Origin of the sequence: Aquimarina sp. MMG015 (genome assembly GCF_018100855.1) — a bacterium.
Taxonomy (GTDB): domain Bacteria; phylum Bacteroidota; class Bacteroidia; order Flavobacteriales; family Flavobacteriaceae; genus Aquimarina; species Aquimarina latercula.
This window is the reverse complement of sequence record NZ_JAGJEB010000003.1, coordinates 1-115,343: the sequence shown is the minus strand read 5'-3', so window position 1 is coordinate 115,343 and position 115,343 is coordinate 1. Positions and strand designations below refer to the sequence as shown.

Annotated in this window: 93 protein-coding genes (1 of these 93 running past the window's edge); 44 read left to right on the top strand and 49 right to left on the bottom strand. The window is 32.6% G+C overall.

All coding sequences use genetic code 11. The features are described 5' to 3' along the window. The 16 genes from J8L88_RS07245 to J8L88_RS07170 all read right to left on the bottom strand — a co-directional run. Window positions 1-940 carry the 5' portion of a hypothetical protein gene (locus J8L88_RS07245; RefSeq protein WP_211060383.1) on the bottom strand. The gene continues 365 nt to the left of window position 1, outside the view, so only the first 940 of its 1,305 coding nucleotides appear in the window; the start codon lies at window positions 938-940; its stop codon lies beyond the left edge, outside the window. A gap of 19 nt (window positions 941-959) precedes the next feature. Beyond that, window positions 960-2,264 carry a hypothetical protein gene (locus tag J8L88_RS07240; protein ID WP_211060382.1) on the bottom strand — a complete coding sequence of 435 codons (1,305 nt, stop codon included), beginning with the start codon at window positions 2,262-2,264 and terminating at the stop codon, window positions 960-962. A gap of 39 nt (window positions 2,265-2,303) precedes the next feature. Beyond that, complete coding sequence (locus J8L88_RS07235; protein WP_027395306.1) at window positions 2,304-3,188, bottom strand: methyltransferase domain-containing protein; 885 nt, start codon at window positions 3,186-3,188, stop codon at window positions 2,304-2,306. Between the two features lie 491 nt (window positions 3,189-3,679). Beyond that, complete coding sequence (locus J8L88_RS07230; RefSeq protein ID WP_027395307.1) at window positions 3,680-5,050, bottom strand: cytochrome-c peroxidase; 1,371 nt, start codon at window positions 5,048-5,050, stop codon at window positions 3,680-3,682. A 176-nt stretch (window positions 5,051-5,226) separates the two neighbouring features. After that, window positions 5,227-6,609: a cytochrome-c peroxidase gene (locus J8L88_RS07225; protein WP_211060381.1), complete on the bottom strand. Its 1,383-nt coding sequence runs from the start codon at window positions 6,607-6,609 to the stop codon at window positions 5,227-5,229. 136 nt (window positions 6,610-6,745) lie between these two features. Next, window positions 6,746-7,000 (bottom strand): hypothetical protein, encoded by a 255-nt coding sequence (locus J8L88_RS07220; RefSeq protein ID WP_155839768.1) that lies wholly within the window; start codon window positions 6,998-7,000, stop codon window positions 6,746-6,748. A 53-nt stretch (window positions 7,001-7,053) separates the two neighbouring features. Beyond that, window positions 7,054-7,956, bottom strand: a complete 903-nt coding sequence (locus J8L88_RS07215) for a hypothetical protein (protein ID WP_118387456.1) — start codon at window positions 7,954-7,956, stop codon at window positions 7,054-7,056. A 165-nt stretch (window positions 7,957-8,121) separates the two neighbouring features. Beyond that, window positions 8,122-8,868: a DUF547 domain-containing protein gene (locus tag J8L88_RS07210; protein WP_051336317.1), complete on the bottom strand. Its 747-nt coding sequence runs from the start codon at window positions 8,866-8,868 to the stop codon at window positions 8,122-8,124. Window positions 8,869-9,086: 218 nt separating this feature from the next. Then, on the bottom strand, window positions 9,087-9,635 hold the full coding sequence (locus J8L88_RS07205; RefSeq protein ID WP_211060380.1) for a 3'-5' exonuclease: 549 nt from the start codon (window positions 9,633-9,635) through the stop codon (window positions 9,087-9,089). Window positions 9,636-9,697: 62 nt separating this feature from the next. Next, the gene (locus tag J8L88_RS07200; RefSeq protein ID WP_211060379.1) at window positions 9,698-10,246 is read right to left on the bottom strand and encodes a hypothetical protein; all 549 of its coding nucleotides are present in this window, start codon (window positions 10,244-10,246) and stop codon (window positions 9,698-9,700) included. A 107-nt stretch (window positions 10,247-10,353) separates the two neighbouring features. Continuing rightward, window positions 10,354-10,899, bottom strand: coding sequence for a hypothetical protein (locus tag J8L88_RS07195; protein WP_027395313.1), 546 nt, complete (start codon window positions 10,897-10,899; stop codon window positions 10,354-10,356). A 4-nt stretch (window positions 10,900-10,903) separates the two neighbouring features. Beyond that, window positions 10,904-11,599, bottom strand: coding sequence for a peptide chain release factor H (gene prfH, locus J8L88_RS07190; RefSeq protein WP_211060378.1), 696 nt, complete (start codon window positions 11,597-11,599; stop codon window positions 10,904-10,906). A 57-nt stretch (window positions 11,600-11,656) separates the two neighbouring features. Then, the gene (locus J8L88_RS07185) at window positions 11,657-13,048 is read right to left on the bottom strand and encodes an RtcB family protein (RefSeq protein WP_211060377.1); all 1,392 of its coding nucleotides are present in this window, start codon (window positions 13,046-13,048) and stop codon (window positions 11,657-11,659) included. Continuing rightward, a complete protein-coding gene (locus tag J8L88_RS07180) occupies window positions 13,033-13,722 on the bottom strand; it encodes a hypothetical protein (protein ID WP_027395316.1) in 690 nt (229 codons plus the stop codon). Before J8L88_RS07180 ends, J8L88_RS07185 begins: the two co-directional genes overlap by 16 nt. An 868-nt stretch (window positions 13,723-14,590) precedes the next feature. Beyond that, window positions 14,591-17,725, bottom strand: a complete 3,135-nt coding sequence (locus tag J8L88_RS07175; RefSeq protein ID WP_211060376.1) for a TonB-dependent receptor — start codon at window positions 17,723-17,725, stop codon at window positions 14,591-14,593. A 165-nt stretch (window positions 17,726-17,890) separates the two neighbouring features. Then, window positions 17,891-18,580 carry a DUF2064 domain-containing protein gene (locus J8L88_RS07170; protein ID WP_211060375.1) on the bottom strand — a complete coding sequence of 230 codons (690 nt, stop codon included), beginning with the start codon at window positions 18,578-18,580 and terminating at the stop codon, window positions 17,891-17,893. 201 nt (window positions 18,581-18,781) lie between these two features. Between J8L88_RS07170 and J8L88_RS07165 the strand changes: the two genes are divergently transcribed. Next, a complete protein-coding gene (locus tag J8L88_RS07165) occupies window positions 18,782-19,912 on the top strand; it encodes an ARPP-1 family domain-containing protein (RefSeq protein ID WP_211060374.1) in 1,131 nt (376 codons plus the stop codon). Window positions 19,913-20,032: 120 nt separating this feature from the next. Further along, a complete protein-coding gene (locus J8L88_RS07160; protein WP_211060373.1) occupies window positions 20,033-20,458 on the top strand; it encodes a hypothetical protein in 426 nt (141 codons plus the stop codon). Between the two features lie 50 nt (window positions 20,459-20,508). On the opposite strand, the gene J8L88_RS07155 is transcribed toward J8L88_RS07160, so the two are convergent. The 9 genes from J8L88_RS07155 to J8L88_RS07115 all read right to left on the bottom strand — a co-directional run bounded on the left by J8L88_RS07155 (window position 20,509) and on the right by J8L88_RS07115 (window position 29,523). Continuing rightward, complete coding sequence (locus J8L88_RS07155; RefSeq protein ID WP_247666437.1) at window positions 20,509-21,390, bottom strand: aldose 1-epimerase family protein; 882 nt, start codon at window positions 21,388-21,390, stop codon at window positions 20,509-20,511. Between the two features lie 65 nt (window positions 21,391-21,455). After that, window positions 21,456-22,118, bottom strand: a complete 663-nt coding sequence (locus J8L88_RS07150) for a hypothetical protein (RefSeq protein ID WP_211060372.1) — start codon at window positions 22,116-22,118, stop codon at window positions 21,456-21,458. Window positions 22,119-22,438: 320 nt separating this feature from the next. Beyond that, window positions 22,439-23,833, bottom strand: coding sequence for an RtcB family protein (locus J8L88_RS07145; RefSeq protein ID WP_211060371.1), 1,395 nt, complete (start codon window positions 23,831-23,833; stop codon window positions 22,439-22,441). Window positions 23,834-23,969: 136 nt separating this feature from the next. Beyond that, window positions 23,970-24,611, bottom strand: a complete 642-nt coding sequence (locus J8L88_RS07140) for a hypothetical protein (protein ID WP_211060370.1) — start codon at window positions 24,609-24,611, stop codon at window positions 23,970-23,972. 328 nt (window positions 24,612-24,939) lie between these two features. Further along, a complete protein-coding gene (locus J8L88_RS07135; protein ID WP_118387434.1) occupies window positions 24,940-25,515 on the bottom strand; it encodes an RNA polymerase sigma factor in 576 nt (191 codons plus the stop codon). A gap of 327 nt (window positions 25,516-25,842) precedes the next feature. Next, window positions 25,843-26,508, bottom strand: a complete 666-nt coding sequence (locus J8L88_RS07130) for a response regulator (RefSeq protein WP_211060369.1) — start codon at window positions 26,506-26,508, stop codon at window positions 25,843-25,845. 12 nt (window positions 26,509-26,520) lie between these two features. Beyond that, window positions 26,521-28,506, bottom strand: coding sequence for a tetratricopeptide repeat-containing sensor histidine kinase (locus tag J8L88_RS07125; protein ID WP_211060368.1), 1,986 nt, complete (start codon window positions 28,504-28,506; stop codon window positions 26,521-26,523). Between the two features lie 111 nt (window positions 28,507-28,617). Continuing rightward, complete coding sequence (locus J8L88_RS07120) at window positions 28,618-28,779, bottom strand: hypothetical protein (RefSeq protein WP_211060367.1); 162 nt, start codon at window positions 28,777-28,779, stop codon at window positions 28,618-28,620. A 513-nt stretch (window positions 28,780-29,292) separates the two neighbouring features. Next, window positions 29,293-29,523 carry a hypothetical protein gene (locus J8L88_RS07115; RefSeq protein ID WP_211060366.1) on the bottom strand — a complete coding sequence of 77 codons (231 nt, stop codon included), beginning with the start codon at window positions 29,521-29,523 and terminating at the stop codon, window positions 29,293-29,295. A 183-nt stretch (window positions 29,524-29,706) separates the two neighbouring features. Here J8L88_RS07115 and J8L88_RS07110 point away from each other — a divergent pair, with 183 nt between their 5' ends. Next, window positions 29,707-30,717: a YafY family protein gene (locus J8L88_RS07110; protein WP_211060365.1), complete on the top strand. Its 1,011-nt coding sequence runs from the start codon at window positions 29,707-29,709 to the stop codon at window positions 30,715-30,717. Between the two features lie 10 nt (window positions 30,718-30,727). On the opposite strand, the gene J8L88_RS07105 is transcribed toward J8L88_RS07110, so the two are convergent. The 7 genes from J8L88_RS07105 to J8L88_RS07075 all read right to left on the bottom strand — a co-directional run bounded on the left by J8L88_RS07105 (window position 30,728) and on the right by J8L88_RS07075 (window position 38,334). Beyond that, window positions 30,728-31,969: a sodium:proton antiporter gene (locus J8L88_RS07105; RefSeq protein WP_211060364.1), complete on the bottom strand. Its 1,242-nt coding sequence runs from the start codon at window positions 31,967-31,969 to the stop codon at window positions 30,728-30,730. A 108-nt stretch (window positions 31,970-32,077) separates the two neighbouring features. Further along, entirely contained in the window at window positions 32,078-34,033 is a 1,956-nt protein-coding gene (locus J8L88_RS07100) for a thiamine pyrophosphate-dependent enzyme (protein WP_118387422.1), read from the bottom strand. 17 nt (window positions 34,034-34,050) lie between these two features. Beyond that, a complete protein-coding gene (locus J8L88_RS07095; RefSeq protein ID WP_027395333.1) occupies window positions 34,051-34,434 on the bottom strand; it encodes a DUF2721 domain-containing protein in 384 nt (127 codons plus the stop codon). A gap of 5 nt (window positions 34,435-34,439) precedes the next feature. After that, complete coding sequence (locus J8L88_RS07090) at window positions 34,440-35,192, bottom strand: hypothetical protein (protein WP_211060363.1); 753 nt, start codon at window positions 35,190-35,192, stop codon at window positions 34,440-34,442. Window positions 35,193-35,223: 31 nt separating this feature from the next. Beyond that, window positions 35,224-36,834 carry a glutamate synthase-related protein gene (locus J8L88_RS07085; RefSeq protein ID WP_211060362.1) on the bottom strand — a complete coding sequence of 537 codons (1,611 nt, stop codon included), beginning with the start codon at window positions 36,832-36,834 and terminating at the stop codon, window positions 35,224-35,226. A gap of 9 nt (window positions 36,835-36,843) precedes the next feature. Beyond that, window positions 36,844-37,527 (bottom strand): Crp/Fnr family transcriptional regulator, encoded by a 684-nt coding sequence (locus J8L88_RS07080; RefSeq protein WP_211060361.1) that lies wholly within the window; start codon window positions 37,525-37,527, stop codon window positions 36,844-36,846. A 471-nt stretch (window positions 37,528-37,998) separates the two neighbouring features. Continuing rightward, complete coding sequence (locus tag J8L88_RS07075) at window positions 37,999-38,334, bottom strand: single-stranded DNA-binding protein (protein WP_027395337.1); 336 nt, start codon at window positions 38,332-38,334, stop codon at window positions 37,999-38,001. Window positions 38,335-38,603: 269 nt separating this feature from the next. On the opposite strand from J8L88_RS07075, the gene J8L88_RS07070 reads away from it, so the two are divergent. The 12 genes from J8L88_RS07070 (at window position 38,604) to J8L88_RS07015 (ending at window position 48,369) form a co-directional block, all read left to right on the top strand. Continuing rightward, entirely contained in the window at window positions 38,604-39,071 is a 468-nt protein-coding gene (locus J8L88_RS07070) for a DinB family protein (protein ID WP_211060360.1), read from the top strand. After that, a complete protein-coding gene (locus J8L88_RS07065) occupies window positions 39,064-39,519 on the top strand; it encodes a DinB family protein (RefSeq protein WP_118387412.1) in 456 nt (151 codons plus the stop codon). Before J8L88_RS07070 ends, J8L88_RS07065 begins: the two co-directional genes overlap by 8 nt. Before the next feature lie 49 nt (window positions 39,520-39,568). Further along, on the top strand, window positions 39,569-40,159 hold the full coding sequence (locus J8L88_RS07060) for a hypothetical protein (protein ID WP_211060359.1): 591 nt from the start codon (window positions 39,569-39,571) through the stop codon (window positions 40,157-40,159). A gap of 53 nt (window positions 40,160-40,212) precedes the next feature. Continuing rightward, entirely contained in the window at window positions 40,213-40,809 is a 597-nt protein-coding gene (locus J8L88_RS07055) for a Crp/Fnr family transcriptional regulator (protein ID WP_371813623.1), read from the top strand. Between the two features lie 75 nt (window positions 40,810-40,884). Beyond that, on the top strand, window positions 40,885-42,186 hold the full coding sequence (locus J8L88_RS07050) for a M20 family metallopeptidase (protein ID WP_211060358.1): 1,302 nt from the start codon (window positions 40,885-40,887) through the stop codon (window positions 42,184-42,186). A 71-nt stretch (window positions 42,187-42,257) separates the two neighbouring features. Continuing rightward, entirely contained in the window at window positions 42,258-42,707 is a 450-nt protein-coding gene (locus tag J8L88_RS07045) for a GNAT family N-acetyltransferase (protein WP_027395343.1), read from the top strand. Between the two features lie 118 nt (window positions 42,708-42,825). Continuing rightward, window positions 42,826-45,099 (top strand): aminotransferase class III-fold pyridoxal phosphate-dependent enzyme, encoded by a 2,274-nt coding sequence (locus J8L88_RS07040; protein WP_211060357.1) that lies wholly within the window; start codon window positions 42,826-42,828, stop codon window positions 45,097-45,099. A 3-nt stretch (window positions 45,100-45,102) separates the two neighbouring features. Continuing rightward, window positions 45,103-45,888 (top strand): molybdate ABC transporter substrate-binding protein, encoded by a 786-nt coding sequence (gene modA / locus J8L88_RS07035; RefSeq protein WP_371813622.1) that lies wholly within the window; start codon window positions 45,103-45,105, stop codon window positions 45,886-45,888. A gap of 53 nt (window positions 45,889-45,941) precedes the next feature. Beyond that, on the top strand, window positions 45,942-46,289 hold the full coding sequence (locus tag J8L88_RS07030) for a molybdopterin-binding protein (protein WP_247666435.1): 348 nt from the start codon (window positions 45,942-45,944) through the stop codon (window positions 46,287-46,289). Then, window positions 46,286-46,960, top strand: a complete 675-nt coding sequence (gene modB, locus J8L88_RS07025) for a molybdate ABC transporter permease subunit (protein ID WP_027395347.1) — start codon at window positions 46,286-46,288, stop codon at window positions 46,958-46,960. The genes J8L88_RS07030 and modB overlap by 4 nt, the downstream gene beginning before the upstream one ends. Further along, window positions 46,957-47,829 carry a sulfate/molybdate ABC transporter ATP-binding protein gene (locus J8L88_RS07020; protein ID WP_118387400.1) on the top strand — a complete coding sequence of 291 codons (873 nt, stop codon included), beginning with the start codon at window positions 46,957-46,959 and terminating at the stop codon, window positions 47,827-47,829. The genes modB and J8L88_RS07020 overlap by 4 nt, the downstream gene beginning before the upstream one ends. A 6-nt stretch (window positions 47,830-47,835) precedes the next feature. Continuing rightward, window positions 47,836-48,369, top strand: coding sequence for a DUF2867 domain-containing protein (locus tag J8L88_RS07015; RefSeq protein ID WP_108805239.1), 534 nt, complete (start codon window positions 47,836-47,838; stop codon window positions 48,367-48,369). On the opposite strand, the gene J8L88_RS07010 is transcribed toward J8L88_RS07015, so the two are convergent. From J8L88_RS07010 to J8L88_RS07000, 3 genes are all read right to left on the bottom strand, one after another. Then, window positions 48,341-48,946 carry a DUF4230 domain-containing protein gene (locus J8L88_RS07010; protein WP_118387398.1) on the bottom strand — a complete coding sequence of 202 codons (606 nt, stop codon included), beginning with the start codon at window positions 48,944-48,946 and terminating at the stop codon, window positions 48,341-48,343. The two genes, J8L88_RS07015 and J8L88_RS07010, sit on opposite strands and share 29 nt — an antisense overlap. Before the next feature lie 92 nt (window positions 48,947-49,038). Then, on the bottom strand, window positions 49,039-49,569 hold the full coding sequence (locus J8L88_RS07005; RefSeq protein WP_027395351.1) for a DUF4136 domain-containing protein: 531 nt from the start codon (window positions 49,567-49,569) through the stop codon (window positions 49,039-49,041). A gap of 74 nt (window positions 49,570-49,643) precedes the next feature. Then, on the bottom strand, window positions 49,644-49,820 hold the full coding sequence (locus tag J8L88_RS07000; protein ID WP_158594409.1) for a DUF5522 domain-containing protein: 177 nt from the start codon (window positions 49,818-49,820) through the stop codon (window positions 49,644-49,646). A gap of 28 nt (window positions 49,821-49,848) precedes the next feature. On the opposite strand from J8L88_RS07000, the gene J8L88_RS06995 reads away from it, so the two are divergent. Genes J8L88_RS06995 through hemL form a run of 4 tightly spaced genes read left to right on the top strand, consistent with a single transcriptional unit; the run spans window position 49,849 to window position 53,281 of the window. After that, window positions 49,849-50,175, top strand: coding sequence for a hypothetical protein (locus J8L88_RS06995; protein ID WP_108805241.1), 327 nt, complete (start codon window positions 49,849-49,851; stop codon window positions 50,173-50,175). Window positions 50,176-50,181: 6 nt separating this feature from the next. Then, on the top strand, window positions 50,182-51,123 hold the full coding sequence (locus J8L88_RS06990) for a 1-aminocyclopropane-1-carboxylate deaminase/D-cysteine desulfhydrase (protein ID WP_211060356.1): 942 nt from the start codon (window positions 50,182-50,184) through the stop codon (window positions 51,121-51,123). Between the two features lies 1 nt (window position 51,124). Continuing rightward, window positions 51,125-51,988 carry a glucosaminidase domain-containing protein gene (locus J8L88_RS06985; protein WP_027395354.1) on the top strand — a complete coding sequence of 288 codons (864 nt, stop codon included), beginning with the start codon at window positions 51,125-51,127 and terminating at the stop codon, window positions 51,986-51,988. A 6-nt stretch (window positions 51,989-51,994) separates the two neighbouring features. After that, window positions 51,995-53,281 carry a glutamate-1-semialdehyde 2,1-aminomutase gene (hemL, locus tag J8L88_RS06980; protein WP_027395355.1) on the top strand — a complete coding sequence of 429 codons (1,287 nt, stop codon included), beginning with the start codon at window positions 51,995-51,997 and terminating at the stop codon, window positions 53,279-53,281. 61 nt (window positions 53,282-53,342) lie between these two features. Here hemL and J8L88_RS06975 read toward each other — a convergent pair whose 3' ends face one another. Beyond that, entirely contained in the window at window positions 53,343-55,832 is a 2,490-nt protein-coding gene (locus J8L88_RS06975) for a zinc-dependent metalloprotease (protein ID WP_211060355.1), read from the bottom strand. A gap of 165 nt (window positions 55,833-55,997) precedes the next feature. Between J8L88_RS06975 and J8L88_RS06970 the strand changes: the two genes are divergently transcribed. Beyond that, a complete protein-coding gene (locus tag J8L88_RS06970) occupies window positions 55,998-57,302 on the top strand; it encodes a hypothetical protein (RefSeq protein WP_211060354.1) in 1,305 nt (434 codons plus the stop codon). On the opposite strand, the gene J8L88_RS06965 is transcribed toward J8L88_RS06970, so the two are convergent. Beyond that, window positions 57,278-58,786 (bottom strand): hypothetical protein, encoded by a 1,509-nt coding sequence (locus J8L88_RS06965; protein WP_211060353.1) that lies wholly within the window; start codon window positions 58,784-58,786, stop codon window positions 57,278-57,280. The two genes, J8L88_RS06970 and J8L88_RS06965, sit on opposite strands and share 25 nt — an antisense overlap. Window positions 58,787-58,964: 178 nt before the next feature. On the opposite strand from J8L88_RS06965, the gene yiaA reads away from it, so the two are divergent. The 6 genes from yiaA (at window position 58,965) to J8L88_RS06935 (ending at window position 63,004) form a co-directional block, all read left to right on the top strand. Next, window positions 58,965-59,441 (top strand): inner membrane protein YiaA, encoded by a 477-nt coding sequence (gene yiaA, locus J8L88_RS06960; protein WP_211060352.1) that lies wholly within the window; start codon window positions 58,965-58,967, stop codon window positions 59,439-59,441. 125 nt (window positions 59,442-59,566) lie between these two features. After that, complete coding sequence (locus J8L88_RS06955) at window positions 59,567-60,334, top strand: tetratricopeptide repeat protein (protein WP_118387389.1); 768 nt, start codon at window positions 59,567-59,569, stop codon at window positions 60,332-60,334. An 80-nt stretch (window positions 60,335-60,414) separates the two neighbouring features. After that, a complete protein-coding gene (locus J8L88_RS06950) occupies window positions 60,415-60,654 on the top strand; it encodes a hypothetical protein (RefSeq protein ID WP_147404057.1) in 240 nt (79 codons plus the stop codon). A gap of 85 nt (window positions 60,655-60,739) precedes the next feature. Next, window positions 60,740-62,023 (top strand): DUF2157 domain-containing protein, encoded by a 1,284-nt coding sequence (locus J8L88_RS06945; protein WP_211060351.1) that lies wholly within the window; start codon window positions 60,740-60,742, stop codon window positions 62,021-62,023. An 11-nt stretch (window positions 62,024-62,034) separates the two neighbouring features. Beyond that, window positions 62,035-62,586, top strand: a complete 552-nt coding sequence (locus J8L88_RS06940) for a GDYXXLXY domain-containing protein (RefSeq protein ID WP_118387383.1) — start codon at window positions 62,035-62,037, stop codon at window positions 62,584-62,586. 73 nt (window positions 62,587-62,659) lie between these two features. Beyond that, window positions 62,660-63,004 (top strand): DUF6515 family protein, encoded by a 345-nt coding sequence (locus J8L88_RS06935; RefSeq protein ID WP_118387381.1) that lies wholly within the window; start codon window positions 62,660-62,662, stop codon window positions 63,002-63,004. A gap of 75 nt (window positions 63,005-63,079) precedes the next feature. Here the strand turns inward: J8L88_RS06935 and J8L88_RS06930 are convergent, their stop codons facing one another. Further along, window positions 63,080-63,697: an SPOR domain-containing protein gene (locus J8L88_RS06930; protein ID WP_051336320.1), complete on the bottom strand. Its 618-nt coding sequence runs from the start codon at window positions 63,695-63,697 to the stop codon at window positions 63,080-63,082. Between the two features lie 597 nt (window positions 63,698-64,294). Here J8L88_RS06930 and J8L88_RS06925 point away from each other — a divergent pair. The 3 genes from J8L88_RS06925 to J8L88_RS06915 all read left to right on the top strand — a co-directional run bounded on the left by J8L88_RS06925 (window position 64,295) and on the right by J8L88_RS06915 (window position 71,633). Beyond that, window positions 64,295-68,692: a T9SS type B sorting domain-containing protein gene (locus tag J8L88_RS06925; RefSeq protein ID WP_211060350.1), complete on the top strand. Its 4,398-nt coding sequence runs from the start codon at window positions 64,295-64,297 to the stop codon at window positions 68,690-68,692. A 35-nt stretch (window positions 68,693-68,727) separates the two neighbouring features. After that, entirely contained in the window at window positions 68,728-69,726 is a 999-nt protein-coding gene (locus tag J8L88_RS06920) for a type IX secretion system membrane protein PorP/SprF (RefSeq protein ID WP_211060349.1), read from the top strand. A 176-nt stretch (window positions 69,727-69,902) separates the two neighbouring features. Further along, window positions 69,903-71,633, top strand: coding sequence for an alkaline phosphatase (locus J8L88_RS06915; RefSeq protein WP_211060348.1), 1,731 nt, complete (start codon window positions 69,903-69,905; stop codon window positions 71,631-71,633). Between the two features lie 84 nt (window positions 71,634-71,717). On the opposite strand, the gene J8L88_RS06910 is transcribed toward J8L88_RS06915, so the two are convergent. Both J8L88_RS06910 and lysS read right to left on the bottom strand, forming a co-directional pair. Beyond that, a complete protein-coding gene (locus J8L88_RS06910) occupies window positions 71,718-73,292 on the bottom strand; it encodes a hypothetical protein (protein ID WP_211060347.1) in 1,575 nt (524 codons plus the stop codon). Between the two features lie 145 nt (window positions 73,293-73,437). Then, window positions 73,438-75,147 carry a lysine--tRNA ligase gene (lysS, locus tag J8L88_RS06905; RefSeq protein ID WP_211060346.1) on the bottom strand — a complete coding sequence of 570 codons (1,710 nt, stop codon included), beginning with the start codon at window positions 75,145-75,147 and terminating at the stop codon, window positions 73,438-73,440. A 420-nt stretch (window positions 75,148-75,567) separates the two neighbouring features. Between lysS and J8L88_RS06900 the strand changes: the two genes are divergently transcribed. The 5 genes from J8L88_RS06900 to J8L88_RS06880 all read left to right on the top strand — a co-directional run bounded on the left by J8L88_RS06900 (window position 75,568) and on the right by J8L88_RS06880 (window position 87,080). Continuing rightward, the gene (locus J8L88_RS06900; protein ID WP_211060345.1) at window positions 75,568-79,140 is read left to right on the top strand and encodes a hypothetical protein; all 3,573 of its coding nucleotides are present in this window, start codon (window positions 75,568-75,570) and stop codon (window positions 79,138-79,140) included. Window positions 79,141-79,152: 12 nt separating this feature from the next. After that, the gene (locus tag J8L88_RS06895) at window positions 79,153-83,934 is read left to right on the top strand and encodes a DUF6443 domain-containing protein (protein WP_211060344.1); all 4,782 of its coding nucleotides are present in this window, start codon (window positions 79,153-79,155) and stop codon (window positions 83,932-83,934) included. Between the two features lie 18 nt (window positions 83,935-83,952). Further along, window positions 83,953-84,405, top strand: coding sequence for a hypothetical protein (locus tag J8L88_RS06890; RefSeq protein WP_211060343.1), 453 nt, complete (start codon window positions 83,953-83,955; stop codon window positions 84,403-84,405). Between the two features lie 1,157 nt (window positions 84,406-85,562). Continuing rightward, a complete protein-coding gene (locus tag J8L88_RS06885; protein ID WP_211060342.1) occupies window positions 85,563-86,747 on the top strand; it encodes a PD40 domain-containing protein in 1,185 nt (394 codons plus the stop codon). 168 nt (window positions 86,748-86,915) lie between these two features. Further along, entirely contained in the window at window positions 86,916-87,080 is a 165-nt protein-coding gene (locus J8L88_RS06880) for a hypothetical protein (RefSeq protein WP_211060341.1), read from the top strand. A gap of 81 nt (window positions 87,081-87,161) precedes the next feature. Here J8L88_RS06880 and J8L88_RS06875 read toward each other — a convergent pair whose 3' ends face one another. The 3 genes from J8L88_RS06875 to J8L88_RS06865 form a co-directional block, all read right to left on the bottom strand. Further along, window positions 87,162-88,046 carry a thioredoxin family protein gene (locus J8L88_RS06875; protein ID WP_211060340.1) on the bottom strand — a complete coding sequence of 295 codons (885 nt, stop codon included), beginning with the start codon at window positions 88,044-88,046 and terminating at the stop codon, window positions 87,162-87,164. Between the two features lie 107 nt (window positions 88,047-88,153). Then, a complete protein-coding gene (locus J8L88_RS06870) occupies window positions 88,154-88,645 on the bottom strand; it encodes a DUF1573 domain-containing protein (RefSeq protein ID WP_118387362.1) in 492 nt (163 codons plus the stop codon). A 154-nt stretch (window positions 88,646-88,799) separates the two neighbouring features. Then, window positions 88,800-89,864, bottom strand: coding sequence for a response regulator transcription factor (locus J8L88_RS06865; protein ID WP_118387361.1), 1,065 nt, complete (start codon window positions 89,862-89,864; stop codon window positions 88,800-88,802). A gap of 117 nt (window positions 89,865-89,981) precedes the next feature. Here J8L88_RS06865 and J8L88_RS06860 point away from each other — a divergent pair, with 117 nt between their 5' ends. Beyond that, a complete protein-coding gene (locus J8L88_RS06860; RefSeq protein ID WP_081415682.1) occupies window positions 89,982-90,140 on the top strand; it encodes a YqaE/Pmp3 family membrane protein in 159 nt (52 codons plus the stop codon). 37 nt (window positions 90,141-90,177) lie between these two features. After that, window positions 90,178-90,930 (top strand): hypothetical protein, encoded by a 753-nt coding sequence (locus J8L88_RS06855; protein ID WP_027395373.1) that lies wholly within the window; start codon window positions 90,178-90,180, stop codon window positions 90,928-90,930. Window positions 90,931-91,010: 80 nt separating this feature from the next. Here J8L88_RS06855 and J8L88_RS06850 read toward each other — a convergent pair whose 3' ends face one another. Further along, complete coding sequence (locus J8L88_RS06850; RefSeq protein ID WP_118387359.1) at window positions 91,011-91,862, bottom strand: hypothetical protein; 852 nt, start codon at window positions 91,860-91,862, stop codon at window positions 91,011-91,013. Between the two features lie 112 nt (window positions 91,863-91,974). Here J8L88_RS06850 and lipB point away from each other — a divergent pair, with 112 nt between their 5' ends. Continuing rightward, entirely contained in the window at window positions 91,975-92,691 is a 717-nt protein-coding gene (gene lipB / locus J8L88_RS06845) for a lipoyl(octanoyl) transferase LipB (RefSeq protein ID WP_118387357.1), read from the top strand. A gap of 52 nt (window positions 92,692-92,743) precedes the next feature. On the opposite strand, the gene J8L88_RS06840 is transcribed toward lipB, so the two are convergent. The 4 genes from J8L88_RS06840 to J8L88_RS06825 all read right to left on the bottom strand — a co-directional run bounded on the left by J8L88_RS06840 (window position 92,744) and on the right by J8L88_RS06825 (window position 97,544). Continuing rightward, a complete protein-coding gene (locus tag J8L88_RS06840; protein WP_027395376.1) occupies window positions 92,744-93,772 on the bottom strand; it encodes a hypothetical protein in 1,029 nt (342 codons plus the stop codon). 23 nt (window positions 93,773-93,795) lie between these two features. Then, window positions 93,796-94,281, bottom strand: a complete 486-nt coding sequence (locus J8L88_RS06835; RefSeq protein ID WP_118387355.1) for a T9SS type A sorting domain-containing protein — start codon at window positions 94,279-94,281, stop codon at window positions 93,796-93,798. 83 nt (window positions 94,282-94,364) lie between these two features. Then, the gene (locus J8L88_RS06830) at window positions 94,365-96,833 is read right to left on the bottom strand and encodes a ribonuclease HII (protein ID WP_211060339.1); all 2,469 of its coding nucleotides are present in this window, start codon (window positions 96,831-96,833) and stop codon (window positions 94,365-94,367) included. 108 nt (window positions 96,834-96,941) lie between these two features. Further along, on the bottom strand, window positions 96,942-97,544 hold the full coding sequence (locus J8L88_RS06825; protein ID WP_118387351.1) for a ribonuclease HII: 603 nt from the start codon (window positions 97,542-97,544) through the stop codon (window positions 96,942-96,944). A gap of 139 nt (window positions 97,545-97,683) precedes the next feature. Here J8L88_RS06825 and J8L88_RS06820 point away from each other — a divergent pair, with 139 nt between their 5' ends. The 6 genes from J8L88_RS06820 to J8L88_RS06795 all read left to right on the top strand — a co-directional run bounded on the left by J8L88_RS06820 (window position 97,684) and on the right by J8L88_RS06795 (window position 108,746). Beyond that, a complete protein-coding gene (locus J8L88_RS06820; RefSeq protein ID WP_211060338.1) occupies window positions 97,684-99,741 on the top strand; it encodes a putative porin in 2,058 nt (685 codons plus the stop codon). Window positions 99,742-100,381: 640 nt separating this feature from the next. Continuing rightward, window positions 100,382-103,447, top strand: a complete 3,066-nt coding sequence (locus tag J8L88_RS06815) for a TonB-dependent receptor (RefSeq protein WP_027395381.1) — start codon at window positions 100,382-100,384, stop codon at window positions 103,445-103,447. Between the two features lie 23 nt (window positions 103,448-103,470). Beyond that, window positions 103,471-104,988 carry a RagB/SusD family nutrient uptake outer membrane protein gene (locus J8L88_RS06810; RefSeq protein ID WP_118387345.1) on the top strand — a complete coding sequence of 506 codons (1,518 nt, stop codon included), beginning with the start codon at window positions 103,471-103,473 and terminating at the stop codon, window positions 104,986-104,988. Between the two features lie 23 nt (window positions 104,989-105,011). Further along, window positions 105,012-106,607, top strand: coding sequence for a PKD domain-containing protein (locus J8L88_RS06805; RefSeq protein ID WP_211060337.1), 1,596 nt, complete (start codon window positions 105,012-105,014; stop codon window positions 106,605-106,607). 19 nt (window positions 106,608-106,626) lie between these two features. Then, complete coding sequence (locus tag J8L88_RS06800) at window positions 106,627-107,625, top strand: hypothetical protein (RefSeq protein WP_211060336.1); 999 nt, start codon at window positions 106,627-106,629, stop codon at window positions 107,623-107,625. A 23-nt stretch (window positions 107,626-107,648) separates the two neighbouring features. Further along, complete coding sequence (locus tag J8L88_RS06795) at window positions 107,649-108,746, top strand: family 16 glycosylhydrolase (RefSeq protein ID WP_211060335.1); 1,098 nt, start codon at window positions 107,649-107,651, stop codon at window positions 108,744-108,746. A gap of 96 nt (window positions 108,747-108,842) precedes the next feature. Here J8L88_RS06795 and J8L88_RS06790 read toward each other — a convergent pair whose 3' ends face one another. Beyond that, a complete protein-coding gene (locus J8L88_RS06790; RefSeq protein ID WP_211060334.1) occupies window positions 108,843-112,175 on the bottom strand; it encodes a VCBS repeat-containing protein in 3,333 nt (1,110 codons plus the stop codon). A 206-nt stretch (window positions 112,176-112,381) separates the two neighbouring features. Between J8L88_RS06790 and J8L88_RS06785 the strand changes: the two genes are divergently transcribed. Further along, complete coding sequence (locus J8L88_RS06785) at window positions 112,382-115,162, top strand: hypothetical protein (protein ID WP_211060333.1); 2,781 nt, start codon at window positions 112,382-112,384, stop codon at window positions 115,160-115,162. The last annotated feature ends 181 nt before the right edge of the window (window positions 115,163-115,343 follow it).

Genomic DNA, 115,343 nt, shown 5'->3' with positions numbered 1-115,343 from the left:
ATGTAACGCTTCTTAGTTTTAGATAAGAAGATTTACGAATGATATTATATAGAAAAACATCAAATTTATTTTCGTCTGTATTATCAATACATGTATTGATTTGTTGTAGTGTATTTTGGTCGATTGTATCGCAAAGAATTTTTAGAATTTTAGAAAAATTATGTTGATATTTTTCATTCATGCCAGAAAGTAGTTTGTTTACATGTGTTCCGAATGAATCTGGTAATAATTGAAAAACATATGCCGAAGGAACTAAGCTTATTTTACTATTTTCTAGAATTATCCTATGAATAGTACTTTTAGCTTCCATATACTCTTTGATAGGTAAGTATTGTATGGATTTAGAACGTAAAAAAGAATGTAAGCAAGTATTAAGTTCTGGACTTATTTTATGATCTGAAGAATATTTTTGTAGTTGGCGTAATAAAGGACGTAACGGATAATAGTAGGGATAAGTATTTTTCCATAGTTGAAAGAAATGCGTAAAATCTGTATTGTTCAATCTCATTTTGGAATTAAGAACAAGTTGACCAAGAGCGCGTTTAAAATTTTCGGGAATCTCTGATTTAGTTTCTATAAATCTTATGCGTTTTGATCGATCTTTTTGGGATATCTCTGGTGTGATAAAATAGAAAAACTGCTTTTTAATTTCTGGGTGTGACGTGATTAATTTTTTATAATGTTCTAATGAATTAAAACCTATTTTATAAAGATCATTATCCTCATAATTAGAGGTCATTTTAGCTTCTTCATAGATGTCAAACAATAATTCTTCAATTTGAGATATATCTGTGTTAATACTATCCAAATCTATAATTTCTACAATTCTTTTTTCGTCAGTTAGTGTGTCAGAGTTAATGTGTACTAGTTCTTCTTCTGTTATTTTTAAAGATTTTTTTAATCCAAAGAATGATAGTATTTTCTTGATTTTATTAGACATTAGTTGTAGCAAAACTGTTTTATATTAGACCTACTCCATTATGTTCTTCTAACATTTTTGAGTATTCTAATATTTCTTTCTTAATACCTTTATATGTAGTTTCTTGATATAGTCTTTTTAGTTCATCCTTCCCTTTTTGATCATATTGAAAAGCTAAGGTGTATATGCATAGTTTTCCCAAAGATTGAGAGGTTTCTCCTAACCTGAGAGCATTGGCATTGGAAAAAGAACGGGTTGTAATTTTCAGAAGGTGGGGGATTGCATTTTTTTTATTATTAAAAGTTGCGATTGATAAAATCATACTTTTTAAAATACTTATATTTTCTTTTTTTATGTATTGACAATTATATCGAATTTCTCTTCCGGTATTGTATGTTACTTTTTCAACTCTAAGATTGCTCATTTTAGGCTTGAAAATTGAGGCTTTTTTTATAAAGTTTATCACTTGTTTCTTATAGGTATCTTTTCCAATAATATCAATATATTTTTCAACTAAAACAAGTAACTTAAATGGGTTATAAAATTCTTTATTAGTCTCGAAAATTTTGAATATTATGCAATAAGCATCTTGTTCTTTTTGATTACTATTTTTTAGAAATTTATTTATGTAATCAGCAAAAGGATCTGAGACTAACAAAAATAAAGGGTGGTTTTCGTCTTTATCAGTGGTATATGTATGTAATATTTTCTGTATTGTATTTCTAGCAGTTTTGTAATAAGAATAGAAGTGATTGTTAAACCTTGGACTTTTTAGAAATATTTTTAGATAATTATAAAACTCTTCACTGATATCATCCTTTTTAGATTTTGCTCGTAACCTAGAGGTTATAGAACCTATTGTAACATAAGTAGGATATTCTACCCAAAGGTTCATAAAATATTTAAAATCATTTTCCTTAAAATGCAAGTTAGATCTTAATAAGAGGTTTAATATTTCATTTAGATATTGACTTTTTAATTTATGGACAGAGGCTTCAGGAGTTGTTTCTAACTTAATAATTTCATTAGATATCCAATAAAGAAAATCCCTTTTAAAAGAAACCTGTTGTTCCGATAAAAATTTATAAGATTTTAAGCTTGTAAATTTTGGTGCCCAATAGTTATATCTATTGATTTTAAATTTTTCTGTAGCTTCTTTAAAAATAGTATCTGATAAAGCAGAAAAGCTATCTTTAAAGAAAGGAGTAGTATCTACATTTATAGTATTTTCTTCTTGCTTACTTTTTTTATTACTAGAGTTATTAGTTATATCTTCTAATTCTTTTTTAGTAATCTCAAACTTAGATTCCTTAATCCCAAAAAGAAAAGAAAGAATTTTACCCATAATTATTATTTAAACTATTCAATAAAGTTTGGATAAATTTTATGATAATACACAACTAATATCATCCAAAGAAGAACCATAATCAAAACTAAAATCTATATGGACCAAATCTCCTGCTTTTACTTCTTGAGTATTGGTGGTTTTTAATACCGTTGGAGGCATTAAACTATCAGTTCCTGTAAAATTAGAACCTTCCGTTACTTCTACATATGATTCTAAGTACAACGCATTTATAGTTCCGGAGAATAAAACTGGAACAGAAAAACTAAGTTTTACACCTTGTTTTTTTTCTTTTAATAATTCAATTTCGTTAACCAAAAACTGCTGAGTTAAAAACATAGGTTGATGTCTAGTAAAGTTAACCGGGTAATGATGCACATCCGAGTCGATCTCAGCTTCGCATAACCTTGCAAAATTTACAATTCGATTCGGAAACAATTTCCCTCCAGGTTTTAAGAAATCTCTCATATGCTGAAAAATCTGTACCTGAAATTCATTAGCACAGTAAATACTCATTAACTCACCAACAACAAAATCTACTTTTTCAGGTAAATCTACAGTTAGCGCATCAGCATAGATTACTTCTACTTTATCCGCCCAAGGATATTTGGCAATTTCTTTATTGATAAAAGGAATCAGATCAGGATTGTTTTCAATTAGATATGCTTTTTTTACAAAAGGCATGTATAGTTTAGTAAGTGGTAATGTTCCTACACCTATCTCGCAAACTATAGCGTCTTTAAAATTATTATTAAGCTGAAAAGCTTTATGAAAAGCATCTACTCGCTGTTTGTCAGTTTCCATAATCTTATAATAGATTTCTGGAAAACCAAAATGAGATTCATCAAAAGTTTGCGCTTTTAGTAAGCTATATTTTAATGCATCGTAATTATCAATTACCTCCTCAAATAATTTGTCTTTCATTCCTTTAATGATTGTTTTTAGTAAATATAGTAATTAGTGATCTAAAGATATGAATAGCTGGAAAACATAAAAATGAAAAAACTTTAAAAAAACTAAAAAATAGGGGTAGGGTGTTCTTCTATAGATTCGTTCTATTAATATGATCGAATTACTTAACGTAAAATTCATAATTCCGAATGCAAATAGAATACATTTATTGGGAATGAATATTTGTTTATAAACTGATCACCAATTAATAAATTTTGATTTAGATGAAAAGGGGACGTTTTTTCTAAAAAAATATATTGGTGATCAGTATTCGGATATTATATAGTTGATAGTAAAATAATGTTACTAACCGAATAAGAAAAATCATGCAAAGCTCATTGTACAATTTGTGTTAGGCTATTTTATTTGGGAAATAGTCTTCAATGAGCTGGAGCATGATATAAAAATGACGATTGCGTGAAATGTTCAGTGTTGTTTTTTAAAAAATGATAAAAATAAATTTTCTATTCACAGCCAAGATCTATTCTTGACACCACATCATTATTAGGAGAACAATTTCCGGAGTTTATTGTATCTGGTACATATCTCATTAGGTTTGGATCTCTAAGTCCATTCTCTATAAATAAAACCAAGTTATTTATTTGATTTTCTGTTAAACTCTGAACATTTGTAAATAATCTGTGTAACCTCTCTTCAGGTACTTCAATGTTTTCTGGAACTCCCTTAAGCTTATACTCTACAATATCCCTAACGGAAGTAAAAGTTCCTCCATGGCCAAAAACGCCATTGTCTATGAGGTTGTATAGCGTAGGAGTTTTGAACTTATAATAATCTCTTGGTTTATTTGTAAACCCTCCTCTTCCTCTTTTTACATTAGGAAAATTAGTGTCATCCTGTACCAAAGCACTATCAGTATCATCAAAATCTCCCATGCCAAGTGCATAAAAGTTTTTGTCATTTAGCGCTGGTCCGTTATGACATTTAAAACATTTTGCTTTTCCAAAGAACATTTTTGCACCTCTTTTTTCTTTATTTGTTAACGCGTTGTAATCTCCTTTAAGCCATTTTTGCCAAGGAGATTGATTAGGAAGTACGGTTCTTTCATATGCTGCAATAGCTAATCCAGCTGTTTCTCTTGTATAGCGTTCTTCTTTTAGGATTTCCGGAAATGCTTTGTTAAACATCTTTTTGTAATTGAAGTCTTTGGCAAATTTTTTATTCACTAACAATCTATGAACATCCTGTCCTTTTAAAGCTTGTACTTCTACACCTTGAAACCCCAAAGCATTCTCTGGTATACCGGTCCAATTAGCTTCGGTTCCTTCATTTGTTCCTGTCCCGCCAAACTGCCCATTCCAGAGCATTACATCTTGATAGGCTACATTTAGTATGGTAGGAGAACGTATGGGTTGTATATCGATATCATTGGTGGGAATAATCGAATTAAAGCTTCGATTTTCGCCCTTTGATCCAAATCCTACTCCTCCTTCTCCAATACCTTGTCTAACGCCCGCACTAAAACCTGCAGCAGCATGATGGCATGAAGCACAGGAATACGTGAATAAATTCGATGCTGTTTTTGGATTTCCACCTGTGGCAGTTTCATGAAATAGAAGTTTTCCTAAAGCGACCTTTTCCGAAGTAATAGGGTTTAAAGGGTCTTGTGGGATGTTTTCGTAATTGTCACTATCAGGGAGGATAAAAAAAGAAACTCCTTCGCCATCTGTTACACTATCTAGTTTAGTTAAAAGTTTTATATCTAGTTCAGAAGGACTGGTTGTTGTTTTAATGATAGATTCATTTATTGGGAAGTATTCATCTTTTTCACAAGAAAAGAAAATGAGGACAATTATAAAAAAAACTATTTTTTTCATTTGCAATGAGTTCAAATTATATTGTTAGTGATAAACGGATAATTATTAAGGATAATCATGATAAGCTCATTGATGTATGTTTTAAGCAATCTATTCGGGGAAATAGTTATCAATGAGCTGTAGCATGATGTAAAATAATATTATGTTTTGGTATTTAATTTTTTCAAGAAAATTTTCTAATCGCATCCAAGATCTACTCTTGAAGCTATATCATTATTAGGGAAACAATTTCCAGAATTTATAGATTGAGGTACATATCTCGTAAGATTGGGATCTCTTAAGCTATTTTCAATGAATGATACGAGATTATCTATTTCAGTTTTATTTAGTTTGATATCACCAAATTGTGTTGCAAGATTCTCTGATGGAACTTCATTGCTTTGAGGGACACCATCAATTTTATACTCAACAACTTCCTTTATAGAGGTAAAAGTTCCTCCATGTCCGTAAATACCATTATCCGTTAGATTATATAAAGTAGGGGTTTTAAATTTATAGTTATCCGCAGCAACTTTTGTAAAACCACCTCTTCCTTTTTTAACATCTTCGAAATTTACATTTGCGAGAACAAACGCATCACTTGTATTATCAAAATCTCCCATACCAAAGGCATAGAAATTTTTATCATTTAGTGCTGGTCCAGTATGACATTGATAACATTTTCCATCACCAAAGAATGCCTTTGCACCTTTTTTCTCATCATTAGATAAAGCACTGTAGTTTCCTTTAAGCCACTCTTGCCAAGGAGATTGATTCGGTAATACGGTTCTTTCGTATGCGGCGATAGCCAGTGCTGCATTTGTAGTAGTATATCTTTCATTTACTGGAGAACCAGGGAAGGCATCATCAAACATTTGTTGATATCCAAAATTAGAAACAAAATTATCGTCTACTAATAATCGATGTACTCCTTGTCCTTTTATGGCTTGAACCTCAACACCTTCAAAACCAATAAAATTTTCAGGAATATTTGTCCAATTTGCTTCGGTACCAAGATTTGTTCCAGAACCTCCGAATTGCCCATTCCATAACATGATATCTTGATATGCAACATTTAATACAGTTGGTGACTTAATAGGTTGAATATCGGAATCACTTACTGCAATATTAGGATCAAAAGTTCTTCCTTCTCCACTAATTCCAAAACCTATTCCTGCTTCTCCAATCCCTTGTCTAATACCAGCAGTAAAACCTGCGGCAGCATGATGACAAGATGCGCATGAATATGTAAATAAATTAGAAGCAGTTGTAGGATTTCCTCCAGTGGCGGTTTCATGAAATAGAAGCTTTCCTAAAGCTACTTTTTCAGGAGTTATTGGGTTTAATGGGTCTTGAGGAATATTATTAAATTGATTACTATCAGGAAGTATAAAATAAGCTGCTCCAATCCCCCCAGAAATGATTTCTAATTGATCTAAGACTTGTTTGTCTAATCCAGTTGGCCCTAAAGGTGCTTTAGAAAATGATGTTTGATCTACTTCTTTGTCTAGTAATATATAATCATCCTTTTCACAGGAAAATAGTCCCAAAATAAGGATAAGTAAGTATATCTTTTTCATGAAAATAAGTTTAAATTAAAATGTTATATTTTTTCGTTTTATATCTTGAATAATCATTTTGAGAAATAATTTTCTAGTTGCAATAAAAATTTATTCTTGATATAAGAGCTTTAGTCAAGAAAGAGTATTTATTTTTTTATGGAGTAGAGATATCAATTGATACATTGATATCTCTTAAGCTATTTCCTTTAAATGGTACAAGATTGATTATTTCAGTTTTAGTTGGTTCTATATAATTAAAACGTTCTTCAAGATTTTCTGCTAGCATTTCAGTATTTTGAGATACATTATCAGTTTTGTACTCAATTATTTCTTTTTCTAGTAATATAAAATCATCTTTTTCACAAGAAATCAAGGTCATAAGGGCAATAAGTAGGGGTATTTTTTTCACGGGGTAAATTTTTATTAATAGGTTATTTTAAGATAAATTAATTGTATATGGGTTTACTCTGCTTTGTATACTAATCCTAGAGAGAAACCTGAAGCTCGATCGTAGTTTTTTCCACTCATATTAGTTGTGTATCCAGAAGATATCCCTATACTTTGTTTATATATTGGGACATAGAGGTTAAGATAAAAATTAGTGTAATCTACTTCTGTTTCTGGTAATGCAGCAGCTCCACCAGCAGCAGCAAACTCGGGCGTTCCTATATCTAATCCATCTAATGAATTCTGAGTTCCAACTTTTGCATGTGCATAAAACCATTTGTTATAGTATCCAAGTTTAGCACTAAAAAGAGTAGCGTTTGGAATTTCAAAATCTGAATTATTTCTTAAACTATATGCAGCCTGTAATTCGACAAAAAGATTGGAAGGGGTACTAAGTTGAATAAAACCACAACCATCTACAGCAGTCGCACCATTGCCTAAAGAAAGTATCCCAGCCTCTTCATACCCTCCTACAGGAACAGAAACGCCAGCAGCGCCTCCAATTGCTACTTTTGCAGCATCCAGATTTTTTTCTAGAACTTTTGCTTTTAAGAAAAGACTTAAATCTTGTATTCCATTTACCTCATCGGTTTGGGACACAGGATCTAAAACTCCTGTTTCATTTTGAGTAGAAATATAAGGTAGCGTTACCGTAGTAGATAACCAATTAAGTATGCCATATTCACCATATACACTTATAACAGTTGATGAGATTTCTCCCATATTCATCGGGTTTGAGTTGGTTTGATCACTACCACGAAAAAAATTGTCATAACTTTTATAGGAATAAGAGGAAGCTAAAGTAAAATCGTTTTTTTGTGGAAAAAATCCATTTATAATAGTTTGTGCAGATACCGATGAAAAAAACATTAAACAACATATTACTGTTGTCATTTTAAGGTTGGTAATGTTAATCATAATTAGGTGTATTTAGGTTTTAAAAGTGATTACATATTTGGTATAAAGTGATAGTATCTAAAACTCTTATCTTGTTCTAAAGATGAGTAAGTTGGATACTACCTAAAGTACTATATGAATATTGTTTTTGGCTAAAAAGGATAAAAATTTGATAAATTAAAGAGGCTAATTGTTGCTTGTTATTGGAGTCTTTTTGTCATTTTTATTAAGGCTCCAATCATAGGTAACATACTTTTTAGTTATTTGCTTATCAATAGTAATGGTTGAATATTCATTTATAAAATCAATTACATCCATATGATTACTGGCAAAATCATCTTCGTACCATTCGAATAATTGAGAGATTCTAACTGTTTTAGAATTAATTTGATTTCTCTGTGGATCATTGATAAATTCTCGGGTTCTTTCCTCTAAGGCATAATCTATATTACTACTAGTGTATGCTCTATTCCATAACCTTGGCGAAGACATAGATCCACAATTAAGTAAAAAATGAATTCTAGGATCTCCAAATTTTCTTAAGATACTATGTTCAATGTCATCTAAACTATATCGAACATCTTTTGATTTAAATGCTTTACGTTTCCATGGATTTTCTATTTGATTTATGGATGCTATAGGATATTCATCAATAATCATTTTCATAACAGTAGCATTGTAGACATTGAGCCAGTAGGCTAATTTTTCTTCTTTACTCCAATGATCTTCTGGAGAAATGTTTTGTAGATATCTAAAGTATTTATAAAATACTAATACGTCATTTGTAACACCATCATAGTCAACCAAACCTTCGTCGGTAACGTTAAGAACCAGAATCTGATCCCATGCATTATGATCTACAATTTCTTGTGAATTAATGTTGAAAAATGACAATAAAATTAAAAAAAATAAAGGGGTTTTAAGAGCTTTCATCTTGAAGTTATTTTAGGGGTTTTTTTGTTAGTAGTTAGATAAGTTACCTAAAAATTGGGCTAAAAACAGGTTTTTAATGTAAAAATTCGACGAAATACACGTAATTTCTTACAATTTATTGTAAGGTTGTAACTACATTACTGTAAAACCATTAACATAACTTTATAAAAATTTAACAATTTGTATTTTTTTGAATTTTCCCCGGACATAATTTAGCCCTAATTTTGACTTATACACCAGTCCAAAATTTTAGCTATGTTTCTGGCATCATCAATTCCTCTATGATGGGTTCCTTCTAAAGAGATATTTAAGATCTCTAATGCTCCATTCATTCCAACTTTTTTTCGAAGGCCTCTAGTTTTAGTAAAAAGCTCTTTTACATTGATATGATTTTGAGATAATGGATATTCTATTTCTCTAAAACTACATTGTTTTTTCATCATATTTAAATCATATTGACCATAACTTGCCCAAGTATGTTGGTGTCCCTGATATTTATTTCTTACAATTTCACAAGCCTCAATAAATGATATACCTTCTTTATTTAATAGGTCCTGCGTAATCGTAGTTAATTCTGTGCAGAAAGGACTTACTTCGGATCGTTCTGGTTTGATGAGTATTCCATCATTTTTAGAAATCTCTCCAGTTTCTGTATTCAATAAACAGATACCTATCTCTATGATCTCATGTATTTGTCCTTTTGGTATTGGACCATTCCAGCATGTCGCTTCCAGGTCAATGATTATGATTGTATTTATTGTTTTCATTTTAGTCTTTATAATTATGGACCTCACAGTCTGCTGTTACAGATGGTAAGGTCCGGTTGTTTTTAATTTTTCGGAATTGTTACTAATTCTTCTCTATCTAAAGGGTCAATGTTTTGATCCAATAATTTGATTACTGATTGTACTGCCCAGCATTTGTCACTAGAATGAATATTAGAATATAACCCAAGTAGATAAGAAGGTTCCACAATACTCCATCCTTTTGCCATACGATTAGGAATATTAGATTTTACAAAAAAGTCAATTGTGACTCTCACGGATTTTTCATCTTCTGTAAGTATAGTTTTTTCGTATCTTCTAAAATTCTCATCACTTGGTAATTGATCATATCGCGTCCATACCTTTTGGAAATTATTTTCCAGTAATATGTTCATTACCTCGGCAACATTTTTTGGATCAACAAAAAGATCAATATCCTTATGATCGTGTGCATGTTTATATTCTGTGTGGTTTAATGGCGATAGAAAATGCCAGGCCCAACCTCCAGATAATATCACTACATCTTTGAGAGATACTAATATTTCTAATGCATATTGGATTCTATAGCTAGGCCATAGTTCTCCATATCTTTTTTTGTTATGTGGAGCTCCCATATTTCTTTTTTATTTTTTGTCATCACGCTGTAGCCCAGGATCCATTGTTATTTGATAAGGTAATTCCTTATTTGGATTCCAACCTACTCGCGAATGACAGATGATTATTATTTCTTTTTCTTCTTCGCTTTTTTAGAAGATGTATTGGTCTTTTTACCTTTTTTTTTCTTCTTTTTAGGCATTTTGTCTTTTATCCTTTTTTCTTCACCTTCGATATCACTCATGAAATAATTGTTATAGGTATATTCTTTGGCAATTTCAAGAGAGACAAGTGCTTCTTTGTACATTTCTTGCTGTTCAAAAAGAATTCCTTTTTTAAGGTATAGAAGTGCCTTGTCTGTACCTTTTAAGGTTACCGCAAAATCAATAAGTTTTTCTGCTTCATTATAATCTTCGTTCCATAGCAAGACATTGATATATTTAGGATATACATCTAATGCATACATATCTTCTGCCAGTGCTTGTTGGTAATACTCTTTTGCGGTTTCATAATTTTTAAGGTTTTCAGCATAAATCTGCCCCATTAAACAAAGCGCCATTGGATTTTTTTCATCATATGACAACGCATAGTTCAATGATTCTACAGCTTCTTCTAAGTTATATGGATATGCATCCAATGCCTGAAATAGATATTTGTCTAGTAAATTCCCCATGATCTTAATTTTTTAGTTCGTTGCGCAAATCTTTTTTTAATTGTTGTCGATTCGACGCATACGATTGTTTCTTATGTTTTTTCTTAAAATCAGTACCCTTAAATATTCTGATTGGGTTACCCCGCTGTATATTCAAGTGATTTTCCCATTGGTCGCTTAGCGACTGTTGTAATTTGGAAAGCTGACTTTGATGTACTTTTTCTTTTAATCGTTCTATAGCGGTTTTTTTATTTTGATGTTGCGATCTGCTATCCATGACTACTACTTGATCTCCTGTAGGATGATAGGTAGCACGTACTGCAGAATTTACTTTGTTTACATTTTGGCCGCCAGGACCTGAACTGCGCATTGCCTGAAAAGAAATGTCTTTTTCTTTAATAGCTATGGTTTGTTCCTGTTTTACTTCATACATCCCGATAAACCAATTTTTCCTTTTATGATGCTTCCGGAATTTAGAGGTCCCAATCCATTGAATGGTTCCTATCCACGACGCTATAAAAAGGTCTAGTTCTTTTCCTTTTACTTGTATTGTTGCAGATTGTAAGGTTCCATTTTCAAAACCTTTTTCTCTTTGTAGTATGCTGTATGTATATCCGCTATTTTTAATGTCTTCAAGAAATAGTTTTAATACTTGCGCTACTACCCAGCAACATTCTGCGGGTCCTCGTCCAGCGGTTATTTGAATTATTTTAGTTTTCATTTTTATATTCTTTTTTAAGCATTGAGGAGTTTTTGATTCATTAAACTCCTCAATATCTTACTTATCCATTCGCACGATTTTTGGTGTAAATGTTCCAACTACCTCAACCAACTCTTGTTGATTCGCCATTACTTTAGTAATATCCTTGTACGCCATAGGTGCTTCATCAATTCCTCCACCAATTAATGTAACATCATTTGCTTTCAATTCTTTTTTGATATCACTCTTGGTAAATCTCTCTTTACACTTTCTTCTAGAATGTAATCTTCCAGCACCGTGTGATGCAGATTGCAAACTTTCTGGGTTCCCTAATCCTCTCACTATAAATCCTGGAGCTGTCATAGATCCCGGAATAATTCCTAGCTCACCTTTTGCAGCAGGAGTAGCTCCTTTTCTATGCACGATGCACTCCTCGCCATTTACTTCTTGTTTCCAAGCAAAATTGTGATGATTTTCAATTTTTGCAACAGGTCGTGATCCTAATAATTTTCCGATTCTGGCATGAATATCATCGTGACATGCTTGCGCATAATCTCCAGCAAGATTCATTGCTAACCAATATTCCTGACCATCATGCGTATTTAGATCTAGCCAAGCTAATTGTTGTACGTGTTTTGGCAATGGACATTGTTTGGTTGCTAAATAAGTATAGTGTTTTGCAATATTGGCTCCCAATCCTCTGGAACCACTATGTGATAGCACACCTATATATGTACCTACATCTAATCCCCATTCATTTTCTGTATCTGTAATAGCTACAGTTCCAAATTCTACAAAATGATTACCACCACCAGATGTTCCCAATTGTTTATATGCTTTGTCCTTCAATCTTTTTACTAGAGGTATGTTCTTAAACTCTTCTCTTTCAAAGATCTCATGATCATGCTTTATTTTATGGGTTTCATACATCCCGAATTTGGTATGCTCAGACAATATGTTTTCCAATTGATGCTTTTTCCCTTTTAAATAGGAGATAGCAATCGGATAAATTGTTAGACACATTCTACATCCGATATCTACCCCAACACCGTATGGAATCACGGCATTTTTTGTGGCAAGCACTCCGCCAATAGGCAAACCATATCCACTATGTGCATCTGGCATTAAAGCTCCCGCAACTGCTACTGGTAACTTGAGTGCATCATACAATTGGTATTTTGCTTGCTCATCGATTTCATTTTCGCCATAAATCTGAAATGGTGATCTGGTAGTTTTTAAAGCCTGCTTTTTTACTTCCACTGGCTTTAGTAAACTCTCAGCAATCTTGCCCCATACGCCATCACCTTGATAGGCTTCTGGATTTGATAATACCTTTTTAGCTTCTATTAATATGTGTTCTTTTTTTACTCTTTTTTGATATCGATTAATCTGACCCAACGTCACATTAATACTATTGTTTTTTGGAAAGCCTAATTTGATTAAGTCTTTTCCGCTTAATTTCTTTCCCATGATATTTCTTCTTTTATAATTTCTTGGATCTTATGTTTTTTAAGACCCCTTAATTTGCTATTCGTTTTGAGCTTTTCTTTTCTTCCTTTTGAAATCTGCCAATAATCTTTCCAGTTGTATTGTTTTTGTACCTCCTCGAAGTATCCATTTTTTAACAACCTTTGGTCTAGTAATGCATCTTCACTTTCCAGTTTTGGATCTATTCGTTTGCTATGTGTTACATAAGCTTTCGTAAATTTGATCCTATATGTACCTTTCGGTAGATTGACATAAAACCGAAGTTTTAATCTCTTTTCCTTAGTATAATACCTGAAGGGAACACACATTCTTTGTGCACCATCACTAAGCTTATTAAAGGACCTACGACTTATGGTTGGCAATTCTTTGTTAATTAAATATTTTGAAGTTTCTTGAAGCCATTTTTTATCAGCTTCTTCTTTGGTTCTTCCCCAAAATGATTTTTCTAACTTTTTGTGTAATTCTTCAATGTATTTTTGATTTTTATATTTTTCTACATTTTTGGTAATTACAGATTCTTTAAACCAACCATGACGAATAGGTTTTTCTAATTTTATATACCCTAGATTTCGTTGTTCTTCCCAGATTTTACGCTGCCTTTTTTGAATACGACGAATCTCTTTTTGTCTTTGGCTTTTAATATGTGCCGGTTTCATTAGACATTTTTATTTAATTCATAATTGTCTTAATAATGATTCCAGCATACCTTTTGGTATCTGAAACCCTAACTGTTTTGGTTATAAAATTTCATTTGATTATTGTTTAGGTTAATGTTTGTTTATTTTGTTTTTCGGAAAGAATTATTCATAACAACACTTCAGTGGTACTGTATTAAACTCGTTGAAAGAGTCCAATCCAAGAATTGAATATGTTTTAAGTTATTGAAAGTAAAAAGTCCGAAACTTTTTCAGGCTTCGGACTTTAAATCAAACTGATAGGATCAGTTTATGAATTATAGAAGTCTCGAAGCATACGCATAAAAGAACCTGGTTCTCTTAGTGTATATGTATATATGTTTTTAAATGTCATATTACTTCGGTTATTAATAGTTATTATTTTTGTTGCTGTATTGCGGTGCAAATATGAAATCTATTTTTTAAGTATGCAAATTATTTTTTAATTTAATTTATTGACTATCAGTAATTTGTGTTTATTTTTAGGCAAAAGGATTCCTGTTCGTTTAGTAACGAATATTGATCTATTTGCTAATTAACTGTAGTTCTTATGAGTATCGTTCAAACAACATTTTATTGAATGTTCATAGTTTCTAAAAAATAATACATAAAAAAAGCGTCCATTTTTTTTGGACGCCCTTTAGAATATATATATCTCTAGTTTTTTATCTATGCTTTCGATTCGAAAACAGCTTTACAGCGTCCTTTTTTATGTGTAAAAAATAGATTCATAGATATTTTAAACTTGTTTTTTTGTTCTTATTTATATTGCAAATATCAGTTTATTCTTAAATAAGTTCCAAATTTTAGGAATAATTCATTTTGATTCTGAATAAGATAAGTAAGATTTCTAGAAACCATATTTAATCCCAATTTGTGCTCTCCATCTAGAATTTTGTAAATCTATGTTCCAAGGTTGCTCATCTGGATCGACATTAAATTGATATTGCGGTTGTTCATTTTCTATTCCAACAAAATTGAGTAAACTAAAACTTGAATTAACTACATTAGGTACAAATACTAAACGTCCCCAATCACGATTGATAAAGTTAAATACATTTAACATATCTAAAGATACTGTGATACTATGTCCATTTTTTAGTTGTTTTCCATATTGCAACTTCATATCTAATTCGTGATTCCAAGGAGTTTTGGCTCCATTTCTTTCTACATAATTACCTCTTCTGCTTCTTAAATAAGAATTGTTCTCGATATAGTTGTTTAATTGTTGCCATTGTTCATTTGCTGAGCTCGTAACAATGCCATTATTATCTACAATATCTACTAGTTGTATTTCTGATTGGTCTCTAGGTACATATATGAGATCATTTCTAGAGGAACCATCTCGATTAGTATCTCCTTGGTATACAAAGGAATAAGGGCTTCCAGAACGACCATTATATAAAAATGAAATAGATGCAGTATTGGTTTTTCCAAAATTAATATCGTAAGAGTGTGTGGATATTATCTTATGTCTTAGATCAAAATTAGAAAAAGAAATAGCAGGTTCATTCCCGAAAATAGCCTGATTCCACTCGAAGTTGGCTGCAGGAGAACTTCTTACAGTACTGGAAATATCTTTACTTTTACCATAGGTATATCCAACAGTTCCTCTATAATTTCCTATTCTTTTAGAAACATTTGCGGTTATATTGTAACGGTATCCTTTATCTGTATTGGTTAATAGGAATACATTGGTAAAATTTTGATTAATTTTTATATCCTCACCTGTTTGCAGAAAATAAGGACGATTGTCTGCACCAGCAAAATTCCCAAGTTCATTTCTGCGATTGATGGATTGAAAAAATAATCCATTTAATACTTCGGTATACGTTCCTTCGAGATTTACATTCCATTGATGAGGTAATTTTGCTTCAAAAGCTACATTAGTTTTCCATTCTCTAGGTAATGTAAAATCATTATCAATTAAATTAATTTCGGTAAGATTAGGTTGTACACTGCGCAAATCTGCCAGATTCTCGGTAAGTGGAGTAGCATCTGTGGGACGTAAGTCGATGTTAAAATATTCTGTTCCAGATATATATTCTACATAAGCAAACCATAAATATGGGATTCTACCGGAAAATAGTCCAGTACCTCCACGTAATCTATATCTATTATTAGTATCTAATGAATAATTGAATCCTAATCGAGGATTAAATTGAGGTGCATTGGAAATTTTGTTATCAAACTGACTAAATTCTGGTGTGTTCAATACTTCTTGACTTATCGGTAAGTCACTTGGTAAGAATTGAGCGTCGAGTCGAATACCTGCGGTAACAGAAAATCGGTTAGAAATTCTGAATTGATCTTGTAGATAAAGCGCTGTTTCTATAACCGAAACGGTTGCGGATGGTCGGCTAGTTACAAAATCAAAATCATTATTGTTAATATTGTAGACGCCACGCACTCGACTAGGGCTATCATCTAAAAAATCTTGTACAGATCGGTACTCCCAACGCCCATTCCAAGCAGATAAAAACCCATAATCTACGTCATGAAACTGCGCTAATCCGCCTGCGGTAATTGTATGTTTTTGTGAAGTGTACGATATTTTATCGGCTAATTGCAGTGTAGAGAAATCAGTGCTATACACGGAAGCTTCTCTATAGGTTCCGGCAAATATGCGATTACTAGAATTAGAAGCTATCTGGATATGTGGAAATACACGTCCATCAAAATCTCTGTCTTCTTTTACCGTATTGTATCCTAATGTAAGTTGATTCGTAATTCCATTAGTAAGATTGGATTTTAACTCCAATGCTAAGCTATTGGCAATACTGTTATGTCGATATCCTTGATTCCCAAAGTTAAATATAGAAGAGCTCCATTCTAAATTATCAGCAAAACTGTTTACATAGTTATTACGTACTGTAATTTTATGCTGACCTGATAGATTATAATCTAATCGAGCAAATATTTTGGTACTTGCAGTTTTAATAGAAGCGTTGGTAAAAGAACCTGGATCATAATTGTATTCAGAAATTAGACGGTCAGCAATTAATTGTACATCTTCTGAAGAAATATTAGAGGTTGCACTACCAGGAGCATTTAATACAGGATTGTCAGAAAGTGCCTGTTCCACATTTACATAATAAAATAATTTATCTTTTATAATCGGTCCTCCGATTCCACCTCCAAACTGAACATCATAGAAGTTAGCACTTTCTTGCTTGATACCATCTGCATAGTTACCTAATAAAAGCTGATTGTTTCCGTATCCATATACTTCTGCTTTTGTCGTATTTGTCCCATTTTTAGTTACTAAATTAATGCTAGCACCGCTAAAATTTCCGATACTTACATCAAACGGAGCTAGTTTTACGGAAAGCTCTTTTACTGCACCTAATCCAATTGGTTGGGTTCTAGAGAGACTTCCTGGGGTTCCGTTGGCAGAGGATCCTGCCGCTCCACTTGCAGGTTCCTGAAAACCGATCACATCATTATTGGCAATACCATCGATATTAAGATTGTTAAAACGATTACTAGCACCACCAAAAGAATTAAGGTTATTTTCTGTTAGATTTTTAGTAAGATCCTGAATACTTCTGTTGATAGTTGGAGTGGTTCTAAGTTCTCGTTTTCCTAGTAAGGTTTCATTACCGTTTTTTTGACTTTTAGAAGAACCTGTTACTACAACAGTTTCTAAGGATACACTATCCTCAGACATCACAAAGTTTTTAATAGTGGTATTTCCCAATTGAATCCTAACATTTTCTTCTATGACGGTCTGAAAGCCAACATATGAAATTTGTAACTTATAAGTGTTAGATGGAGATAGGTTGGTGATATTATAAAAACCATTTTCTTCTGAAATAGTTCCGTATTTGTAATTGGTAGAAACATCAATACATTGAATAGTTGCAAATGGTATTGGGTTATTTTCGGTATCGGTAAGTGTTCCCTGAAGTGTTCCTGTGGTTTCTTGAGAAATGATTAGATAAGGTGTAAAAAAAATAAAAATGACTTTAAGAAAGAGTTTCATGTATTATAATATAATTGAGCGTATCATTAACCACATAGTAAGACGTTTATCGAAACGTTTAAGATTACTTAGACGCATCAATACACGATATCATCCATAGGTTGATTAGTGTTTTTTTAATAAAATAAGAGGATATGATGTCTAAAAAAACATCTTTTTTACATATTAGTAGATAAGATGCGGAGACCCTTTATTATAATATATTTTTAATGAAATATGTAATAGGAGTATTTGTCCGGAAGAAGTTGTTTTTTCCCTTTTTTGAAATATTCTTTGTAATACACTTCGTAATTTTTTTAATAAAAATGGAAGTGTTTTGTATACGTTTATAATATCCGAAAAATGATCCAAATCATATAAAAAGTCTAATTGAGAAAAAGACGTATTATAGGACTCTAGATAGGTGTATAATTCCTTTCTTACGTTAGCAGTATTCCAAGAAAATTGAGCAAATTCTTTTTTATGAAAAGTCTCTTTATGAATTCCTAAAAGATAGAAACCTCCATCATAAGAAGGACCAATCGCAGTGTGTCCTTTTTGTATAGTCTCAACTGCTTTTAGTAAATGTAGATTATTCAGGTTTGGAGTATCATTCCCTACCGTGATTACCGCATGATACCCTTTATTATAAATATCACTGATTGCATTCGAAAAGCGTTCTCCAAAACCAGTACCGGATTGTTGTTGTTCGTTATATACAAAATAATCTAATCCTGTTTTTTTGACTAAAGTAATCGTTCTAGAAGTAAGATCTGATTGTAATGAACTATTCTTTAGAAAAGGTTTTCTTTTAATTTCCTCTTCTTGCGAAAGTGCAAAAACTAGAATTGCAATATTTTTTTTATTACAGGTCAAAAAGGTGCTTTAAGGTATTAATTGTCATACTCAGTCAAGATAAAGAAATAAAACTTACAAAAGAATGTGGATTATTTTTTTAATGTATTTCTTTTATGAGTTACCTAAATCGTAAAAGTAATTCCCTAAATGAAAAGGTCATCTCACTCGATATGTATTGAGAATCGTCATTCAACTAGATACTTTTGAAAAAAAACAATCATGAAGGTATACTCAATTATTTTATCCGTTTTTAGTATTTGTATTCTATTTTTTGGTTTCAAAAAGGGCAAAGTTTCTGATGACCAAAAGATTACTGATGATCCAAGTAATGAACAGATTACAGAAGAAATTAAAATTAAGGAAGGAATACGTGTTCAGAATCTTACGTTATTTATGATTACAGGTAAAGAAAAAATATCTGGTGATATTTATAAAACCTTATCTGAAGCAATGAATACAAGGGAAGTGACGGTAAAAGAAACAGGAAATGTAAATCAATTGCTATTGGATAATAATAGCGATGATTATATATTTATTCATTCTGGAGATATTGTAAAAGGAGGAAAACAGGATAGAACAATAAGTTATGATGTAATTATTCCTCCAAAAGCGAAGAATGTAGAATTACAAAGTTTTTGTGTAGAACAAGGTAGATGGAGACAACGTGGTAATGAAACTCTTTCTTCTTTTGCGTCTAATACTAAAATGTTATCATCTAGAGAATTAAAACTTGCAGCAAGACACGAAAAAAATCAGAGTAAGGTTTGGGGAAAAGTAGCGGAACAGAAGGATCGTTTAAATGATAATCTTTCCAGAAAAAATGGAAAAATGGTAAATGTAGCCAATAACGCATCCAATACGAGCTTGCAATTAGCGCTAGAGAGTGACGAATTGGATAGTGCAAAAAAAGAATATTACAATAAGTTTAAGGATTTACTAACAACGGACAATACGATTGGATATGCATACGCAATCAACGGTAAAGTTTATGCAGTAGAGATCTATAATAATCAACGTCTTTTTAAGAATTTGTGGGATAAAATATTAGAATCGATTATTGTCGAAGCTATTAGCGAACAAAATGATAAGGATTATGAGGCTTGTACAGTAAAAGATGTAACGAAGTTTATGGATGCAATTAAAACTGAGAATAAAGGTGTGGTTAAAAACGTTAATAAAACAACCAATTTCAGAACCGTTCAGAATAACAAAGGGAATATAATTTTTACTACGGAAGATACTGATAAGAAAAGGTGGATCCATAAAAGTTATATGAAAAATGAAAAGACAAATGCTGTTCAATCTAAAGAAGATTTTCCATACAGAAGAATACAACAGCGCAATCGTTAGGTGTTTAGTTGTATTGAAGTTTGGATTGAAAAATAGCAATAGCTTTTATAAAAATTTTGTATAATTCACCGCAACCATTAGGTAAGAGTTTCATCTATGAAATAACATATAACTTTAATCATGAAAAATATACTTGTCCTTCTTTTAATCGGAGTTACAATTTTGAGCTGTTCGAATGATGATGATGTTGCAAACCCAACTAATTGTGATTTTACAACTTTGGTAGATGCTTCAGAATATGAGGATGCGCCTTCAGATCAAGTAACCATTAATAGTGTAGCAATAGCTGATAATTGTTTAAAAGTCAATTTTGGTGCATCGGGTTGTGATGGAAATACTTGGGAACTAAAATTAATTGATTCCGAGAGTGTATTTGAATCCAATCCGCCACAAAGAAATTTAAGATTGTCATTGAAAAATGAAGAAGCTTGTCAAGCTTTTATTACCCAAGAATTGGATTTCGATATTTCGAATCTACAAGTTGAAGGGAATCAAGTCTTGCTAAATATTACAAATTCTGACCAAACTGTTTTATACGAATACTAGAAGATTTTAAAGCAATTTTAGCATTATTTGCTACTAATATTCACTTTGTGTCATTTGCAATCGGTTATGGTAATTGTATAACTACTGTTATGCGTTTTTTCTTCATCCAGTTTTTGGATCCCTTCTTTTTCTTCGATGTTTTGGGTGGTATCTTCTACGTCAGCATATCCTAACCAAGGTTCTATACAGACATAAGGAGCTTTGGGTTTTGCCCATATACCAAGATCGGGAAAATCCTTTAAATCCATAGAAAGTACTGCCCCTTTTTCTTTATGAACAAGAGTGGCCTTTTCTGCTTTGATGTTCTTAAAAATAAGTGCGTCATTATCAAAAAGAGAATCGGTAAGCCAGATTTTGTGATCTTCTATGACAGATATAGTTTGATTACTAATCAATCCATTTGATGTAAGTACATAACAATCAGTATTGTTCATTTTTTCTAATAAAATATAATAATCTTCATAGTTTTCTGACGAGTGTATAGGACAATTGAAAGCTGGATGTCCTCCAACTGAAAAAAACATGGGTTGCGAACCGTTATTATTTATACTATGCGAAATTATGATTTGATCGTTGACAAGTTCAAAACTAATTATGAAATCAAATGTAAACGGATAACTATTCAGTGTTTCTTCTGAAGTAGATAGCGAAAATGAAACTTTAGTAGGATTGTTTTGCGTTCCTATTACATTTTTGTTGTGTCGGATAAATCCGTGTTTTGGTAAAGAATAACTTTTCTTTTTATAAGTATATGTTCCATTTTTTAATCCTCCAACGATAGGAAACAGCACAGGAGCCCGACTTGCCCATATAGTAGGATCACCTTGCCATAAAAATTCTTTATTATCTTTTTTGGTTTTGATACTTGTTAATTCTGCTCCAATACTATCAATACTAACAATTAGGTGGTCGTTTTCTATAGTGTGAATCATATAGGTATTATGTTGGTTAATGGTTATTACAAAAGTAAAGAAAGAAGTTACTTCGATATATGAATCTATAGAAAAGGTTCTAAAAAACCTATTAATTTTGTTCCATCCGAACTCCATCGGATTCCATGACCGCTTGGTACTCTAATCTCATATACATATTCGTGTTGATAATGATAAAAGATATTCCACCAAGTTTTATTTTCTATAATTTCTAGAATACGTTTTCTTACTTTTTCTTCTTTCTGAGTAGGGTTACCTTTTATCTCTCCCCAAAAATTATCAGTAGATCTTCCGATATGTTTTTCCCAAGCTCTGGTAGCTATACAGATTTGATGATTAAAAGGAGTAAAACAACTGGCTAGTAATGTTTCTTTTAATGGCGGAATCGCCTCTTCATTCTGTAACGTGGCTGAGGTACATCGTTGACCAATAAGCAATAAAAGATGCTCAAAAGGTGTGTTTTCAATAATCGCTGCCCAATCTTTTGGAGTTGTGTTGTTTTCAGCAAGAATTGTTTTAAAATTCTTGAACGCTTCGGATAGTGAAGATGTTATTTCTTCATCAAAATGGGGGAGTGGATGTTTATCTGGAATTCCAAACTCATGATAATGTTCCAGATTTTTGGAGAAAACCTGTAGATGTTCTTCTTGTAAAAAATCAGCATAGCGTTCCTTCCAGGAATCTGAAAGGAACTGTTTGCTGTTTTGTAAAATTGAAAATAAATTCATTTTTGTTTCTAAATTCTTTTAGGCATCCCACCACATGGTTTTTTTATACAAAGGAAATTCTACTAACTCGTTATTTAATTTTTTGCGTAAAACAACTTTGCTTTTAGTGCGATATTCTCGTCTCTTTTCTCTTGTATACTCGCTACCTAACTTCCACCATTTCGGGGCGTTTTGCGTTCTCTTTTTCCTTTATGACTTGTTTTGTAATTATAAAATTTCTTGTTGTCATAAGATTTCATCTGTATTAATTTTTAAATTAAAAACTTAATACAGGGTTCCTTTTTTAATTTGCATTTTTATTTTTTAATCAATTGTTATATTTACTTATTTCTATTTCTTCTCTTTACTCTCCAAGGAGCATTGATACTAAAATCTCCCGCCATAATAGAACCATATGGCATCACTTCGTCTATTACTGCACCCAATCCAAATTCCTCCATTTGATTTCGTACAGCTTTGGCATTTTTATAAGCACTTGGCAATTCAGAAATATCGATTTCTTTAGAGAAAAAACGTACATCTAAACCTTCTGTTTCAATGGCAAAGATTTCTTCATTAGTCTGTCCTTCTTTGTTTCTTTTATGTTGTGTTCTACTTAAGTTTCTACCAGCTCCGTGAGGTGCAAATCCAAGATTATTCTCAGTGGTTGCTCCTTCGACAATTAATATAGGTTCTGCCATATTTAGCGGAATTAATCTTGGACCTGTGATATCTGGCATAAACTTTTTATCTAAAGGGGTTGCTCCTTTTGCATGATAGAATAAGTCACCTTCTTTAAAGACAAAGTTATGTTCGTTCCAATATCTATCTTCTGCTTCTAGATCTAACGCTTTCAAAGTTGCATCATGAATCACTTCATGATTTAATTTTGTCCATTTTCTGATCGTTTGTAATGCCGACCAATAGGTTTGTCCTTCCTCGGTATCAAAAGGAATCCAGGCATTTTGTTTTAAAGTTTCAGGAGAAATATCCATTCTAAATTTATTGGCAATATGCATTCCTTTTTTAAACAATCTGGCTCCGACACCTCTAGATCCGTGATGTGTGATCATCATGGTATTACCAGTTTTTGTAGAAGTTCCTACAAACAGAAAATGATTTCCATCTCCTTGCGTTCCTAGATGTTCCCTAGCCATACTAATATCTTTGTCTTCTCTAAGAAAGAAGTTAGATTTAAATTCTGCTAACAATTCATCGGTCAGCTGATATTGGTGTCCTCTAGGTCTACCTCCAGGTCCAAAATGTGTGCTGGCATGTGCAGCATCTAATATTTTTTTAGGATCTGTTTTACCAAAATCAGTTAACATCACAGAACAGCAGATGTCTGCACTGTGCATTCCTGGATGAATTGCATTTTTAGCAACGACAACACCACCCACAGGGATAGTGCCTTTTGGGCCAGATGGACATGCATCCGGCATCACGGCACCGTTTATAATGGTAGGAGTTTTCATCAATTCCTTCATGGAGTCCGTTACTTTGGTAACATTATCTTTTTCTAATTCATTCGCTGCTTTAATATTAATTTTAAAGTCTATAGCAGTTTTATGTAACTCCTGGATAGGAGGCATTTTATATTGTTCTAAATAAGCGTGCATTGCTTCATCAGCTAATTGATGTGTATTGATATGTTCAATAGCTTTTGGAAACCATTTACCAGATCTAAATCCTAAATCAATCAATGTCTTTCCGGTAATGTTAATTTTGTTTTTCATGATATTATCTAATTGATGAAGCAAAGATGAGATTGTATTACGCAATAGTTTTGCGTAATGTAATTAATAATCAAAAAAAATCCTCAAAAGAAATATAACCAATTGAGGATTTAGATACTATTAAACTAGATATTTTTTACTGCCTAACAAAAACTTTTAAATCATCACTTTTTCTCATTGCATACGAAAGTGATTTGTCACTAAATGATTTTTCGGGTTTATAATTGCTTAGTGATAACACATTAGGTAGTTTCATACCCCAAGATCCAGATTTTTTACTTTCTCCAGGAACAATCACAACTACATGGCCATATGTTTCTGAAGTGTCAATGATTAGTGCTAAACCACCTCTATTGGTATGCTCTAATGCTTGATCTATGGTTTGCTGAGTTACAGTTCCTAATTGTAACCAATTTTTAGATCGTTCTGCAATAGGACGAATACTGTCATATATAACATATCCCGATTTTTGATCCTTAAATTCTGTTACTTCAAAGACTTTGGTAATCGTTTTGGAGATACTATTTCTGCAATCATTTCGTTCCGTAGCTGCTTTTTTGCACATGATAAAATTCTCTACTTCTTTGTCCAGATCAATATTAGCTGGTTTAACTACCGAAGATGTTTGATAATTATTATTTTTCTTTTCTGCTTCTTTTTCTTGATTATCATCAGTGGATTCTATTTTATTCTCAGTATCCAAAGTTTTTTCTTTTTGCTCGTCTTTACAGGCGAATAGACAAATAACGAGAAGTAATAGAGGGATTATTTTTTTCATGTTGTTTAATTTTAGTGATGTAATGATAGGTGATTTTTTATTAGGTTCAAAGTTATTTTTATGCTCAATATCCGGTTGTGTAACATTAAATAATAATTTTAAATATTAAAATGTAGGGTTTTTCTGGAGTTGACTGTTTATAGTATAAAAAATGGCTATAAGGAAGAATATGAGTTAATTCTCGTTTTTTCATAAGCGACAAGTCAGTCGTCAGTGATTACTTTTTTAATGCAGAAAACCAGGATCCCGGCCTGGTTTTCTTTTTTTTAGATTTTCTGAATGTTTTATTCGTTAAATGTACTTACACACTAATCAATTTTGTAAATACCTAAGCAGTAATTCTTAGTTCGCGATACAATGGATCTTTCTCGATCATCGTTAATAATTGTTTTTTGACATCAAATTTCTTTTTTCGGGTATATCCTTCAGTATATCCTGTGATTTTTGAAATTTCCTTGGCAGATTTCCCTTCAAAATATAACAGCATTAAATTTTTGTTATCACTACTTAATTTCTGGAAATGTTTTCGGTATAAATGCTCACGTTCTTGGTTTTCGATATCCTTGATTACGGATTCGGTTACATATTCTGCACTTATAAATTTTGTCTCATCATGAACTACCTTATGTTTATTGCGCAATCGAGTTCTCCAAGTGTTTTTGCAAATCCCATAAAAATAGGTTGTTAATGGAACGTTTATTTCTAAAGTTCCAGATTTTAGTTTTTGATACAATACTACTAACGCGTCCTGAAAAACATCTTCTACATCCTGCATATTACCATCATTTCGTAAAATATACCCTTGGATATATCTTACATTGTCACGATAGAAAACTTTTAATGTCCGTTGATCTCCCTTAATGATTCCGGATATTATTGCCTGATCTGTATTCATTTTTCCCATTACTTTTTTTGTTTATACCGTTCGATTTTGATTAGAATACTTAAATAGAATTTTACTTTTTTTGATGGTACAAACATAAATTTACTGGAGCGGAAGTCCTTACAGATTTCCGTAATCAAAGGGAATTTTTTTAGAAAAAACAGTTTTTTTAGTAATTGTTATCTAACTAAATATAATTGCAAAAAGCAGATGAAAATGTACATCGCGATTTGATCAAAAGATCTACACGTAACCCTACTAAGAAGGATTTTTTTAAAGAAAATATTTGTAGAAAAAGAGATTAGAAACAAATAACCAAGAATATAGCTGGTAGTAGATTGCTTTTTTTTACAATAACCCCAAATCTTTTACAATTGCGACTAAATGTGTGGTGTTTTTTGCTTTAAAATCATCAAAGAGTTTACTTACTCTTTTGTCAATAGTACTTTCGCTATTTGGAGAGATTTTTTGTTTTTTTAATTTTTGCACAATTTCTTTTTTAGTAAAACCGAGTGCAAGTTCTTCTAATAACATAATATCGAAATCATCTAAGTTGATAATATTATCAGTATTAGCATCCGTTACTTCAGACGGAAGAACAGTCTCACCTTTATATACACCTTGTATACAGTTTACTAAATCTTTTATTGCATGTTGGCCTTTGCACACATAGCCATTAATATCTAGTTTTTGGAATAGCATATTTATCTTATCAGGTCTGCTTTCTTGTGAGTATACGATTACATTAATGGTAGGGTCTATTTTTCGAATGTCCTGTATGAGTTCTATACCAGAAGTTCTGGTTTGTACTTTGTGATCTTCTTTAAAAGAAAGATCAGTTATCAGTAACTCAAAAGGAGTATTTTCTTGGTGCGCTTTTCTAAATTTAATATACGCATCATCGCAATACTTTGCTTCCTCTATATCTAGGATACCTACTTGGTCATTAAGTACTTTTACGATACCTTGATTGGCAATTTCATAATCTTCTGCTACCAATACTTTTGTAAACATATTCGATCCTTTTTAACACGGGATTTTAATCTCAGCTTTAAAGCCTTTATTTTTTTCTGAGTCAAAGATAATAGTTCCGTTGATAGCTAGAATACGCTTTTCCGTATTACGGAGTCCATTTTTTGATTTAATTTCTTCTTTTTGGATGCCTACACCATTATCAGAGTACTTAATTAATATTTTATTTTTTTCGTTTTTAAAGACCACAGCGACCAAATCTGCTTTACTATGCTTTTGCATATTGGTCATCAACTCCTGTAAAACTCGATAGATGGTAATTTTTAGATTTTTGTCTGTGGTATCCCAACTAATTTTATCAATACCCCTTAGTACAAGTTTAATATTGTTTTTGGTATAGTTGGTCAACATATCCGTTAACTCCTCTAAGTAGGTTTCATCTACCTCGAATTCGCTATTTTCTCTAGAGATGTCTCTGGCTTTGGTATAGGCGGTATTTAGTTTTTTGGTAATCTGTGGATCGTGTGGATCGTTTTGATATTGCATCATTACCTGAAAAATATCATTACCAATTTCATCGTGTAACCGTTTAGAAATCCTGGTTTCTGTTTCATACGCTGCTTGGAACTCTACGATTTTGTTTTGTTGTGCTAAATATTTAGTTCGCTGTCTAGAGAAGTAAATGATAAACCCAATGAATGTAGCAAGTAGTAAGATCCCAAGGAGATAGATGGTGTTTTGATTTTGGATTTCTACAATTTCTTCTTTTTTCTGCTGGTTTTCTTTTTCTAGATTTTCACTTTCAAACCGAATTCTGGCGAATTTATCTCTAAATAAATTATCTCTTTTGGTTAGACTATCACTTAACTGCATATATTTCAGGGCGTATATTCGTCCTTCTTCTGGAGGAGAAACTTGGGCCAATAAATCATAAGCTTGTAGGAGTTCTGTATTTTCATTAACTAATAGAGAAGCATCTTTTACCTTTGATCCATAAAGTATAGCAAGACTATCATTGTTATTGGATTTGTAGTATTCCGCATAATGTAAGTTATTTGTAATAATTCCCTTAATATCATTAACGCTATTTCTGATTTTATATGCTTTATTTAACAGATATAGTGCACTATCACTTTGTTTGCCTGAAAGGAACTTTACATATCCAAGGTTATCTAATAGTAAAGAGTGTGTGTTTGGATTTTTTTTTAAGAAATCTGAGTATTCCAGGCCTTTGTTAAAGGATTCTTCTGCTTCCTTATATTTTCTATTATTTTTATGAACAACACCTATGTTATTATAAGACTGTACAACATAAAACGTTTCTTTTTTTGTTCTTCTAGAATATTCAACTGCTTTTTCATAATAATTAATCGCGTCTTTGTATTGACTCAATTGTTTTGCTATTATTCCCAAATTATTATAGGATAGAGGTAAATAAGATTCATTTTTTGAAAGCAAAAATTTTTTGATTGCTCTAATAGTAAGATCTTCGCTTTGGCTATAATCTTTCACTTTTTTAGATAATTTAGCTAAATCGATTAGGATTTTTCCATGAGCAAAAGCATATGACTCAGGATTTCTTTTATTTACTTTATCAAAATTTCTATAAATCCTGTCAGCTTCTAAAAAGTTCTTATACGAACTATCAAGTGATATTGTTCTGAAATAGATACCAATATTACCGTAAGATTTTGCCATCGTTAAGGAATCTGATAATTTTTTAGAAATTCGAAGTGCTTTATAATTAATTTGTTTATAGTCCTCATATTCTTTAAAAGAATAATATGAATAAGAAATTTTATGTAATAATTTAATTTTTTCATTATTGTCAGGTAGCTTATTGGTTAGTTCGAATGCTTCCTGGAGATAATATTTTTTTTCTTCTAATGACTTTGATGTGTTTTCTGAATCTTTAATTAGATTATGAACAATATCGTTATTCAATGATTCTTTATCTTTAAAAGTTTCTTCATTTTTGTTACAGTTTATAAAAACGGTTACAAAGCAAATTAGTAAAGATGTTAACTTCAAAAGTCTCATACTAGTACAAATAGGAGAACGAATTTAAATATTTTATTTGATTATAATCTATAACGAAATAGGGTTTGTTAAAGACAAACCCTATTGAGAAAGCTTTTTGCAATTATAAAACTACAAATCACCTGGTTTTACGTCTTCTTCCTCACCGTCCTCAGTAAAAGAAGTTTTCTCTACTTGCTCAACTCCAACTTCTTCATTGATAGAAGGAGGGTCGCAAGAAACGAAGTTTAGACCTAATAATACGGCTAATAGTAAAAATTTTAAAGTTTTCATGTTGTTAGTTGTTTGATATTCCAATTGTTGGGGTACGCCCATAGGTTGCAACCCCAGTTGGTATGTGCCCACATACCTAGTACCTATGGGAAATGATCAATAAGGTGGGAAAGTGATCCTAGTGCAGTTGCGATACCTTACTTTCCCCTTTTCGGGTAGCGGCAAACTGCAGTTTGGATGGGTTTTGTCTTCGATGGAGTTTGTCTAAATACTTAGACATCTTTTCGGCTACGATTAGACTGATTGTTTAGCTCAGACTGATGTAGATCGATAGACAAAACGAGTTTTGTAACCTTTTTTTAATAAGCGTCATAGAAATGTATACCTGGATACGTTCGATATATGAATGTTGTTATCTAACAATAAGTGTCTGATATCATCTGCCTTGTGTGTCTATTAGTTTGTCGATTAGCCATTAGCTTATCGTGAGTACTATGTGAACACTTTAAGATTTTTGATACCTTTTTTGATTTGTCAATGAAGACAAATCTGCTTATCGAGAGCTTACAACATCTAAACTATATGCGAAGTAAAGCTGTCTGTTACTAGCACCTCACGAATGTGTATACTAGTTAAATTGAACTCTTTTTCCAGTACTGTTGTACCGTTTGCATTTGGCATTTTTACTGGAGTAGGATTAACAACTGAAGTGTGTAACCCTAATCCGTCGAAGCCTGCAAATGCATCGGCTAACAGATAATTTCTGATCTCCTGCTCCTTTTTAGAAAATTGATTAAACTTCATTGTTTTATTTTTTTGTTGTTAATTAATTGAAACTCTTTTTTTGAATATACCCTGCATTATTGCAAGATTTTTAATTCTAAAGTTTCTTATTGTTTTGTTATTTATAGTACAAATGTCTGTAACTAGTACGCATTCTTTTTGCGTAGTAAAAAATATTTACTATTTTTTCTAAAATATTTTTAAATGGCTTCTAATAAAAATGCTTTAATACGATATAAAACGATTGATCAATGTTTGCGCAATACCTTTAGGAGGTGGATGTTGGATGATCTTATAGAGGCATGTTCTGATGCATTATATGAATATGAAGGAAAAGATGTGTATGTAAGTAAGCGTACGGTACAATTAGATATACAGATGATGCGTAGTGATAAATTAGGATATAATGCACCTATAGAAGTATATCAACGCAAATTTTACCGATATGCAGAAGAAGATTATAGTATTATGAATATCCCGGTGACAGATCATGATATTAAAATAATGAACGAGTCCATCCAGATATTACGTCAGTTTAAAGATTTTTCGCTGTTTAAGGAGATGAATGGAGTTATTGAACGCTTAGAAGATTCTGTATATGCAAATGAAAAAGATAATATACCGATTATCCATCTCGAAAAGAATGACCAACTAAAAGGGCTAGAGCATATTGATAGATTATACCACGCGATACAGAATAAGCAGGTTCTAAAAATGGTGTATAAGTCTTTTAAAGCTAGAAGTGAAAGTGAAATTCTTATTCATCCGCAGTTGTTAAAAGAATTTAATAATCGATGGTTCTTATTAGCGTTGGGTAATAAAGGGAAACTACTAACCACTTTTGCATTGGATAGAATTGTTAGTATCCATAATTCTAAAGAAGATATTCTTTATATCGATCAGCATATTGATGGAGATATATATTATAAGGATGTAATAGGAGTGACGGTTTCAGAAAATGTAGTGCCAGAGCTTGTAAAGTTTAGAATAGATAATAGAAATGCCCCTTATGTAATCACCAAACCATTTCATACATCTCAGCAAACAATATCAAAAGATGAACTAGGTACTACTTTTACGATTAAGGTTCAGATTAATTTTGAGTTAGAACGTGTGATATTAGGTTTTGGTGATACTATAGAAGTTTTAGAACCAGAACGATTACGCACCAGAATTCATGGAAAACTAAAAAGAGCTTTAGACAAGTACAAATAGTAATTAATAATTATTGATATAACTTTTTTACCAGTTTTCCGATACTAAGTCCTTGTACGAGTATTGAAAAGAATACAACTACATAGGTGATATATAGTATCACTTCTGAAGAAGGGTTGCCTGTTAAACTTAGCGCCAAAGCTAGCGAAATGCCACCTCGTAATCCTCCCCAAGTTAGTATAGAAACAGTTTTTATGGGGCTCATCTCAGTATGCTTTAGTAATGAATAAGGAAGTAATACAGAAATAAATCTTGAAAAAAGCACTATAAAAATTGCGATAATTCCTAAGGTTAGATGTCCTACATCAAATTTTAATAGGTGTATGGCTAAACCGATCAGAACAAACAGGATGCCATTAAAAACATCATCGAGTACTTCCCATATATCATTGATCAGTTTTCTTGTTGGACCTTGATTGGATGCCACATTTAATTTGTTACCAATTAACATTCCTGCAACTACCATAGCTAATGGTCCTGATACATGGATCAAAGATGCTAATGCATATCCACCCATTACAGTTGCCAGACTGATCATTACTGATAATTGTGGATTTTCTTTTACGGATTTTATACTCTGATATCCTATAAATCCTAAAAGAGCTCCATAGACGATTCCACCAATAGCTTCTTCTACAAATAATTTACCAATTTCTGCGGTTACAGAACCTTCTCCATGATGTTCTCCCATTCCAGTGAGAATTAATATTCCAGAAAATACAACAACTCCAATACCATCATTAAACAAGGATTCTCCTTCAATTTTTATTCCTAAGCTTTTGGCAATATTTGCTTTTTTCAGAATGGCCATCACAGCAATTGGATCAGTAGGCGATATCAATGCGCCAAATAGCAAAGCATCTAAAAAAGGTAATTGAATATTAATTAATTGAGCAGCACCAAAAGTCAAACCACCTACCAAAAATGTAGAAATCAAAACTCCCAACGTTGCAAATAAGATGATGGGCCATTTTTCTTTTTTTAGTTCCTCAATATTTACGTGTAAGGCTCCTGCAAACAAAAGGAAGCTTAAAATCCCATCTAATAACAAACTCCTAAAATCAGAATTAGCAACAATATCACAAAAGAACTGATAGAAGTCAGGAACAATATTTTTACTTAATGTAATGATTACAACAGTTACTAAACTCAATAGCATCAGAGCAATTGTAGCAGGCATTTTTAACCATTTGTAGTTTATAAAACTAAAAAAAGCAGCAATCGAAAAAATAATACTGAAGGATTGTAACATGGTTCTTAAGATTATAATTTGCGTATAAGTTTTTAAACATGGTGATTCTATAAAACCTTCTGTATTGCATAACAGAAGGGCTTTGGGATTTTTCAAGCAGATGTTTAGCTAAATAAGTTTCACATCCGTTATGATTTCTAAAAGAGCTGGACCATTATGATCTCTTAGTTTTTCTAATGCGGGAATTAGTTCTTCTTTTTTAGTCACTTTGATACCCAAAGCACCGCAATTTTCGGCATATTTAGCAAAACTTACATTATGTAATGAAGTTTGCCAGACATCTAATTCGGCGGCTTTTTGTTCTTTAGAAATTTTTCCTAATTCAGAGTTGTTGAGCAATACATGTTTGATATTCATATTGTATTTCACCAAGGTCATCATTTCTGCTAAATATTGACCAAAACCACCATCTCCAGAAACTGACCAGATAGGCCTTTCTTTTCCTTTGGCAGCCCAAGCTCCCATAGCAGCAGGTAACGAAAATCCAATGGAACCTAGATATCCAGACATTAATATAGATTGATTTTTAGGTTCGAAATAACGTCCGAATGAGTAGGTGTTGTTTCCAACATCTACAGCAATTACTGCATTTTCTGGAGTGACTTTATTCATTGCCTCGAATACTGCAATAGAACTTATTCCATTATCACCTTGATCTTTTAATCGATTCGCTTTTTCTTCTTTCCAAATATCCCAACGTTCAGCAATTTCTGATCTTCTATCGATAGTATCAATGTTGTTTTCTGTTTGTTCCTCTATGAGAGATAGTGTTTCCGAAATTTCTCCCCAAAGCGCAGCATCTATTTTATGAAACTTACTTAATGCTGTTGGATCATAATCTACCTGAATAATTGGTTTCTTAGGAGTGATTCCTGTATGATTAGAGAATGAAGCTCCAAATACAATCAATAAATCACTTTCGTTCATAAACCAGGAAGCAATAGGAGTTCCACTACGACCTAATACTCCGCAACCCAATTCATGATCATCAGGAATAAGTCCTTTCCCTTTAAAGGTTGTAATTACTGGACATTTTAGCTTATCCGCAAAAGTTGTAATGGCTTTCATATGAAACCTTGCTCCATGACCAACAATAATAGCAGGCTTTTTTGATTCTGAAATCATCGAAACTGCTTTTGCAACCATTTGCTTTGGAGGTGAAATATTCATCGGAGTTATTCTTCCTTCAGGAGTTTGTGCTTCTTCGCCTATAGTTTTTGGCATAAAAGCCACTTCATCTGGGAAAGTAATATGTGATACATTTCTATTGAGTATTGCACTTTTTATGGCTAAACTCATTAATTCACTATGTTTAGAATTCTGTTGGACAGAATGATTAAAATCAGCAACAGTTTGGAATGCCTTGACCAAATCTACTTCCTGAAAAGCACCGGTACCCATCACTTGGGTATTTACTTGTCCGGAAAATGCTAATAAAGGGGCTCTATCTACCTTAGCATCCCACATACCTGTAAACATATTAGTGGAACCAGGTCCTGCAATACCAAAACATACAGCTGGTTTGCCCATTAATTTTCCATAAGCCGAAGCAGCAAAGGCGGCAGCGCCTTCATGACGAATACCAAAATATTGTAACTTTCCTTGTTTTTCTAATCGCATCATTGCATCTGCAACTCCAAGGTTAGAATGACCTACCATTCCAAAAACGGTATCAACATTCCAGTTAACCATAGTTTGTATCATAACATCAGAAATAGTATCCTGATGTTTAGGTTCTTCTGGAATACCAACTAAGATTGCATTCCCATCTTCTTTTACCTCAAAAGTGGTAACTCCATCATCATAACCTCCTGGAGGCAGTCCTGTACAAGGGTCAAAATCCCAACCGTGCCAAGGACATCGTAACAAACCATTCTCTATAGAGCCTTCTCCTAGAGGACCTCCTTGATGTGGACATTTATTATCTAAAGCAGAAAATTTACCATTATAATGAGTGAGACAAACACCTTGGTGACCAGCGGTAACAGTTTGTACCCTTCCTTCTGGGAGTCTATCTTTATTATCTAGTACTTTATACCAAACAGTTTCTTTTTTTGAAGTCATGATTGCTTTTTAAGATGTTAGAATTTGTTGTGATATTGATCTTGTCTTATTTTTACAGCCCTAAATGAGTATATAATTAAGGCTATTAAACCTAACAGGGCGCTGGTAATTCCGGCAATAGTAATATAAATGGTAGCATTGAAATCGGTATCAATACTCTTATAAATTCCTGAAACTAATGCAGAAATCACAAAACAAGCAACAGCAATATATAAGAAAACCATAGCGCTATTTAGTAGCTTAAGTTGTCTTAACTTTCGCTCAATCAATTGTTCTTTTATTATATCTTCTGTAATCAATGTTTTAATCTCTGTACTGAGATTAACCAAAAGATTAGAGGTAGATAATATCAATAGTCCAATCCCGGGAATAATAGTAGCAGGTAGATACCAATGTTCCATAGGTTCTAATTTTTATAAGTAGAAATAGCTTCTTTGAAGAAAGTAACTCCTTTTTCTTCATCAATGCCAGAAATTGGTAAAACCGCTCCTTTAAAACCTTCATTTTTCCATTCACCTAATGATAATGGATCAAACGTAGCGGTATCTAAACTATCGTGACCTTTATACCCACTGATATAGAAATAATAGTTATTATGGGTGCTATCAGGAATTGCCATTCCTAATCCAATAGCAACACCAGCTTTATCTTCTAATTGAGCAAATGCTCCCGAATCGAAATGATGTGGCCATATCCGAATATCGGATTCGAGTGACGAAGTATTTAATGTTTTTTCTAGTACTTTATGTGCTAAGGTTCGATTTTGTAATAGCTCCTGAAGTATACTATCAGAAGGTTTTTCGAAAACGTAGTCATCCGTTAATGTATCGTAAGGAAGTTCATAGTGTAGTTTGTAAGTATAAGGGGTTTTGATTCCTAACGAAGTAGTTAATGATTCTAACCAGTTAAGAATTTCTCTATGTGTTTTTTTATCTAATGAAAGGCTTAGTCTAACCGTATTATTAGCAACCCAATGGAGTGCAAAATTTAGATAATCAAAAGTTATCTTACATCCTCTATCGTTTAAAGGCCAGGTTTCTAGATATCCTTTTTCTTTATTAAACCCTAAGTTCGTATGACTGTCATCGTCTTTTTTTGGTAAAAAGCTTATACTTGCTGTAGCTAAATATTGAGCTGCTAGATGTATTTGATTAGACATAATTATTTTATTTTTTTTAAAGTATTATGATTTATAATACTCCGGCGTAGTTAATTCCAGTTAATTTATGCATATCCCGATCAAAAGTTGATAAATCATCATGATTGAATTTTGAAACATCATCGTACCCACAAGCTCTAGCAACAACTTTAATTAAGTTATTAGTTGCATCAAAATAGTTATGTAATTGCTTTGCCGAAGATTCTATAATCAATCTGCTTCTTAAAGATTCTTTTTGCGTTGCGATACCTACAGGGCAGTTGTTACTTCCGCATGCACGCATCCCTAAACAACCGATAGCTTGTAATGCTGAATTAGATACTGCGATAGCATCAGCGCCAAGCATCATTGCTTTTGCAAAATCCTCTGCGATTCTTAATCCTCCAGTAATAATCAGAGTAACATCTGCAGCACCAACTTTATCAAGATATTTTCTTGCTCTTGCTAAAGCTGGAATTGTAGGTACATTAATATTATCACGTAAAATTGTAGGAGCAGATCCTGTCCCACCACCACGACCATCTAGGATGATGTAATCTACACCAACGTCCAAAGCAAACTGTATGTCTTTTTCGATATGACTGGCAGCAATTTTAAAACCAATTGGAATTCCACCAGTTCGATCTCGTACTTTTTCTGCAAAAGCTTTGAAATCTTTCACTCCATGAAAATCAGGGAATGTTGCTGGAGAGATAGCAGTTTCTCCTTCATTTAAACCTCTAACTTCTGCAATTTCTTTGCTAACTTTATTTCCTGGTAGATGACCACCTGTACCAGTTTTTGCTCCTTGTCCACCTTTAAAATGAAAGGCTTGTACTTTGTCTAATTTATCCCAAGAAAATCCAAACTGAGCAGAAGCTAACTCATAAAAATATTTGGTATTGTTTTCTTGTTCCTGTGGTAACATTCCACCTTCTCCAGAACATATTCCTGTGCCTGCCATTTCTGCTCCTCGGGATAAAGCAATTTTGGCTTCTCTAGATAAGGCCCCAAAACTCATATCACTTACAAACAAAGGGATATCAAGTTCTAAAGGCTTTTTTGCTTTGGCTCCAATAACCACTTTAGTAGCTACTTCTTCGTTATCTAATAATGGTCTAGTTGCTAGCTGAGCTGGTAAAAACTGGATGTCACTCCATTTGGGTAATGTATTTCTATCAACTCCCATAGAAGCAGAAAATCCGTGATGTCCAAGATTTTTTAATCCATTTTTAGCAAGCTCTTTAATGTATCCAGTATATGGTTCTGTATCTTCTGGATGTGTATCTGCATAAGCACCTAAATATTCATCTCTATTAAATGGTTGTGGTTGATCAAGAAGGTAATCATCAATTTCAGTTTCATCAACATATAGGGTATCTCCATCAATTTTAGTGCTAAATTTATGTAAAACCTCCTTGTTATTGTATTCAGAAACGCCAGTGTCATATCGGTAATCCCATCCATGGACACCACATATTAAGTTATGGCCATCTACATGTCCATCGGACATCAATGCACCTCTATGTAGGCATCTTCCATAAAGTACAGAAATTTCTTCATCAAACTTGACAATAACAAGATCTAATCCATTTACTAAAGCGTGAGTAGGCTGTTTGTTTTCTAAATTACTGATCTGGGCAATTGCTACAGGTTTTTTCATGAGTCTATGTTAATTTTGAATTGTGTGTTGCTTTGTTGTATTAAGTATAGAAATAGATTGTGTGTTATAATCTATAATACCTTCTTTGCGTAAAATGCTTAAAGTGTTACTAACTGTTTGTCTAGAAGTATTGGTTAAATTGGCTATGTCTTTATGCGTTAACAGGTTTTTTGCTATTATATTTTTTTCTGTTTGTTCTCCAAACTCTTTGATATAATCTATTACAAACTCTTTGATTCGAGTTGTACTATCTTTATATAATAAATCTTGTAATCGTCTCTCTAGTTTTTTGATTCGTAAACCATATATCTTTAGAACACCGTTTTTAAGAGATTTATGTTTCTCCATAATTTTTTTCATTCTAAAAGATTCTATATAACAGACAATACAATCCTCGAGCGCAATTGCTTGCTCTTCTATATTATCATGTTCATCGTAGAGTGATAACTCGCCAAAGATGTGTCCCTTTTTAACAATGTATTTAACACTATCTGTAGTAGTATCGATAATCTTAACGGTTCCTTTTTTTAGAAAAAAGATACTTTTATGATCATTATTAATTAGTTCAACAGTTGATCCTTTATCGATGTTTTTCATCTCAAGAATTTCACACATTCGCATCATGGTAATTCTACCAAGTTTATTAAATAAATTAAAACCTTCTAGAAACCAATATTTGGTATATGTGTTCAATGAAGTGTGAGTTTAGTTAGTATTGTTAAATGTAAGGATTTTTAATAGTACTCATAATTAATAAATTATGAGAAGTTACTTTAGACGACAATTATAGATTTTTCTTACAGTTTATAAGTAGTTATCGGTTTACCGGAATAGATCGTAAAAGTTTATGAGAATATACTGAAATTAGTACTCCACATTTTTAAATCTTCTCATGACTTTGGATAATCCGATATTATTTCTTCTATCCTCTCTAGGCGTTTTTAAAATTTCTTTTATTACAATCCTTTTTCTTTATATCGCTACTATTTTTAGTAATCGATTAATATCATACCAGTGGCATAACTCCGAAGGAGACGCTTTAATAATACGTTTTTAGAACTGATAGCGAGTAGTTTTTAAAATGAATTGTTAATAGATATGAAGATAAATTAATCTAGAGAAACCAATCTCTAGATTAATTTAATAATGGTATTCCAAATAAATTTATTTATTTCCCAGCATCAGGAATTCGTTACAAACTACTTCGGTAATATACCTTTTGTTTCCTTCGTTATCATCGTAACTGCGAGATGTAAGTTTTCCTTCTATAGCTACTTCTTGTCCCTTATTCACATATTTCTCAATGATTTCTGCGGTTTTACCCCAAGCTACAATATTGTGCCATTGAGTATCGGTAATTTTATCACCAGCTTTATTATAGTAATAGTCGTTAGTAGCGATAGAGAATTTTGCAAGTTTCTTCCCTGAATCAAGATTAACGATTTCTGGTTCTTGTCCTAAGTTTCCTATTAACTGTACTTTGTTTTTTAACGTGTTCATGTTTTTTAATTTTAGTTCCTGTTTTTTACAGGTAGATGAAACAATTTTTTTGGTATCGATTTTTCTTTTATTTCGACAAGGCAAACATAGATGCAGTTCCAAATAAGATTCGGTTAGGAAGTGTTTATTTTCGGTTGTAAACGTTTGTAGTCGTTTGTTTTTGACTAAAAGATGGTTTTATCGTATTGTGAAATATGATTTTAAAAAGCTATTTTTAAATAATAATTTTAAAACTAATAGTGTATCAATGGTTTACTAAATGATAGTCAATGAGAACAAAACAGATAGCAAATCGATTTAGAGAAGTGATATTAAACGGTGTTTGGATAGCTAATACCAATTATAAAGATCAATTATCAAATATAACTTGGGAACAAGCCACTACTAGAGTAGAACCATTAAATACAATTGCATTGCTTACTTTTCATATTAATTATTATATAGAAGGAGTTTTGAATGTGTTAAAGGGGGGAGCCTTGGAAATAAGAGATAAATATAGTTTTGATGCTCCTAAAATAACCTCCGAGGAAGATTGGAAAATATTATTGAACAGCTTATTGGATAATGCAGAAGAATTTGCAAGCCTGATCGATACTATGCCAGACGAAGAATTGGATAATTATTTTGTAGATGAAAAATATGGTACTTATCAGAGAAATATTGAAGCGATGATAGAGCATAGTTATTATCACTTAGGTCAAATTACGTTAATTAAAAAAATGTTGTCTAATGAATGATTCAATCATAGAAATATTAAAAACTATATTCGATAGAGATTTAACAAAATTAAAAACGGAAATAGAATCTTATACTAAAGAAGAACATATATGGATTGAAACACCAGATATAAGTAATTCGGCAGGGAATCTTTGCTTACATCTTGTCGGGAATCTCAATACCTATATTGGTGCAGAATTCGGTAAAACCGGATATATAAGACAAAGAGAACAGGAATTTTCTTTAAAAAATGTTTCTAGAATAGAACTACTATCTATGATAGATGATACGATGAAGATTGTAATGGATTCATTAAATATGATAACTAAAGAAGATTTACAAAAAGAATATCCTAGAATACTTATGGATAAGAACCCTAGTACCCATAGATTTCTGGTGCACTTGGCAACTCATTTAACGTATCATTTAGGTCAAATAAATTATCATAGAAGAATATTAGATGTTTAAATTGATAATAATCTGATACCTGATCTAACTAGAAATGTTAAAAAAGCTATTGAAAATAATACTTATATTGATAATCTTTTTAGGGATTGGTGCTGGGTATCTTTATTTTAGATTACATAATAATATAGATAATATTTTAGAAGCTAAAGATGATTGGAGAAGCGAGGTATTAGAATTTCCATTGATATTTGCTGGAGATTTAGAGTACAATGGAGAAGAACATATACGATTTGCACCAGGTTGGGGAGATACCAATAGTGAAGATTATTTTTCATATGTTTTTTTATGGGTTTTAGAAGAAGATCCAAAATTGAATGCTACGGAACTAGAAAACATTATGGATGTCTATTTTGACGGACTTATGAATACAGGTGCCATCACCAATTTTAGTTTTTTTAAAAATATTCCAGAAACCCAGTCTTCAATACGGCAATTAAATGATCATATGTATAGAGGTTCTATAAAAATGTATGATGAGTTTTTTGCTAAAGATAGGACTACCTTAAATGCTGATATCCATTATGAATATTGTACCACTAGAAAACAACATTTTGTATGGTTTTATTTATCACCAAAAGATATGGATCATCTAATTTGGAAACAACTTAAAGAAGTTCAATTAAATATTAAGTGTAGATAACAATTAGTTTGTATTAAGATGCATTTTCGCAAAAACATAATAATTACAAATACGTGAATTCAGAAAAAGAGTTAAAAAAATATTATGAATCATATATCGAAACATTTCCTGACTTAAACTCAGAAGAATTAAGATTTTTACAATCGTACCTTACAATAGGAATGTATGAAAAGAAAGAATTTCTTTTTAAAAGCGGAGAAGTTCAAAAAGAAGTTGGATTTGTGTGCAAAGGTCTTTTAAGACGTTATTATATTAACGAAAAAGGAAATAAGATAACTACTGGTTTCGTAAGTGAAAATAATTATGCAACAGATTATCCTGCTTTTATTAGGCAAATACCGTCTAAGTATTTTATTGAATGCCTTGAACCATCAGTAATTATAAAGTTACCATATAATAAAATTCAAGAAGGGTATAAAAAGTATAAGACAAGTGAAATGTATGGAAGGCTAATCGCAGAATATGTATTGACCTTTCAGACAGATAGAGTAGAAAGCTTTTTATTCAAAAATGCTGAAGAAAGATATTTAGATTTTATAGAACACAATAAAGATATTATCAATAGGATAAGCTTATCTCATTTATCTACCTATTTAGGGATTGAACGTCAATCATTAAGCAGAATTAGAAGTAAAATTGCGAAAAGATAGTTTTTGTCACATATGTGTCAGGTACATCATTTAATTATATCTCATTTTTACATTATAATCTTAAACACAGTAAAAATGATTTGTTACAAAGCAGTATTGAACACAACATTCCTCATAGTATTTCTTTTTTGTGGATTGGTAGCTTTTGGACAAGAAGTATCAATTACATCTTCTATCCATAAAGGCATACAACAACGAACAGATGATATTTTTGATAGTCTTGTGAAAATTCGTAGAGATTTTCATATGAATCCTGAAGTCTCGGAACAGGAAAAAAGAACAGCGCAGAAAATCAAAGAATATTTACTTTCTATAGGATTAGAAGTTAAAACTGATATTGGAGGAAATGGTGTAGTTGGTGTTTTAAAGGGAGCTAAAGAAGGAAAGAAAATAGCTTGGAGAGCTGATATTGATGCAATGCCTTCAGAAATACCTGATGTGGTAGATTTTAAATCTAAGACAGAAGGTGTACGCCATATATGTGGGCATGATGTACACACTACAATTGCATTAGGAATTGCTAACGTATTAGCAAGCCAAAAAGAACAATTAGAAGGAACAGTTTATTTTATTTTTCAACCCTCAGAAGAGAATTATAAAGGAGCTCAAGCAATGATAAAAGATGATTTGTTTGATCTGATCAAACCAGATGAGATATATGGAGCGCATATTGCACCATTGCCGGCAACAATGATTTCCACTAAGCCAGAATGGTTATTTGCTGATTATAAAATGATAGAAGTGGTGTATATGAACTCAACTGATGATGATGCAATGATTGAGTATACCAAAACATTGCTTAAAAGTTTTCAGAATATTAAATCAGGTAGTGAATTTTTTGATCCGCAAAGTTTATTAAGCCCAACTATCGGCTTAGCAAATCCCAATACTATTTTTAAAGATTATACAACGGTAAGTGATAATTTCAGTGTTAAAGAAATAGGTGATTTAATATCAATTAAAACGTATGTGGGCTCTAGTATTTTTAATGAATTAGATAAGATTTTACCTCTAGTGCAGCAGAAAATCAAGTCATCAAAATATAAAACGAAGTTGATAAATGTATCGTATTCTGGAGACCGTGCAAACCTAATGAATGATAAAAAGTTAACTAATGAGGTTATGAATTCTATTTCTAAACTTTATGGTCAACAAAATGTAATTCGATTATATGGAGAAATGCCAGATGGAAGAGGTGATGATTTTGCGTATTTTCAAGAACGAGTACCTGGAGTATATTTTTTCTTAGGAGGGTCTAATTTTGAAAAAGGAATTATCTCGATGCCTCATGCTCCAAATTTTGCAATTGATGAGAGCTGTATTAAAACAGGAGTAAATTATTTTTCATCAATGATTGTAGAAAGACTATATGATTAATTTGTTAGAATTAAGTGAAGGTTTTTTGCTATTATGAATAAAACCTAAAAAAAAACAATTAAACTACCTCAATGATACGACCCTATAAATTGAAGGATAAAAAAGAATTAATTGATGTTTTTAAGCAAAATATACCAACATATTTTGACCTCAAAGAGGTAAAAGATTTTCAAGATTACTTACAAAAGTATAGTGCCTATTATTATACAATCTTTTATAAAAAGAAAATAGTAGGAGGAGTAGGATGTTATTTAGAGGGTAAAAATAGAATAGGTAGAATAACATGGATATTTTTTCATCCAAAATATACTGGATTGGGATTAGGAAAAAAAGCAATAGAGCATTCATTATCTATCTTGAAATTAAGTTCGGAATTAGAAAAAGTAGTAGTAACTACATCTCAACTCGCGTATAAATTTTTTGAGAAGTTTGGATTTGTATTAGATAAAATAGAGAAAGATTATTGGGGACTAGGATTGGATCTGTATCTAATGGAACTATCGTTTAACAATAATTCTTAAGTGATTAAAAGTATCAAAATTTATAATTGATTCTTTGTGGGATTGCAGGGCAGATACAGTATCTTTATCATAAGGTTTTAAAAATAGATGTCCAAGAAAATTTTTTTTCATTCACACAATGATAGATAAACTCTTAGAAGCTGAATTTTCTTTTAATCAGCCCGAAGTTAAAACGTTGAATGGCTACGATAACGTCAATTATATAGTCAAGAATAATTCCACGAAATATATTTTTAAAACATATTCTTATGATAAAGAATTGTTTTCTATTCTTCAAGCAGAAAATGAATTACTTCTTCATCTTAAGGGTAAAGATGTAGATATGTTTCCTGACCCTATTCCGTTTACGGATGGTACTTTTATAAAAGTAATAGAGGTTGATGGGGTTAAAACTATTTGCCGGATGCTTTCGTTTTTAGATGGAAAGTTTTTAGGTAATGTTGAAGCTACAGAAGAACTATTTTATAGTTTAGGAAATTTTCTTGCTGAAATGAATCTTAAGTTTCAAAAATTTGATAGTTATGTTCTAAAAGCTAGACAATGGGAGTGGGATATTCAGCATGCGCACTTGAACAAGAAATATCTAAATGATATCGTTGATCCGCATAATCGAAATGTAGTTCGTTATTTTTTTCAACAATTTGAAGAAAACGTAATTCCGTTACTACCAGAATTAAGAAAGCAGGTAATACATAATGATGCAAATGAATGGAATATCCTAACGGAAAAAGGAAAAGTTTCAGCAGTTATTGATTTTGGTGATTTGGCATATTCACAACTAATAAATGAATTGGCAATTGCAATTACTTATGCGTGTTATGATAAAGAAAACCCTTTGGATTGGATACCTTTTATTTTAAAGGGATATCATAGCGTTTTTCCTTTAAAAGATAAAGAAATAAAAGCGCTGTATTATCTTATTGCTACTAGACTTTGTACTAGTGTATGTAACTCTGCGCATTCCCGAAAAATAAATCCAGAGAATATATATGCTACTGTAAGCGAAAAGTATGCTTGGCAAATGTTATATAAATGGATAAGAATTAATCCTATTAAGGCGGAGAATGTTTTTAGAAAAGCAATAGGTCTTTTACCTATTGAAAAACCCTTAACTACAGAAGAACAAGTAAAAAGAAGGTATGCCAATATAAGTCCTATCGTCAGTTTAAGTTATGAAGAACCTATCTCGATGAGTCGTTCCGCTTTTCAGTATATGTATGATACCGATGGGAATACCTTTTTGGATGCTTATAATAATATTCCGCATGTAGGACATTCACACCCAAGCGTAGTGCAAGCAGGGCAGAAACAAATGGTGAGATTGAATACCAATACGAGGTATTTATATGATTTGCTACCTACTTATGCCGAAAAGTTATTGTCAAAATTTCCGGATTCACTTACTAAAGTATTTTTTGTAAACTCAGGAAGTGCAGCTAGTGATTTAGCAATGCGAATGGTATATGCTCATACGGGATATAAAAAAACAATGGTTATGGAACATGGGTATCACGGTAATACGCAGATTTCTATTGATATAAGTGATTATAAATTTAATAACCCAAAAGGTCAAGGACAGAAAGGAAATATTCTAAAAACTCCAATTCCTGATACGTATAGAGGGAAATATACTGAACGAAATGCAGGTGAGTTATATGCAGAAGATGCAGTGGAACAAATAGAAAATTCTAGTGCTCCGATTGGGGCTTTTATAACAGAACCAATTGTGGGGTGTGGAGGACAAGTACCTCTTGCTGCTGGATATCTAAAAAAAGTATATCCAGCAATTAGAAGACAAGGAGGAGTTTGTATTAGTGATGAGGTACAAACAGGTTTTGGTCGTTTAGGAGATTGTTTCTGGGGATATGAGTCACAGGATGTTGTTCCTGATATGGTGATTGTCGGTAAACCCATAGCTAATGGTCATCCAATGGGAGCGGTGATAACAACCAATGAAATAGCGGAATCTTTTAGCAAAGGAGTAGAGTTTTTTAGTTCTTTTGGGGGGAATCCTGTTTCTTGTGCAATTGGATTATCAGTCTTAGATGTTATAGAAGAAGAGAAATTACAGCATAATGCTAAACAAGTAGGAGATTACTATAAATTTCTACTATGCGAACTTCAAAATAAATATGATTGCATTGGAGATGTAAGAGGGTCAGGATTGTTTTTAGGTATAGAAATTATAAAAGCAGAAAATAGCGAAACGAATAAGACATTAGCACATCATATTAAGAACGAACTGCGAAATAAGTTTATACTAATTAGTACAGATGGACCAGATGATAGTGTCTTGAAAACGAAACCTCCTTTGTGTTTTACTAAAGAAAATGCAAAAGAAGTAGTAGATACTATCGATGAAATATTAGAAAGGTATTATGATAAAAATTAGAAAGTGCTAAAAGTTATTTTTATAGAATTTCAGAATTTTAAGTTTAAAGTTTTTGTAATTATTCTTTTGATTGTAAGCGGATGTAAACAACCAAAAAAAAATGTGATTACAATTGCTGCTGCGGCTAATATACAATACGCAATTGAGGAAATTTCTAACGCATTTACAAAACAAACAGGAGTACCTTGTGAATTAGTAATTAGTTCTTCAGGAAAATTGACAGCACAAATTATAGAAGGCGCTCCCTATGATATTTTTGTTTCTGCAAATATGAAATACCCAAATGAAATTTATGAGAATAAATTAGCCCTTGAAGCTCCCAAAGTTTATGCTCATGGACAATTAGTGTTATGGTCTATGGATCAAGAATTAGCTCCTTCATTGGAGATATTAACTGATAGCCGTGTTGTTCACATTGCCATAGCAAACCCTAGAACAGCACCATATGGTCAATCCGCAGTAGAGGTGCTAAACAAAAATAACATATATGATGCTGTAGCAGACAAATTGGTTTATGGAGAAAGTATTTCTCAAACGAACCAATTTATTATTTCTAAATCTTCCGAAATTGGTTTTACCTCAATGTCAGTAGTGTTATCTAAAAAGATAAAAGATAAAGGTCGATGGATTCCTATTGATAAAAAAGAGTACACTCCAATCGAACAAGGAGTCGTTTTGATTAAAAGAGAAATTCAAGATTCTACAAACAGTAGAAAATTTTATGAGTTTCTTTTTTCTAAAGATGCTAGAGAAATACTAGAAGATTTCGGATATTTAGTAGCTGAATAATGAATGTTTTCTCGGGGCATATATCAGATATACAGGTAAGCAAAAATTTATCGATGGTTTCTATTGAAATAAATGAGCATACAAAGCTCAAAACTATTTTAGTTGAAACTCCTGATACTGCTTCTTATCTGAAGAAAGGGAACTCGGTAAAGTTATTGTTTAAAGAAACTGAAGTAATTATTAGTAAAGATGATTCATCCTTAATTAGTATTCAAAATAAAATTCCCGCGACAATAAAAAAGTGTGACAGTGGAGTTTTATTAAGTAAGATATTTTTACATACAGCAATAGGAGATATTGTCGCCATAATTACTACGGAAATTTTCAACGAACTTTCATTGAAAGAAAATGAAGGAGTAATTGTGATGATTAAGGCAAACGAAATAATGCTTTCTAAATGATAGATTGGGCACCAATCATACTAACTACTAAACTTGCATTAGTAACGACAGTTGTTTTGCTAGTAATTTCAATTCCATTGGCCTATTGGTTAGCATATTCTAAATCAAGGATTAAACCGATTGTAGAAACTCTAGTAAGTATGCCGTTGGTATTGCCGCCGACTGTATTAGGGTTTTATCTATTAATGGTATTTAGTCCGGGAAACAGTTTTGGTAGTTGGCTACAAGATGTTTTTGGAATTCGATTAATTTTTTCATTTTCAGGATTAGTGATAGGATCAGTTATTTATAGCCTTCCTTTTATGGTTGGACCTATTCAATCTGGTTTATCTGGTTTACCTAGTTCTCTACAGGAGGCTTCCTATGTGTTAGGTAAATCTAAAATGAAAACACTTATTAGTGTTTTATTACCAAATATAAAACCTTCTATATTAACAGGGATTGTATTGGCTTTTGCTCATACTGTTGGTGAATTTGGGGTTGTTCTAATGATTGGGGGTAATATTCCTGATAAAACGAAAGTGGTTTCAATAGCAATATATGACGAAGTTGAAGCATTAAATTATAGCGGTGCAAATATGTATTCATTGCTATTGTTTATAGTAACCTTTGTGATTTTATTATTGGTGTATTTAATTAACGGAGGATATTTAAAACGGTTTTGGAAATGATAGAAGTTACCATTGATAAGAAGCTCCAAACGGCTGAAGGAAATATGAAGCTTGATATTCGATTGAGTATAGAGAAAGGGCAATTGGTTACTTTATATGGGGCTTCTGGAGCAGGAAAGACATCAATTCTTAGAGTCATCGCTGGGTTGCTTTCGGCAGATAGTGGACAGATTGTAGTAGACGGTACATATTGGTTAGATGATAATAGAAAGATCAGTTTTAGTCCTCAACAACGTAGAATTGGATATGTTTTTCAAGATTATGCCTTATTTCCAAATATGACAGTGCAAGAAAATCTAGAATTTGCCTTAGGAAAAGGTCAAGACAAAAGTGTTATTGAAGAATTGATTTCTATAGTAGCTTTGGATAAACTTAAGAATAGAAAACCAAATACGTTATCAGGAGGTCAACAGCAAAGAGTGGCATTGGCTCGGGCATTGGTTCGCAAACCAAAGGTTTTATTGTTGGATGAACCCTTGTCTGCGCTTGATATAAAAATGCGTAGCAAATTGCAGGATTATATACTAAAAGTACATCGAGAATATGAGCTAACCACAATTTTGGTAAGTCACGATATTGGAGAAATTATTAAGATGTCTGATAAAGTATATTGTCTTGAAGATGGTAAGATAACTAAAGTAGGAGATTCGTTATCCGTTTTTACGGATAATCAACTAAGTGGTAAATATCAGTTTACAGGAGAAGTGATTAACATAGAATCGGAAGATGTTGTATTCATAGTTACAGTTCTTATTGGTAATAATGTAGTTAAGGTCATCGCACAGGAATCGGAAATTAGTAGTCTAACTATTGGAGATAAAGTTGTTGTAGCTTCTAAAGCTTTTAATCCTGTACTTATAAAAATTTAAGAATCTATGAAAGTTGAAAAAGTAAGTTTACCTAAGACTTCATTACTACTTAAAAACAAGTATGATTATTCTGATAGTTTTAAAAGTGAGTTTACGGATAAAGAGGATGTCGTAGATATCTTAGTAATCACTAAATCCTTTTTTTCTACTTCTCCTAAATGGATTGAAAAACTATTTGTGTTAAGAAATCAGATAGTTGCAGTTTTTGGACTTAAAACTGGAGATAGCCTGGATAAGAGAAAAGAAACATTAAATAATTTTAAAGGAGAGATCGGAGATAAAATAGGGATTTTTAAAGTATTTGATAAATCGGAGAATGAAATTATTCTGGGAGAAGACGATACGCATCTTAATTTTAGAGTTTCTCTACTCTTAGATTCAAAACCTAATTCGAGTAAAAATCTTACTATTTCGACAATTGTAAATTTTAATAATTGGTTTGGGAAATTGTATTTTTTACCTGTAAAACCATTTCATAAACTCATTGTTCCAACCATGCTTAAAAGTACTATTAGAGGATCAATTGCTCCGAGTCAGTAATAGAACTACCTTTGTAAACTAGTTTCCATCCTAAGGAATTGGTAAGAATGTAAATCTTTTGTAGCTCACTAATTAAACGATTTTCTGCATTAGATTTTAGTGTAGAGGCTTCTATCTTTTTGTTAAGCTGTCGTGTAACTTCTTTCTGTATCAGGTTATGATCTTCTGGACTGAATTGATTAAAAAAATCTTCTTCTAGATCGTGATATTTTATGTTGGGATTGATGTTAATCTCAGCTTCAGGGATACTGGTAATTGTAAGTGTCTTATTAGTTTGATCGATTTGGTGTTTGATCTTGCTTAAGTCATAGGAAACGGTAACACCAGCATTTACCACAACAATAGCCTTTTTTTCAGCAGTTAAAATATCCAAGTAATATTTTTTGGCATCTTTATAGGTAATAACTTCGGAGAAATGCCCTTCGGTAACAACTAATTTCCCAACATTTTTTATCTGGTCAAGTATAAGATCAGAAGACTCTAATTCAGTTTTTTGGGATGTAGCTTGATTGATAAAATAACTAATGCCAACTGCTATGAATGCAGCAATTAAGGCACCAAGAAGAAAATTACGCATATTTTTATAAGTCAGGTTTTTTATAAAAATACATAAAAAAATAGCCTCTGCATGATAGAAAGGCTATTATGATATCAATAAGGATAAAATGATTATTTAAATTCTGGAGGGTATTTCTCTAGTATTGCAGATACAATTTGATTCATTTTTTCCTGTTTTTTGTCTACTTTTTCGGTTAAGGCTGCTGTTCCCATTCCTTGCCAAATTAATTCATTTTTTGAAGCATCAATAAGATCTATATATAATGTTCCTTCTGTCGTTCTAGATACAGTATTAAAACCGCTGTTCCAAAACCAAGGATTCCAGCCCCAGCCGTAACCAAATCCAAAATTATTTTGATAAATATTTACGTTTTCCTTTGTTTTTGTAAAGATGCTAACCAATACATCCGGGTTTTCAGATTTTGTAAAACCTTTAGCGGTCATATCGGATTCAATAGCTCTTAAAATGCGTTTTTTGTCTAGGTCACTGATTTCAGCTTTATCTATACCTGGTTTAAAAAAGGCATAGCTTTTGTAACCATTAAAATTAGTTTGCTTATCATAATCAGATGCTACTCTAACAGTAGAGCAAGAACCAAGTGTAATGATAAGGATCAGTGATAAAAGAGAGAAAAATTTCATAATCCTGTGTATTAAATGTTCAACAATATTTTTTTAAAAATATGCACAACAATCGTACCATGAGTAAGATAGAGTTACTCTTTAGTGTACTTATTTGTTTTTTTGTCATAGCCATAGGGACAATGCCTACAACCGCTCTCGCAACAATAACCTCTTTTTAAATGGTATTGTTCCGTAAAACATCGGTACCCTTCTGGAGTAAGATAATAGTCTCCTTCTTCGGGTTTTAGTATTCTTTTTGGATTGCTCATCGATACAAAAATACTATCTTGCGCTAAGATGCCAATTGTAGTTAACAAATATTTGATAGGTCGTCATTTTGTGGGAATCGCACTTTGGCCTTTTATTGTGGTTAAAAATCACCATTTAAAGGAAGATGCAGTTTTTATAAATCATGAGAAGATTCATCTAAAACAGCAGTTGGAGTTGTTGGTATTACCATTTTACTTCTTGTATCTAGTAGAGTATATTGTCCGATTACTTCAGTATAAAAATTCTAGAGAAGCTTACCGTAATATTTCTTTTGAAAGAGAAGCGTATGAAATGGAAGCTGAGCTTTCTTATCTAAAAAACCGAAAACTCTGGAGTTTTACTAAATACTTATAATACCCTATGAATTTTTTTTCTTCGGTAGTAAGAGAATCAAAAAATGAAGAAATAGTGCATCCTATTTTAAAACAAGCAGGAGTGTCTATTCACATAAAAAGAGAAGATCTTATTCATGATCATATTTCGGGAAATAAATTCAGAAAACTTAAATACAATCTTTTAGAGGCTAAAAAAAAGGGTTTTAATAGGATACTTACGTTTGGTGGAGCTTATAGTAACCATATTTCTGCTACTGCAGCTGCAGGTAAATTAGTGGGGTTAGATACAGTTGGGGTTATTAGAGGAGAAGAATTAGTAAAAAATTTATCACATACGCTATCGCAGAATGATACCTTACGTTTAGCATCACATAATGGTATGCGACTAAAGTTTGTTAGCAGAAAAGATTACAAAGAAAAAACATCAGAACCATTTTTGGAAATGTTGAAAAAAGAATTTGGCTCTTTTTACTCTGTTCCAGAAGGAGGTACAAATGAGTTAGCAATAGAAGGGTGTAAAGAAATTTTAACTGGTAAGGATGAGATATTCGATTATGTATGTTGTGCGGTGGGAACCGGAGGAACTATCTCTGGGATTATCAATGCTAGCCTCGAGCATCAGAATATTATTGGATTTCCTGCGTTAAAAGGAGATTTCCTTTCTGATGAAATTAAAAAATACACTCATAAAACAAATTGGAGTTTAACAGAAGAGTATCATTTTGGGGGATATGGTAAAATAAATCTATCATTAATTGAGTTTATTAATAGATTTTACAAAGAACAAAATATTGCTTTGGATCCAATCTATACAGGAAAGATGATGTATGGCCTTTTTGATAAAATACAGAAAGGGTTTTTTACAAAAAATACTCGTATTTTAGCCATTCATACTGGAGGGTTGCAAGGTATTTCGGGTATGAATAAGAAGCTAGGTAAAAAGAAGCTTCCGCTTATTAGAATTTGATATGAACGTGAGGAGAATTATAACGTTGTTTTGTATAGCTACATTCATTGTTTCTTGTGGAGGTAGTAAAAAAGCAACTACTTCTAGAAGAACCAAAACTGCTTCTAGAAAAACTGAAGTAAAAAGAGAGGTAAAAGAGGTTAAAGAAGAGGTAGTTAAACCGAAAAAACCACTTACTACAGTTTCTTACAAAGAAAAAGTTCAGAATTATATATTTGAGTATGTAGGTATTGCCAAGCACGAGATGATTCAGTACGGTATTCCTGCGAGTATAACATTAGCTCAGGGAATTTTAGAATCAGGTGCTGGTTACGGAGATCTTACCAGTAAGGCAAAAAACCATTTTGGGATTAAATGCCATGATTGGACAGGTGATAGAGTGTATCACGATGATGATCGATCCCAAGAGTGCTTTAGAAAATATGATGAAGCAAGTCACTCTTTCAGAGATCATTCTTTGTTTTTAAAGAATAGAAAACGCTATGCAAAACTCTTCACCTACAAGCAAGATGATTATAAATCTTGGGCATATGGATTACGTGCTGCTGGTTATGCAACAGATAAGAAATATCCGGTTAAACTTATAAGTATTATAGAGCGGTATGAATTGGATAAATACGATGCAGAGGTTTTAGGAAAATTGTATACTGTAACAGAGAAGAAGAAACCTAATGTTAGAACAACTACTAAATCGAAAAATGGAGAATATGTCGTGCAAAAAGGAGATACATTATATTCCATATCGAGAAGGTACAATTTAAAAGTTACAGAGTTAAAAGCATATAATAATTTAAAAGATAATGCAATCGCCATAGGGCAAGTGCTTAAAGTACAAGAACCTGATGATGATTCTGAAGAATTTTAATTCAATATGATTTATAAAAGAAGTAGCGCTCTATTTAGAGAGGCTCAAAAAGTAATTCCGGGTGGAGTTAACTCTCCTGTTCGCGCATTTAAAGCAGTTGGGGGAGATCCAATTTTTGTAAAAGAAGCAAAAGGAGCTTATTTGTATGATGAAGATGGTAATCGATTAATAGATTATATCAATTCTTGGGGGCCAATGATTCTTGGTCACGCGCATCCGCCAGTTGTAGATGCTGTAGTCGAAAAAGCTAAGAAAGGAACCAGTTTTGGAATGCCAACAGAAATTGAAACTAAGATTGCTGAGTTGGCAGTATCGATGGTTCCTAATATAGATAAAATACGTTTTGTGAATTCAGGAACAGAAGCTTGTATGAGTGCTGTTCGATTAGCAAGAGGATTTACCAAAAAAGATAAAATAATCAAATTTGCAGGTTGCTATCATGGCCATAGTGATTCTTTTTTGATTCAGGCAGGTAGCGGTGCAGTTACTTTTGGAAGTCCAAACAGTCCTGGAGTTACTGAAGGTACAGCAAAAGATACATTGCTTGCTAGATATAATGATCTAGGTAATGTTGAAGAAATTATTAATTCTAATAAGAATGAAATAGCGTGCATCATTATAGAACCGGTAGCTGGTAATATGGGATGTATTCCTCCAGTCAAAGGTTTTTTAGAGGGGTTAAGATCCCTTTGTGATGCTCATAATATTTTGTTGATTTTTGATGAGGTGATGACTGGGTTTAGATTAGCAAAAGGAGGAGTACAAGAATTGTATGGAATCAAAGCTGATATTGTAACTTTTGGTAAGGTAATTGGAGGAGGTCTTCCGGTAGGTGCTTTTGCTGCTAGAGAAGAAATAATGAATCACCTAGCACCTTTGGGACCAGTATATCAAGCAGGAACTTTAAGTGGTAATCCATTGGCAATGGCTGCTGGATTGGCAATGCTAACTGAGTTGCATGAAAATCCAAATATTTTTGATAGTATCGCAAAAAAGACTGAGTATTTACATGAAGGTATTGCTAAGGTATTAATAGAGAAAAATATAGTACATACGATTAACAGAGTAGGCTCGATGATTTCTGTTCATTTTTCTGAGAATCCTGTAGTAGATTTTGAAAGTGCTGCAGAAGGTAATAATGATGCTTTCAAGAAATTCTTTCATGGAATGCTAAGCCAAGGTGTATATATCGCACCAAGTGCTTTCGAAACTTGGTTTATCACAGAGGCATTAACTTATGAAGATTTAGATACTACTATAAAAGCAGTCTCCGTTACAGCAGGTAGTTTATAAAAACAAAAAGCCAATCTAATCTAGATCGGCTTTTTGTTTTTATAAACGATGGATTAATCATTTATTTTTTAGGTTCCAGTATTAGTGAGATTCTTTCTGTTGCATCCTGTAAATGATAACGTGTCATTCTATCAGATGTCCTACCTATTGCACTATTAATATTTCTTTGTAAGTTTTTTAATTCTGCTCTAACAATAGGTCTGATGTCACTTTGTGAAACATCTACATTAGTACGTCGTACAAAACGTCTAAAGTTAGCAGGAATTGGAGTTTGCTCTTTTGTCATCAAAAACTCCAATCTTTCTAAGTATGCACGTTGTAAATTACGACGATATACATCAATTGATGCTCCCGTTCTTAATTCTTTCCAAATACCAGATCTCAATTCTGTCATCATATCTATTAACGAATATGCATTTCTTGCGTTTAGAGCTTCATTTTCAATTAACCGCGCCATTCTGCCTTGATCTAGTAAATTGTTTAATGTTCTAGTTTGAAATCCACGAACGCGCTCTACGCTACCTGCAGATTCTATTTTATTAAAAATGGTAGCATCTAATAACCAGTCTGGAGTAATAAATAACTGCTCTTGTAAGAACTTCATGGCACGTTTTTGATTTTCTTTAGTTACATGTGTATAAACAGCTCCTTCTTGATCATAGGTCTTGTAGTATTCGTATACACCACCAATATTAGAAGAAACATGTCCCATATATCTATTATATTGACTTAATACTTGTCCATACATAGTCTGTAAGTCGCTATAATTTTTACCGTCTTCTGCAGTCCATTTGATTAAATTAGGAATAATTCTTTTTAAGTTGGCAATACCATAAGTACTAGCTTTTACCGCATCATCACCAAGATCTTCTGTTTGTGAGCTAGGGTCAATTACACCAAATTGTTGTCTCCCAAAACGATATTTAGGGTCATCTGCGTGTTTTAATATCCAGCTATCCAAAGTTTTTTTCTCTTCTTCAGGAGTTGTATTAAGAATTGGTCGGTATCCCCATTTTATAGAATATTTGTCATAGATTCCAATTTCTGGCATTAGCGCGACATCTCCATCACCTGGTTGCGCAATGTAATTAAAACGAGCATAATCCATTATAGATGGTGCAGTTCCGTATTTTTTAGTAAAAGCAGGATCACGTAATGATTCTACTGGATATGCAACACTACTTCCCATATTATGAGGCAATCCTAATGTATGACCTACCTCATGAGAAGATACGAATCGTATTAACCTACCCATAACTTCATCTTTAAAAGCTACGCCTTGTGCGTCTGGATTGATCGCTGCAGTCTGTACAAAAAACCAGTTACGTAATAGAGTCATTACGTTATGATACCAGTTGATGTCACTTTCTAAAATTTCTCCAGATCTTGGATCACTTACATGTGGTCCATTTGCATTAGGTATAGGAGATGCTAAATAACGTACTACAGAGTAACGCGCATCTTCTGGACTCCAATCTGGATCTTCTTCTTTTGTTGGAGGATCTTTAGCAATAATGGCTTCTTTAAAACCAGCTTCTTCAAAGGCTACTTGCCAATCTTCAATACCTTGTTTAATATATTTCACCCATTTTTTAGGAGTAGCACGATCTATATAATAGACAATTTGTTTTTTAGGAACAACCAATTCACCTTTTTTGAATTTTTCAATATCTTCATCCCGAACTTCTAATCTCCATCGATCTAAATAGCGTATCGTTTTACTTTCTTGCGCTTCAAGTCCATAATCCGTTTGTCCTCGTGCAAACCAGCCAACTCGTTGGTCAAATATTCTACGTTTCATAGGTGTTTCTGGAAGTAAAATCATAGAATTACTCATTTCTAAAGAAATAGTTCCAGTACTTGCATTAGAAGGTGGTGCTCCGGCGTTGTATGTTTTTACGTGTCGCGTTTCTATATTAAGAGGATAACTTCTTATCGAGTCGATATAGGAAAGGCTAGCATCTAATCGAGTGATCTTAAATCGCTTTCTTCTTGAAGCTGGAAAACCAATGGCTTTCACATCTTTTTTAAATAAGTCTGTAACATCAATTACTGTGGCATTATTTACAGAATCTTTATGAAAAGCTTTTATTGGAAATGAAAATAGAACAGGTTCAAAGTTAGAATTTTCTACTGCTTCATGAATTGGTAAAGAATCTGCGGCATAAATCTGATGTGATACTACTCTTAGTAATACTTTTTTATTCTTTCTTTGCCATCTAAGTACCTGTGTGTTTTGTTTTCCACCACCAAAACCAATACCTGTAGCGGTTTTGGCAATTCTGGTTACCATCAACATCTCTCTGTTAAATAGTGAGTCCGGGATTTCATAAAAGTATTTGTCCTCTATGTTATGAACAGTGAAAAGTCCTGGGTCACTTTTAGCCTTTTTTGTAATAACCTCTTTATAAGGTTTAATAGCATTTTTGTCTTTGCTAGGTTTTTTAGCGGCTGTGGTAGCAGGCTTTTTATTTTTTTTGTTTTGTAATGAAGAGCAACTGGAAAACGTTACTGTAAATACCAATAAGAGGTATAGTGTATTTTTGAGCATGAGTTAATTTTTATCGGCCGAAGATAAAGAAATAACTATGGCGTAGTAGTGAAAGGAAAGTTAAAGCCTAAAATCAAGGCAATTAGTGTTCTGTAGATTGCCAATTTCTATTTCTTATAATTAGAATAATTGCACTACATTTAATCCTCAATTATAAAGTTGTTTATGCAGTACACTTTGATTCATCGCTTACTAAGAATGTTTTTGTATCTATTTGTTTGCATCTATGTTGTTTGGGTCGGAGTAGTTGTAGAACCAGATACGATGAGTTACGTTGGTCTTTCTTTAATAACACCGCCAGGATATGGAACTTTCTTATTTGTTTTTAGAAAATTGTTTGGAGAAGCTCATTATTACTATGTTATAGTATTTATTCAATTAATTTTAAGTTTTGTTTCTTGTTTGTATCTGGTTAAAACGATTAAAAAGGTTTTTGATTTAGATTATCGATTGATATTGTTGATCGAAGTGATGTTATTGGCTCCCGTGGTTATTCCGGAATATTTGACCGTAAATCGTATTGTTACGCAAGGATTAGCTTTTCCTTGTTTTTTGATGATTTCTTCATTTTTGATACAATATCTTTTCTTGAAAAGTAAAAGAGTAATAATGATGTTATTGCTAAGTATTTTTGTTGGATTGTTAATACGAACTCAGTTTTTCTTTATACTTCCAGTACTATTTTTAATATTGGTATATAGAGGGTATGTGAGTAAAAAAATTAAACAATATTTGATTCCAATAGTATTTGTGTTGCTGATGCCGCTACTGGTTTCTGTGACACAGAAAACCTTTAATTATATAGTTCATGATAAATATATAAATATTTCTAGTACAGGACTTCAGGTAATGATTATGCCATTTTTTGTAGCTGATCAAAGTGATTATAAAATTTATGAAAATCTTAAAGTTCAGGAGTATTACAAGCATATGTATTCCTTAGCTTTTGAGCGTAAACTTTTGGATGATTTTTATAAGCCCGTAAATGATAATGTATTTCATCATTTTGATTATAATTTTGTGAATATATCTTATGGCATATTTTCAATTGAAGGTAGAAAGTTTTTAATGCCATCTAATCCAAATTCTCATGAAGCTTTGATCGAAAATGACAAGATGTTAATGAGTATGTGGCTACCGTTGTTGTTTGATAATTTTTGGAAATGTGTTGATCTCTTTTATAAAAATGTAGTGAATGCTTTTGGAGGATTTTACATGATATGGTTATCACTTTTATTATTGATAAGCTCACTTTATATTTGGATAAAACGAAAAGAAAAAATTGCTTTACTGGCTTTTGTATTCTTGTTACTGACATTTAGTAATGTGTTGTTAATTTGTATTGTGCAGCATAGTATTGGTCGATATTTAATATATCACCAATGGATGTTACCAGTATTGTTTGTGTTGTTATTAGATTTGATTATCAAACCAAAAAAGCATATTCAAATCGAAGATGAGTCTTTTTGAGATTGATGTACAACTTGCAGCGTAGTATCATACAAATCTAATTGTAATACTTTTGCCTTTAACCAAGCATAAAAACTCATCGCAAAAATATCCTCTCGATCCGGACTGTTCTGAATTAAAGAATGTTCTATTTTTAATATAAATTCGTCGGTTTTTATGGTATGGCTATTAAAATAGAAGCTGGTAGCTAAGGATAAAAATTCTAAAACTCTGTGTTCATTATTATTAATTAAATAAGAACGGTGCTTTTTTCTAAAACTTTTTATTCTAGAAGTCACTAAATCCAAATGATCTAACTCTATGTGTAATAGTATTTCCGTTAGATTTTTCTTTATAACCCAGATAATCCCTGCTTTTTCTGTGTACCAAACATCGCTATGATGCAATTCATTTAGAAGCCTTAGTGCTTCTTTGGAACGTGATTGTTGAAAATAAAAAACAATTAGCGTTAATTTTAAATCTAAGATATAAGTGGTTTGATCTTTAAAAAGCTTATAGTTAAAATTTTCTAAGGGTACTATGGCTTCCGTGGCTTTTCCAGTATAATTATCATTTAGTACCTGTAATAGTGTAAGTTGAGGAAGAAATCTTTTGTAATATTTTTTCTTCTGTTTAAGCATCTGTACCTCCATTTGCTTTAGGTATTTATAGGAAGTGGTAAAATTTTTATTTCTGAAATAAGAATTAGCAACATAATAGAGAATCTGAATGTGGTAGAATAGATGCTTATCTGTAAGTTGTTCTTTTGATTCAATTTGTTGATATGTTTTTTCTACAAAAGAAAGAAGCGAATAGAAATTTCGAGTAACATTTGCCGCTCGATTGGTAATATCAAGAATCTTAAATAATGATCTAAAAGTTAAATCATTAGTAACTGATATATCGAATTGATTTAAAGAGTTTTTAATAATCAACGATATATTATTACTGTTTTGTGAAAGCTCATTTTGAATGTTAGCATAAAAAAGATTTAGATTCTCCTCTTGTTGCAATAAAGTTTGATTTCTTTTAAAATCTTGTATTAAGGATCCTAAAGTTGTATTTGGATCTACATGTGCATATTGGATTTTTGTATAATGTATCTCGTGTAATACACTAAAAAGATCAAATGTTTTGGCTTTTAGCTCTGCCTTTTTTATTGTTTTTAGAGCTATTTTATATTGTTTTTGTTCAAAGAAAATTCTACTTGCCAGAAGTAGCTTAAAAATCTCCATTTCTTCAGAAGTTTCGGTTTCAAAACTTTTGGTAGCAATAAAATCAATAAGGCTATCATGTAATCTTTTGCAAAGCGCGTGATAAGCACCTTTAGCACTCTTTCCATATATTTTTATATCTAGATCTTTATGGTTATATGATGTGTCTAGAATTTTAAATAACTGGATGTTTTTGGTGTCATTTCTTTTGTTTTTATGTTTTAGATAATTAATGAAACTCTTTTTTTCTTCAGTAGATAAAGTAGCTATTATGGAAGAAAGTGGATTCATTATATCGTAAGTATTTTAAAGATAAAACTCTTTTTTATAGATCTAATTTAAATAAAAATTACAATTATATCGTAAGTTTTTTGTAAAAATTGAGTTTTTAAACTCATCAAGTCATCGCAAATTTGTCCTGTTCAAAACAAATAATTGAAATAAAATTTAATCATCAAAATTAATTATTATGGATTACAAGTTTAGCAACGAAGTAACAGAAGAAATTGTAAATGATCATGTTGATAAAAATGAAGTCAAAACGTATGATCAAAAACCGACATCAGCTTTTATAGGAGCATCTTGGGTAGCATTGTTTGCGGGTATGGTATCATTCTGTACTGGTTTATGGAATGCTGATATGTTATTAAATGAGAAAGGATATTACTTTACTATTTTACTATTCGGATTATTTTCTGCTGTATCCGTTCAGAAAAATGTGCGTGATAAATTAGAGGGGTTACAGGTAACAGAGATCTATTATGGAATTAGTTGGTTTGCAGCGTTAGCATCTATTGTTTTATTAATTATAGGATTGTGGAATGCAGATCTAGATCTGAGTGAAAAGGGCTTCTACGGAATGTCATTTACGCTAAGTTTATTTGCAGCGATTGCGGTACAGAAAAATACAAGAGATAAAAAATTCATTGAGGCAAAAGAAGTGTAATTGGAGAGTAAATCAAAAGGAGGGACTACAATATTGTAGTTCCTTGTTTTGATGATTAGAAAAGGCAGCTACGGCTGTAGCTGCCTTTTTTTAGTATAGTTCGATAATGAATTAATAAGTTAGAAATGTATAAAAATATAGTAAAAGGAATTGTGTGTTTAATGTCAATAGCAGTTTTTTCACAGGATAAAGGGACCGCTATATACTTAAAAGGGAATGAAAATTTTAAAAAGGGGAAGTATAAGAAAGCGATAAAAAATTATACTCAGTTAATTGAAAAAATTGATGTAGATCTTGTTAAGAAAACGGGATATATTAATAGGGGATTATCAAGAGATAAGTTAAAGGAATATGATCTTGCTATTCTCGATTTTACAGAGGCTATAAAACTTGATAGTATCGATATGGCTTCTTTTGTTGATAGAGGGTTGTCTAAAATGCATGCAGGATATCTAGATCAAGCCAAAGAAGATTACAAGTATGTTATTGATAAAAATAGTAATAGTAAAATGATGGAAGCATCAATTTATTGGACAGCGAGAATTAACTATTCCCAGGGAAAATATCAAGAAGTGATTAAGAACTGTGATGAATACTTTAAAGTTAATTCTACGGACCCTGAGCTTTATTTTATTAGAGGAACTGCCAATGATATACTTGGAAATTTTGAGCAATCAATTATAGATTATACAAACGCGATAGAATTTTACCCAAATTATTTTCAGGCATATGCGAATAGGGGTACTGCTAAGATTAATTTGTTAACCGGGAACGGTAATATTCAGCCTTCAAAAGAAGAAACAAAAAGTGCTTGTGAGGATTTAAAGAAAGCCAGAGACTTAGGTGATACTTCTATTGAAGACCTGATTTATATTTATTGTAAAAAGAAATAGAGTAAAGAATAAGTTATTTTCATCGATTCATAATGCAGAACTCCAAACAGAATTTAAAGAATAAACCAACTTTGTTTTTTATGATAGGGATTATTGTTTTTGCCCTAGGAATACCTTCTGGAATTTATGGACTAACTCTTAATGGCGGTGCTAGTTTAGGAGGAGTATTAATTTTAAGTGGAGTTATTCTTTTTATTCCTTTTTTTATAATCGATCGAATTTTGGTAAAGCGGATAAAGCCTCTCAAGCTTTCAATTTTAGAATTAATCTTTAGTTTAATTATTCTACTCTGTTATAATATTCAACAGATTAGTATCTAAGTAATAAGGTCATTTTGAGGGAGGTAATTTTTTTATAAAATTAATTATTCCTTTTAAATAATTACAACTTTTTAATCATCAAAATATGAGTTCAAAATTTAATAAAGAATTAAAAGAATTGGTCAGTGATCAAGTGATTTCGTCAGAAATTGCAGATAAGATATCTCAATATTATGGTCAGAAAGAAGGAACTAAACCTAACAAACTGTTTACCATATTTGGGATTTTTGGTGCATTACTAATTGGGGCGGGTATTATTTTAATGTTAGCTCATAATTGGGATGATTTTTCTAGGCTAACAAAAACTATACTGGCATTTGTTCCTTTAGTTATTGGTCAGTCTATTGTTGGTTTTTCTATTTTAAAAAATAAAAGTCGCACTTGGAAAGAGGCTTCAGGAACTTTCCTGTTTTTTGCAGTAGGAGCTAGTATTTCTTTAGTAAGCCAGATTTATAATATATCAGGTGATCTAGGTTCGTTTCTAAAGACTTGGACTATACTATGTCTTCCATTAATTTACTTGCTTAGATCCCATGCGGTAACACTTCTAGTAATCTTGTCAGGCACATATTATGTAGCTGAGGTTGGTATATGGAATTATAGAAACTACAGTGTTCCTTGGTGGTATTTTATTTTTATGTTGGGAATCATACCACACTATTGGCTACAGATCAAGAATAATATATCAAGTAATACAACGACAATTTTTAATTGGATTATTCCTTTAAGTGTTACTATAGGTTTAGGGGCTTTTATTAGAGGTAATGAGGAGTTGGGTTTTGTGATGTATGTGACTCTTTTTGGGGTTTTCTATAATATTGGTAGATTATCAATATTCAAAGAATTAAGGACACTTAGAAATGGATTCTTAATAATAGGTTCTTTGGGGACTATCATTTTACTAATGATATTTACATTTAAATGGACCTGGAAAGAGATGTATGATACAACTATGTATCAAGCACAAGAATTCTATGTTTCATTATTTTTAGTAGGTATAGCAATTTCCACCTTGGGATATATTGTCGTCAAAAAAGGTGTTAGATCTATAAACCTATTTCAAATTTCATTTCTAATATTCTGGGGATTATTCTTCTTGCTTTCTGGTGCAGAAGTAATTCCTATGATTTTAACTAATATATTGGTTTTTGCTTTAGGGATTACAGCAATTAAGATTGGAACGGATAAGTTTAATTTCGGAATCCTTAACTATGGACTATTGATTGTTTCCATACTTATTATTTGTAGGTTTTTTGATACAGATATGAGTTTTATTATAAAAGGTTTACTATTTGTGATTGTAGGGGCAGGTTTTTTCCTTACCAATTATATGATGCTAAAAAAACAACAGAAAAATTCTAATTTATAAAAATTAAACCTATGAAAATCATTTATTTATTTATCCTATTTATTGTGATTGCATTGGCGCAGATTTTTGTTCCAATTCATATGATTGTAAATAATGAGGATGTATTAATTTCAGGAACAGAGTATAAATTTAAAACAAGACCTGTTGATCCTACAGATCCTTTTAGAGGAAAGTATATCACATTGCAATATGAGATGAATCACTTTGACACAAAAGATACTACCTATGTAGTAGGAGAAGAGATCTACGTGTATCTTAAGAATGATAATGAAGGATTTGCTGAGGCCTCGGAGATAAGTAAAGTACCTGTAGAAACTGAAAAAGATTATGTGACCGCTAGAGTAACATATTATTATAATGGTCAAGTGAATTTTCAACTTCCATTCAATACTTATTATATGGAAGAAACAAAAGCATATGATGCGGAGGTGGCCTATGTAGAGGCAAATAGAGATAGCTTATCTAATAATATATATGCTTTAGTGTATATCAAAGATGATCATGTGGTTCTTAAAGATGTTTTGATAGATGATATACCTATAAAAGAATATGTAGAAAAATAAAATATAGAAATTAGATTAAACCTTTCTTCATAATCTGGGTCATATTAATGAAAAACATTAAAAGAAGATTATTATGAAGACATTATTGAAAACATTAGTAATTGGCATTATGTTATTTACATTAACTGCCTCTTGTGCAACTACGGTAAAAGTTAGTCCAGCGAATAATGTAGTGGTGACTAAGGTTCATAAGCCTAGAGTTGTAGTACATAAAAATGTAAGGTATTATAGAAATAATGGTGTCTGGTATGTAAAAAAGAATAGAAGATATGTGAAAGTTACAGCTCCAGTTGGTGTGCGTGTAAGTACTTTGCCTACTGGATATAGAATTGTTAAGGTAAGAGGTGTGCGGTACTATAAGCATAAAGGAGTATTCTACAAAAAATCGGGAAGAACTTTTGTAGTAGTAAATGTGTAATAAGTTTTAGATTGAGTTGGTTAGTTTAGTTAAGAAAATTCCTTGAGGTTTAATAAAAAATCTCAAGGTTTTTTATTACCAAGCTTCTTCAATCTTTATACGCTTTCCGTTTTGGTAAGAAGCAATAAACGCACCTCTAAAACCTAGGCCAACTAATTCTCTGCGGAATTTTTTAGCTTCAGCTAAAGAAGCAAAATTACCCAGCGCATATTTATTAAAACTTCCTGCTTTGATTTGTTTAAAGTTCACAAACTTATCCGAGTATAATGATAAATCTTTTTCTTCAAAAGCCCCGATCTGAACTGCATAAACAAGCTCTCCTTGTAAAGATGCTTTTTCCTGCTGTTCACCAGTATTACTATTTGCTGCATTGATCTCTTGATCCATGGATAAATTCTTAATAGTTTCTTCGAGTTCGGCAATCTTATTTTTAAGTATGTCGGATTTCGCTTTAGATTCACTTTTAGCAATTAGGTTGTCAGGAGTATTGAATTTCATGAAATAGATGGTTCCTGCAACTCCTAAAAGAGCAATAATTCCTAAAATTATTGTAGCAATTTTAAATTTTCTACTATTTTCTTGTTCTTCTCTAAGAGCTTTGGTATGAGTATAGTTAGTAGCTCTCTTTTCTTCTTTAGCATTGTCGATTTGAACTTGAAAATCTAGTAGTTCATCATCACTGATATAAGGCATGAGTTGTGGTTTTAATGTGTTCAAATATAGTTGATTATTGTTTTACCCAAAAATTAAATTACTGATAAACCGTAATCACTGCTTTGACAGTGTGTATTTTGATAGGTTTTTGATAAAGGATTATTGCGTTAAAATATCCTAGTTAATATGTAGGATTTTTTGCCAATAAAAATAATAAATATCGAAAAATTGTACTCATAACGATTTTTGATAGCAGGATGTCGAATACTTTAGAAGTGTAGAAATATTGTATACAATCATGCGTTATTCTTTTTTTGGTAGTCTGTTTCAATAATCCGCCCACCCTATGTTGAAGTAAACTACGATGCTATTACTATACACTAAACTTAACCATCGTGAACACAAATATATCCTTATGGGTACCGCATTTATTTTTTTCCCATTTATGGTGTAAAAAACAATTGCATCCGAAGATTATTCGGAAAGTACATAGGATAAAACGTGAAAACATACCCAATACCCAAATCTCTTTAAATATACCTATGGACTTCTTTAGTTCGATAATTTGTTGTGGATTACAGTATTTATATGTTGATGGTACTTTTATAAAAACCAACTCAATAAATGCCAACAATTATGACACGGACACTATTTTCTAGTTGCCTAGCCCTACTTTTATTTACTTTTAGTTATGGTCAGACTGTTACTTTTCAGACTGATGATGGCTTAACCGCAAAAACGGTATGTAAAGGGACTGAAATCCAACTAAATTTAGATATAGATCCCCCCAGACCTTCTGGAGGAACGAGCACTTATAATGTTCAATGGGAAAAAACAGTTAATCCAACATTTATAAGAAACTGTCCATTTCCTAGTGGTGACGGTTCTTGTTCGTTTTATCGAGAAACACCATTAGAAACAACAACGTATACGGTTACTGTTAATGGAGGTTCTTCGGGTTCAGTGAGAAGTACTGTAACGGTTACAGTAGAAGAGGTGCCAAATCCAGGTTTAAATACAACGATGTTTCTATGTGGTAGAACAGGTATTATTAATTTATTTGATGAATTAGATGGAGGGCCAGAATCTGGAGGTGTTTGGAGTAATGGAACAGGAACATATGATACCGCAGATCCTAATGGAGGAGCTTTTACATATACTATTGATAATGGAGCAGCTTGCCCTCCTGTTAGTGCTGTCATAACTGTAAAACCGTGCGGAAATAATGACTCTGATAATGATGGAGTTCCCGATACAACAGATAATGATGATGATAACGATGGTATTCCGGATACTATAGAAGATGGTTTTTGTACTGCAACTACGACGACACCAATTTTTGTATTAGAAGAAGATTTTGGTTTCGGGGGTCCAACACGAAGCAGATATGCAGAAGGATTAGGTTTGACTTACAATCCTGTGTTGCCACAGGATATTAATGGAAACGACGGAGAATATAACGTTGCTACTTCTACTCACTATCGTACCAATGTAGGATTTGATGCTACATTTCTTGCTACAGATCTTGTAGGAGATGTTGATGCCGATGGAAATACGGATGGTAGGTATTTGGCTATAAATATGAAATCGAGCGCATTCGCAGACTTGCCTGTTTTTGTGGCCGAAAATTTACCAGTTACTCCTGGACTTGAATATAATTTTAGCATGTCTATTGCTAGTTTAAATAATAATGCAGGAGAGTTACCTGCAAACTTAACCATTGAGGTTTTAGATCAGGTTGCAGGTACACCTCTTTTTAGTGAGGATTCTGGTGAAATAGCGAATGGTTCCGATGCTTGGATCTTAGTAGAAGATACCTTCATTGCTCCCGCTGGAGTTAATATTGTTACGATACGAGTGATTAATAGACAAGGAACTGATGGGAATGGTAACGATATTGGTATAGACAATATTTTCTTATCCACGAATGCTTGTGATTTTGATCGTGATGGAATCCCAAATTCCCAGGATTTGGATGCAGATAATGATGGGATTTATGATATAGTCGAGTCCGGAAATGCAGCAGCAGATGCCAATGGAGATGGGCGCTTTGATGGCGCAATTAATACAGATGGTACATCTACTACTGTAGTTCATAATGTTATTAATTCTGATACCGATTCTAATCAAGACTTTTTAGATATCGATTCTGATGGAGATGGGATTATTGATAATATAGAAGGACAGTCAACAGCTGGTTATATTGCTCCAAGTGGAGTGGATGGCGATTTTAATGGAGTGGATGATAGTTATGATACCAATGGAACTGCAATTTCTCCAGTAAATTCTAATACCAATGCACTTCCTGATTATATTGATGTAAACTCGGATCCTATATCAGGAGATTGTTTAGAGGATACTATAGAAGCTTATGATATAGATCAGGATGGAATCCCTAACACGATAGCGGATGGTTCTGACATAGATGGAGATGGTTTGGATAATGCCTTTGATACTGTGGTGTTAGATAGGTTAACTGTGGAAACAAATGCTAGTAATGGAGGTACCGTTCCTACTGATTTCCCTAATAATCATAATCCCTTAACAGAAGAAAGAGATTGGAGAGAGGAAATAGGAGATGTTAATGTCGATCCTCTTACTATCACTATATGTGATCCCGTAAACTTATTTGATGAGTTACCAGTAGGTACGTTAACCACAGGAACTTGGAGTGTTCCTGCAATGGGTACAGCGCTTACAGGAGGACATTTAGGAACATTAGATCCTACTGTTACCGGTATTTTAGATGGAGTATATATATATACGCTACCTGTATTATCTGCTGGTTGTCCACCAATTAGATACTTAATAGATGTTACAATTGATGATGTTTGTCAATGTCCAGATATAGATGAACCTATTGTACCAGCTGGACCAATAACAACGTGTATAAATGCAACACCATTACCTTCTGTAACAGTTACACTTGCTCCAGGTTTAGAAGGACGTTGGTATCTTGCGGATGGAGTAACTCCTATTGCTCGAGCCCAAAATACAGATACATTTACACCAGAAATTGGCGAATTAGTATTAGGAGATAATATATTTAGAGTAGAAGCCTATGACCCTGTTGAAATGTGTACGAGTGATTTGGTAGATGTTATATTTACGGTTACAGCTCCACCAGAAGCAGGAGAACCAAATGATACACCTCCGATACCAGTTGCTTTGTGTGAAGGAGATACTACTGTTGTTAATCTATTCGATGAATTAACTGGAGAAGATGCGGGAGGCGTATGGACTGATGCTATGATGACGGTAATTCCCGGTGGTACAATTACCGCGGATACTAATATTGAAGGTGATTATACATATACAGTAACGAGTAATGGGTGTACCGATACTGCAGTAATATCTGTAACTATCAGTACAGTGCCTACACTAGTGTTTGGATCTACAACATGTGCTACTAACCGAACGACTTATGATGTGTCATTTACTACCAATGGTACTTGGGATATTTCAATAGACCCAGTTAATGAAGGTACTATTGATGTTACTAATTCAATGATTACTGGAATTACAGATGGAGTTGATGTAATAATAACAGCAACAAATCCTAGTAATACTGATTGTGTAGCAACTTTAATGGTTACTGCTCCGGATTGTAGTTGTCCAGATATTGTGGAACCTACAAACCCGAGTAATGAAAGTATTTGTATTGGTTCTACGGCGCCAGTGTTATCGGTAGATGTATTACCGGGTCAAACGGCAAACTGGTATGATCAAGACGGAAATTCTTTATTAATGAATAGTACCACTTATACTCCAACGGATACTGCAGCTGGTGATTATATATATAGGGTAGAAGCTTTTGATACAACAGAAAATTGTGCTAGTGACCGTATTGATGTTTTCTATCAAATTTTAGATATTCCGGTTATTGATCCTATAGATCCGATTATGGCTTGCGAATCTTATGAGTTACCATCGTTAGCAGTCGGAAATTATTTTACGCAAATGAACGGAGCAGGTACTCAGCTTAATGCTGGAGATATAATTAGCACAAGCCAGGTAATTTATGTGTATGCAGAAACCGGAACAACACCAAATTGCTCTGATGAAGAAGTTCTTGATATTACCATAAATCCTTTACCTAATCCTGTTGCTCCAACAAATCCGGGAGATCGTTTTTGTGAAAGTTATACATTACCTGCGTTACAAAGTGGTCAAAGTTATTATACAGGATCTAATGGAAGTGGAACGCAATTAAATGCTGGAGATGTTATACAAGAAAGCCAAACGGTTTTTTTAAGAGAAGTTGACGGTAATAATTGCGAAAATGAAGTTCAGTTTTTTGTAGAAATTATAAATGTCGAAGAATTAGAAATAGAGTCAGGGATTATATGTGTAGGGCCTTCTACAACAACGTCTTTTGTAATTAATACAGAATTAAGCGATATAGATTTTTCTTTTGAATGGAGTTTTGAAGGAACTGTAATTCCAGGAGCGAATCAATCTTTTTATGAAGCTACACAGCCTGGAACATATACAGTAACCTATACAGATGTGATATCAATGTGTACGGAAAGTTCAGAAGTAATAATTATAGGTGTTAGTGATCCAGAGAGTTTAGATCTTCAATTGTCTGCAGGAGCGTTTTCGGATAGCACTGATATTATAGCAACTGTTGTTGGGGATAGTACTTATGAGTATGTATTAGATGATGGAATTCTGCAAGAAAGTAACATATTTACAAATGTTTCGCTTGGATTACATGAGGTAACTGCAGTAGATATCAATGGATGTGGTTCAATTACAGCATCTATATTCGTAGTTGGTTTTCCAAACTTTTTTACTCCTAATAATGATGGGATTAATGATCAATGGGGTGTCATTGGAAATGCAGACACGCCAGAAATGGACATCTTTATTTTTGATAGATACGGAAAACTGCTTCAACAATTAAATAGAGATAATCAATGGGATGGAACCTATGGGGGCAAACCTCTTCCTGCCTCGGATTATTGGTTTGTCGCAGAATTTAGAGATGGATCAGCGACCTTCAGAAGACACTTTACACTAAAAAGATAATGAGAGTATTATTTCTCAATTTCAAAACAAGCAAGATGAAATTAAAAAAAATATACCTAATGACAATGATAACATTGTTGTTTATAGGATTTGGAAATGCCCAAGAAGGATTATCTATATATTCCGATTATCTTACAGATAATTATTATTTACTACATCCATCTATGGCTGGTGCAGCTAATTGTTCTCAGGTTCGATTGACAGGTAGAAGAAATTGGGTAGGTCAAGAAGATAGTCCAGGATTATATACTGCAGCTTACAATGGTAGAATTGGTAATTCTCAATCAGGAATTGGTGCAATTGTGTATAATGATAAAAATGGTTTCACTTCTCAAACAGGAGGATATGTTACGTACGCACATCATTTGATGTTTTCTAGAAGCGAAGTAGATTTAAATCAATTATCTTTTGGATTAAGTGCTGGAATACTTCAATATAGATTAGATCAAACTAGATTTGACCCCAATGATCCTTTGGTAGGACCAGGATCTATAAGCCAAAGTGAATTTAACATGGATGTAGGTTTTTCTTATAACCTATATAATTTTTATACACACGTTACTGTAAAGAATCTTTTAAAAAACTCCGGAGTTAACAATGATTTACAAATAGTTAATAACCTACGGAATTATCTAGTATCTGCAGGATATGTTTTTGATCGTCCAGGAAAAACTTTTTCATATGAACCATCAATTCTATATTCTTATAGAGATGGTGTTGGTCAATCTACTATTGACTTCAATTTAAAAGTTTACAGTGATATGAATTTTGGGAAACTATGGGGTGGATTATCCTACAGAAGGAGTTTTGATTCCATAGATTTTTTAGAAGGAGAGGAGATAAAGAGTCAGGCCTTAAACTATGTTACTCCGTTTGTTGGAGTTAATTTTGGAAAATATATGTTTGCTTATACCTACTCCTATCAATCAAATCCAGTGACATTTAATAATGGTGGTTTTCATCAAATAACATTGGGGATAGATTTTTCTTGTAGAGCAAAAAAGTATGCGTGTTATTGTCCTTGGGTAGAGTAATTTTCTTTAGGATTGTACTTTTTAAAATTTTAAAAAAAAGTAAAGAGAACAGATAGAACATTATATTATAGTTAACTTCTTTTATTAAGAGGAAGATAGTTTGATATTTTTTTAAAGAAGGGATAACATCAGGTTTATTGTGGTAAAATATTTTTGAAAGAAAATAAATACACACAATGAATAGAAGAAATTTTTTTGAAAAATCTTTGTTAGTTGCTGGAGGTTTTATGATTGCTCCCATGTACATCAGCTGTAATAACGATGATGATATGGACATCAGTATTCCAGATCTTAGTACGGATAACTTTTTTGAAGGAGTAGCAAGTTTTGACCCAACAGATTCTAAGATTATCATATGGACACGATTCACTCCGAATACTGGTAGTTCTAATATTACAATTAATTGGCAAATTGCTTTGGACCAAAATTTTGATGATGTATTAAGAAGCGGTGAGTTTGTAACTGGAGCGGATAGGGATTATACCGTAGCAATTGATGTTCAAGAATTGCCTTCTAATAGTAAATTTTATTATCGATTCTTTGAGTTAGAGACGCAGACCACTTCTGTGATTGGCGAAACAATTACATTTCCTGCTGTGGGTGATACGGTAACAGATGTAAAATTGGCTGTTTGTTCTTGTGCAAACTTCGCAGCTGGGTTATTTAATGTGTATGGTGCAATGGCTAATTCGGAGGCAGATGTGATTGTTCATTTAGGAGATTACATATATGAGTATGGAGAAGGAGAGTATGGAACCAATGAGAATACTGTAGCTTTAGATAGAGTTCATAAACCAGCAAATGAAATTATATCACTTACAGATTACCGAGCTAGGTATAAGCAATATAGAAGTGATACTCAACTACAATTAGCACATCAAAAAAAGCCATTTATTTGTGTGTGGGATGATCATGAAGTTACCAATGATGCGTACAAGGATGGAGCAGAGAACCATCAAGATTCTGAAGGTTCTTATGAAGCCAGAAAACAAACGGCAATACAGGTATATAGCGAATTCTTACCATTACGATCTACTGATCCATCTAAGATTTATAGATCATTTGATTTTGGAAGTGTGTTAAGTTTACATATGCTAGATACGAGAATTATAGGAAGAGATAAACAACTTTCTTACGATGATTTCTTTAGTCCAACTTCAGGATTGGATGCTGTTGCTTTTCAAACAGCACTTCAGGACCCTAGTAGAACTTTACTGGGATCAGAACAGTTAAGTTGGTTGTCTGGAGCAGTTTCTGCAAGTAATGCAAATTGGCAAGTTTTAGGTCAGCAGGTATTAATGGGTAAGATGTTTATGCCAGCAGAGCTTTTAATTTTAATAGGAACTCTTGTGGCAGAAATAGGCGCTCTAGGAAGTGCAACTCCAGAGACGGCTTTGGCTTTTCAAACCGCGTTAACGGATTTGACAGCTATAAAATCTAGGCTTTTAGCAGGTGATCCGACGCTAACACCAGAAGAGATTACTAGGGTGCAAACAGTTGTTCCTTATAACCTAGATGCATGGGATGGATATTTTATAGAGAGAGAGCAACTTTTTGCTATGTTAGGAGGAAAGAAAACAGTTTGTCTTGCTGGTGACACGCATAATGCTTGGTATAGTAAGTTAAAAGATGCAACCGGGAAAGAAATAGGAGTGGAGTTTGCTACATCATCGGTTTCTTCTCCAGGATTCGAAGGCTTTTTAGGAGTTGATGCAAATCAAGCGGTAGGTTTTCAGCAAGCCTTAGAGATATTAATAGACGATTTACAATATATGGATGCTACGCAAAGAGGATTTTTACAAGTTACCTTTTCGTCAAGTAGCAGTGAGGCGCAATGGAATTTTATAAATACCATAGCTGCTGAAAATTATACTGTAACTGTTGGAGAAATAGTTTCGTATAGCTAAGAATGTTTTTGTTTATAAGTAAGAAGTAAAAACGCAACCTGAAGAGGTTGCGTTTTTTATAAGACTATTAGAGAAGATAGAATGTTATTCTACATTACAATTGGTTAATTCTTTGCAAAAACGAAGTAAATCTTCTTGATTGTTTTTATACTCTTTGTTAGCTATTTTTTCTTGTACTACAGTACATCCTTCAGCCAATTTGGTGAGATTTTTTTTAAATCCAAAAACATAACCAGTAGACATAGTAGATTTACCTTTTTCACTTCCCGCAGGAAGAATAACTAGTTCCTTATTATTAAATAGATATAAATTTATCTTTTCAGATTCGAATAGAACTTTACATAACTTATCAGTTGCACCTCCAAGTATCATTTGACCAGCATCTACTTCACCATTCTTAATTGAAGATTCTTTAAATTTAATATTTCTGTAATGATCTCCATCTATGAATACAAGCTCTTTACATTTTTTAGCTTTTCGAACTCTAGTTCCAAAAGGTTTTCCATTTTGATCATATTCTACGGTTTTAAGACTGTAGGCAATTTTATTGATATCTGAGGTTTTGATGTCTACAAGGGTAGTGTCATTTTCTTTTGTTATTAAATACGCTTGATTAACTTCTATATCTGTACTTATATCATTCTGATCTTCTTCTTGATCGCTTAGGTCTTCAGTTACAACTTCAAAATGTCTGGACTTTGTTTCATTTGCTTTAAAATCTTCTATAAGTTGATCTGCAATTCTGTTAAAATATTTACCATCACTTTTGTCATAATCATTATCGATTATTTTCTGCGCATATTCTTTAACTTTTTCAGGTTCATCTAAATAATAATAGATTTTAGCGATGTTGTAATAACTCGCATATCGCACTTTACGTATTTTCCTTTTCTTGCCTTGGTAATTCGGGATTACGCTATTAAAATAGTCGATTACAGGTTGTACTTCGGTTTTGAGAGAATCAATAGATGCATTGTATTTCATTTTCTCAAAAGCAGATTGTAGTGTTTGATATGCTTCTTGATGCTTCGCAAATTCAGGATGTTTTTTAGACCTTAGAATCCAGAAAAATTCTCTTTCATGAGATTCAATGTCATAACCATATGTACTAGTAAGGTGACCTCTGGCAGAGCTTAAGAATTGTGATTTGTGGCTGCTTTTGTATTTATCTCTTAGATTATATCGGTTGTTGTTGTAGTAATCTTGTGCTTTTTTATAGGTGCTAAATTCTCCACTGGTATGAGTTTCACTTTCAGAATAGCTTTTTTCATAAGCGTTAGCATTTGTTGCGTTATTAACCGATAATGTAGCAGATGATGCGTAGTTTACATTGGCAGTGTATGTGTAGCTTACAGATAATACTTTACCGTCTTTGTCCTTTTTTTCGTGTTTTTCTTTTTTAATATCAACGGTTCCAATTTTGGTGCCGTGAAATTTGTAGTTGATATCTAAAGTTCCTCCTGTTTTTACTTTAGAAAATCCAGGGATGGTTATAGAACCTGTATTTATAGAATATGTTCTTTTACTATCATCAAGGATAGGCTTAGAAGGTAGATTTACATAAGAAGTCTTGAAATTTTCTCGATCTATATTGGCACTTTGAGCAAAGGATATAGTACATAAGAGTGATGCAATACAAGAAAGTAGTGTTTGTTTCATGAAATATGGGGTTTTAAAATAAAGGTGCGAAAATAGTTAAAAAAATGTTAACAGATGTGTTTGGTTATAATTTTTAGAGTTTTTGTAAAAAGAAAAAGCGTGTTTATTTTTAAAATAAACACGCTTTCATATATAATTAAATGATTTATTCTGCCAATTCTACGATTAGGCTATCATCTGTTTTAGTAACTTTAGTAAGACCTAGCTTAGAAAGTCCTTTCATACCCTTATCCCAAGCTTTATTACTTAAACCAGAAGCTGTTTTTAGATCAGCTAAAGGCATGCTTTGTTCTTTCTTGATAATTTCAAAAATAGCTTTTTCATTATCATTAAGAGATTCTATAATATTTGCCTGTGCGGTTCGCACCTCTGGTCGCATCTGTGGGAAGAATAGCACCTCTTGTATAGATTGGTTATTAGTTAGATACATAATCAATCGATCCATACCGATTCCCATTCCGGATGTAGGAGGCATACCATATTCTAGGGCTCTGATAAAGTCGTTATCGATAAACATTGCTTCGTCATCACCTTTTTCACTTAGTTTTAATTGTGCTTCAAAACGTTCTCGCTGATCAATAGGATCATTCAACTCAGAGTATGCATTGGCTATCTCTTTACCACAAACCATTAGTTCAAAACGTTCTGTAAGATCTGGATTGTCTCTATGTTCTTTACATAAAGGACTCATCTCTTTTGGGTAATCAGTAATAAATGTGGGTTGGATGTAATTTCCTTCACACTTTTCACCAAAAATTTCATCTATTAATTTTCCTTTACCCATGGTTTCATCTACTTCGATACCCATTCCTTTGGCTGCTTCACGAATTTCTTCTTCAGATTTTCCTGTAATATCAAATCCAGTAAAATGCTTTATCGAATCGGTCATCGTTACACGAGCATAAGGAGTTTTAAAGTTTATTTTATGTTCTCCAAAAGTAGCATCCGTAGTTCCGTTTACTGCGATAGCACAATGTTCTACTAGATTTTCTGTAAACTCCATCATCCAGTTGTAGTCCTTATAAGCTACATAAATTTCCATGGCGGTAAATTCTGGATTATGGGTACGATCCATTCCTTCGTTTCTAAAGTTCTTAGAAAACTCATAGACACCTTCAAAACCACCAACAATTAATCGTTTTAGATATAACTCATTAGCAATACGCATATATAAAGGAATATCTAGTGAGTTATGATGTGTTATAAATGGACGTGCAGAGGCACCACCAGGTATCGGTTGTAGGATAGGTGTTTCTACTTCAAAATATCCTTTGGTATTAAAAAACTCACGCATCGCGTTAAAAAGCTTTGTTCTTTTTACAAATACATCTTTAACGTGAGGGTTTACTACTAAATCTACATAACGCTGACGGTATCTCAATTCTGGATCTGTAAAAGCGTCATACACTTTTCCATCAGCATCGGTTCTCGGTTGAGGTAATGGTTTTAGTGTTTTACTTAATAATGTAAAGTCTTTAACCATTACAGTTTTTTCTCCTACTTGTGTAGTAAAAAGTTCCCCTTCGATACCAATAAAATCTCCTATATCTAATAACTTTTTATAAATCTCATTATACTTAGTCTTATCATCATCGGTACAGATTTCATCTCTATTAAAATATACCTGTATACGGCCATTAGAATCTTGTACTTCTGCAAAAGAAGCTTTCCCTTGTATACGTCTAGACATCAATCTACCAGCAATAACTACCTTTTTTCCTTCTTCATATTTCTGTTTGACATCTTCAGAAGTATGGTCTACCGGAAATAAAGCTGCCGGATATGGATTAATCCCTAGGTCACGTAGGGTTTGTAGTTTCTCTCTTCTTACAAGTTCTTGTTCTGATAATTGCATAATGCTGCCGTTTTAAGCGTGCAAAGATACGAAGTATGAGATAATCTTTCAATTGATTTTTAAGGATAGTATTGCTTTAGTTTTTATGTTTAAAAATATAGAGGTTCTGAGTACCGAAATAGAGGATTTATGAAGTTTGATAATTTTTTTTAAAAAAAAGTAAAAAGTAGAGGTAACATATCGATTTAGAATGACACATACTTATGGAACGGTGAATTTTATGCCTTTATAAATTTACATTTTAACATTATAAGGTGATTGGATATAAACCTTTAATGGATGAAAAGATGTAGAATTTGTATTGTTTGTAAAAGTAAGATTCGAAAATAAAAGGGTAAAGAGTTTTACGAATCTAATGAGAGCTTTTTAGTAAATTCGCCGCCGGAAAAAAGTAAGTGATTAATTAGTAAGTATTATTTTATGAGGAAAATTGTATTATTGTTTACAATGCTGGTCAGCATTGTTGCTCAAGGGCAAGATGATTATTATGGGGGATATAGTCCATCCGCTACTACAACGCCCACTGCTGCAAAAATTAGCGGAGGAGGAAGCGCCACCGTGAATCTAACGAGTGGGAGTGCGCAGCAGTATGTGCCTATTTATAATATTGAACAAAATGGTGTTTCTTGGAGTACAGGATTACAGTACAGTTATTCTGGACTTAGAGTTATGGAAGAACCATCACCTATTGGTTTAGGTTGGGATCTGGCAGCAACCGGAATGGTGTCTAGAGAAGTAAGAGGTTTACCAGATGATCATCCTAAAGGATATTATGGGTCAGAAAATTTACGAAGTACGATTCTGGATCCATATTATTATTTTGATCCTAATGCAAATAATGCTGCGACTAATGGCAAGCAGGTTATAAAAGAACATCACGCATATTTATTAGCACAAGGATTAATGGATGGAGAGCCGGATGTTTTCCATGTGAATGCTGGAGGAATTAATTTTTCATTTAAATTAGGAGAAAACCTACAACCTGTTTTATTATCACATCATAATGTAAAGATAACCTTTACTTGGAATCAAATAACGGTTACGGATTCTGAAGGGGTACGTTATATTTTTGGAGCAAAAGAAATTTTTACTCCAGTACCAGAAGACGATATTGTACAAACGTTTGGAAATGGACAGACCACAGCGCTGTTACCTATTGAGCCTAATTATCCATACACACGTAGTTGGTATTTAAGCAGTATACAACCACCAAATACTACACAGCAAATAAGTTTTACGTATCAGAATCACTTGTTTAAAACCAAAGCTTTTTTACCAAAAATTTATTCTTATAAAGGATTACAAGCACAGTTTTTAGAAGGATTGTTAACAAAATTTGTATTCATTCCTGGAGGTGGAGGACCATTCCAATCACCCCAACAACAACCGCCGGCAGAGTTGCAGGATGGTCAGGATCCCAATGTGTATACACATACAAGATTAGATGTGGATGTGACAGTACCAGTGCTTAAACAAATTACGTTTGCAGATGGATCTTTACATTTTAATACTGCTTCTGTATCATCTGGAGCACATCATAAATACACATCTATTGATTTAAAAGATTTTCATGGGCAATTGATTAATAGCTATGATTTCTATACACAAGGGACTAGAGATTTATTAAAAGAAATACAAACCAATAATGAGTTTGCTTTTGGTTTTGACTACTATTACGAGGATATCCCATCAGCGATTCCAGCTTTTGAATATAGTGATAAAGAGGTGAATTCTACTATGGATGCCTGGGGATATTATAATGGTTCTCAAACACCTGTCGATCAATTAAAGGAAGAAGCAAGTGTGGAGTCTATATTAAGTCACACAGTAGCAGGGGCATTAAAAAGTATTCATTACAAAACAGGTGGACAAACTGATATTCAATATGAATTGAATCGAATCCCGCAGGAGTATGAAAATAATAATACCTCTAATGGTTCTTTTACAGTTTTTAGTCGAAATACCAATACCATTGGAACTTCAAGAAAACAAGTGCGTTCTGGTACGTTTACTTCAGCTACACAAATCGAAATAGAGCATAAAGCGACTGTTAAGAAATATGGATCTAGAGTGCAACTTAAAATTTTTAAGGAAGGGTATACTGGAGATTATGTTCCATATACGGATTGTAATAACAATAACGGTATAGCTCAATTATATATCAATGTGGTTGGAGAACGAGAAGAACTTGCCGAAGGTTTGGTACAATATGATAGTTATGGAAAGTGTACGTTTACAATCCAACCAGGAACATATACATTTTTTGTAGAGACTGAGGCTAATACAGAAGCAGAAATATCAGTAAAGATCACAAGTCCGCAAAACTACAAGGAAGAAACCTATGATCAATTATATGGTGGTATTCGTGTAGCTAGTATCCGCAGCTGTCCTATAGATACGGATCAATGTACCGAAAAAGTATATCAATATACTAATGATCAATTAGGATCCAGCGCCAAAGTGTATACTGCTTTAAAAATGGAACCTCAAAAATATTGGTACGGTACTACAAACAGTTTTTATATTCCCTTTTATGTAAAAGGGAGGGGATTACCTATTTACTATTCTCAAGTGAGTGAGTCTGTAGTTTCAGCAGATCCATTGAGTAATGCAAAAAATGGAAAAACGGTGTATACCTACGAAGATCCGTATTTTTTTAATGAACCTTATGATTTTAGAACTAGAGAATATTATGATCGCGCACCCAAAGGAGTAAATGAGGGTGGTCTTAGAATAGGTACAGTAAAAACCTATAAAACTGAGAGCCATAAGTCAGTACCTAAAGATAAGTTGATTTCTGAACAGTTATATGAATATGAGTCAGTTATAGCACCTTCAGATTTTTTTGGAAATGCAACTTCTAGTGCATATCCATATGGAATTAAGGTAATTGCAAAAACTCAAATCAAACGTGAGATGCATTATGATAAATTGATACCAATTGTAATGCAGCAAAATAATATGAACGTACTTCCTCTGGGGTTACAAGATTTTCAGGAATATTATGAAAATAGAACACAAGCGGAGTTCGAGGATTTTGCAGAACGTATGATTCGATATACTGGATTTAATATTAATTCTGTAGGTGGACAAGATTTGTTTAGAATGGCAAAAGGTGTTGGTAGCGTAGAATCCGATCAAGCTGAGCCAGCTGGTGATAGAAATGATATGTACGCCATTGTTAGCTATAAAGATACCAACGTGCAATACCAACGAAAAAAGGTGACTAGTAAAACCTATTCGGATATGGATTTAGATCAGTTCCAAGAAAGTATACAGGAGTTTGAGTATGATAGTAATCAACAAGTAGTTGAGCAAAGAAGTACTTCTTCTAAAGGAGCTACCAAAAAGGCAAAATACTATTATCCATATCATAGTACAGTAAACAATACCACTTTGGTATCTGGTAATCGTATTGCCTCTCCGGTAAAAACGGAAACTTTTCACGGCAGTCAAAAACAAAGCACTGCTTTGGTTAATTTCGATTCTTGGAATCCCGGGGGATATCTTCCCAGAACCATACAGTCAGCCAAAGAGAGTGCGCCTCTTCAGGATCAAACCATTTTTCATAAATATGATACCTATGGTAATCCATTGGAGACTTCTGCTAGAGAAGGTATCCATACGATCTATGTGTGGGGTTATAATAATACCACGCCTATCGCAGTGATTACCAATGCCACCTATGTAGGAATGTCATCTGCCGTACAAAACTTAATTAATGCAGCAATAACAGCATCTAATAATGATACGAATGCATCTTCAGAAAATCAATTAAGAACCGCATTGCAAAATTTAAGAAACCATAGTTATTTTTCTGCATCACAGATGGTAACCTATACGTATGATCCATTGATTGGTATGACTAGTACCACAGATGTTAGAAACAGAACTGCTTATTATGAATATGATAGTTTGCATAGGTTATACCAAGTAAAAGATCAAGAAGGGAATATTCTATCAACAAATGAATACAATTATAAAAATAATTAATACAGCACTAAGATGAAAACATTACAAAAGATAGTAGGTGTAGTTGCTGTATTAGTAACTACAATAGTGAGCGCACAGACGCAAACTGAGAATTACGTAAAAACAACTACGTATCAGACAGAAGTACAAGAAGGACAACAACCTCAGGTATTGGAGAGCGATAAGATCGTTACCGTTGGATATTCTGATGGATTGGGTAGAACCAAGCAATCCGTTGCTGTAAGAGGCGGAGGACAGAAACAAGATACCAATATCCTAGATTGGAAAGATGATTGGACAGTGGGAATAGGGCCGACTCCTTTATTTAATAGATGTGGAAAAGTTACCGAAAATGAAAGAATATTTGGGAACAACCCTTTCGGAGAACAATCCTTATTATGGAAATGTGTTAATGATGCTGATAGGGATGCCGATGGTGGATGGAACACAGACTATTTTGCTATAGATAAAAATGTGGGATATCGCTATATTGTTTGGGTAAAACGAACTGGATCACAAGATGGAACAACATATCACGGAACGCAGAATGTAAACAACCTTAATGGTACAGCTAATAACAATCCTTATTTTTGGTATGGAGATTTACCAAATTTAGACACATGGTATTTATTAGTGGGAATAGTGCATCCATTCACGTATACAGGTGGTAATAGTGGAATCAGTGGTGTATATGATATTAACGGGAATAAAGTAAAAAACGCTAATGATTTTAAATGGCGAAGCAATACCACGACTTCTAGATTTAGAAGTTATTTATACTATAGTACCGATGTAAATACTAGTCAATATTTCTGGAATCCTGTTATTACAAAAATCAATGGTAACGGAGAGGCGATTAGTCAATTAATCGAGCAATCTAAGCCAAAAGATATCGTAGCACATTATGAGTATGATGAGTTTGGTAAACAGACCAAATCATATTTACCATATGCTTCTGATCAGACTGAGAATGGAGCTATACATACGGATGCATTATCAGCATTAAAATCATTTTATAACACCTCTAAATATGAAAATACATTAAATCCATATAGCGAGACGATAACAGAAGCCTCACCTGCGAATCGAGTGTATGAACAAGCGGCGCCAGGTGGTCCGTGGGGATATGACAAGGAGAATATACAGTATAAAAACCCTGTGTATACATCGTATCCTACCAATGTTACTTTTAATAAAAGATGGGCTGCAAAAGGGATTTTTTATGTGCCTGGACAAGGAACACCACCAGATGAAACGATAATTACCAATCCATTATTATCCAATAGTTATTTGTGGTTGTATTTTGATGCGGGTAAATTAAAACTTAGAATAAAAACGAGTACCGCAGATGGACTGAAAAAATTAGCTACAGGAAAATTACGAAAATTAGATGTTGTTCCGGCAATCGAGTACCTAGATATGGGGTATATTAAGGATGCAGCTGGCAATAATACTGATTATAAGATTGCTATAGAGGATAACTATGTCGTAGTTACTGCAATCAATCAGAGTCCAAGATTAATCAATGCAGGAATTAACACCAGTAGTGATCATAACTTAAATCAGTTACAGGTACTTACTGGATATGATGAGATATATTCTACGAATACCACCACAAAAGCAGCTTATGGATTAAACACCAATGCAGAGGTACATCGCTTTGATGTAGTGATGCTTAATGGGAATAGCCAGACACCTTTATTAGTATCTAATGGAACCTACGCAGCTGGTCAATTAACCAAAAACATCACAAAAAACGAAAACTGGACCATCGATGATGGCGATGATAAGACAGCAGAAACGTTTACCGATAAAAACGGAAATATAGTGCTTAGTCGAGGATATAATAACAGTGTAGCCCATGACACATATAACGTATATGATGATTTTGGGAATCTTACCTATGTTATCCCACCAAAAGTTACAGTGAGTAATGGAGTATCGAACACTGAACTTTCTGAACTATGTTACCAATACAAATATGATGATCAAAATCGATTAATCGAGAAGAAAATACCAGGAAAAGGATGGGAGTATATTGTTTATAACAAGCTCAACCAACCGGTGATGACGCAGGATGCTAACCAAAGAGCAAAATCACCAAAAGAATGGTTGTTTACCAAATATGATGAATTCGGGAGGGTTGCTTTTACTGGAGAGCTAAAAAATAATGCCTCTAGAGTAAGTTTACAAAATAGTGCTAACTCTAATGCATATACGCAGTCTGTAAGTAAAAGAACTTCACCATTATCTCTTGCCGGAACACCTGTTTATTATACTAATGACGCTATACCACATGTATTTACACAAATCCTTACCATTCACTACTATGATGATTATACTTTTGATAGAGATGGAATGGATAAACCAACTAGTGTATTAGGTGTGGCTACTACGAATGCTACCAAAGGACTACCTACGGGTTCTAAAGTACGAGTTTTAGGAACCAATAGTTGGATAACCAGTGTGATTGCCTATGATCAAAGAGGGAGAAATATTTGGGGAGGAAGTAGAAATCGTTATCTGAATACGATCGATAAGTCTGAAACCCAATTGGATTTTGTAGGGAAAACTTTAATGGTAAAAACTACACATAACAAGGATAGTAACCCTGCTATTGTGAATACAGATACCTTCACCTATGATCATATGGGGAGATTATTAACCCAAAAACAGATAATTAATAATCAACCAGAAGAGTTATTAGCTAAGTTAGAATATGATGATTTAGGACAATTGATACAGAAAAAAGTAGGGAATGCAGAACAAGCTCCGCTACAAACCATTGATTATACGTATAATGTACGTGGTTGGATCACCAAAATCAATGATCCTAGCGCATTGGGCGATGATTTATTTGGGTATAAAGTAAATTATAACAAACCTACGCACGGTGCTACTAGCTTGTACAATGGTAACATCTCTGAAGTAGAGTGGAAATCTGCTAGTGACAATGCATTACGCTGGTATAAGTACACATATGATGATATGGATAGGATTACTAGTGCATTAGATAATACAAATCGCTATAATCTTAATTTTGTTCATTATGATAAGAATGGAAATATTACTGCATTAAGACGCCAAGGAAATAGAAATGCTCAAGCTACCAGCTTTGGTACGATGGATAATCTTACTTATTCATATGATGTAGGAAATAAATTAAACAAAGTAACCGACACAGGTTTTGCAAGCTTTGGTTTTAAAGACGGCACCAATACTAATAATGATTATGAGTATGATGCCAATGGTAATATAATTATTGATCGTAATAAGGGTATATCTGGGATACAATATAATTATTTAGACTTACCTGGAACGATTAGCTTTACTTCTTCAAGTGTTAAAGAGATTGATTACAAATATGATGCTACAGGAGTAAAAATAGGTAAAGAGGTGATCGATGAGGTAACCGATATGGAAACCCGAACTGAGTATGCCGGTAACTACGTATATGAAAATGGGCAATTAAAATTCTTTAATCACTCAGAAGGGTATATAGAACCAGAAAGTAATGGAACTTTTACTTATATTTACCAATATAAAGATCATCTAGGCAATAACCGATTAAATTATGCGGATAAAGATAAGGATGGTCAGATAGACGTTCTTAGAAATAACACAGATGTAGATGGTGATGGAGACTATGCTCGTGAGATTTTGCAGGAAAATAACTACTATCCTTTTGGTCTGCAACATAAAGGGTATAATAGCCAGATTACAGGACAAGAACACCAGTATAAATACAACGGTACAGAACTCACAGAAGAACTGGGATTAAACTGGTATGAGATGCCCTTACGATCCTATGATCCAGCAATTGCCAGATGGAATCGTATTGATCCAGTAATCCATTTTTCTTTATCTACCTATAATGCTTTTGATAATAATCCAGTAGTATATGCGGATCCGAGTGGCGGTAATAGTGAGTACAGTCATATGGATGATCAGATATTTTCTGAAGGTCGCCATGTAGGTGTACAGGAAAGAAGGGCTATGGGTGGTTCTGGATATGGTGGTTCTACGCCTTATGATTATGCAACTACTCAGGGTAATGAGATGATGGGTGTAATGCAATTTCTGGTAAGTATTCAATCTGTAGATAATAATTCTAAAAAAGAAAAATGGGTAGCTGATGCTTCTGGAATTAACCACTCAATAACAGCTGAAGAGTTTAATGGGGATATTGATGCTGCTTATACTAATATGTTTGGAGGTTCTCCAGAAGATTTCGTGGGAAGGATATCTAGAAATATGAATGGTCCTATTGTATTAACATTAAGAGATTTAGGTGAAACAATAGCTACAGGAAATTTTTCATATACTTTTAATAATAAGACTAATCAATACGATATAATTATGGATTTTGTAGTGTCTTATAGCCAATCTTTTAGAATTGCTGGAGCAAATGGTTTAACAGTAGAACAAGAGAATCCAGGCTTGTTTAAGGCGGTTAGAGGTCATGAGGAGTTAGGTCATGTTGAGCAATATCTTGATGCTGCAAGAAATTTTATTATATCAAATTATAACGTTAATATCAATGGAACAGTTAACACTTTTAGTGGAACAGCTGATAGAATTCTGACTGATGTGAGGAATAGTTTTTTAAGTGGTTCGCAGAATCAAACTGCACTTAATAATTTAATTCAACAAACATTTTCTAATTTAATAATAAACCATTTAGATGCGGGAATAAGAAACAGTGTAAATGTTAGTGAATCAGATGCAAATAGTAGAGCAATTAATTCAGGAATTCCCGCTGGATATCTAAATGGTTCAAATCCTGTTTTCTGGCAGGGAGTACAAAGACATTAATTAGTAATAAAAATAAATATGAAGATTTTTTTAAGTTTATTAATAATATTATCTTTTTTATCTTGTAACGGTCAAACGGAAAAAACAAGCAAAAAGGAATCTAATTTTTCAAATGAGGTTAAATTGGATTGGAGTGAAAAAAGTTTTTTAAAAAAGTACATAGATTCTTTAAATGCTATTTCTGAAAATGGCATTATACCTAAGTTCTTATTAAATGATTGTTTTGATTATGATCATAAATTTTATTGGTCATCAAAACATGACCCAAAATCTTTTAGAAAGCAGTTAATCTTTAGTATTAAGAAAGTACAAATTATTGATGTTTTATTAAAAGAAAAATCCAAGGTTAGTAATAGGGTATGTAATGAAAAAATAGAACATCCTTATGGAGGAGAACCAAACAAAATAGATAGTCAAGAATTGTCAAATATACAATTACTGATTCTAAGATTGAATGAATTAAAGAAATAGAAACCCAGATCGATCGGATGTGATAGCGCGGAAATTTTTTCCGTGCGGGGTACGAGTTAGAAATAAATAAATGGAAAGAACCAGTTACATTAATTTGTAGCTGGTTTTTTTATGTTTAAGAATATGCTTTTTTAGCTTTAAAGTCACGTATATACGCATCAATAATTTTAAAGAGTGCGTTTTTGTCTTCGCTACCCATATCGATAATATCTTCAATACGTTTGGTAATATCTTTATCCCAGCTAGCGCTCCTGTCTCGTCCTAAAAAAAGTTTACATATTTTATATTAATCCTAAAATAGATTTACAACTTATTCTTAATCCTATTATTGGTTTACAATAATAGGATTTTTTATATAATAATTCTTCCATAGTTTTTCAGTTTTTATATTGTTTTGATGTACTTGGTTTGGGGTAAGGTTTCCCCCTGCTCCCGCTAGAGTGATCGCTCCCGCTAGTTTCTAAACTAGTGGCGGTAATGAGTTAACGGTATGAGTAAGAATAAATAAAAGTAAAGAACCAGTTACATTGTAAAGATGTAGCTGGTTTTTTTATGTGTTAAGAATATGCTTTTTTAGCTTTAAAGTCTCGGATATATGCATCAATAATTTTAAAGAGTGCCCTGTCTCGTCCTAAAAAAATAAATAGTAAAAAAACAGTTACATTGATTTGTAGCTGGTTTTTTGTTTTGTGAAGGATTTTTTTATTAAAGAAATATCGGACTTCGAATTCGCTCAGCCCTCGAATTACGTTTATTCCGAACCCTGAGCAGAGCCGAAGGGTGAAATGTAAACATCCATACGAAATTCAATAATAATTTTATGGTACTAGTTTTAGGAGTTAAACTTCTCTTAGCTATTGTGCCAGTCATAGAATAACTAAGATTCCGAAAGGCTATTTTCTGTAGTTGTTAACAACAATATTAAGATTGTAAACTATTTTCTTCTTTTTTAACATTTTATTTAATTAAGGATCAGTACATTGCATTATGTAACACAAAAAGTGTACAACGAATGCTATGGGGATAGCAGCATTGTAATTTTTATAAAAATCAAATATTTGTTTATCGTAATACAGTAGAGAAGGACGTCTACTGGTATACAATAGTTTTATAAAAGTTAACAATATAGTTGTATTTAACCAACAAAAAAGTAATCAATGACATTGCAAAAAAACCTTTTGGGGCTGGTTTTTTTCTTTCTTTTGAATTCAACATTTTCTCAACAAAAGCAATTAGCAATAGCTAATGAAACTCAATACGGGTATGCTTCTGTAGAAACAGCCAACTTAAAAAATAATAATGCTACTCCTATGGTAGCTGTATCATCAATTCGTTCAGAAATCTCATTAGAGACTAAGGGACATAATTTTATGTCAGAGGATTTGTCTACAGAATCGAGTACTTCGGCAAATTTTATCATAGAATCATTGCCGATTAATTCTAAAAACTCGGATTATGCACCTAGTTTTTATAAAGGTGAATTGGTATTTGCTTCTTCTCGTAATGCCAAGTCTATGTCAGTTATTCTGCAGGAAAAAACAAATGAACCTTTTCTGGATTTATACAGAACCAGTAAAAACATTCCAGACAAAGGAATAGAGAAACTAAAAGGAGCTATTAATACCAAGTTTCATGAATCTTCAGCTGTTTTTAGCCCAGATGGAAAAACGGTGTATTTTACTAGAAACAATTACTCTAAAAGAAAATTTAAAAGAAATACCAAAGGCTGCGTATTATTAAAAATATACAAAGCAACGTACGAAAACGGTAAATGGAAACATATAAAAGAACTTCCATTTAACAGCGACCAATACTCTACTGCGCATCCAGCATTATCTCCAGATGGTAAATACCTTTACTTTGCCAGTGATATGCCAGGAAGTTATGGTAAATCAGATATTTATGTAGTAGCCGTTAATGAAGATGGAAGTTACGGTACTCCAGAAAACTTAGGAGGTCTTATTAATTCTGCCGGGAGAGAAACGTTTCCGCACGTGAGTGACACAGGTAAATTGTTTTTTGCTAGTGATGGACATGTAGGTTTTGGTGGACTTGATATTTTTATGGTGTTGCCTAATCAACAACGTTCTGGTTGGCAAGTGTATAATATGGGAGCACCAATTAATAGTGCAGCAGATGATTTCACCTTTATTATTGATGAAGAAAATAAAATGGGATATTTTGCTAGTAATCGTGGAGGTGGTAGAGGAGGAGATGATATCTATGGTTTTAGACAGATGATCTCATTAGAAAAGTATAGAGATTATATGCCTAAGGTTAAACATAAGATTAAAAGACATATGGATATCAAACCTATTTCTGAGGAGATTACATCTTTCTAATAGAAAATAATCAAAACCAACTGTTCTTTAAGAATTGTTAAACAGGGGATTTTTCTGTTAAAAAATAACAATTAACATAGATTGAAATTGTAAACATAATATATTGTTGTTATTAACCATAACAAATATATTATATTCAAAAAAAATTCTAAGATCGACGGTATTCAGGTGTTAAAGAAATCTGTGCAAAAAGGGATTAACGGAGGATTCTATTTTGATGGAGAGTATGGAGAATGTCCGACTCTAAATTCCTTTTTTTGTGGAGTTCCTGATCACATTTGCTGTAACGGTCTATGCGTATTACCAGAGCATCCAACTTGTGGTCTTTTTTAAAACAATCAAAAAGTAAAGCGAACTTAGTTCGCTTTACTTTTGTCTTAATAGGTACTTTCTTTTTTATAAGAGTGTATTCTACTATAGTAATTTTTTCAACTCTTTGACTTTATCCACAATTCTTTGGTCCTTATTAAAATCTAAAGAACGTTCATAGTTGCGGATCGCATCCGATAGGTTATTGGTAATTGCTAGTTTATTGGCCAGACTTATAAATGCATCAGCTTCTTTTGGGAATAGCACAGTATTAAATTTTAGTATTTCTATTGCGTCTATTTTTTTGCCAGCAAAAAACAGCACATTAGCGTAGGTGTTTAATTCATACATATTTTCTGTAACATCTCTTAGTTCCTTTACAATACTTTCTGAGTTCTTTGATAAAAAATCAGATCCTTTTGTAGTAATAATAGTATTCATTTTAGTTACGGAGTAGTAGTTAGGAGTATAATTTCCAGAAAGGATATCCCTAACATCTTCCTCAATGGTTGTCTTGGGAGATTCTACGATCCGCTGCATTTCTTTGCCGTCTTTATAAAAAATAAACGTAGGCACTCTATGAATATTTAACCCTTCGTGTTCGCCTCCAGCACTTTGTTTGTAATGTTCGCGATCCGCATCTACCGCGATTGTAGTTAATCTGTTTAGCGGAAAGTTAGCTGCTTGTAGAACTTTATAAAATTTAGGCACTTCTCTCTTGCTATCTCCACACCAGGTTCCCATAAATATTTTGATAGTATAGTTCGGTAAGTCTGTTTTTATAGAGTTTATTACTTGTTCATTAGGAGTATAGGACTCATAATTTTTAGAGAACCAAGTACCATATGGAGCTGAGTTTAATTTTTCGAAATTAATTTTTCCTGTTAGATTTGGGTTTCCTTTAGTGTTCGTTATTTCTTGATTAAATGATTGCGAATAGGTATGCGTAGTGATGGATAATAAAATCAGTAATTGTATGGCTATTTTCATTATAGTAGGATTATAAGATGTATTCTAAATGAGAATATATAACCAACCCAAGTTTTTATAGAATTTGATTATTATCTATGATACTTGGGTTGGAGATATAGTATTTTTTATTTGCTTAAAGGGATACCGCTTATAGTATTCTTAATCTTAGGAGTGACCATAGCCTTTATCTTTAGGATTTGTTTTCCTGTAGCAGCATTAGTGGTGATTGTCACTTGCTTATTCTGCAGGTTGGGTTTACCATTGGTATTAAATGTCACAAGCATTTCTTCGGTTGCTCCAGGCGCAATTGGTTCTTTTGGCCAATTAGAAACAGTACAGCCACAACTTCCTTTTGCATTCACAATAACCAAAGGCGCATTACCTGTATTGGTAAATGAAAATGTATGCTCCAGAATATCACCTTCTGCTACAGTACCAAAATCGAATTCGGTTTCTGAGAAGGTCATCACCGCAACAGCAGTATTGCTTTTTTGCTCGTTTGGCTCAGTATGCATAGCAAGTGTTTCTGCTGTATTATCTTGGTTTGAATTACCACAAGATGATAGTGCAAAAGAGAAAATAATGGAGGCTAATACATAAGTAATCTTGGTTTTCATGTCTTTAGAATGTTTTAGTTATTAGTATTTTTTTTGAATTTTGATTCTGAACCAAAACTCTAGACATGTGGGCAAAAATCCAATGAAAACAAGGTGGAAATAGGGACTAGACCCCCGATGGAATTTTGAAATCTAAAAAATAAAGAAATGAGAATTACCTGTTCTTATACAGTGTTTTCGCCTCTTCTCGGCTTTCGACCTCTATTTTTTTATAAAGGTTGTTGATATGTGTTTTAATAGTGCTTACGCTTAAAAATAGTAAAGAAGCGATCTCTTTATTCGTTTTATCTTGTAGAATTAGATCTAAAATCTTTTTTTCTTGTTGTGTAAGTTTACTTTCTGTTAGCTTATTAGCGTTCTTGTTTTTTTTCAATCTCTGAAATAGATAAAGGTTTAATGCTATGGATCCTATTAATAACGATATGATGATCCAGACCCAATACTGTGTTGTTTTTTCTGGAGTGATCTCTACCGAAAATTTATCGGCAGCTAACTCTGTTTTATATTGTTTTACATAAGGACTATCAGGATACTTTTTTTCTAATCGTTCTAATAGTTGATCATAATAAGTATTCTGCTTTAGATCCTGCAGATAATAGGTATATAAATTATTAGATTTATCGGATAAGAATGAATAGATGTATAATTCTGTCAATGGTTCTTGCTGGCTTTTTCCGAATTCCTGTAAGGTATTAAACCATTTTCTAGAATTTACTTTTCTATTAGCTTCACTTCGGTATGAGCTAAAGGCATACCGCATATCTTCTATAATAGAATCTACTTTAAGAAATGTATTACTCCGTTCATTAGTAGAAACAACTTCACAAAATACTTCTTCTTCTATAGTAAATGGGAGTGAGATCGTATCTTCATTTTTAGCAATAAAAAGAATTTCTTTACTGTTTAGACAAATCCCATTAAAATGAATGGACTCTTTGTCTTCTTCAGAGCAATTTTCCGTATGGATTCGATATATCCTGTTTTGAGTAGGAAGATTATTTTCTGTAAACACAAAGTAACCTGTAGAATCGGGAGCTACTTTTTGGATGATTTGTTCTGGATAGATACCAGACATTTTTCTGTAATCTTCTATAAGAGATAAAAAGACATTACTGTCTTTATTACTGTTGTCAACATAACCAGAAAATTGATATTGACTCCATATTGCAGGAGAGAAGATTAAAAAGGAGATCCAAAGAATAATTTTGATCCATTTCATAGAATAATGTCAAGCTTTTTAGAAATGAACCCAATATAAAAATAATTTTAAGATAGAGGTGTAACATAATGGGATATAAGACTACCTATAATTATATTATTTAATCTATTTTTGTTTATGAGTATTTGGAGAGTTTTATTATCGATTTTTTTTCCACCTTTAGCTGTTTTAGATAAAGGATGCGGATCAATTATAATCGTACTTTTGTTAACTTTATGTGGATGGGTTCCTGGTGTGATAGCAGCATTGGTAATTATAAATAATCCAAATAAATAATTTTTAATTAATTTCTCGAAATTGAAAAACTAAACATATGAAAAAAGTTTCCCTGTTAATACAGGCATTTTTGGTGGCAATTCTATTGGTGGGATGCCAATTTTCTGAAGATTTACATATTAATGAAGATGGAACAGGAAAGATATCTTTCAATTTTGACGGTTCCGAAATTATGCAAATGGGAGGTGATAAAATCACTGAAGGAAAAGAAGAGGTCATCGATTCTACTTTAGTTTTTAAAGAATTTTTAGAAGAGAAAAAAGATAGTATTTCTAAGTTGCCTAAAGAAGAACAGGAAAAGTTAAAGAAACTAGAGAGTTTTAAGATGCATATGCTAATGAATCCACAGTCCAAGGAGATGAAATTCGATTTGTACTCAGAATTTAAAAAAGTAGAAGAGCTTGGAGATGTATTTAATAGTTTTAAAACTGCTTCTACCATAGGTAATCAGAAAAAGACAGGTCCTGCAGGAGATCCGTTGGCAGGTTCTAAAGGAGAAGATCCTACTGAAGTGATTTATTCTTATGGAGAAAATAAGTTTAAAAGGATTACCAAAATCTTAGATAAAGATAAGCTGAAAATGAGTATGGATAGTTTAGAGCAGATGAAAATGTTTTTGGCAAGTTCTAAGTATAAAATTAATTACCATTTTCCGAAAAAAATAAAGAAGATATCATCAGAAAAAGCAATGTTTAGTCAAGACGGTAAAAGTTTTACGCTAGAAGTTGGTTTCTTAGAATACATGGAAGATCCTACCGTATTGGATGTAGAGGTAGAGTTAGAGAAATAATTAGTGTAGAATACTAAAATATAATAAAAAAGGTGCTGTTCTCGGAACAGCACCTTTTGTATTCTTAAGATAGGAAACGATTATATTTTTCCTCTTTTTATAAGTTCGCGAACCATTTCTTTTATGGCTTCACTTCTTTTACTTCCCATAGATAGTTTGATATCATGATCCATAATTCCTAATTCTTTTTTGTTTCCATATATCTTAAAAGTCATAGAATGATAAGAGGCCAATGGGAACTTTTTAGTGTTGAAAATAAAAAAGTACTCACCACTTACAGTACCTACCTCGCGAATAGCAGAACCAATTAATGTATGATCGCCTTCTTCTACATGAGGATCACCAATATAAATGTTATACTTTACCTGATCAACCATGCTTTTATTTAGTTGACTAAACGCTTTCTCAGAAGGAAAAGCTATTAAGTGGATATCTAGATCATTAAAATCACGTTCTACTCTATGTCCTTTTCCACTTAGCAGTTTACGTTCTTTGTCTAGTTTTTTTAGTATTCTTTCTGGTCTTTTAGGTGTTTGTTCAACGAGTTCTTCAAACTTTGTTGTCTGAAAACCTTCTGGAGTAAAAATACCCATCTCCATCGCAAGTTTAAAGATTTTCTTCTTAGATAGAAAATAGTGGTGTTTAGAATTTATTAATAGGGTATCCTTCGCTTCATCTCTAAAAAATGCATTGTAGGGATATGACTTATCAGAATGAAAAAGTAAAGATGCTACTTTTAAATCTCCGGCTCTAAATATAGGGTTTTTATCCAGGTCACTTATCTGAAAGTGTCTTAGTCCTTTTGCTTTTATTTTTTCAATGTGCGCAACTTTTACTTTGTCAATAAAGACTTCTCCTTTTTTGACTTTTATTTTTTGGCCAAAAGAAAATACGGAAATGAAAAGAAATACTAAAAGTAATGAATGCTTCATATTTTGGGGTTTATATATTAAAAAGGTGGCAAATATAGTTATAAATAAATAGATGGTTTTTAGTGTTTTAGAATGTAGAGAAGAACTTTTTTAATCTCGTATCTTTGCATTGATGAATAAGAAGATAGAACTACAAGAATTAGGGTTAAAAGATTTTAAGGAAACTTGGGAATATCAAGAAATACTTTTTAAAGGAATTCTAGATACAAAAATTAAGAATAGAAGAGAAGATGCTAATTTAGATACCAGTAATTATTTTCTTTTTGTAGAGCATCCACATGTGTATACGTTGGGTAAAAGTGGTGATATTAGTAATTTGTTGTTAAACGAAGAACAATTACAAGAAAAGGGAGCTACTTTTTATAAAATAAATCGAGGAGGCGATATTACGTATCACGGACCTGGGCAGATTGTAGGATACCCTATTCTGGATTTGGATAATTTTTTTACCGATATTCATAAATATTTACGCTTTCTAGAAGAAATGGTTATTCTAACTCTAGCCGAGTATGGAATTACTGGAGTACGAAGTGATGGCGAGACTGGAGTTTGGTTAGATGTGGGTACTCCTTTTGCTCGTAAAATTTGTGCGCTAGGAGTTAGAGCTAGTAGATGGGTTACGATGCACGGTTTTGCATTTAATGTAAATGCAGATCTTGGGTATTTCGATAATATTATTCCTTGTGGGATTAATGACAAAGCAGTTACATCTCTAAATGTAGAATTGGGGGTTGAAAAAGTGAATGTAGAAGAAGTGAAAGAAAAATTATTGAAACATTTTACAAAATTGTTTGAAGCAGAATTTATAAAACAAAAAACCGAAGTATAAAATACCTCGGCTTTCTTTGACTAAAAACTAAACAAATCAAATAAGGTTGGGGTTAGTTTATTTTATATCCTTCGAACCAGCTACCGGTTCCGTCAACTCTTACATCTGCACCTCCAAAATTTCTTAAGTTTACAAAAACTTCTTGTCCAACATTTAGGAAGTAAATACCACTTACATCGGTTTTCACGTCATCTCCATCCACAATTTGAGTAAAATCGACACCTGTATCTACATTAAAGCTAATTCTAAAAAAAGAAGTTGTAACAGCATTAGATTGTCTTACCACAGCATGTAGATAATAGTATCCACTTTCTGGAACAACAAATCTTTTAGTAGTTGTATTAAAAGCGTTGCGCGTATCGTAGGTTCTAATATCCCAGATATCTGTTTCTATAGTTGTATTAGCATCTAGATCTTTTACAGCAAAACCATTACCTCTAACTTTAAAAACTACAGGTGTAGTGGTTGCAGTGGCATTATCTACATAGGTTTTTACGGCTCTCTCTGTTGGGATTGCATTATTACTATTACTTCCTAAAGTTGCATCGGTAGAAATTTCATTAACAGAAGTTCCATTTTCTAATTTTAGATCTCCATTGATGTCCAGTTTTGCGGTTGGAGAGCGGTCAATACCTACATTACCACTATTTATGTTCTCAATATCATTTCCGTTAGAAATCCATCTAGTGTCACCGGATGTAATAGCGTACGGAACTGCCATTAATTCATTGGTTCCAATTTCTGCTCCATTTAGGGATATGGTTACATAAGATGCAATTCCTCCCCATTGTAATGTATCAAAGTCACCTGTTACTGGCGTTCCGTTACCAATTAATAATGCAAATACACCATTTGTATTCGTAGTAATTGTATGGTTTTCTACATAACTTGCAGCAATATCTGGTGCTCCAAATTTTAGGGCTATTTGTATATTGATTGATTCTTCTGCGAGAATATCACCGCTAGCATTTTTGGCCACTCCTTGGTAGTTGATAAAGTTTTTTTGTACAGATTGGGCAGAGACCAATGCGCAAATCAGTAGAAGGCTAAAAAGGATTACATTATTTATTACTTTTTTCATGATTTTAAAATTTATAAATGAGGTTATTTTTTGATGATTTTAAATATTTTGTTTTCATTGATTTCAGGAATCGAAATTCTTAGTACGTAGGTTCCTTGGGCTAATGAGCTTATGTCGATCTGATGATTTATCATTGACGTATTGATTTCTTGAGTAAGTACTTCTTGACCATTAAGATTGTATATAGAAGCTGTGTAATGATCGATATTCGGAGTCCTAACCGTAAAGAAGTCTGAAACTGGATTCGGAAATATTTTAATAGCTCCGTTTTCTGGTTGGAACTCTTCTGTAGAGAGTTGATTTAAGGAACCAATACCCGACCAAAACCCTTGGTCTATAGACTGCGAATTAGAAATTGTTTCTATAAAGGGTTCCCCAATAGTAAAGTTTAGGGTATAAGATGTATTACTACTTACACCTCCAGAATTAGAAATCACACTCGTGTCAATCGATTGTGCCTGGATGGTCGAGGCAATACATAATAAGGATAAAATTTTTAAAGTTTTCATGACATCTTAATTACGTTGTTTCACATTAGTGAGACGCAGTATTAAAATGTCAACATGAAATCTTTATAAAATTTAAATCGATGTTAGTTTATCTGATAAATGAGAACACTATTTTCTTCTCCCTGAACGGCAAATTCTAGGTTTTTATCCTTATCCATATTACCTAAACTGATTACAGAGTTCCCATAAACTGGGAAATTAGGAAGTAGTTCTGCATTACTGTCATATACATATACTTTCTTGGTTTGTATATCTGTGATAGCTACGTAGATTTTATTATTGATATAAAAAATCTGAGGTTTTGTATACACTCCAAAATCTAACTCTAAGGTTTTCTCTTTGATAGATAATTTGTTTTCAGAAAAAGTAACTAATGTTTTGTTGGTAGAAACCAAGGAACTATTTTGATCTAATTCCTTATCTACCATGGTTACCGAACCATCAGATTGAACCTGTATTAGTTTTCCGTCTTTAGTAGTAGAGGTAAACTTATTTTGATATTGTTGCCATTGATTTTTAGAAAAATCTATATTTTGTTTTACATCTACTCTAGTTCTTCCTAAACGATCTAAAATATTTAATTTTCCATTTTCTTCGGATATAAGAATGTAGTCTTTACTGCCGATTCGGATATGTGTAGGAGGTATCACAAGATTGGTTTCAGTAGCTTTAAATCCAAAACCAGTAACTACTTTTCCTTCCGCATCTAGCATGGTAACTTCATTACCTTGTGTTATAATAATACGATATCGCTTATTTTTATCGTAATCAAATAAGGATAACGGCTGGGTAATAGCTTTTTCGAATTTTTTAGGATACGAAGTAACATCTTTTCCATCCCTATCTACAAGATAAAGTGTGTTTTCGGTGTTAAATAACAATTGATATCTACCATTTTTATAAATATCTATTTGTTGGATATCGCCTATAATGGCTCCATTAATCTGTTTTTTCCAAAAAATAGTTCCTTTATCCGAGATTAGATAGAGATTGTTGTCTACATCTTGTACTGCGATATCCATCCCTTTGGTTCTATGGTTTTGTACCAATATGGGATTGTTAAGTATTTTATTTTCTAATGTAGTGGACGCTGTTTGTGTAACCGAAGTGGCAGATCCTTTTGCGATGTTTTTTTGTAAGACTCCATGAATATGAGCAAAGCTGTTTTCTTTTATAATCTGCAAAGCACCAATTTGATATCCATTAGTTTTAGCTTCTTTCCAAGGTTTTTGCTCGTCTTCTTCTATAGTTTCAGCAATGTACTCTTTGAGGTTTTTGACAGTACTAACCATTAAAATTGATGATTCATCAGAAAGCTTTTCTAGCGTATTCGAGTAATAAGTTTGTTCTTGTAATACTGTTTTATTAAGGATGTTTGCTATAATAGTCTGTAAACCATTTTTAGAAGAAGCAAATACAATATGATTTTCGTAATTGAAATAAAATTTAGCTTCAAATTCTGGAATCAATGGTTTTAATAATCCAGAAAATGTTGTGGTTTCATCATAACTAAAAATATCAACGTTTCTATATGCTCCAGATGGAGATCCAGCTAGTTGTTCTAATGTATTTTCTGATGCTAAAGAGGTAAATGTTATAACATTTTCATTTTCTGTAAAAATCATACCGATTTCCGAAACTCCAGAGAATAAGTCATCGAGATCATCTGGGATATTTTCTATCTCTCTATCTTGAGCTAATGCTAAGTTCTTTTTAAGCGCATAAAAATCATCATACGTATATGAAATAAAACCTTTGGCGGTAATCGGAGTAATTTTGGCGATTTGATTCTCTTGAGCGATGGTATTATCAAAAATTCCAATTGTAGTGGATAATGAATCTTTTTCTATAGCAATTCCATCAAGGTAAATAGCATTTTGCTCCACTTTAGCATCTACAGAAATCCAACCGCTAAAGTTTGATAACTGCGATAAGTCACTATTGGGAAGTAATGCGTTTTGAATTTCTTTTAGTTCTTTTCCATTTGCCAAAACTGCTAATGGATTTTTGGAGTCTGAAACTTCATACGCTTTTATAAGATCTTCTTGTACTGGGATTGTGTTTTCTTGTTGACGTATTGCATTTTCAATCAATATCTGAGAAGAGGAAGCAATTAATAAACTGTCTTGTTTGGTAGCATAGAAAGTCTGTTCACCAGAAATGACTTTATGGATCACTTTGTTAGCATAATTTATAGTTTCGATTTTTCTTTTGTTTAAAGAATCTTTACCAATTATAGCAGGATCAAATTTTGAAATATAAGTGTATTCAAAATCATTTTTACCTATTGGAGAAAAACAGAGTAATCCTTTAGATTGTTTTATTTGATCTAAAACTGGAAGATTTTTAAAATAAGTAAACAACGCTACGTCTTTATTTTTCTTTAATAAATCATTATCACGTAGCATGTTTTTTGCCTGTTCTAAATCATTTATTTTTAAGATTACTTGAGCATCTTTTGGTATGTAATCAATAAGAGTGTTCGGTTTTTCGGTAGTCGTGTTACAAGCTAAAACAATTGTGGATAGTAGAATTACAACTATTTTTTTCATGTGTTTGTTTTCCTTTATATTCTTGATTCTATTCAAGTTGTCATTACGATTTAATAACTTTCTTTTTACAATAACTGTTTTCAAAAGCCTATTAGTGGTCAAAGATAATTATTTGAATTCTAGCGCAAGCTGTTCTGGTAATAATCTAAAACTTTTTCTATGATATTTAGTAATTCCATACTTTCGTATTGCCTCTCTATGTTCTGCTGTGGGGTATCCTTTATTTTTTTTCCAATTGTACATTGGGAATTCCTCGTGAATCTTTTCCATATATGCATCACGATATGTTTTTGCTAATACAGATGCCGCAGCAATATTCATATATTTTCCGTCACCCTTAATAACGCAAGTATAGGGTATATTATGATATGGTTTAAACCTATTTCCATCTACAGAAATATGCTCTGGCTGCGGTGTTAATTGTTCGATAGATCTTTGCATGCCTAATATAGAGGCATTTAAAATATTAATTTTATCTATCTCTTCCATATAAATATGTGTCACACCATAGGTAATAGAGCAGTCTTCTAATAGCGGTCGTAGTATTTTGCGTTTAGCTTCGCTAAGTTGTTTGGAGTCGTTTAAGATTTCATTGCTAAAATCATCGGGTAATATAATGGCTGCTGCGGTTACTGGTCCTGCCAGACAACCACGACCAGCCTCATCAGTGCCGCATTCGATGAGATCAGGCTTTAATTTTAATTCGAGCATAATACGAAGATAACGTAAGAACTGAACATCAGAAAACTATTTTTAATAATCGATAAAAAAACTTAGTATTAAAACGGGCAATTCATACCTATTGACTTTCGTTAAAAAAGTATATTTTTGCCATCAGTTTACTATATAGATGAAAAAGAACTTAGTATTTATAATTATACTTTTATTAGGATCCATAACCTTTGCCCAAGAAGGAAATGAAGAGGAGATAGATGGAGGAGGTACGAATATTCAGCAGAAACCGGACTTCGCTAAGAGCAAAAGGCCTTTGACCAAAAAAGGTAAGAGTAAGCCTCCTATTACAGATTATAAAATTATAGATCTAAAAAATGATACGACCTTTGTAGATACGACCTTAACTATACAAAGAGATTATAATTTTAATTACTTACGTAGGGATGATTTTGGTTTACAACCTATTAATAATGTAGGGCAGACATATAATAGCTTGGTTAAGATTGAGGAACGAGATCACGTATTACCACTTTTTGGTGCTAGAGCGAGGCATTTTAATTTTATGGAGGCTGAGGATATTAAGTATTACAATGTTCCTACACCACTAACAGAATTATATTTTAAAACTACTTTTGAACAAGGGCAGCAGTTAGATGCTTTTCTTACGATTAATACTTCTCCTAGATTAAATCTTTCTATTGCGTATAAGGGTAATAGGTCGCTAGGTAAATATCAACACGCATTGACCAGTACTGGTAATTTTAGAGCAACGGCTAATTATAGTACTAAAAATGATAGATATAGAATCAAAACTCATTTTGTATCTCAAGATTTGTTGAATGAGGAAAATGGTGGGTTATCAGAAAATGGACTTAACCAATATCTTTCTAATACAGAAGAATTTCAGGATGCAGATGAATTTTCTGATAGAGCTGCTATAGAAGTTAATTTTGAGAATGCTGAAAGTATTTTGTTAGGCAAAAGATTTTATCTAAATCACAGGTATTCGATCATAAAGAAAACAGATAGCTCTAGTACGGATGTAGCAGTCGGTCACATATTAGATATAACAGATAAGTCTTTTCAGTTTGACCAAGATGCAACTAGTGATCTTTTTGGAACGTCTTATGAAACCACCGGAGCTCTATCAGATAAAGTAGCGTTAGAAGATTTTACGAATCAGGTATTTTTAAATGTTGATAACGTCTGGCTAGGTAATTTAAGAGTTAATGCCGGATATTCTGATTATAATTATGGTTATAATACGATTGTTACTCTAGAAGGAGGAACTGATATTACAAATAGGATTAAAGGTAATGTACTTACAATAGGTGGTTCTTATCAAAAGAATTACAAAGGATTTGAATTAGCTGCTAACGGAATGTCAATCATCTCAGGAGATTTTGACGGGAATTATCTAAATGCATCTGCAGGATATCAACTACACGATTATGGATTACAATTAGGAATTAGTTCGAATTCCACGGCTCCTAATTATAATTTCTTATTGTATCAAAGTGATTATGTGGGGTATAATTGGCAGAACTTCAACAATGCCAATGAGGATGATAATTTTAAAAATATAGAGACTCAAAAAATTCAGGCGAATATTCAGGTAAAGAAGTTTGCAAATCTTGAAGCAAGCTTCACTACAATTGATAATTATACTTATTTCACCAAAGGAGCCGATTCTTTAACAGTTCCAGAGCAGTATGATGGTAAGGTAGAACTCTTGAAATTGAAGCTTTCTCAAAACCTAAATTTTGGATGGTTGGGGATTGATAATTCCATTCTATATCAAAACGTTTCAGGAGGAGAAGTTTATAGAGTTCCAAATGTAGTGACACGTAATAGTGTTTATTATCAAGATTATTGGTTTAAACGAGCATTATTTTTACAGACTGGAGTTACTTTTAAGTATTATTCAGAATATGATGCAGATGGATATGATCCAGTGCTATCTGAGTTTTATGTACAAAGTCAGAATGAGATTGATTATTTTGATCAATTTGATAACAGTGATCCTGATAATATTGTAGATACCAGACAAACCTTTGGTGGTTTTCCTCAATTTGATATCTTTTTTAATGCTAAAATTAGACAGACTCGAATCTACTTTAAGGTAGAAAATTTTGGAGAAGCTTTTAGTCAGAATAACGAATTTTCTGCTCCCGGATATGCACCACGTGATGCTGTTATCCGCTTTGGGTTGGTTTGGAACTTCTTTTTATAAATATATAACTTCATAGTATAGCTTATTTATTAGTTGGCTGTTTTTTTTGAAATGATTCACAATAGGAGGGGATTATTGTATTCATCAATTATTTTTCTTGGACTCTCTGAAGCTTTTTATTCTTCATATTTTCATTTTATACATACTTTGATATATCTTCTTTTTTGAAGAAGTAAAGTGAATAGTTATAAAATATTTTAAGTGTTTGATAAATGCTCATGAAGTAAGTCAGTATTATAAGGATAATTCATTTTCGGGAATATTCTTCTTTTGCAAAATTATATTTAACGATGATATTTTGTTAAATAACTATTAAGAAAACATTTTTTGATCAGATTATTAAAAAAAAATTAACATTTGAAGGTGTTTGTGTATTGAAAAAATCTATAATACTAACATTATTCGTTTTGATCTTTTTTTAAGGTGTTTTAAAACAGTAAAATGTGTTTAAACGTTTGTAAATCATGTTTTTATAGTTTTTTTTGGTTTTAAAAATTTAAGAACGAAATCTCACTTGTATATACTTTGTTAAGATTGATATATTGCTAAATTTAGGTTAAGTTTATTGTAGCTTTGACAAAATAAATGTGAAAAAACAACTAAATAATTATTTGTCTTTTCAGCTAATATTTTAAGCCTAATGAGGAATATATTATTATATCTATTTGTTATCGCAACTCATTTTTGTGTTGCTCAGGAAAACACAGTGACGGGGAAAACTGTAAATTCAAAAAATGGAGAACCATTACCTTTTGTAAATATTATTAATAAAACTAAAAATACAGGAACTACTTCTGATTTTGATGGGGTATTTTCAATTGTAGTAGAAAATGGAGAAACGTTAGAGTTTAGTTCAGTTGGTTTTAAAACGATAACAATGGTAATTAAAGATACTGCTGTTTTGGATGTTCAAATGGATGAAGATGTTGCAGAATTAGAATCAGTAGTTGTAATTGGTTATGGTACTCAACGTAAAAAGGAGATTACCGGATCGGTAAGTATCGTAGGAGATGATGTGGTTAGTGAATTACAACCTCAAATCGCAACAGAGGCGCTTAGAGGAACGGTAGCTGGAGTAGAGGTTTCGCAACAAGGAGGAAATCCTGGAGCTGCATTTAATATTAATATTAGAGGGATATCGTCTAATAGCAATAATAGACCAGATATCTATGTTGATGGCGCACTTACAGATTTTAATAATATAAATCCTGATGATATAGAGACATTTACTGTATTAAAGGATGCTCAAGCTGCAATATATGGTAGTACAGCTGCTAATGGTGTTATTTTAATTACGACCAAAGCGGGAAGAAGAGGTCAAAAGCCAAAATTATCCTATAGTAATTACTATGGTTTTCAGCAAGTAACGAAGAAGATTAATGTGCTAAATGCAACAGAATACGCTTTAGTGCAAAATGAAAAATTTGTTAATGGAGGTGATCCTATACGTTTCACTAATATAGCTTCTTTAGGAAGGGGAACAGATTGGCAGGAAGAAATTTTTAATACTGCGGCTGTTTTTAATCATGCACTTAGTGTAAGAGGAGGAGGAGAAAAATATACTTACTTATTAAGTGGAGCTCATTTAGAGCAAGAAGGAGCAATAGGTGGGAGTAAAGCTAGGTATCAAAGGGATAATGTACGTTTAAAATCGGATATATTTTTATCAGAGACTTTTAAGGTACGTACGGATATTAATTATTTATATACAGAAAATGGAGGAATCTTTGCGAATGGTTTAGGTTCAGTAACCTTTAATGCATTGAATTCTGAACCAACAATTCCACTAAGAGATGATAATGGAGTACTTAGTTTAGGATCTGCAGAGAGTTCTAATGAAGTATTTAACCCAGTAACTCAAATTGAGAATACTTTTAATGAATTTAGCCAAAATCGATTTTCTGGGTTTCTTAATTTAGAATATGATATTGTTCAAAATTTAGAGCTTAATGGAAGGCTTAATATCACTCATCAATCTGGAAAACAACGGTCATTTACTCCTTCATTTGTGTATGGGCCGGGTAAAACAGCCAATGTAGATCCAGGAGAAAATACAGTCTTTGAACAAATAGATAATAACAACAATTATGTGTTTGATTATTTTGCTACATACAGTAATACATTTGCAGAAAATCATGATGTTACGTTAACGGCGGGAGGAAGTGCTCAGCGTTTTTGGGGATTTGGTTTCAATGGAGTAGCGTTCGATATTCCATTTAATTCATTTGATTTTGCAATCTTAAGTAATGGTCGTCCATTTTCTCCATCTATAGATGATGATGAAAGACCTAATCCTGATAACTTATTTGGGAGGTTCGAATATGCAAATACACGTTCTTCTTTATTCGGTAGATTTCAATATGGTTTTAAAGGGAAATACCTTTTGTCAGCAGTTTTTAGAAATGATAGATCATCTTTGTTTGCTCCAGGTTTTGAGTCAGCAGACTTTTTTGGTATAACCGCTGGTTGGGTAGTTTCTGATGAGTCATTTATGGAAAATACAGGTATTACTTTATTAAAAATTAGAGGAAGTTACGGAGAACTAGGAAATGATAAAGCGTTAGAAACAAGACAAGGCGTATTTAATTTTGATCTACAAGGAGAAGGAGAGTTTCCAATCAATGGAGGTAATACCATTATTAGAGGAGCCGCGCCAGGATCTTTAGGAAATCCTTTCCTAAAATGGGAGGTAGCCAAACAACTTGATGTTGGTTTTGATCTACAACTTTTGGATGGGAGGTTTAATTTTGTCTTTGATTACTTTATAAAAGATACAGAAAATCAAATAGTAGATGTCGACGTTTCGGGGATATTAGGAGGAGGTACTGCTGGAGCAGTTGTAGCTCCACAAAATGTTGGAGATATCCGTAATAAAGGTATGGAGTTTTCTGCGGATTATTCTTTTAATATTGGAAAGTTAGAAATTGGGTTAGGTGCAAATCTTACCGTTATAGATAATGAAGTAACCAAGGTTATTGGAGGAGAGTTTATAGAACAAAGTGGTTTTAGGTTAGGGCAAGCCGCTGCAAGATTTCAAGAAGGTTTACCAGTAGGTTCTTTTTATGGATTGCAGACTGCAGGAATATTTCAAACGCAAGAAGAAATAGACAACCACGCTACTTATAATTTAGGTGCAACTCCTGCTCCTGGTGATTTAATATTTGTGGATACTAACAATGATGGAGTTGTAGATAATGATGATAGAACCTATTTAGGTGATCCTCTGGGGGATTTCACTTATGGAATTAACCTGTCATTACAATATAAGGGTATTGATTTCTCAATAAGAGGATTTGGATCCCAAGGAAATGAATTACTTCGTTCATATGAAAGGGACAACCCTTTTGTAAACCAATTGGATTATGTGCTAGGTAGATGGACGGGTCCAGGGACGAGTAATGAAATACCAAGGTTAACTACAGAAACTACAAATAATGGATTGTTATCTACCTTCTTCGTAGAAGATGCATCTTATTTTAGAATAAATAATATCCAGTTAGGGTATAGTATTCCTGTAGACCCTTTCAAATCAATTGGTTTAGAGAAGCTTAGAATATATATGTTAGCTACTAACCCGTTTACTTTTACCGAATATCGAGGGTATGATCCAGCAGCACAAACGGGTAATATTATAACAAGAGGGATAGATAATGGTTTTTATCCAGCTGTTAGTACTTACTCGATGGGTGTGAATGTTAATTTTTAAAAAGAAAGAAGCAAATTATAACTATGAAAAATATTAAAAACACTTATTTAACGATAGTTGTGTCCATGGCTTTTGTTATGATACCGCTATCCTGTAGTGAAGATTTTACAAATGTAGAACAAGAATTTGAAGTTGGGGTAGATGAATTTTTTCTTGAGGATGAGGCTTTTTTCGAATTGTTAATAAGCGCATATGATCCTTTAGCTTTTAGTTGGCAGACACAGCTTTTTGGAGAATTTATGTCTGATAATGCTATAGTGGCTGGAGAAGATGGATGTCAGGATATTCCCGAGTTTCAAAGATTAGGTACATTAACACACACAACTACTAATATCGCTGTGGCTCGCTTATGGGATTCTCTTTTTGGAGGAGTATTTAGAGCTTCGTTTTTTTTAGATAATGCACAAACTAGGGAGTTTGAAGATAAAGATGTATTTATAGCAGAAGCACGTTTTTTAAGAGCACTTTTTTATTTTGAGTTAGTCCGTAATTTTGGAGGTGTACCTCTAAAAGAATCCCGTTTTTTGCCAGGCGATGAAACAGCAATTCCTAGAAGTTCTATTGAAGAGACTTATGAATTTATCGAAAACGACCTGAATGCAGCAATTCCTGACCTTCCTATTGCCCAATCTCAGGTCGGTAGAGTTACCAGAGGAGGAGCTATGGCATTATTGGGGAAAGTAAAATTTTACCAAGAAGATTGGGATGGTGCGGTCGAAGCACTTACATCTGTTACCACATTAGGGTTTTCTTTAATGCCTAATTTTGGAGATGTATTTACTACAGCTGGTGAAAATGGTATTGAGTCTGTTTTTGAGATACAGTATTCTAATGCAGAAGGTGGTAATTGGAACAATTGGCAAGAAAATGCTGAGAGTGAGGGTAATATCGGGGCGTTCTTTTCAGGTCCCCGTTTAAGCGGAGATCCTGTATATGATGCTGGGTTTAGTTTTAATATACCACAATCTGATCTGGTAGATTTGTATGCCGCTACTGATAGTAGAAAATCCCCTACAATACTAAACTTACTTGAATATTTTGGTGTAACAACCGAACAAGAACTTATTGATAGTGCTATAGAATATACACCAGGATGTGAAACGGACAGAGGATTTTATTTCAATAAAATTATTCCGAGAACTGGAGAGATAGACGGAGCTAATCAATTCGCTAGGTCTCCTTATAACCATAGATATATAAGATACGCTGATGTGTTGTTAATGTTGGCAGAAGCACATAATAGAAAAACCGCACCGAATGAGAACTTAGCCAAGAGTTTTTTACGTCAGGTTGTAGATAGAGCACATGGTACTGGCGTAATAAGTATTCCAGAATCAGGAATGCAACTTACACAAAGAATCTGGGACGAAAGAAGGTTAGAGTTTGCCGGAGAAGGGGATAGATTTTATGATTTGATAAGAACAAATCAGGCAGCAAGTAGACTTCCAAATTTTGAAATTGGGAAGCATGAATTATTTCCTATACCGTTAGATGAGATTCAGTTTTCTCAAGGAAATTGGACGCAAAACCCAGGTTGGTAATATATTAATCAAGAGCAAGAAAAATGAAAAATTTTAATTTAATTATAGTATTAGTATTGTCAATCTTATTTATAGGATGTCAACAAGATGATAGTAGTACCGCTTTTATTGCAAATGCAGAGGAAGCTATTGTGACAGATGTAATGTTTGGAATTTCCGATGATAATTCAGGAGATGTTACGATTACTCCTTTAGGAAATAATGTATTATCCTTTGATGTGTTTTTTGGAGATGACACCATAAATCCGGTAACTGTGATCAATGGAGAAAGTGTAGAGCATACCTATGCTAGCGAAGGAATCTATGAAATAACAGTGCTTGCTTATAATGCAATAGGAGAAATTAGTGAATACAAAGAAGATCTAGAAGTGTCGTTTAAAGCACCGGAGAATCTTACTTTTCAGGTAATTCCTGATAATAATGACTTCCTTACATATTCGATACAAGCGGATGCGGATTTCGCAACATACATAGAAGTTTATTTTGGAGAGTTTGCAAACGAATTTATACAAATCGCTCCTGGAGATACTGCTACATATACCTATCAGACAGAAGGTGAATATTCAATTACTATTATTGCGTATAGTGGCGGTGCTGCTGTAACTCAAGATATGGGAACTATAGATGTATCTATTCCCCAAGAATTAGAAATTACTTTTGATGATCCAGATGCAATGTATACTTTTAATACTTTTGGAGGTAATCAAACAGTTACGGTAGTTGATAATCCAGATGTTTTTGGAAATTTAAGTCCAAAAGCAGTACAATGGGTGGATGGAAGTCCTAGTGAGGTTTGGGCTGGAGCGGCTATGAGTCTTACTAATAGTATCAATTTTGGAGAAGGGACTACAATTAGTATGAAAGTTTGGTCACCAAGTGCAGGAACTCTTTTTAAGCTTAAAATAGAGAGTCTTGCTGATGCAAATTCGGCAGTTGAAATAGATGTACTTACTACCACCACGAATGCTTGGGAAGTTCTAACATATGATTTTTCCACTACAGACTATGTTACGCAGTTTGCTACTAATCCTGCTAATAATCTAGTTATATTTCCAAACTTTGGAGTAGATGGAGGTAATGTTACATATTATATAGATAATATTATACAAGGAGAACAATCTCTTGATACAGTTTTACCGATTCTTCCAATTGATTTCGAAAGTAGTGCGGGAACATTTAATCTATTTGGGTTTGGCGGCTCAGCTACAGAAGATGTAGTAGGTCAGGTTATTGATAATCCAGATGCCTCAGGGATCAATACTTCTTCTAAAGTTGGAACACTTAATAAACCTGTAGATGCAGAAGTGTTTGCTGGAGTTGCTATTCCGCTAAGAGACGGTTATACAATTGATTTTTCTGGTTCTACTTTAATTAGTGTAGATGTTTGGTCGCCTAGATCAGGGATACCAGTTTTACTTAAAATTGAAAATTCTGCAGGGGATGCAGCAGAAATAGAAGTGATGACAACACAGTCTAATTCCTGGGAGACATTAACCTATGATCTTAATAATGCACCTGGTTTTAATAGTTCCATTGATTATACTCAAGTAGACTTATTCTTTGATTTTGGAACTGCAGGGATGGGTGAAGTATTTTATTTTGATAATATCAGACAATAATTTTAATGAAATTCATAGTATGAAAAATTTTAAATATGTATTTAATATCAGTATTGTTTCTCTGATTTTGATAGTATGCGGCTGTCAGGAAGAAGAGTTCGAATTTGGTGATATAAGTGCTCCAACGATTAGCTCTGTATTGGCAGAAGCACCTAGCCTTGGAGATCCAGAATATGGAACCGGAAATGTGTTTTTCGATTTGCAGGGAGAAGATATTATAACCTACATTATTTATACGGGTGATGGTAGATCAGAATCGTTTAAGTTTGATGGAAATGCTAAGGCGATGATTAATTATGCTGCACCTGGTATTAATACATATACGTACACAATTATTGCAGTAGGTATAGGAGGTATAACTTCGTCTACCACAGGAGAAGTAACTGTATTCACAGATTTAGATGATACAACCAAATCAATTTTTGGATTGTTAGCAGGAAGTACAACCGCTGATTCCTCTAAAACCTGGAAACTAGATGCTGGTGATGAACCAGGTTTTTATGGAGTAGGACCTGGAGGAGTAAATGTTCCACAAAATGATGGAGATCTTGTGTACTGGTGGGCGCCAACTTCAGCTGATTTTAACGAGGATTGTTTATTTAATGATGAATTGACATTTAATTTTGATCTTGAAAATTTTACACTGTCTATGTCTACCGATAATATGGGAGACACTTGGTATCACGATGATTATACACCAGGAATTCCAGGAGGAAGTAATACAGCAGAGTGTTTGGAGGCTACTCCACCTTCAGTTTCTGTGTCTATTACAAATGCAGGTTCAGAATTATTACCAGAATTCACAACAGATAGAGCAATCGAATTAGGAGGAGATGGTTTTATGGGACTTTATATAGGGAATGCAACTCGTACCTATGAAATACTATCTATCGATTGTAATCTGGTGTCGTTAAGAATATTTTTCTTTGATGATGAAGAGGATAGATTTAATGCTTGGTATTTAAGATTCAGGGCTGTAGAAGATGCTACCGATTGCGGAATCACATTGCCAAATTAATGTAATTGCTAAAAAAAATAAATATGAAAAATGTTATAAATTATATATTCGTTTTTATGTCATTATCATTCATGTCATGCAATGAAGATAATGAGGTGTTTCAGGTTGATAGACCGAGTAACTTAACTTTTACAGTTGATGTAGTTGGTGAAACTCCTGAAATGCCCAATGGAGATGGGTCAGGAATGGTAATTATTGAAGCAACAGCGACTGGTGTTGTGAAATATGATTTCTATATTAATGATACAAAAAGAGCATCTACTCTGGATGGAAAATACACACACACTTTTGAGGCACTTGGTGTCAATCAAAATGACATAAGAGTAGAAGCTGTCGGTCTTTCTGGAGGGGTTTCTCAACAAACCAGAAGTATCAGTATTCTTAGAGAAGAGGATACTACGGATGGAGAATTGATAATTTCTGGACCACTTCCGGGACAAGCACTTGTATGGTCAGATGAGTTTGATGGTGGTAGTTTAGATACTTCTAATTGGGTTTTTGAGACTGGGGATTTAGGAGTGAATAATGAGTTACAACGCTACACCGACAGAAGTGATAATTTAGTGGTTGAGGATGGACTTCTTAAAATTACAGCAAAAGCAGAACAATTAGATGGTAATGCATATACTTCTGCAAGAATAAAAACACAAGGTAAACGCGAATTTAGATTCGGAACAATGGAAGCTAGAATAAAATTAGCTTTAGGGCAAGGTACTTGGCCAGCTTTTTGGATGTTAGGAGCTAATATAGATGAAGTTGGATGGCCAGTTTGTGGAGAAATAGATATTATGGAGTATGTAGGGAGAAACCCAATACGCACATATTCGAATGTATTCTTTCCTGGGAATACAGGAGCTGATAATACTACATCAAGATCTTTAGATGTAGATGGACTGGATGAAGGCTTTCATGTTTTTAGAGCAGAGTGGGATACTAATAAAATAGTGTTCAAAGTAGATGGGGTAGAATATAACACATTTACAATCACCGCTGGATTACCATTTAGAGATGATTTCTTTTTCATCCTTAACGTAGCAATGGGTGGAGATTTTGGAGGTGCTGTTAGTCCTGATTTTACAGAAGCTACTATGGAAGTTGATTATGTAAGAGTATACCAATAAATAATAATGGAGTTTCACTAAATTAAATTAGTTGTTTTTTTAAAATGCTGAAGATGTAAATATCTTCAGCATTTTTTATTTGTTATAGAAACGATATTATTTAGAGGGATAGTTTTTTTTGAGTACACAAATACTATCATTGTTTATACTGGCTAAATAATATTGCTGATTTTTAATTTTAATTTTTTCAATATCCCTAGCTGGACCTTGAATTTCAAACAAGCTCTTATTATCTTTAACAAATCCACCTTTCTGATCATTTATTAATAACATTCCATGAAAAGCATCAAGTCTGGATAGTTGAGTGTTTAATTCATAATTATTACCAGATAATAAGATGTCATCGTAATTGTCATTATTAAAGTCATCGATATACATTGTGTTAATGCAGGAAATTTGAGCTTCTTTGGGCAAGGCTTTTTTCGAGAAAGTACCATTACCATTGTTTAAGAAATAACAACTTTGTAGTTCTATTACTCTTTTTTTAATGGCAGTTTTGATTTTTTGTTCCGGAAGATATTCTGAGAAATTTGCCTTAGCAAATTTAGCATAAGATAAATGCCTTTTGTTGATAACAGGCATTTGCTTACTTAATTCATCCTTGTTGTTAAAAACCGTTTCCGTTCCTTGATAAAAATGTGTTATTACAGGATCCATTTTTCCATTGTCATCAAAATCACTAAGCATAAGAGTTATAGGTTCTTCTTGGCTTGCAGTTAATCTAGTATTTAATCCCCAATTCCCACCGATAATATCAATATCTCCATCATTATCAATATCACTAGTTTTTATAGAATTCCAGAAGCCAGATGTATTTTGTAGATTGCTTTTTTTATCTAATTTAAAAATGTTGTTTTTATTTATAAATATTTGGATTGGCATCCAATATCCAGCTATTATAATATCTGTTTGTTTATCATTATTTATGTCTGCAAATGTTACATCCTGAACTAATCCTATGGAATTGAGTTCTGGAGCAATAGTTTTTGTTACATCAAGAAAGTTTCCAGTTCCGTCGTTTTCAAAAATATAATTCTGAGGATTCATGCCAAATGCAGAAGGAATACTATTAGAACCTATAAGTATATCTTGATCACCATCACTATCAAAATCAAATGCTTTGACAACTGATCCATTAATTGATAAGTTTTTAAAGCTTTGATAATCTCTAATAAATGATCCTTTGTGGTTTCTAAAATAATAAACGGAAAGATTATCAGTTGTTGCTCCAGTTTCGTTTCCTCCATTAATGACAATGAGATCAAGATCATTGTCATTATCAGTATCAATAAATATGTTATCTGTATTTTCTGATTGAAAAGTTTCGTCTATTTCTGGGGTTTTTAATGCCGTAAATATCCCATCAGTTCCTTGTATAAATAGTTGAGCAGGTTTTCCTTTGGCAGCTCCTATGAAAAAATCATCATTACCATCACTGTTTATATCACCAACAGTAATTTCTGGTCCCTGATTAGTATTCATATATGGGATAAGAATTTCTCTATTAAATTCATTATAATTATTATCATTATGGCGGTATGGTATTTTTTGAGAAACATTAGTCAGTAATGATTCCGTATTTTTTTTAGTTGTTATTGCATAAAAATCATGCTTTGCCTCTTGTTTATTCACCTTTAATGATTGGTTGCTACTAATGTTTTTTAATGTTTGAAAAGATCCTCCGGGCCAAACTATCATTAAAGAATCTAAGGTGTTATGAGGTCCTAGGCCTATATGCATTTTGGGTGAAACGGCAGAAATATATCCTCTGGAAGGGTAATTTTCTTGAGTAATAGTTTGATTTTTTGTGTAAGCAATAACTTTAGATCCAATACCAAACCTATTATTTGTAGATCCATTAAATTCAATTGCTAGATAGTTGTTTTCTTTAGATAGTGTATTGCTGTTGTTTTCCATGATCATAGCAGTTTCGTTCACATTATTTGTGACCAGATCTAAATCTCCGTCATTATCTAAATCTACGTAAACAGCTCCATTGCTAAAGGATGGTTTTTTTTCAAACCAGGTGTCAGTGACATCTTCAAAATCAAAACCGTTTTTGTTTTTAAATAAATAATTTGGAGTGTGTTTTTTTGGTAATCGATCTACTAATTTTAAATCATTCTCAGACATATTTGTACTGATTTGATTTGATATAATTCCGTTAGAAATGAAACTAACAAAATCTTTATCATTAGTAGCTCCATATATTCCATTAGTAATGTAGATGTCTTTAAATCCATCATTGTCAAGGTCGGCAAATAATCCAGCCCAAGACCACTCTGTACCAGAAACACCAACCTGATATGAAATATCACTAAAGTTTAAGTTTCCATTATTGAGTTGTAAGGTGTTTCTAATAAATTGAGGATGATAGCCTTTCTTTAGATATTGATTAAAGTTTTGATAATTCATGTCACTTTCTGTAGTTTTTAAACTTTGCAAATCATCAGAAAGCATATCCAATGATAGAATATCCATGCGACCATCGTTATTAAAATCAGCAATATCATTGCCCATAGAGAAGTTAGTAGTATGACCAAATTTTTTAAAATCTTGAGATAAAATATCTTTAAAAGTTCCATCTTTTTGGTTTATGTATAAGTAATCATTTTCAAAAAAGTCATTACCAACATAAATATCTGGATAACCATCATTGTTTATATCACTTACGGATACACCAAGTCCATAACCAATAATACTGCTAAAGATTCTTGATTCATTGGTAGCATTTTTATAAACTCCATTGTCATTTATGAAAAATTTATCACCAGCTAGAGAATCTTTAACAAGTCGTTTTTTAGAATCTCCATATGTTCTTTTCGGATATACAGAATAGTTTAAAACATATAAGTCCAGATCTCCATCAAGATCATAGTCCAAAAAAGCAGCTTGATTAGAGAAACCAATAATATCTAATCCATATTTTTTTGCTTCTTCCTTAAAAACGGGAATTCCATTTTGATTGAGCCCTTGGTTTACGTATAATAGATTTTTACCTTTTTTATTTCTGTGTTTTCCAAGTTTTGAGATATAGATGTCTAACCATCCATCATTATTGATGTCTACATGAGTAACACCAGACGACCAACCGTCTTTGTTATTTATTCCAGATGGTTTGGTAATGTCTTCAAATTTCAGGTTCCCCTTATTCAAATAAATTTTGTCACTCTCCATATTAGCAACAAAATATAAGTCGGTTAAGCCATCATTATTAAAGTCAGCACTTGTTACACCGGCTCCAATATAAAAATACAAGTAGTTAAGAGCATTCCAGTCTGATGTATTTGTTAAAGTGTTGGAGAAATTAATTGATGTCTCTTTAGAACTTTTTAGTGTAAATAATTTAGTTTGTTTTTTCTTATTACAATTAAAAAAGAGTAGTGCTAAAAATGTATAAAAAATGAATTTTGTATGGAATATTTTCATTTTGTTTTTCATCTAAGTGTTGTAACCTTAAAAATAGGGCTTTACAAAACGATTTGCCATTATTTATGTGGATATTTTTGTTTTTATTTTAAATCACAAAAATTAAGATATTTTATTGAAATTATTTTTAATCGTCTTTTAATAAATATGTTAAGATAATTTTCAGTATATTTGATAGACTACCTTAGCCCAAAAGATAGCATTTAATGAATCGTATTTGTTTTTTACTTTTTCTACTTCAATTTCTTTCTTTTTCACAATCTATTGAAAATAAGATTTTACCTAAGATTACCCATTATGATACTAAAAATATGGGATTTGGTGCACAATCTTGGGATATTGAACAAGATGAAAATGGAATTATATATATAGCAAATGAAAATAAAGTTTTAATTTTTGATGGAAGTGAATGGAATTCTGTAGCAACCAATAATGCCATGGTTAATAGAAGTCTATTTGTTAAGAACAAAGATTCAATTTATTTTGGAGCTGATGGACATTTTGGATTGTTAAAAAACCAATTAAAAAACACATACGATGTTTCCCTGTTAAATAATGTTGATAAAGGCGTTTCTGATAGCGCAGAGGAGTATTGGAGGATACATGAAATTAATGATGAAGTTGTTTTTCAAACGTTTGGGAATCTATATATAAATCAAGGCAATATCATTACCAAAATTCCAGCTCCCTGTTGTTTTAAATGGAGCTATAAAATTGATGATGATTTGTATGTTAATGACGATAAACATGGAGTTTTTAAGTTGTCAGGAACAAGTCTATTACCGGTTTATGATAATGATGAGTTAAATGCAAATATTATAGGTGTAACGGATGACCGTGATGATTTAATTCTAATTAGTGATACTAAGGGATTGTTTAAGTTGAGTGATGGTGAAATTACAACCTTGGATTTCGCTATGTCGGATGAGGTAAGAAAGGCACAAATTTTTTCTTTTTTAAAATTGAAGGATGGAAGAATCGCTTTAGGGACAGTTTCTAATGGATTGTATATACTTGACCTAGAGACAAGAAAAGTTGAAAATATTAATAAGTTAAAGGGGTTGCAAAACAATACTGTTTTGTCAATATTTCAAGATGATGAACATAACCTTTGGTTGGCATTGGATTATGGTGTTGATTATTTAAAACTAAATTCTTCTCTTAAATATTTTTATGATTACTATGGTAAATTAGGAACTACATATGCGGCTGTAAAGGATGAGGGTTTTTATTATATAGGAACAAATCAAGGACTTTATTCTTTAGATGTGAAATCAATTACAGATAAAGAGGATTTTGAACAGTTGCTTAATGGTCAGGTCTGGAACTTAGTTTCAATTAATGACAATGTTTTTGTTGGTCATGATACTGGAGCCTATACATTGAGTGGAAAGATTCTTAAAAAGATGGGGTTTAGTAAAGGCGCCTGGGATTTTAGATCGTTTAGGGTGGATAAAGAGGATGTCATTATTTCTCCAAATTACAATGGAGTGTCCTTATATGAAAAAATAGAAGAGAGTTGGCAAGAATATCAGCTTAAAGGATTTAGTAAATCAGTAAGATATCTGGAGGTAGATGAAGATAATTATATATGGTTAGCTCTGCGATCAGAAGGTGTTTTTAAGTTTAGGTTAGATTATAGGAGTAAAACACTTTTGCAAGAAAGTTTTTTTCCTTTAAGTGATTTCGAAGGAGGAGTATTGTCATTGTCTAAAGTGGATAATGAGATAATGATTACTTCAGGTTTTTATTCATATCGGTATAAATCAAATAGTGATTCTTTTGAAAAGAGAGAACTGGGTGAGAAAAAAGGATATTCTCCGAGAATTATAAAAAAAAATGGAGAAACTTGGTATGTTGATAATGAGAGCGTCGTTATAGAGAATGAAAAGGAAGCTGTCAATCTTAGAGAATTGCAAGATCAATTGGTTCCAGATGTTTTAAATGCTTTTACATTAGATGAAAAGCATGAGCTTATTCCTATATACAGTGGCTTTTCAGTTTATATTAGAGATAATTTGACTCCTTTAGAAAATATAAGAGAAAAGGTTTTAATTCGGGATTTTGTTTCAGTGGGTAGTAAAGTTTCTTATGAAGAAGAATCTAATATACCTTTTAAGGATAATGACCTTAAGATAAGGTATGCTTTGCCTATATATGGTAAAAAAGTTACGTTTCAATCAAAGTTAAATGATCAAGAATGGAGTGATTGGACCACTTCTACAGAACATACATTGTATAATTTGAAGGAAGGTAATTATACGTTTTATGTAAAAGCAAAGTATGATGAAGTTGTAAAAGAGTCTTCTTTTGTATTTACGATAAAACCTCCGTTATATAGAACATCTTGGGCATATTGTTTTTATATTTTGTTGATTGGAGGAATGCTTCTTATAGCGCGCTTTATCAATCGTTATAAAATGAAAAAGCAAAAAAAGAAATTACTTGAATTAAAAGAAGAAAAGCTAAAGAAACAAGAAGAGGAACATAAGGCGCAAAAGTTAGAACAAGAACGTAGGATAATCGAACTTAAGAATTCTAAATTAGAAAGTGAGGTAAAAGCAAAAAGTAGAGAACTTACTCAAATAGCTTATGTTAATCTGAATAAGAATAAAATTTTAAAAAAGATTAGGGATAAAATTGTGAAAATTCAAGAATCTCCTAATTCAAGATCTCATGATAGTAATTACATGGACTTAAAAAGATTGGTAGAATACTATATAACCGACAAAGAGAGTAAAATATTTAAAATAAATTTTGATAAGTCTCATCAAGAGTTTTATGAACGTTTGTCAAAACAGTATCCGAGTTTGACATCAAAAGATCTTAGACTGTGTGCTTATCTTAAAATGAACTTATCTTCCAAGGAAATAGCACCTTTGTTAGGAATAAGTCCCCAGAGTGTCGATGTTAATAGGCATAAACTTCGAAAAAAGCTAGAATTAGATCCAGAAAGTAATCTAACTAATTTTTTAATGATATTCTAAACGTTAGAATTGTTGGTTCTTTCCTAAATAGCGACAATTTTTATTTCAATAACTTTAGTTGTAATAGCTAGAAGCACAGTTGTTATATAATAATCTTTATGCATAGCTTATATTTTACTTTATATATTATATGTTATTTCATGGGATGTTTTAAGTTGTTTTATTAATGTGGTATAATAAT

Excerpts from the sequence above, each read along its gene's own strand:
- J8L88_RS07240 (WP_211060382.1), bottom strand. The coding sequence starts at position 2,264 with ATGGGTAAAATTCTTTCTTTTCTTTTTGGGATTAAGGAATCTAAGTTT.
- J8L88_RS07235 (WP_027395306.1), bottom strand. The coding sequence starts at position 3,188 with ATGAAAGACAAATTATTTGAGGAGGTAATTGATAATTACGATGCATTA.
- J8L88_RS07230 (WP_027395307.1), bottom strand. The coding sequence starts at position 5,050 with ATGAAAAAAATAGTTTTTTTTATAATTGTCCTCATTTTCTTTTCTTGT.
- J8L88_RS07225 (WP_211060381.1), bottom strand. The coding sequence starts at position 6,609 with ATGAAAAAGATATACTTACTTATCCTTATTTTGGGACTATTTTCCTGT.
- J8L88_RS07215 (WP_118387456.1), bottom strand. The coding sequence starts at position 7,956 with ATGATTAACATTACCAACCTTAAAATGACAACAGTAATATGTTGTTTA.
- J8L88_RS07210 (WP_051336317.1), bottom strand. The coding sequence starts at position 8,868 with ATGAAAGCTCTTAAAACCCCTTTATTTTTTTTAATTTTATTGTCATTT.
- J8L88_RS07205 (WP_211060380.1), bottom strand. The coding sequence starts at position 9,635 with ATGAAAACAATAAATACAATCATAATCATTGACCTGGAAGCGACATGC.
- J8L88_RS07200 (WP_211060379.1), bottom strand. The coding sequence starts at position 10,246 with ATGGGAGCTCCACATAACAAAAAAAGATATGGAGAACTATGGCCTAGC.
- J8L88_RS07195 (WP_027395313.1), bottom strand. The coding sequence starts at position 10,899 with ATGGGGAATTTACTAGACAAATATCTATTTCAGGCATTGGATGCATAT.
- prfH (WP_211060378.1), bottom strand. The coding sequence starts at position 11,599 with ATGAAAACTAAAATAATTCAAATAACCGCTGGACGAGGACCCGCAGAA.
- J8L88_RS07185 (WP_211060377.1), bottom strand. The coding sequence starts at position 13,048 with ATGGGAAAGAAATTAAGCGGAAAAGACTTAATCAAATTAGGCTTTCCA.
- J8L88_RS07180 (WP_027395316.1), bottom strand. The coding sequence starts at position 13,722 with ATGAAACCGGCACATATTAAAAGCCAAAGACAAAAAGAGATTCGTCGT.
- J8L88_RS07175 (WP_211060376.1), bottom strand. The coding sequence starts at position 17,725 with ATGAAACTCTTTCTTAAAGTCATTTTTATTTTTTTTACACCTTATCTA.
- J8L88_RS07165 (WP_211060374.1), top strand. The coding sequence starts at position 18,782 with ATGAAGGTATACTCAATTATTTTATCCGTTTTTAGTATTTGTATTCTA.
- J8L88_RS07160 (WP_211060373.1), top strand. The coding sequence starts at position 20,033 with ATGAAAAATATACTTGTCCTTCTTTTAATCGGAGTTACAATTTTGAGC.
- J8L88_RS07155 (WP_247666437.1), bottom strand. The coding sequence starts at position 21,390 with ATGATTCACACTATAGAAAACGACCACCTAATTGTTAGTATTGATAGT.
- J8L88_RS07150 (WP_211060372.1), bottom strand. The coding sequence starts at position 22,118 with ATGAATTTATTTTCAATTTTACAAAACAGCAAACAGTTCCTTTCAGAT.
- J8L88_RS07145 (WP_211060371.1), bottom strand. The coding sequence starts at position 23,833 with ATGAAAAACAAAATTAACATTACCGGAAAGACATTGATTGATTTAGGA.
- J8L88_RS07140 (WP_211060370.1), bottom strand. The coding sequence starts at position 24,611 with ATGAAAAAAATAATCCCTCTATTACTTCTCGTTATTTGTCTATTCGCC.
- J8L88_RS07135 (WP_118387434.1), bottom strand. The coding sequence starts at position 25,515 with ATGGGAAAAATGAATACAGATCAGGCAATAATATCCGGAATCATTAAG.
- J8L88_RS07130 (WP_211060369.1), bottom strand. The coding sequence starts at position 26,508 with ATGTTTACAAAAGTATTGGTAGCAGAAGATTATGAAATTGCCAATCAA.
- J8L88_RS07125 (WP_211060368.1), bottom strand. The coding sequence starts at position 28,506 with ATGAGACTTTTGAAGTTAACATCTTTACTAATTTGCTTTGTAACCGTT.
- J8L88_RS07120 (WP_211060367.1), bottom strand. The coding sequence starts at position 28,779 with ATGAAAACTTTAAAATTTTTACTATTAGCCGTATTATTAGGTCTAAAC.
- J8L88_RS07115 (WP_211060366.1), bottom strand. The coding sequence starts at position 29,523 with ATGAAGTTTAATCAATTTTCTAAAAAGGAGCAGGAGATCAGAAATTAT.
- J8L88_RS07110 (WP_211060365.1), top strand. The coding sequence starts at position 29,707 with ATGGCTTCTAATAAAAATGCTTTAATACGATATAAAACGATTGATCAA.
- J8L88_RS07105 (WP_211060364.1), bottom strand. The coding sequence starts at position 31,969 with ATGTTACAATCCTTCAGTATTATTTTTTCGATTGCTGCTTTTTTTAGT.
- J8L88_RS07100 (WP_118387422.1), bottom strand. The coding sequence starts at position 34,033 with ATGACTTCAAAAAAAGAAACTGTTTGGTATAAAGTACTAGATAATAAA.
- J8L88_RS07095 (WP_027395333.1), bottom strand. The coding sequence starts at position 34,434 with ATGGAACATTGGTATCTACCTGCTACTATTATTCCCGGGATTGGACTA.
- J8L88_RS07090 (WP_211060363.1), bottom strand. The coding sequence starts at position 35,192 with ATGTCTAATCAAATACATCTAGCAGCTCAATATTTAGCTACAGCAAGT.
- J8L88_RS07085 (WP_211060362.1), bottom strand. The coding sequence starts at position 36,834 with ATGAAAAAACCTGTAGCAATTGCCCAGATCAGTAATTTAGAAAACAAA.
- J8L88_RS07075 (WP_027395337.1), bottom strand. The coding sequence starts at position 38,334 with ATGAACACGTTAAAAAACAAAGTACAGTTAATAGGAAACTTAGGACAA.
- J8L88_RS07070 (WP_211060360.1), top strand. The coding sequence starts at position 38,604 with ATGAGAACAAAACAGATAGCAAATCGATTTAGAGAAGTGATATTAAAC.
- J8L88_RS07065 (WP_118387412.1), top strand. The coding sequence starts at position 39,064 with ATGAATGATTCAATCATAGAAATATTAAAAACTATATTCGATAGAGAT.
- J8L88_RS07050 (WP_211060358.1), top strand. The coding sequence starts at position 40,885 with ATGATTTGTTACAAAGCAGTATTGAACACAACATTCCTCATAGTATTT.
- J8L88_RS07045 (WP_027395343.1), top strand. The coding sequence starts at position 42,258 with ATGATACGACCCTATAAATTGAAGGATAAAAAAGAATTAATTGATGTT.
- J8L88_RS07040 (WP_211060357.1), top strand. The coding sequence starts at position 42,826 with ATGATAGATAAACTCTTAGAAGCTGAATTTTCTTTTAATCAGCCCGAA.
- J8L88_RS07030 (WP_247666435.1), top strand. The coding sequence starts at position 45,942 with ATGGTTTCTATTGAAATAAATGAGCATACAAAGCTCAAAACTATTTTA.
- modB (WP_027395347.1), top strand. The coding sequence starts at position 46,286 with ATGATAGATTGGGCACCAATCATACTAACTACTAAACTTGCATTAGTA.
- J8L88_RS07020 (WP_118387400.1), top strand. The coding sequence starts at position 46,957 with ATGATAGAAGTTACCATTGATAAGAAGCTCCAAACGGCTGAAGGAAAT.
- J8L88_RS07015 (WP_108805239.1), top strand. The coding sequence starts at position 47,836 with ATGAAAGTTGAAAAAGTAAGTTTACCTAAGACTTCATTACTACTTAAA.
- J8L88_RS07010 (WP_118387398.1), bottom strand. The coding sequence starts at position 48,946 with ATGCGTAATTTTCTTCTTGGTGCCTTAATTGCTGCATTCATAGCAGTT.
- J8L88_RS07005 (WP_027395351.1), bottom strand. The coding sequence starts at position 49,569 with ATGAAATTTTTCTCTCTTTTATCACTGATCCTTATCATTACACTTGGT.
- J8L88_RS07000 (WP_158594409.1), bottom strand. The coding sequence starts at position 49,820 with ATGAGCAATCCAAAAAGAATACTAAAACCCGAAGAAGGAGACTATTAT.
- J8L88_RS06995 (WP_108805241.1), top strand. The coding sequence starts at position 49,849 with ATGCCAATTGTAGTTAACAAATATTTGATAGGTCGTCATTTTGTGGGA.
- J8L88_RS06990 (WP_211060356.1), top strand. The coding sequence starts at position 50,182 with ATGAATTTTTTTTCTTCGGTAGTAAGAGAATCAAAAAATGAAGAAATA.
- J8L88_RS06985 (WP_027395354.1), top strand. The coding sequence starts at position 51,125 with ATGAACGTGAGGAGAATTATAACGTTGTTTTGTATAGCTACATTCATT.
- hemL (WP_027395355.1), top strand. The coding sequence starts at position 51,995 with ATGATTTATAAAAGAAGTAGCGCTCTATTTAGAGAGGCTCAAAAAGTA.
- J8L88_RS06975 (WP_211060355.1), bottom strand. The coding sequence starts at position 55,832 with ATGCTCAAAAATACACTATACCTCTTATTGGTATTTACAGTAACGTTT.
- J8L88_RS06970 (WP_211060354.1), top strand. The coding sequence starts at position 55,998 with ATGCAGTACACTTTGATTCATCGCTTACTAAGAATGTTTTTGTATCTA.
- J8L88_RS06965 (WP_211060353.1), bottom strand. The coding sequence starts at position 58,786 with ATGAATCCACTTTCTTCCATAATAGCTACTTTATCTACTGAAGAAAAA.
- yiaA (WP_211060352.1), top strand. The coding sequence starts at position 58,965 with ATGGATTACAAGTTTAGCAACGAAGTAACAGAAGAAATTGTAAATGAT.
- J8L88_RS06955 (WP_118387389.1), top strand. The coding sequence starts at position 59,567 with ATGTATAAAAATATAGTAAAAGGAATTGTGTGTTTAATGTCAATAGCA.
- J8L88_RS06950 (WP_147404057.1), top strand. The coding sequence starts at position 60,415 with ATGATAGGGATTATTGTTTTTGCCCTAGGAATACCTTCTGGAATTTAT.
- J8L88_RS06945 (WP_211060351.1), top strand. The coding sequence starts at position 60,740 with ATGAGTTCAAAATTTAATAAAGAATTAAAAGAATTGGTCAGTGATCAA.
- J8L88_RS06940 (WP_118387383.1), top strand. The coding sequence starts at position 62,035 with ATGAAAATCATTTATTTATTTATCCTATTTATTGTGATTGCATTGGCG.
- J8L88_RS06935 (WP_118387381.1), top strand. The coding sequence starts at position 62,660 with ATGAAGACATTATTGAAAACATTAGTAATTGGCATTATGTTATTTACA.
- J8L88_RS06930 (WP_051336320.1), bottom strand. The coding sequence starts at position 63,697 with ATGCCTTATATCAGTGATGATGAACTACTAGATTTTCAAGTTCAAATC.
- J8L88_RS06925 (WP_211060350.1), top strand. The coding sequence starts at position 64,295 with ATGACACGGACACTATTTTCTAGTTGCCTAGCCCTACTTTTATTTACT.
- J8L88_RS06920 (WP_211060349.1), top strand. The coding sequence starts at position 68,728 with ATGAAATTAAAAAAAATATACCTAATGACAATGATAACATTGTTGTTT.
- J8L88_RS06915 (WP_211060348.1), top strand. The coding sequence starts at position 69,903 with ATGAATAGAAGAAATTTTTTTGAAAAATCTTTGTTAGTTGCTGGAGGT.
- J8L88_RS06910 (WP_211060347.1), bottom strand. The coding sequence starts at position 73,292 with ATGAAACAAACACTACTTTCTTGTATTGCATCACTCTTATGTACTATA.
- lysS (WP_211060346.1), bottom strand. The coding sequence starts at position 75,147 with ATGCAATTATCAGAACAAGAACTTGTAAGAAGAGAGAAACTACAAACC.
- J8L88_RS06900 (WP_211060345.1), top strand. The coding sequence starts at position 75,568 with ATGAGGAAAATTGTATTATTGTTTACAATGCTGGTCAGCATTGTTGCT.
- J8L88_RS06895 (WP_211060344.1), top strand. The coding sequence starts at position 79,153 with ATGAAAACATTACAAAAGATAGTAGGTGTAGTTGCTGTATTAGTAACT.
- J8L88_RS06890 (WP_211060343.1), top strand. The coding sequence starts at position 83,953 with ATGAAGATTTTTTTAAGTTTATTAATAATATTATCTTTTTTATCTTGT.
- J8L88_RS06885 (WP_211060342.1), top strand. The coding sequence starts at position 85,563 with ATGACATTGCAAAAAAACCTTTTGGGGCTGGTTTTTTTCTTTCTTTTG.
- J8L88_RS06875 (WP_211060340.1), bottom strand. The coding sequence starts at position 88,046 with ATGAAAATAGCCATACAATTACTGATTTTATTATCCATCACTACGCAT.
- J8L88_RS06870 (WP_118387362.1), bottom strand. The coding sequence starts at position 88,645 with ATGAAAACCAAGATTACTTATGTATTAGCCTCCATTATTTTCTCTTTT.
- J8L88_RS06865 (WP_118387361.1), bottom strand. The coding sequence starts at position 89,864 with ATGAAATGGATCAAAATTATTCTTTGGATCTCCTTTTTAATCTTCTCT.
- J8L88_RS06860 (WP_081415682.1), top strand. The coding sequence starts at position 89,982 with ATGAGTATTTGGAGAGTTTTATTATCGATTTTTTTTCCACCTTTAGCT.
- J8L88_RS06855 (WP_027395373.1), top strand. The coding sequence starts at position 90,178 with ATGAAAAAAGTTTCCCTGTTAATACAGGCATTTTTGGTGGCAATTCTA.
- J8L88_RS06850 (WP_118387359.1), bottom strand. The coding sequence starts at position 91,862 with ATGAAGCATTCATTACTTTTAGTATTTCTTTTCATTTCCGTATTTTCT.
- lipB (WP_118387357.1), top strand. The coding sequence starts at position 91,975 with ATGAATAAGAAGATAGAACTACAAGAATTAGGGTTAAAAGATTTTAAG.
- J8L88_RS06840 (WP_027395376.1), bottom strand. The coding sequence starts at position 93,772 with ATGAAAAAAGTAATAAATAATGTAATCCTTTTTAGCCTTCTACTGATT.
- J8L88_RS06835 (WP_118387355.1), bottom strand. The coding sequence starts at position 94,281 with ATGAAAACTTTAAAAATTTTATCCTTATTATGTATTGCCTCGACCATC.
- J8L88_RS06830 (WP_211060339.1), bottom strand. The coding sequence starts at position 96,833 with ATGAAAAAAATAGTTGTAATTCTACTATCCACAATTGTTTTAGCTTGT.
- J8L88_RS06825 (WP_118387351.1), bottom strand. The coding sequence starts at position 97,544 with ATGCTCGAATTAAAATTAAAGCCTGATCTCATCGAATGCGGCACTGAT.
- J8L88_RS06820 (WP_211060338.1), top strand. The coding sequence starts at position 97,684 with ATGAAAAAGAACTTAGTATTTATAATTATACTTTTATTAGGATCCATA.
- J8L88_RS06815 (WP_027395381.1), top strand. The coding sequence starts at position 100,382 with ATGAGGAATATATTATTATATCTATTTGTTATCGCAACTCATTTTTGT.
- J8L88_RS06810 (WP_118387345.1), top strand. The coding sequence starts at position 103,471 with ATGAAAAATATTAAAAACACTTATTTAACGATAGTTGTGTCCATGGCT.
- J8L88_RS06805 (WP_211060337.1), top strand. The coding sequence starts at position 105,012 with ATGAAAAATTTTAATTTAATTATAGTATTAGTATTGTCAATCTTATTT.
- J8L88_RS06800 (WP_211060336.1), top strand. The coding sequence starts at position 106,627 with ATGAAAAATTTTAAATATGTATTTAATATCAGTATTGTTTCTCTGATT.
- J8L88_RS06795 (WP_211060335.1), top strand. The coding sequence starts at position 107,649 with ATGAAAAATGTTATAAATTATATATTCGTTTTTATGTCATTATCATTC.
- J8L88_RS06790 (WP_211060334.1), bottom strand. The coding sequence starts at position 112,175 with ATGAAAATATTCCATACAAAATTCATTTTTTATACATTTTTAGCACTA.
- J8L88_RS06785 (WP_211060333.1), top strand. The coding sequence starts at position 112,382 with ATGAATCGTATTTGTTTTTTACTTTTTCTACTTCAATTTCTTTCTTTT.